The following is a 115343-nucleotide window of genomic DNA, read 5'->3' on the forward strand; positions in this document are numbered from 1 at the left end:
CGTAACATTGTTAAACGCTCTACACCCATACCGACTGCAAAGCCACTATATTCTTCAGGATCAATACCTACATTGCGTAATACATTCGGATGAACCATTCCGCATCCTAATACTTCCAACCACTTACCATTTTGACGCATTACATCAACTTCAGCCGAAGGTTCTGTGAAAGGGAAGAAAGATGGGCGAAAACGTACCTGTAGATCTTCTTCAAAAAATGCTTTTAAGAAATCATGAATTAAACCTTTTAACTCAGTAAAATTCGCTTTTTTATCCACATATAATAATTCAATTTGATGGAACATTGGCGTATGAGTTTGATCGTAGTCATTACGATATACACGACCTGGTGCCACAATACGGATAGGCGGGCTTACCTTTTCCATTGTACGGATTTGTACGCCCGAAGTTTGGGTTCTTAATAAACGATTTGCATCAAACCAGAACGTATCATGATCGGCTCGGGCAGGGTGATGAGCAGGAATATTGAGAGCATCAAAATTATAATAATCTGTTTCAATTTCAGGGCCATTTGCTACGGTAAAACCTAACTCAGAGAAAAATTTTACGACACGCTCAATCGTAATAGAAACTGGGTGTAAGCCACCTAATTCAATTTTACGACCAGGAAGTGAAACATCAATACTTTCGTTAGCTAGTTTTGCATTTAACGCTTCGGCTTCCAGTTTTTCTTTTTTCTCATTTAACGCATTTTGTGCGATTTGTTTAGCATCATTAATTTTTTGACCCACCGCAGGGCGTTCTTCTGCTGGAACATCACGTAACCCTTGCATTAACGCGGTAAAATGCCCTTTTTTACCAAAATATTCCACTTTCAATGCTTCTAATGTGGCAATATCATTCGTAGCATTAACAGCATCAACTGCCTGTGCAACTAAACCTTCTAAGTTGTGCATTTTATCCTCTAATAATTTTGATGATTTAAAATTGGTGAAATGATAATACTTTAGAAAAAAAAAGTAAATGTAGCCTTCTGCTAAATTGTTGATTTTTAAGGTAAAGGATTGGATTTTAATACAAGCGGTCGTATTTATTTATTTTTTTGCAAGTGTTTAGAGATAAAATTGGCTTTACGACGTAAAAGCGTTATGATTAATAAAATTTTTAAGCTAACAAAGGAAAAACAATGTTCAATATTAGCAAACAACAGATCTTAGAAGCGTTTAGCTTCCGTGCGGCTTGCCGTAGTTACGATCCTGCTCGAAAAATCAGTACCGATGATATGAATTACATTTTAGAATTGGGTCGTCTTTCGCCAAGTTCGGTTGGCTCTGAGCCGTGGAAATTTTTAGTGCTACAAAACCCTGAAATTCGTAGCAAAATCGCCCCTTTTTCTTGGGGAATTAAACACTCAATGGAAGAGATGAGCCATTTAGTGGTCATTCTTGCTAAAAAAAATGTTCGCTATGATTCTCAATATTTAAGAGATTCACTTATCAAACGTGGTTTAAGTGATGAACAAATTGAGGCTTCGGTTGCTCGCTATAAAAGTTTTCAAGAAGAAGATATGAAAATTTTAGACAGTGAACGAACCTTATTTGATTGGAGTACGAAGCAAACTTATATCGCATTGGGTAATATGATGACGGGTGCAGCCTTAATTGGCATTGATTCCTGCCCGATTGAAGGTTTCCATTATGAGAAAGTAAATCAAATTTTAGCTGATGAAGGGCTGTTTGATCTCAATGAGTATGGCATTTCGTGTATGGTTACCTTTGGTTACCGTAACAAAGATATTAAGAAAAAATCGCGTAAACCTGCTGAAGAAGTGATCGAATGGCTTGAATAATTATTGAGTTGAAAAAACGGGCGAATTAATCGCCCATTTTTATAGCATTTATTCAGATTTAATCCATTTATTCGTGATGCTACCCGCAACCATAGCACCATTTACATTTAATGCCGTACGCCCCATATCAATAAGTGGCTCAACTGAAATCAATAAGCCAACCAACTCAATAGGTAAGTTTAAGGTAGATAACACCACAATTGCCGCAAATGTGGCACCACCGCCAACGCCTGCAATACCAAATGACGAAATAGCCACGACTAAAATCAGCGTTAAAATATAGTTTAAGCTAAATGGGTCAACACCAACTGTGGGTGCAATCATCACGGCTAACATCGCAGGATAAATCCCTGCACAACCATTTTGCCCAATTGTCGCACCGAATGTTGCCGAAAAATTAGCAATGACGGAATGATTCCCTAATTTATTAGTTTGCGTTTCAATGTTCAGTGGAATCGTTGCTGCACTTGAGCGAGAAGTAAAAGCAAAACTCAAGGTTGGTAATACTTTTTTGTAATAATCAAGCGGATTTACTTTTACAACAAAAAGTAAAATACCGTGTACAACAAACATCAACAAGATTGCAATATAAGATGCAACAATAAAACGACCTAAGTTTAGGATATCGCTCCATTGCGAAGTTGCTGCCATTTTAATCATCAATGCAAATACACCGTAAGGGGTTAAACGAATAACAAAGTGGACTAAACGCATTACTAATTTATTTAAAGTTTCGACCCCTTGTGCGATACGGCTGCCTAAATCCCTATCTTCTTTGCCTAAACTTAATGCCGCAAAACCGAGTAACCCAGAGAAAATGACTGTACTGATAATAGAGGTTGGATTTGCTCCTGTTAATTCTAAAAATGGATTTCTTGGAATAAAAGAAAGTAACATTGCTGGCACAGATAAATTGCTCACTTGCTCAGCTCGACCCACAACGCGTTCTTGTGCAGCAATTTCACGAGTACCTGCCACTAATCCTTCAGCTGAAAGATCAAAAAGATAAACTAACGCAATACCGATAACCGCAGAAATGGCTGTAGTGACTAACAATACCGACAACACATAAAAGCTGATTTTGCCTAAAGTACTAGCCTCTTTTAAGCGTGTCATTGCAGATAAGATAGAAACAAATACCAATGGCATCACAATCATCTGCAATAAGCGTACATAACCATTACCAATTAGATTGACCCACGCTAAGGTTTCATCAATAATAGGCTTCTCGTAAAAAGTTTGCAAAATTACACCGCTTGTAAGCCCTAATACTAAACCAATAAATACCGTTTTCCCTAACTTTTGCGTAGATTGATAAATTCTTGCCAATAAAAACAAAATAGCGACAAAAACCGCTAAATTAAACACAAACATACAGCCTCCAAAACAACAGATAATAAAAAATGCTGCAAGGTTATTACGCTTACAGCATTCATTCAAGATGATTTATTGCCTTTAAATAACTAAAAGTTATAACAACTCCCAACTGAGATTAGAAATTAGCCGACAACGCTCACATTTAAAATAGAAAATATCGTGCAGTGGAGAAGATAATCTCCAGTCCCCATTACAAGCAGGACATTTTCGATCACGTTCTTCTACTTCATCAGCTCCCAAACGGTATAGATAGTAGAAAGTTGGAATCTGCGTTTTCTCTTCTAGTTGTTTACACAACGCTAAGCCCTCAATCGCTAATTCACTTTTATTATCCGAGATTTGTCTTAATGCGTTTTCTTCTAAAATAACACCTTTCATTTGTAATAGATCACAAGCCTGCCAATTTTGTTGCCAATTTAATAATGCTTCGCTCAGTTCTTGATCTTTTAAACGGTAAAGAGGAATCGGTGCAAATTGCTCGCCATCATAAAGTGGCGAACAAGTATCTAAATAGGTGGTATATAAAATTTGGAATTTCGGCTGCTTATTATTACTCGTTTCTTCACCTTGATAATCTCGCCCCATTATTTCAAAACCAGTAAAATTTATACCATATTCGACCGCTTGTAATAGCGCTTGATTCACTTCATCACTATTATTTTTAGCCAATAAACTCTCTTGCTCGGGTGTACAAACTCTTACTTGAAACTCATTTTGGTGAAAAGTAATCGGCATTTCTCTGCCAATCACCTGCCCATTATATAGCCATTGATTTAAAACTTGGCTAATTAATGTAACAGGATCTTGCTCAAAATGTTGGTAACTGAAATGAGCGATAATTTGATACATTAAATATTCTCTGCCATATCTTGAAATTCTTGCTTAACCACCGTTGTTGGCTCTTGATGAATAATCACTTTTGACATTGGAAAAGCATTAAGCAATTTCTGCTCAAGACTGTCTGTAATTTCGTGAGCGACTAAAAGCGTTAAATGATCATCTAATTCCAAATGCAGCTGGATAAACCGAACAGCCCCAGCACGGCGAGTTTGAATATCGTGAATGCCTAAAATATTCGGATGGTGCAACGCTATTTCTTTAATTCGCTCAATTTCTTCGTTAGGCAATGATTTATCCAGTAAGATTTGCACCGCATCCCAAAACATTTTTACTGCATTAAAGGCAATATAAAAGGCAATACCAATCGCAAAAATCGCATCAGCATAGATAAAACCTGCCCCATTAAATAACATTGCCACTAAAATTGCCGCATTCATAAATAAATCTGTTTGATAGTGCAAGGAATCCGCTTCAATCGCGGGGCTTTGTGTAACAGAAACAACGTATCGCTGATAAAATACTAAAATTGCAGTAACTATTATTGAGATAATGCTTACCACAACCCCAATATTTGATTGGCTAATTAATTCAGGATTAGTTAATTTATGAAAACCTTGCAACAGCAAAAAAACCGCTGATCCAGAAATAAAGGCACTTTGAGCGAGCGCTGCTAAAGATTCCGCCTTACCGTGCCCAAAAGTGTGGTTATCATCTGCAGGCTGCAACGCAAAACGTAACACTAAAATATTGGTTAGAGAGGCAAAGAGATCCACCACAGAGTCAGTCATTGCCGCCAAAATAGAAATTGAGCCTGTTTTCCACCAAGCAAATGCTTTAATAATAATAAGCGAAATAGCAACAATAATCGCAAAATTTGCTGCCAGCTTCACTAATTTGTCATAATTTTCTTTCATTTTCTACATCCTACTAACCACGCAATTTGGTTGAATTCAAGGGTAAGTTCGGCGATTGCATCGTTGTAAGCGGTCAGATTTTTTGATTTTTTTGCAATTTCCGATTTATTTAACGATCTCTTATCTGAAAACTGCATCTGCCCATAGCCACAATCTAAATTACGTCCGCGTGTTACTTCTAACATCACATTATGAAAGCGTTCTGTTGGTGGATAAATTACGCTACTTTGCAGTTCATTTTGCTCAATCTTAAACGTGGAAACTACATCTTTCTGCTTAGCAAAACTAGATTGACGAAAAGTCGCTCGTTGTTCCAACGTCTGATTTTTGCTGTTTTTATCTAGAAAAAACAAAATACCTTTTTCCCATTGTGCCGTATTTTTCTCTCCAGCTTCAGGCAAGTAAAGTAAATGCTGCATTTCATCTAGCTGATTTACCGTCACTTTAACGTAAGTTTGCCCTTGAAAATCCACATTTTCTGGCACAGAAAAGGGATCACGTTGGCTCACGCAACCGACTATCATCAATGTAGAAGCAAATAACATTCCTCTTCTAAATAAACGCTCAATCATTGCTCTTCTCGCTTGAAAATAAATTCTGTTGCGGTTGAGCTTTCTTCATCAAACCAATAACCACCATAATTAAACTGCTTAAGCATTTCAATTTCAGTTGGCTGCTTTTCTAACATAAAACGAACCATCATTCCTCTTGCTTTTTTTGCATAGAAGCTAATTACTTTATATTTGCCGTTTTTTTCATCTAAAAAGATAGGCTTGACGATAGTCGCATTCAAATGCTGCGGTTTAACCGCTCCATAATATTCATCTGATGCAAGATTAACTAAAATATGATCACCTTGTTCATTAATCGCTTTTTGCAAATGTTCCGTAATCGTATTTCCCCAAAATGCGTAAAGATCTTTACCTTTTGCGTTGCGTAGTTTCGTCCCCATTTCTAAGCGATAAGGTTGCATTAAATCTAAGGGTTTTAATAATCCGTATAAGCCTGAAAGTATACGCAAATGATTTTGAGCGTATTCTATTTGTTCTTTGGTTAAATTTTCTGCATCTAAACCGGTATAAACATCGCCTTTAAACGCAAAAATCGCTGCTTTGGCATTGTCTTGATTATGCTCAATTTGCCATTTTGCAAAGCGAGCGACATTGAGCCCCGCTAGCTTATCGCTAATTGACATTAAACTCCCGACTTCAGCAGGCGAAAGCTGTTTGCAAGTATCAATCAACGCTTGGCTACAAGCGGTCAAATTTGGCTGAGAAAATGCAAAACCATCTACTTTTGTTTCAAAATCAAGGGTTTTCGCTGGTGAAATAATTGCTAACATACTTATCCTTTATTCTTTTAGTTTCTCTATTTCTTTCGTAAATTCTTCAATATCGCTAAAGCTCAAATAAATAGAGGCAAAACGGATATAGGCAACTTTATCTAACTGTTTTAGCACATTCATTGCAAGAGTGCCAATATGGCGACTCGGTACTTCTCGCTCCCCCATAGCTTGTAACTGAATAATCATTTGACTAATCGCTTTTTCAACATCATCAGTACTCACGGGGCGTTTATTTAACGCACGTCTTAAGCCCACTCTGAGTTTTTCCGCATCAAATGGCTCTCGATTACCATTATTTTTAATGACATAAGGCACAACTAATTCCGCCGATTCAAAAGTAGTAAAGCGTTCTTTACACCCTACGCACTCACGACGACGGCGAATTTGGTAGCCATTTGCAGCTAATCGTGAGTCAACTACCTTAGTTTCTTCCATTGAGCAAAATGGACAACGCATTATTTCTTCCCTTTATGTTGTGCAAGAAAAGCGTGGTGCAGATTTTCAGGCGGAGGTGGCATTTGCAAATAGTAGCCTTGCTCTGCTAATTTTTGCAGAACCTCTTCATTTTTAGCTCGAACGAGAGGCTTGTCGCCCATTAAGTTAAACATCATCACAAATTCAGGCTTGCCAAACATTTGGCGTAACGTTTCTGGTACCTGTTCAAATTGATTTCGCTTCTCTACATATAAATACATTTCTTCTTTTATTTTGCTTTTGTAAATCGCACAAAGCGTCATTGGCTTAGTATTCATCGTCATAATGTCCACCACTATAATTATCAAATCGGGAATATTGCCCCTGAAACGTTAATCTCACACGCCCAATTGGGCCATTACGCTGTTTACCAATAATAATTTCAGCAATGCCCTTGAGATCGGAATTATCGTTATATACTTCATCACGATAAATAAACATAATTAAGTCTGCATCTTGCTCAATAGAACCAGACTCACGTAAATCAGAGTTGACAGGGCGTTTGTCTGCACGTTGTTCTAAGCTACGGTTTAACTGAGAAAGTGCCACTACAGGTACTTCTAACTCTTTGGCTAAGGCTTTTAATGAGCGAGAAATTTCTGCGATTTCAAGAGTTCGGTTTTCAGAAAAACCTGGGGCTCGCATTAACTGCAAATAATCCACCATAATCAAGCTCAAGCCACCATTTTCACGATAAATACGTCTGGCTCTAGAGCGAAGCTCTGTGGGTGTTAAGCCTGAACTATCATCAATATAGATATTATTCCGCTCCTGTAAAATGGCCATTGTGCTGGAAATTTTCGCCGTGTCTTCATCATCTGAAATTTGCCCAGTTCGGATCTTAGTTTGATCCACCCGAGAAAGTGACGCCAACATACGCATCATAATTTGGTCTGCTGGCATTTCAAGGCTGAAAATTAACACTGGTTTTGCTGGTTTTTTCTTCGGATTGCCATTTTCATCTAAGTCATCTTTGTCTTCAATATCCAGTAATGACGCATTTTCACACAGATTCATCGCAAAGGTAGTTTTCCCCATTGAAGGGCGTGCTGCCACAATAATCAAATCAGATGGCTGTAAACCTGCTGTTTTTTTATTCAGATCGGTAAAGCCTGTTGAAACGCCAGTTATCCCGCCATTATGGCGATTTTTAGATAGCATATCCATTCTTGCGAGCGTTTTTAACAAAATATCATCAATACGTTGCGGACCTTCATTTGCATTGTGGCGTTTTTCCGCAATTTCAAATACAATTCGCTCGGCTTCATCCAACACTTCTTTAGACGTTCGCCCTTTGGTTTTATAACCCATTTCCGCAATTTTATTACCCGCACTGATCACGCTTCTTAAATCAGAACGATCACGTACGATATTCGCATAAGCAAGAATATTAGCGGCACTTGGCGTATTTTTTGAAATTTCGGCAAGATAAGCAAAGCCTCCTACATCTTGTAACACGCCCTTATCTTTTAACGTTTGGTCTAGGGTAATAATATCAACGGGCTTATTTGCTCGCACCAAATCCGCCATTTGCTCAAAAATAATACGATGTGCGTAGTTATAAAAGTCGTGCGGTTGCAGACGCTCTGCAACGTTATCCCAATGCTCGTTACTCAGCATAATACCGCCAAGCACTGCCTGTTCTGCCTCAATAGAGTGGGGGGAAATACTGATTTGCTCAACTTGTTTATCGTTCATTTTTCCACGGGATGTTCCGTTATATTCTGCCATTTTTATCTCTTATTAATGATCTTTTTGACTGTCTATAGTTTATCGGAATTTGAATTAAATTGAAATTTGCATTTTCCAGAAAGAACTACAAGCGATTGGATTTATTCAAAATGTTACAAAATTCTCACAAAACTCAACCGCTTGTTCAAAAAACAGGCTTTATATCGTGATCTTTATGAATACATCAAGTAAAATACGCAGGACTTTTTAGAGTCCTTGTAAATATTATCATTATGGAGATATTCTATGGCATTGAATAACATTTTAGGTTTATTCGCCCAGTCCCCACTTAAACCGCTGCAAAAACACTCCAATAAAGTGACAGAATGTAGCGAGTTATTAGAACCTTTTTTTGAAGCTACTTTTGTACATAATTGGGAAAAAGCAGCAGAAGTGCGAGGTCAAATAGTTGATTTAGAACGCCGAGCAGACTCTTTAAAACGTGAAATTCGCTTAAAACTCCCTCGTGGCTTATTTATGCCTCTCGAAAGAACAGACTTATTAGAGTTAGTTACACAGCTAGACAAACTGGCAAACTACTCAAGAGATATTTCTGGCCGTATCATTGGACGTCAATTAGTCATTCCTACTGAAATGCAACCGCTTTTCAAAAAATTCCTTTCTCGTAGCATTGACGCTAGTCGTCAAGTTAGCAAGGTATTAGATGAAATGGATCAATTGTTAGAAACTGGCTTTAGAGGCAGAGAGCTTGATTTCGTCAATAAAATGATCCTTGAACTTGACCAAATTGAAGATGATACAGATCAATATCAAATCACATTACGTCATACACTATTATCATTAGAAAAAACACTTAACCCAATTGATGTTATGTTCTTATATAAATGTATCGAACGTATTAGTGTTTTAGCCGATCAAGCCCAACGAATCGGTTCTCGAATTGAATTGATGTTAGCTAAATCATAGGAAGTTACAATGGAACTGATTAATAACTACGGGTTTATTATCGTCGTCATTACCGCTATTTTTGGCTTTATTATGGCCTTTGGTATAGGTGCTAATGACGTCGCAAATGCAATGGGGACTGCTGTCGGTTCTCGTACTATTACCGCCAAACAAGCTATCTATATTGCATTAGTCTTTGAATTTTTTGGTGCTTATCTTGCAGGTGGAGAAGTCGCGGAGACTATTAAAAGCGGTATCATTTCTACTGATGCTTTTATAGGGCATCCTGACATACTTATTCTCGGTATGATGTCAGCACTCTTTGCAGCGGGTATCTGGTTAGTAGTTGCCTCACAAAAAGGTTGGCCAGTTTCAACGACACACTCTATTATTGGGGCAATTGTTGGTTTTGCAGTAATTTCAGTTGGAATGGAAGCAGTGCAATGGTCTCAATTTAGCGGTATTGTAGGTAGCTGGTTTATTACTCCATTTATTGCAGGGATTGTTGCCTATTTCATCTTTACCTCTACACAAAAGATGATTTTTGATACTGAAGCCCCAATGAAAAATGCAGAGAAGTATGCTCCTTATTATACTGCTCTAACCGTCTTTATTATTTGTATCGTTACGTTAGAAAAAGGGCTTAAACACGTTGGTTTAAATTTAACTGGCTTACAAACTGCCATTCTTTCAGCAACAATTGCTGTAATTTGTGCGGTTATTTGCGTTTTTTATCTTCGTAGTAATGTATTTAAAACGAGTCTAAAAGATAGCTCTGCATTCAGCGGCGTAGAAAAAGTATTTAGTATTTTAATGCTAATTACGGCTTGTGCAATGGCTTTTGCACATGGTTCAAATGACGTTGCTAACGCCATCGGACCTTTAGCGGCGGTAGTATCTATCGTTGATCATGGCGGTATAATTGAAGGAAAGACTATCATGGCTCCTTGGGTTCTACCATTAGGTGCTGTGGGTATCGCCATTGGTCTTGCCGTAATGGGGCATAAAGTAATGGGAACTATCGGTACAGGCATTACAGACTTAACGCCAAGTCGTGGTTTTGCCGCACAATTTGCTTGTTCAATTACAGTTGTCATTGCCTCAGGTACGGGGCTTCCAATTTCGACAACTCAAACTCTTGTAGGTGCTGTAATTGGTGTTGCCTTTGCACGAGGTATTGCTGCCCTTAATCTTGACGTCATTCGCAATATTATTGCTTCTTGGGTTATCACACTACCAGCAGGTGCATTACTTGCAATTGTGATTTACCATATTTTGAGTGTAATTTTTATTTAATTCACTTACTATTCTTAGGGGTGATTCTGTTTACCCCTTCGCCATTTTAGATTGCAGGGAGGGTTATGAAAAAAATCGTTTATTTGCTCGCAGGGCTTATGTGCTGTACAGCTTTACCTACACTGGCTCAAACGCAATATATTAGCGAAAATCTTAGTACCTATATGCGTAAAGGTGCAGGAGATAATTTTAGAATTTCTGGTGCAATCCAAGCAGGCGAGAAGGTAAAAGTATTAGATAAAAAAGAACGTTATAGCTTAATTAGAGATGCTAGAAATCGTGAGGGATGGGTTTTAAACTCAGATTTAAGCAATACAGCCAGTCCGAAAGAGCGCATTCCACAATTAAATCAGCAAGTGCAAGATTTGGCTAATCGCTTAAGTAAAATTGATGCTGAGTGGCAACAACGTACCGCAGAAATGCAGAGAAGAACACAAGATGCTATACAAAAAAGCAGCGATTTAGTGGCTGAAAATTCACAACTAAAGCGTGAGCTAGAAATCTTAAAAAATAAAAATCGTGATTTAGAAACAATGCACGATTCTGAAAAACGTGAAATTGTGATTCAATGGTTCATTTACGGCGGTACCGTATTAGGTGCAGGATTATTACTTGGCTTAATTGTGCCATTACTGATTCCTCGCCGAAAACGTAATAACGGCGGCTGGCTATAGCATATAACATAAAAAAGGATTTAGCTTAAAGCTAAATCCTTTTTAGTTTTATCTTACCGATAATTTTTCAAACTCAGTAAAATAGGTTGGGAATGTCTTCGCTGTACAATTTGGATCTAAAATCGTTACTGGCGTATCCGATAATGCGATAAGTGAAAAACACATCGCCATTCGATGATCGTTATAGGTTTCAATGTCTGCGTGTTGGAATTTATCTAACACAAGTGGTTGAATACGGATAAAATCTTTCCCTTCTTCAACTTCTGCGCCAATTTTACGTAGTTCAGTTGCCATTGCAGTTAAACGGTCTGTTTCTTTTACTCGCCAATTATAGATATTACGAATAACAGTTTCCCCTTCCGCAAAAAGGGCTGCTGTAGCAATCGTCATTGCGGCATCGGGAATGTGATTCATATCCATATCAACACCTTTTAATGGCATCTGCTCTGCTTGAATGAAATCGTCTCCCCAAGTAATTTTTGCTCCCATTTTCTCTAACACATCAGCAAACAAGCGGTCACCTTGTATTGATTTTTTACCAATACCCGTTACTTTTACATTGCCTTTAATTGCTCCCGCTGCCAAAAAGTAAGAAGCCGATGAGGCATCGCCTTCCACCAAGTAATTGCCTTTTGGTGCAATATAGCGTTGATTTCCTTTCACTAAAAACGTTTTGTAATCACGATTTTCAATGCTTACACCAAAATCACTCATCATCGCAAGAGTAATATCGATATAAGGTTTTGATACTAGATCGCCAATAATCTCAATTTCCATATCATTTTCCGCCAATGGGGCTGACATTAACAATGCGGTTAGAAATTGGCTAGATATAGAACCATCAATTTGTACTTTTCCGCCGTTTAAACCACTATTTGTAATGGCAAGCGGAGGATAGCCCTCATTTTCTAAATATTGCACGTTCGCACCGACTTGACGTAACGCATCCACTAAATGCTGTATTGGACGCTCTTTCATTCGAGGTTCGCCAGTTAAAATAATCTGAGCATTGCTTTCTCCCTTTAAACACAGTGCAGCTGCTAAGGGACGCATAGCTGTGCCTGCATTGCCTAAAAAGAGAGACAAGCCATTCTGAGCCTGAAAAGCACCGCCAATCCCTTCTACTACACAAATAGTTTTATCTGCGGATAATTCATACTGCACGCCTAGCGCTTTTAAGGCATTAAGCATATGGCGGATATCATCGCTATCTAATAAGTTGGTAACCCGTGTTGTACCTTTAGCGAGGGCTGCGAGTAACAATGCACGGTTAGAAAGGCTTTTTGAGCCTGGTAAATTAATTTCCCCTTCTACACGGGAAATGGGGGCTAGAGTTAGTTTTTCCATTTGTTCATTTAATTTGTAAAATTTTGATAAAAAAAGACCGCTTGTTAAGCTAAAATTTTCAATAATGCAGCAAAGAATCTATCATTTTCTTCAGGCAATCCAATACTCACACGCAAATGATTCGGCATTCCGTAACCTGCAATTGGGCGAACAATCACACCTTCACGCAATAGTGCATCATAAATAGGTACCGCAGGGCATTTAAAGTCAATCGTAATAAAATTGCCTTTAGAAGGGATATATTCCAATCTATTTGCCTGACAAAACGCCTCATAACGAGCCATTTCCAAGCGGTTATTTTTTGCCACTTTTTGCACAAACGCATCATCATTCATGACTGCAATCGCTGAGGCTAACGCAAGGCTATTACAATTAAACGGTTGGCGAACACGGTTCAATAAATCAGCAATTTCAGAATTTGATACGGCATAACCAATACGAAGGCCCGCCAACCCATAGGCTTTAGAAAGTGAGCGAGAAACAATTAAATTTGGATATTTAGCTAATAAGCCAAAAGAATCAACCCGTTCTCCCACTTCAGTAAATTCAGTGTAAGCCTCATCTAAGACGACAATTACATTATTCGGCACTTTTACTAAAAAGGCTTCTATTTCAGCTTGAGTTAAGAAATTTCCTGTTGGATTATTTGGGTTTGCAATAAAAATAAGCTTGGTTTTTTCATTGATTGCGGCTAAAAAACCATCTAAATGATGTCCCCAATTTTTTGCAGGAATTTCACGCGCGATTGCATTAATCGCTTTTGTAACAAGGGGATAAACAATAAAGGCATATTGTGAATAAATAATCTCATCTTTATCGTTTGCAAAAGTATGAGCAAAAAGCTCTAATAAATCATTTGAGCCATTACCTAAGGTAATTTGATTTGGGTGTAAATTGAACTTTTTAGCAATCGTTGATTTGAGTTCAAAACCATTTGAATCAGGGTAACGAGTGAGGTGTTCAAACTGGCTAATAATTGCTTGTTTCGCACTCTCAGGAAAACCAAATGGATTTTCATTTGAAGCAAGTTTAATAATATTTTGAATACCTAATTCACGCTCCAACTCTTCGATAGGCTTGCCCGCTTGATAAGGCGAAAGCGATTTCACTCCCTCATTAGCGATCTTGAAAAATTGCATAATAACCTCTGTTTTTCTTATTAACATACAAAATGATTTTAGTGGAGAAAGCACCTTTTTGCTAGTAAAAAATTTGTTACAAATGGAAAGAAATAAGTACAATCGCCTAATGTCTTATATTGGTAAAATTTTAATAAAAAATAACCGCTTGTCATAACAAAAAACCGAGAGTAAATTACTCTCGGTTTTCATCTATCTATCACTCTCTAGCTTTAGAATCAGCCAGAGAATCGCCAATATTGTTATCCTTAACAGGCTTATCATCTAAAGTGATAGAGGTTGTATCTGCTGCTTGCTCACCACTTGGTGGCGTTGCATTATCATCTTTTGTAGGTGTATCACTCCAACCCGAAGGTTCTCCTACTGGACGACGAGCCATTAGATCATCAATTTGTTTACTATCAAGCGTTTCGTATTTTAATAAGGCATCTTTCATTGCGTGTAAGATGTCCATATTGTCTTCTAATGTTTGTTTTGCTCGTTGATAGTTTCTATCAATAATCTTACGCATTTCAGTATCAATCAGCTTTTGAGATTCTTCTGATACGCCTTTAATTGCGCCCATTCCATCTTCATTTTGATAAAAGATTGGACCTAACTCTTTCGAGAATCCCCACTGTGTTACCATTGCACGTGCAATTTGCGTTGCACGGTGGATATCCGAAGAAGCCCCAGTGGTAATTTTATCGTCCCCAAAGATCAACCCTTCTGCAATACGCCCTGCAAATAGCGTTGAAAGCTGGCTTTCTAATTTCGTAAAAGTTTCACTTACACGGTCGCCCTCTGGTAAAAATTGGGCAAAACCTAACGCTTGACCACGAGGTACGATGGTTACTTTATTAAGTGGGTCGTGTTCTGGCATTAGATAACCGACAATAACGTGCCCAGCTTCGTGATAAGCAGTATTGATGATCTCTTTTTCCGTCATCGTATTTGAACGACGCTCTGGTCCCATATTGATTTTATCACGGGCTTCTTCAAAGTCTTCCATTGTTACTACACGCTTGTTTTTACGCGCGGCGAACAATGCCGCTTCATTTACCAAGTTCGCTAATTGCGCCCCTGAGTAACCAGGGGTACCTCGTGCAATTTGCATTGGATCAACACCTTCTGCAAGCGGTACTTTTTTCAAGTGAACTTTCAAAATTTGCTCTCGCCCTTTCACATTCGGTAAATCTACTGTAACTTGGCGGTCAAAGCGACCTGGACGTGTTAGAGCATCATCAAGCACATCCGCACGGTTTGTGGCAGCAATAATAATTACGCCTTCTGAACCTTCAAAACCATCCATTTCTACGAGCATTTGGTTCAGTGTTTGTTCACGCTCATCATTACCACCACTAAAGCCTGCACCACCACGTTTACGACCAACCGCATCAATTTCATCAATGAAAATAATACAAGGTGCATTTTTCTTTGCTTGCTCAAATAAATCACGAACGCGAGAAGCACCAACACCTACAAACATTTCTACAAAGTCTGAACCCGCCATTGTAAAAAACGGCACTTTAGCTTCACCAGCAATGGCTTTGGCTAGTAAGGTTTTACCCGTACCTGGAGGACCTACCATTAATATCCCTTTAGGAATACGTCCGCCTAGTTTTTGGAATTTAGCTGGATCGCGTAAAAATTCAACCACTTCACCTACTTCTTCTTTCGCTTCATCACAACCTGCAACATCAGAAAAACGAGTTTTGATTTCTTCTGCAGTCAGCATTTTTGCTTTGCTTTTGCCAAACCCCATTGCTCCACGTCCGCCGCCACCTTGCATTTGTCGCATATAGAAGATGTAGAAACCAATTAATAATAGCATCGGGAACCAAGAAATTAAGATTTGTGATAATAATCCTCTACGTTCCGCTGGTTGTCCTGTAATCACTGCATTCGTCTTGGCTAAATCTGCCATCAGGTATTCATCATACATTGGCATTACAGTTTGATAAGTTGCACCATCATTTTTTGTCACCATAATAGTGTCATTATTTTGTTTAAAATCGACACCTTGTAAGCGATTCTCTTTGATATCACTTAAAAAAGTCGAATATGGTACGGTGTTTGAACTACTACCAAAATTAGAATTGAAACCTTCGTAAGCTGTCATCAGCACAACAGCAATCACAACCCAAAGTAAAATATTTTTAACCATATCGTTCAAGGTTAATCCCCTATTCTCTTAATAAAAATCTATTCAAGGTTACTATAAAAGCGGTCAAATTTCCTAATTTTTTTGCAAATTTTTAGCAAAAAACAACCGCTTGCGTGGTTTCTAGTCTTTATAGCCAGTCGCAACAATATAGACTTCTCGTGAGCGATCTCGTGAAGCTTCTGGCTTCCTAACTTTTACAACACTAAATAAGGAACGTATTTCCCTGAGATATTCGTCAAATCCCTCACCTTGAAATACTTTCACCACAAAGCTTCCCTTTGGAGCTAATACTTGGCGGCACATATCTAATGCTAATTCCACTAAATACATTGCACGAGGAATATCTACAGATGGCATACCACTAAAATTCGGTGCCATATCAGACATTACTACATCAACTTTGTCTTCGCCTACTCGTTCTAACAACGCATTCAAAACGGACTCTTCACGGAAATCACCTTGCAAGAAATCTACTCCTGCAATCGGGTTCATATCTAAAATATCACAAGCAATGACCCTACCTTTACTACCAATTTGTGTCACCACATATTGTGACCACCCTCCTGGTGCAGCACCAAGGTCGACAACCGTCATTCCAAGCTTAAACAAGCGGTCAGTTTGCTGAATTTCGTCTAGCTTAAAATAAGCACGTGAACGTAATTTTTGCTTATGTGCTTTTTGCACAAATTGATCTTTAAAATGCTCTGCAAGCCAACGAGAGGAGCTTGCACTACGTTTTTTACCCATTTTTCTTTCTTTTAAGTTAAATTTAGTCTTTAATAAGGTCTAAATTAAATAATTCAAGAGATAGTGGGATTTCCCCACTATCTCTTATGGCATAGATGATTTCCGCACGCTAAGGAACAATAACGGTAAATACATAAGTCGCTAAAATAACCAATAACACTATACCGTATAACATATTAGTTTGTCCGTGGTTAAGCGAAAGCATTGCTACAAAAGAAGAGAGCGATAATAATACCATTGATTTCCAATCTAGCCCTAATACCATATTAATGTCAAAAATCAAGCATACAATCACGACTGCAGGGATTGTTAAGCCGATACTTGCCAGTGCTGAACCTAATGCAAGGTTTATACTGGTTTGTAAACGGTTACGGTGTGCAGCAGTTAAAGCAGCTACACCCTCTGGCAAGAGTACAACAGCCGCAATAATCACCCCAACTAACGCAACTGGAGCACCCGCACCAACGACTATTGCCTCAACCGCAGGTGAAAGGGCTTTTGCTAACAACACGACAATGCCTAAACAAATAATCAAAAATAGTAAACTAGCCAATGCAATCTTAGCTGAAGGCGGTGCTGCGTGATGTGATGGATTATTATCATCAGCTAAAAAATAGTCACGATGACGAACTGTCTGAACCAAAATAAATGAGGCATAAAGTACAATTGATGCAATCGCTACAAAAATCAGTTGAGATGGGCTATAAGTTGCTCCCAGCGTACTGGTAGTAAAGTTTGGTAAAACTAAGGTAATCACTAAAATCACAACTAACGTAACTAATGCTGTCGTTGCAGACTTTTTACTAAAGAATTGTTCGTGATGCTTTAACCCTCCAATTAGTAAACAGCCCCCCAAAATACCATTTAAAATTAACATTATTGCCGCAAAAACAGTATCTCGAGCTAAATAAGCGGTATTATCTCCACCTGCAACCATTAATGAAACAATAAGTGCCACCTCAATTACAGTGATTGCTAATGCAAGAATAATGGTACCGAATGGCTCTCCTACTTTATGGGCAACAACTTCTGCATGGTGAACAGCAGAAAGCACGCTTCCAATCAGTAAAACACCGCCAACTAACTGTAAAGCAACACTCTCTTTCACTCCAACAAAATAAATTATCCAAGCTGCTATAGGCAATAAAAGTGACCAAATAGGCAAAGGCTGATGGCCTTTTTGTACTGTTGGCATAAATTCTCCTTAATATGAATTAGTTATATACTCCATATCTACATTCTATCAAAAAGATTTTTAGTTGTAGAGAAATATAAGAAATAAGTAATACCTATTTAATTCTATAATAAGTTAAATCGTCTCTTAAAAAGCTTAATAACCAACCTAATAGAAATTTCTCACATCAATAAATGAAATCATTTTACAAAAAGAGTAAAATACCGCACAAATTGTGCTTGTTATAGTGAGCACTGCAATATATTAACTAAATAAGGATCTATTATGACTCAACTGAGTGTTGTAATTTTAGCTGCTGGTAAAGGAACCCGTATGTATTCAGACTTACCAAAAGTGTTACATCCAATTGCTGGAAAACCAATGGTAAAACACGTCATTGATACTGCCAAGCAATTAGATTCTCAGCAAATTCATTTAATTTATGGACACGGTGCGGATTTATTAAAAGCACGCCTAAATGAAGAACCTGTAAATTGGGTATTCCAAGCCGAACAATTAGGCACAGGGCACGCAATGCTACAAGCGGCTCCATTTTTTGCTGATGATGAAAATATTGTAATGCTCTATGGCGATGCACCATTAATTACCCCAAACACATTAGCACGTTTAGTTGCAGCTAAACCTGAAAATGGGATTGCATTATTAACCGTTGAATTAGAAGACCCTACAGGGTATGGACGTATTATTCGTGAAAACGGTTCCGTTGTTGCTATTATTGAACATAAAGATGCGAACGAAGAGCAACTCAGTATCAAAGAAGTAAACACTGGCGTAATGGTAGCAAGCGGTGCAAGCTTCAAGAAATGGTTGAAAAACTTAAATAATAACAACGCACAGGGCGAATATTACATTACTGATGTGATCGCAATGGCAAACCAAGACGGCTTCAAAGTACAAGCGGTTCAAGCCACTGAATTTATGGAAGTGGAAGGAGCAAATAACCGTTTACAACTCGCTGCATTAGAACGCTTCTACCATAAACGTGAGGCGGAAAAATTACTGTTGTCAGGTGTAACCATTATCGATCCAAGCCGTTTTGATATTCGTGGCACACTCACTCACGGTAAAGATGTGCAGATTGATGTAAATGTAATTTTAGAAGGCGAAATCAAACTCGGTAACAACGTAAAAATTGGTGCTGGTTGTATACTAAAAAATTGTGAAATTGGCGACAATGTTGAAATTAAGCCTTATTCTGTGATTGAAGATTCGATTGTTGGGGCAAAATCGGCTATCGGTCCGTTCTCACGCTTACGCCCGGGTGCAAAATTAGCGGAAGAAACCCATATCGGCAACTTCGTCGAAATCAAAAAAGCAACTATCGGCAAAGGCTCAAAAGTAAACCACTTAACCTATATAGGCGACTCGGAAGTGGGTAAAAATTGTAATATCGGGGCTGGCGTAATCACCTGTAACTACGATGGTGCAAACAAATTCAAAACCATTATCGGCGACAATGTGTTTGTTGGTTCAGACAGCCAGTTAGTTGCACCAATAACGATTGCTAACGGCTCAACTATCGGAGCTGGTGCAACAGTTACTAAAGATGTGGCTGAAAACGAGCTAGTGATTAGCCGTGTGCCACAACGCCACATTCAAGGCTGGCAACGCCCGACCAAAAAGAAATAACAAGCGGTTAAATTCTGCTGATTTTTTGCAAAAGCCTCTGTGTTTTCACAGAGGCTTTTTGTTAATTAAAGCCCCCAGAAATCAAATAGCCAATCTCCACTCGGCTGTTTAATTGCGTGATGTGTTTTTCTAACAACCTCTTCACTTTGTGGAGAAATGTAAACAGCTTGAAATTCAACCGTATTTGCGGCTAATTTTTTAATGCGTTCAATGCGTAATACGTTTAAGCACCCTGATTTATGGTGTGACATATTATGCTGTGGCATACCTAAACCGTTAGGTTCTATACTATCGGGATCGCTATATGCCGCTAATTGCTTTGTCGGGGTATTACACGCTATCAGAGCCACATATTTAGAAATTGCAGGTTTTGCTTGATTAAATAAAATTTTAGCATCTTGACTAGCTTTAGCTTTATTCACTCACTGCACTATCAACGGAAGATTGAGCAGCAGAAGTTACAGCAGTACCGGAAAGTGCGGAGTTCACAGAACTCAACGCTCCATTAACGGTAGAAAGTGTATCAGTAACTACTTGACAACCACTTAAACCAAAACACATTAAAGCAGAAAGATATAACTTAGTTTTCATTTGATAGCTCCTAAGGATATTTATTTAAAATTTCATACTTCTATATGAAGACTAAAATATAACATATTGCTGAAATTCATACAATTATAGGAACAATAAAAGGTATGGGTTTTGGAAAATATCGCTATTGCATTTGGTCGAGCTATTCGCCAATTAAGAAAACAGAAAAATTTATCACAGGAAGAACTAGGATTTGAGGCGGATTTGCAACGCATTTACGTGAGTAAATTAGAGCTTGGACAACAACAACCTAGTATCACAACCATCTTTAAATTAGCTAAAGGATTAGGTTACTCAGCTACAGAGTTGATAGAAAAAACTGAGGAAGAATTACAGCAAAAATAAATAAAGCCTTGTAAAACAAGGCTTTATAATTTTATTCCCACTCAATCGTTGCTGGCGGTTTCCCGCTAACATCATACACCACACGGGAAATACCGTTCACTTCGTTGATGATACGGTTGGAGATTTTACCTAATAAATCATAAGGTAAATGCGCCCAATGTGCGGTCATAAAGTCGATGGTTTCGACTGCACGCAGGCTAACGACCCAGTCGTATTTACGTCCATCCCCCATTACGCCCACCGATTTTACAGGTAGGAATACAGTAAAGGCTTGGCTAACTTTATAGTACCAATCTGAGTTGTATAACTCTTCGATGAAAATTGCATCGGCTTTACGTAGCAAATCACAGTACTCTTTTTTGATTTCACCAAGTACACGTACGCCTAAACCCGGGCCTGGGAATGGGTGACGGTTTAGCATTTCAGCCGGTAAGCCAAGTGCCAAGCCGATTTTGCGAACTTCGTCTTTAAACAATTCACGTAATGGTTCAACTAAGCCAAGTTTCATATAATCCGGTAAACCGCCCACGTTATGGTGCGATTTAATCACGTGTGCTTTACCTGTTTTGCTTGCGGCAGATTCGATTACATCAGGGTAAATTGTGCCTTGAGCCAACCATTTTACTGAAGTTAATTTTTTAGATTCATCATCAAAAACATCTACGAAAACTTTACCGATAGTTTTACGTTTTGCCTCTGGCTCATCAATGCCTTTTAAGGCATCTAAGAAACGATCTTCCGCATTGACACGGGTAATGTTTAAGCCGAATTTATCGCCGAACATTTCCATCACTTGATCGCCTTCGTTTAAGCGGAGCAAACCGTTATCCACGAATACGCAATGCAAGTTTTTGCCGATGGCACGGTGTAATAATAACGCAGTTACAGACGAATCTACCCCACCTGATAAGCCTAAAATGACTTCATCGTCGCCTACTTGCTCTTTAATGCGAGCAACGGCATCTTCGATAATGTTTTCCGGTGTCCAGTTACGCTCACAGCCACAAACACCTACCACAAAGTTGGTTAGAAGTTCTAAACCGCTTTTTGTGTGGGTTACTTCAGGGTGGAACTGCACGCCGTAGAAACGACGGCTTTCGTCCGACATTGCCGCAATCGGGCAGGTTGGGGTAACGCCTGTGATTTGGAAGTTGGTTGGGAGCTTGGTCACTTTGTCACCGTGGCTCATCCAAACATCTAATTTCGGATCGCAAGCGGTCAAATCATCGTTTAAATTTGCAAAAAGTTGATCGGCGGATTTCAGCTCAACAGAGGCATAACCAAACTCACGGTGATCGGAAGTTTCGGTTAAACCGCCCAACTGCATCGCCATTGTTTGCATACCGTAGCAGATACCCAGTACCGGCACACTGGCGTTGAATACATATTCAGGGGCACGAGGGCTATTTTCTTCAGTGGTACTCTCAGGACCACCTGAAAGAATAATTCCTGTTGGATTAAATTCACGGATCTGCTCTTCGGTCACGTCCCAAGCCCAAAGCTCGCAGTACACCCCAATTTCACGCACACGGCGTGCGATCAGCTGGGTATATTGTGAACCGAAGTCTAAAATTAAAATTTTGTGGTGGTGGATGTTTGTCATTTTTTGCCTTACTTAGAAAAGAAATTTTTAATTTTTTGCCAAAGAGAAACTTGCTTTACTTCGGTTGTTAATACTTCTGAATTTGGATTGCTTGGCAGAGCTTCACTTAACTGTTCAAATACCGCTTCTTGATATAATAACGCCCCTTCAACATCACAATTAAATAAGTTTGAGTAACAGGAGGAATTATTGAGTTCCAAAGGGTCTGGAGTAATGACATCAGTCGCTTCAAGCAAGCCTACATTATGTTCTTGAGCAAATTTTAGTGCATTTAAAAATACCGAAATTCTTTTATGTGAATAAGACTCATCCAAAATACGTCTTACATTCTCATTATGCTCATAGTCATTTAAAAGTTTTTTCACTTTATCATTGGGAATAAAAACACCAGAAGAATAGTTTTCAAAAATTTGATTGTGGATAGTACCCTCAAATTTATTTTTTAAAATATCTTGCCAGTGTTTAGTGTATTCTTTAAAAGCTGGATATTTTTCAATAATGAAAGAAAATGCAGAACCACGAGTATAAAAATACTTCCTTACAAATCCCTGTGCAATTGCGATATTAAATCCGTGATATTTTTCAAAAATATTATGATGTTCGTTTTTTACTTCTTGGATAAATTCCCTATATTGTTCTTGATAGAAAGGATCTATATCAAATTTTTCTGCTAGGTCAGAAATAATACTTTGATCTTCGAGTACATCAAAATACCAATGTTGTATTTCGTCTTCACTGATTGGATGATAGCTAACATCAAAACCCATAATTTTTCTCCTAATGTCTTTGGTACAAGCGGTCAAATTCCTTAAAAACTTTGCAAAAACAGACCGCACTTTTAGATCTCTAACTCCCGCAATTTCCGTTGCAACAGTTCTTTCTGTGGCAGTAGCACCTGATATTCTGCCACCATTGCCGGCGATAAATTGCGGTTTAGAGCGTATTCAACCACTTCGTTATCTTTATCTTTGCAGAGCAAAATACCGATACTCGGATTTTCGTTTTCCCGTTTCACATCACGATCTAAAGCCTCTAAATAGAAATTGAGCTGCCCTAAATGTTCGGGGCGGAATTTGTCGGCTTTCAGTTCAAAGGCGACAAGGCATTGCAAGCCACGATGATAAAACAGCAAATCAATAAAGAAATCGCTGTTGCCTACCTGCAATTTATATTCTTGCCCCATAAATAAGAAATCTCTACCCAGTTCCAAAATAACGTTTTTCATTTGCGAAACTAAGCCTTTTTGCAAATCGCTTTCGTTGTGGCTTTCAGGTAAATTCAGGAAATCAAAAATATAACTGTCTTTAAAAACGGGTTCGATTTCTTGGGTAAATTCTTTTAACGCAGGGGATAGTTGCGTGTTGCCCAACATTGTTCGTTCAAATTGACAAGCGGAAATTTGGCGGTCGAGTTCTCGTTTGCTATACCGTTCTTTGATTGACATCCGAATATAAAATTCACGTTCCACATCTATTTTACAACGAGTGAAAATGATTAAGTGGTTTGTCCAACTGACTTTTCCAAGAATAGTTTGGCGAATATCCATTGGGACAAATTGTCTCGACACTGGTGAGACAATGTTGGTTTCAGGCGAGTTTTCTAATTGTGTCACCACTGGTGACACAAATTCTTCCAATGCGTAGGTTTCATAAAACTGAACCATACGATAAAGCCCGCGTCGATCAAAACCTTTCAAATCCGGTTCATTCTGTTTCAAAAACTTCGCCAACTCCGACACGGTTTTATCGCCCCATTCAGAATGTTGTAATTTCTGGCTGATATAGGCTCCAACGTTCCAATAGAGATTAACCAGCTCAGCATTGACCGCTCGCAACGCATTCGCCCGTGAGGTTTGGATTAAACCGGCAATTTCGCCAAAGTGTTGTTGAAGTTCCGCCATTTGCAAATTTTCCTTGAAATCAGCCCGCTTGTTTGGCTTGGTTATAGCGTGCTTGGATAATCCCTAAAATCTCCACCATATCCTTCCCCATATAATCCGCTAAACTTTGGTCGATTAGCATTCGTTTTTCTTCGTAGCCAATTACGGTTAAACCTGCGGTTTTTGCAGATTTCATTCCGTAGTAGGAATCTTCAATCGCCACGGCATTTTCAGGAGGCACTCCTAATTTCTCACAGGTGTAGCGGTAAATCGTTGGGTCGGGTTTACTGTGTTCAAACTGCTCGCCGCTGACGATTAAATCAAATTCATCAATGATGCCGCAAGCGGTCAAAATTCGCTGAATATGTGCAAGAGCAGAGGATGAGGCGACCGCCAGTTTGATATTGTTTGCTTTGGCGTAATCCAAAATCAGCTTGATGTCCGAACGAAAAATCGACGGATAATCTACGTTGTTAAACAGATTTTCAAAAAATGCCTGATAGCGGGTTTTCAGATCTTCCAAAGGGAGGGACGATTTCGTCAGCCGTTGCATAATTTCAGGAATATCGGACAATGCTTTGCCACATACTTCCGAACGCGCCTCGAAACTGATTTCATCATCGTGTTCTTTATGCTGTTCAATAAACTGTTGTTGCAGATCGAATTCGACAAATTCCATATCAACAATCACGCCGTCCATATCAAAAATGATAGCTTGGAGCATAGAGCCTCTCTTTACAAGCGGTTAATTTTTCGCAAAATATTACAATTGTAGGGGCGAATAATGATTCGCCCCTACACCATTAGCCCATACGGTAGTTTGGTGCTTCTTTGGTAATAGCAACATCGTGAACGTGCGACTCTTTAATGCCAGCACCGCTGATGCGGACGAATTGGGCTTTGGTGCGTAACTCTTCAATAGTGGCACAGCCAGTTAAACCCATACAAGAACGTAAGCCACCCATTTGTTGGTGGATAATTTCTTTTAGGAAGCCTTTGTAGGCAATACGCCCTTCAATGCCTTCTGGCACGAGTTTGTCTGCGGCGTTGTCGGATTGGAAATAGCGGTCACTTGAACCTTTACTCATTGCACCAAGTGAGCCCATTCCACGGTAAGATTTGAAGGCTCTGCCTTGGTAAAGCTCAATTTCGCCAGGGGCTTCTTCTGTGCCAGCGAACATTGAGCCAACCATTACGCAGCTTGCTCCTGCGGCAATCGCTTTGGAAATATCGCCTGAATAGCGAATACCGCCATCAGCAATCACAGGGATACCACGATCTTTTAAGGCTTCGGCAGCCTCTGCAATCGCGGTAATTTGTGGCACACCTACGCCAGTTACGATGCGAGTGGTGCAAATTGAGCCTGGACCGATACCGACTTTCACCGCACTTGCTCCAGCGTCTGCCAAGGCAATCGCCCCTTCGGCGGTAGCGATGTTACCTGCCACAATCGGTAAATTCGGGTATTTTGCACGTGTTTCACGCACACGTTGTAAAACGCCTTCGGAATGACCGTGGGAGCTATCAATTAATAATACGTCCACACCCGCTTTCACTAACGTATCAATACGCTCTTCATTGCCTGGACTGGCACCGACTGCGGCACCAACACGCAAGCGACCAAATTCATCTTTACACGCATTCGGCTTACTTTCGGCTTTTTGATAGTCTTTGAGTGTGATCATTCCTTTTAGTTTGAAATCATCGTTCACCACCAACACTTTTTCCACACGGTGCTCGTGCATTAGGTGGAAAATTTCCTCACGAGTTGCATTTTCTTTAACGGTAACCAAACGCTCTTTTGGTGTCATAAATTCACGCACAGTTTTACTTAAATCGTTTACAAAACGTGTGTCTCGACCGGTAATAATACCAACTAAATTTTGGTTTTCATCCACAACAGGATAACCTGCAAAGCCATTTTGTTTTACTAAATTGGCTAATTCCGCTAACGTCATACCAGGCGAAACCGTCTCAGGCTCAGAAACAATACCACTTTCAAATTTTTTCACTTTACGCACACGGTCAGCTTGGCGTTCAATCGACATATTTTTGTGGATAAAGCCAATACCACCTTCTTGAGCAAGGGAAATCGCCAGTTTAGTTTCGGTTACGGTATCCATCGCGGCGGAAAGCATCGGGATATTTAAACGGATAGTTTTAGTTAATTGAGTAGAAAGATCAGCAGTATTTGGGAGCACGGTTGAATGTGCTGGGACGAGAAGAACATCATCAAATGTGAGGGCTTCTTGCTTGATTCGTAACATTGCAATAATTCCTTAAAAAGTGGTTAAATTTAAAAACTGTATTGGAAAATTGCGAGCGGATTATACAGAGGAACACTATTTTTGTAAATAGGCAAACGATTACGTGATTGCAAAATCAGTTTACAAGCGGTCAGAATTTCTCCATATTTTGCAAAAAATAAGAGAAATTCAACCGCTTGAGCCAATAAAAAGAGCGTGTTATAACGCCCTTTCATATTCATTGATGATTATTTAATCATCGGGAAATATTTTTGCTCATCAAACTCACGCAAGGGTTTGTGTTTTTGCCCTAAGAAGGTGTAGATAACTGGCAAGACGAATAAGGTAAAAAGTGTACCAATGGCAAGGCCAGATACAATCACCATCCCCATACTAAAGCGCGCTGTTGCCCCTGCACCAACAGCAAAAAGAAGCGGAATTAAGCCTGAAATCATCGCTGCTGTGGTCATCATAATAGGGCGTAAACGAACAGTGGCTGCATAAACAATCGCTTCATAGCGGGATTTGCCGTGATTTAATTGCTCTTCTTTTGCAACTTCACACATTAAGATACCGTGCTTGGTAATCAAGCCAACAAGAGTAATCAACCCTACCTGTGAGTAAATATTCAGTGTGTAACCTGCTGTCCAGATACTATTAGCAAAAGCCATCATCTCTTTTGATCCTGTGCCAGCAGCAATCCCCATAAACAATCCCTTTATTGCAGATGGAATATTCATTACTAATAACGCACCACTCACTGCAAGCGGTACAGAAACTAAGATGACGAATGGATCACGCCAAGACTCAAACTGAATTGCTAGCACAATGTAGATAATGACAACGGCAAGTGCGAATGTGATTACCATTGCGTTACCTTCTTGAATAAATTGGCGAGATTCGCCTCTAAAATCGTATTGATAACCTGTTGGCAATGTACGATCTAACTCTGCTTTCGCCCAGTTTACCGCATCACCAATAGAGCCTGATACTACCCCACCAATAGTTGCGGAGTTTAATTGGCTCATACGTGGCAGAGAAGAGAGCGAGGTGGTTAATTCCATTGTAACAAATGAACCTAACGGAATAGATTCCCCGCTTGCGGTTGTTACAAAGTAGTTCATTAAATTTTCAGGGTTTAAACGATCGTTACGCACGGCTTGAGATACGATTGGGTAAGCACGGGAGTCAATATCTACACGGGTAATAATGGCTCCTGATAAGAATGCGCCTAATGTACTACTCACTTGTTGCATCGTCACGCCATAGACGCCCATTTTTTCACGGTCAAACTTCATATTCATCGTTGCCGTGTCAAATTTCAAATCTAGGTTTGCAAAGAAAAACTGACCCGATGCTTGTGCTTTTTTCAAGAACTCTGATGCAACAATAGCAAGTTTTTCATAGCTGTCTGCACTTGTAATCACAAGTGAGAATGGTAAACCATTTTCGCCTGTTGATATTTCAGGGAAAGCGATCGCATTTACGTCCATTGCAACGACTTTTTTGCCCAGTGCTGCAATTTCATTGGAGATTTCTGCACGCCCACGTGTACGTTCATTCCAATCTTTTAACGCAATAATAGATAGTGCTCCACTACCACCGCCAATGCCTGATATGGTCATTACCGATGACACTTCAGGAATATTTGATACCTTTTCATTAAATGGTGCTAATGCTTCCTCTGTATAATCTAAGTTTGTGTTAGAAGGCCCATTTGAAATTCCCACTACAAAGCCCCGATCCTCTGTTGGTGCAACTTCATTTGAAAGAGAAGTAAATAAGAAAGGAAGACTTGCAAAAATCAATACCGCAAAAAGTAACACAAAACCACGCACTGCCATTACAGCACTTAGCATATTGGTGTAGCCGTTTGTCATTTTATCTAGCGTACGATGCACAAAGCGAGCAAAACGAGATTCTTCCCCCTCTTTTTCCTCTTTTAACACTCGGCTAGACATCATTGGCGAGAGGGTAAGAGCAACAATGCCTGAAATAAATACTGCACCCGCAAGAGTTAAGGCGAATTCTTTAAAAAGCGTGCCAGTAACCCCTGTCATTAAAGCCATCGGAGAATATACTGCCGCTAATGTGATTGTCATTGATATTACTGGTAACGCAATTTCACGCGTACCAATAATTGCTGCATCAAACGGTGTTTTACCTTCTTTAACGTGGCGTTCTACATTTTCTAATACAACAATTGCATCATCAACTACCAAACCAATTGCCAACACTAGAGCCAGTAAGGTTAGAAGATTGATAGAAAAGCCAAACATTTGAAGTAAGAATAATGCTCCAATAAGTGAAATTGGAATGGTAATAACCGGTACAATCATTGCACGAAGTGAGCCTAGGAATAAGATAATGACCACGAGTACAATCACAGTTGCTTCTAAAATAGTACGAATAACTTCGTTGATTGAGCTATCAATCGCAATCGTTTTATCGTAAACAATATCCCCTTGAATACTATCCGGTAAGTTTCTAACGATCTGTTTAAACATCGGGTAAATATCTTTTGCAACCGTAAGCGAGTTAGCTGTTGTTGCAACAGACACCGCTAAAACAACCGCTTCTTTGCCGCTTACTGTTGCACGAGCAACATCTTGGAATTTATCTAACTCAACTGTGGCAATATCTTTAAGTTTAATCGTTCTACCGTCTGCCGTTGTTGAAATCGTTACTTGTTCTAATTCCTCAACGGAAGGCGTAGTTGATAATACTTTGTTTTTATAAACCGTATAATAACCGTTAGTATTACCTGCTGCTGTTTGTAAATTATTAGCACTTAATGCAGATAACACCGCTGAGCCTGATAATTTATGAATCGCCATTTTATCTGGGTCTAACCAAATGCGTAAACCAAAAGTTGAGCCATACACATCAACGCTTGACACACCATTTACGGTAAAGAATTGCGGTTTAACCACTCGGTTTAGATAATCGGTTACTTGTGCTGTATTTAATTCATCAGAAACAAATCGAATATACATTAACGCATCATTCGAACCTGTTGAAACCCTGATAGATGGATTATCAATGCCACGAGGTAGGTTTGAACGTACCGCATTGACTTTAGCTGAAATATCAGAAAGTGCCGCATTTGGATCAGTATTTAGCTTCATTTTCGCAGTAATTGTTGCTGTACTTGGCGAACTTGATGAAGTCATATAATCGATATTATCAGCCTGAGCAACAGCTTCTTCTAACTGTGAGGTAACAAGAGCTTGCATTAAACCTGCATCGGCACCTGCATAGTTCACACTTACCGTTACAATAGAAACAGTCATCTCTGGATATTCACGCACCTGCAATTTTTTAATCGCTTGTAATCCTAAAATAGTTATTAATAAACTAATACAAACCGCTAAAACAGGGCGTTTAATAAAGATATCAGTAAATTTCACTCATTACTCCATTAAAGTTTGCTGTTTTTTTCAGGGGTAGTTACACCGACAGCTTCAGCATCAACCACTTTTACCAACGAATGATTACTTAAACGCTGTAAACCACCTGTTACAATTAAATCGCCTGCTTTTACACCTTTAATTAATTGTGAATAGTTAGCTTGACGATCAGCGGTTTTTACTTCCACCTGCTTTGCACGGTACATTTTATTTACATCTAAACTTGGATTTCGTGCTGACATTTTTTTAACCATCTCTTTATCTGCTTCAGATAAAGGCTGTAAAACATAAACAGTTTCTCCATACATCGTGTAAGCCACAGAAATTTGTGGTACTACAACTTGCTCAGTTTGGGTTGGTAACGCAATATTTAAACGAACAAACATACCCGAAAGCAATTTTTCTTGCCCTTCCTCAATAACCGCCTCTACATTGATTAGGCCAGTTAAACGATCAACAGCAGGATCAATTGCTACAATACGTGCAGAAAAGCGATGTTCTGGCAAGGCATCAATTTCTGCCGTTACTTTTTGCCCAACAGAAATTTGGGTGATATTTGTTTGAGGAAGACTAAAACGAACTTTCATTGCCGATTGGTCTTCAACACGCACAATTTCCGTTCCCATCGTAATATATTGACCCACATTTACATTGACGATACCTGCAACACCGCTAAATGGTGCATAAATTTGACGACGCTTGATAGTAGAACGCAATGACTCAATATTCGCCAGTAATTGATTGTAAGTCGATTGTGCATTATCAAACTCCGCTTTTGAAGCACTGTTTGAGGCAACCAACTTACGATAACGCTCAAAATTCGTTTTTGCTGTTGAAAGTTGAGCTTCTGATGCTCTTAAATTAGCCTGTTCAACGCTACTATCAAATTCAACTAAAAGATCACCTTTTGTCACACGCTGACCTGATGTCACTAAAATACGCTTTACCACACCTGATGTTTCAGCACTTAGCATAGCCCCTTGATTTGGGCGGATATAACCTACCGCCGAAAGCATTGGCGTCCACGCCTGTGCGGTAACGTGCATTGCCGTCACTTCACTAACAGATTCAGGCATATTCGCTGCTGCGTCTGCTTTTGCTTTCTTCCCAATGAGTTGTAACCCGACGATTGCGGCAAACACAACCAATACAATTAACAATGTGAGCACAATAAAAAACTTTCTGCCTTTGCCTGGCGTCTGCGTTTTCGTTGTCATACATTCTCCGTAAATAAATAAAAAATAAACTTAAAAAGTGATTGCTTTCCAAGTGCGTAAAATAATTTCATCAAGATACTCTTCAAAATGAATCTCTTGATTGAGTTTTTGTAAATATTTAATATCCACCAATGTTCCAATACTTAATGAATAAAGTAACTCATTGGGTAAATCTACAATTAACGTTTGTCGCTTGCCTTCAAAAATCAATTGATTCCAAAATGAATTTTCATCTGCAATAGTTTCACGAATCAGCTCATCAATTCCAATCACTGCCTGAAACTGCTTTACCAGATCTAATCGTTCTGTTAAAAACAACCATTTCTTTTTCATTAACGCTTGATATTGCTCGAACAGTTCCATCTCTGGATTAAATTCAAAAGAGAGATAGCTGTTATAACACTCAAGTAATTGAGTTGCTAAACAATGCAATAAATCCTCTTTTGTCTTAAAGTAAAGATACAATGTGCCCGCAGCAATATCCGCTTCTTTTGCAATATTCCGCATTGAGAGATTTTGTAACCCATCTTGAACAATCCGTTTTTCAGTTGCCAATAAGATACGGTTTACCATATCTTCTTTTGGCTCAATCCGCCTAGACATTTAATCTCCCAGCCAATAATGAACAGCTGTTCATTTTAGCCATTTTTAGGAAAAAAGAAAGCAGAAAAATCATAAAAAATATAAAGAGATTCATTGAAAAATTTAAATTTTTTAAACAAGCGGTCGAATTTCTGCAAAACTTTGCAAAAATCAGCCAAACAATAATCTTAAATACTACTTTCGCCCCATTTTTATGCTACCATTGAAATACATTTTTATCCGTTTTTTATCTGTTTATGGCAACAAAATCTAAATATCATACAAAACAATTTGATGCGTTATTAGCCGATCTCATTGCTGCGATTGAAAAGCACAAAGCCCCTGTTGATTTATCTTTAATGGCATTAGGCAATATGGTCACGCATATTTTAAGTGACAATATTCAAAATCCTACACAACGTGAAGCTCTTGCAGAAGCGTTTGCAAGAGCATTAAAACAATCATTAAAAACTCAATAACGATTATGTTTAAACGTCTACACGCTTTATTGCCAACCAATTCTCGCCAATACCGAGAAGCTACCTCACAAAAAATCACGTGGGGACATTGGTTTGCATTATTTAACATTGTGTTGACGTTATTGATTTCTGCTCGTTATGCCTTTAATGCCGACTGGCCAAATACGCTTGTCGGCAAACTTTACTTTTTTGTCAGCTTATTTGGGCATTTCAGTTTTGTTGTTTTTGCTGCTTTTCTGTTAATTTTGTTCCCGCTTAGTTTCCTAATCAAAAATGACCGCACCTATCGAGGGGTTTCAGTCATTCTTGCAACTATTGGTCAAACGGTTTTATTGGTTGATACGGAAGTCTTTAAGCAATTTTCCTTGCATTTATCACCGCTTGTATGGGATTTATTAGTTAATCCTGAAGAGGGAGAACTGACACGAAAATGGCAACTATTATTTGTGCCAATGCCTCTTATTTTATTAGCAGAAATGCTTTACTCCCGTTGGTGTTGGCAAAAACTGCGTAGTTTTAGTCGCCAAAAATGGGGAAAATTTATTGCATTTTTTTTCGTAATCAGTTTTACCGCGACTCACTTAATTTATGCCTGGGCGGATATAAGTGCTTACCGCCCAATTACGGCACAAAAAGCCAATTATCCTTTATCTCACCCAATGACGGCTCGGAATTTTCTAGAGAAACACGGGGTTATTGATAGAGCGGAGCTAAATCAAGAAATTGAAGAAAGCGGGCGTTTAGACACTTTTTTCTTGAATTATCCTAAGTCTTCTTTGGTGGTAACTCAGCAATCAAATACTAATATTTTATTGATTAATCTCTCTGGCTTATCCAAAGAGATGATTAACGCTGAAACAATGCCAAAGCTGACAGAAATAAGCCAACATTCTTACCGCTTTATGAACCACTATAGCAGCGGAGATAGCAAATCTGCTGGGGCATTAGGCTTATTTTATAGCCTAAGTGGGAAATATTTAGATTCTGTGCTAGCAGACAAAACAACATCGCCATTAATCCAAACATTCAGAAAATCTCAGTATAAATTAGGGCTTTTTTCTCATAATGGATTTGCCGATCCGATTTACCACCAAGCTATTTTCTCTGGCATTTTACTACCGACAGCTCACAACAACATCGGGGCAATTTCGCAATGGAAAAATTGGATAAGCCACCGTTCGCTAGATAATCCATTTTTTAGTTATTTGGATTTAAGTGTGCCATCCGATGCATCAACTCAAGATACGCCAACACAATTAGATTTAGCATTGACTGAAATTTGGCAGCACTTAACGCAAAATGCGTTATTAGGTAATACCTTGGTTATGATTACTTCCGATATTTCCCATAATGAAACAAGCGATGAAAATCAGTTTGATAAGCAACACATTCAAGTGCCAATGCTCTTTTACTGGCAAGGGGAAAGCAAAGAGTATCACTTTCTTTCCAGCCATTTAGATATTATGCCAACATTGCTAAGCGGCTTCTTTAAAGTACAAAATCCACTTAGCGATTACGCACAAGGTATTGATTTAAGCACTCAAAGCCCACGCATTTGGGTATCTAGCTCAAATCATAAATGGAATGTGGCGGTAATGCCAAACGGGGAGCAATATCACATTGACCGCAAAGGAAATTTCAAACATTTCAGTGCAAATGGGGAAATACAAAAAGATACTCGCCCACCGCTTGCATTATTCTTACAGATGATCCAACAAAGCAATCAATTTATTGCTAAATAAGCATACAACATACAAGCGGTCATATTTCCTATTCTAAAAGCAATTGATTAAAAAGATTGTTAATGTTGCCATTAACAATCTTTTATTAGATAGGGTATAAAAGAACTATTTTCCGAAACCTTTCAACCCAACCACATGCACATACTCTTGGTTATTACTCATCTTACGCACCAATTTATAAGTTGTACCACGTTCTGGACTGATGTTTTCAGGGGCGGCAATTAATAACTGCATATCTAAACGTTCGCAAAGTTCAAATAACGTATTAATTGAAGTCGCATCTAATCGAGCAGCTTCATCAAGGAATAATAAACGAGCTGGAAGAATATCTTTCGCACGCATACGACGAGCCTCTTCTTCCCAGCTTTGTACTACCATCAAGAGAATCGACATACCTGTACCGATCGCCTCACCCGTTGATAATGCACTACTTTCAGCCCGCATCCAGCCATCTGCCCCACGGAAGGTTTCTACTTCTAAATCCAAATAGTTACGATAATCTAACAGCTCCTCCCCCATAGTTTGTGGTGTACGCTGCCCCATATCAATATGTGGGTTCACACGTTTATAGAGCATTGCCAATGCTTCGGAGAAGCTGAGTTTCTGGCTGTCAAACAAATCTTTATGCTCATCACGGTGATTAGATAGTGTATTAAGCAAAATTGCGTGCGTATCACGAATATTCACCACCAAACGCACGCCTTTTACTTGACCAAAGGCAATATTTTGTAAACCTTGGTTGAGTTGCAAAATACGTTGTTGCTCACGCTGAATCGTTTTACGTAAAATATTTGCTACACTTTCTGCACTAATAGCCAGTTTTTTCTCACGCTTTGTTAATTCATTGGTTAAGCGTGAAAGCTCAATTTCCATTTGCTCAATTGCATCAATCGGATCATCGGTTTTAATAATGTCTTGGCGAATACGCTCACGCAAGTGCTGATAAACCGCAATGAAGAATGCCACTTTATTCTCTGGTTTACGGCTATCTTCAGATGCTCGTAAACTATCACGCAAGTATTCATTATCTGCCACTGCAGTACGCAATGCACCTAATGCTTTATCTGAAATTGAACGTAGCTCTTCAGCGGATTGATAAGCCAGTTCAGGTCGGTTCAATCGTTTTTCCACATCACTATTGCGAGATAAACGCTGTACAATGCACCAGCTTGCTTTCGCCTGAACCACTAACTTACGCTGTGTATGGTAATCTCGCTCTGCTTTTCGTAATGTACGATTGAGATTATCCATTTCAGCTTCAATCAAGGCAATTTGTTTATCTAAGTAGCTTTTGCGAGCACGTTGCTGGCTCAATCTTTGCTGTAATTCATCTCGGTTGAATCTTGCACGCTCTTCTGCGTTAATATCGCCACGCACGCCTAAATCATTGATTTCACGAATGAGCTCTTGTAACATTTGATTTTTGGCATCATAAGCGCTACGCAATCCAGTTAAAACTTGGTTATATTGTGATAATTGTGCTTGTGCTTGACGTAGATTATCACGAGCTTGCTCACGTTCACGTTGTGCATTTTCTAATCGTTGGCGTAACTGTTCCGTCAATGCTGAGCCTTCTTTGCCCACTGTTTCTTCATAACTAAAGTGCAAACGGCGGTGCATCACATCAGCCAAACTAAATACTTTTTGTTGTAGCATTTTTTGTTCTGCAACCAGACGACTGTAATCTGCCTCAAGCTGTTCAAATAATACAGGATCACTTTTCAAGGCGACGGCAATCGGCTCTAACTGACTTAATGTTGAGCCAAATTGGCGAATAAAAATTTCATCTTCTTCTGCATTTTCTAGCTGTTCACGACACTCTTCTGCTTGTTCTGATAGGCTGTCATCCGCTAATAAATTTGCAAGCGGTAGAATTTTGTTTAACATTTGCAACTGGTTTTTTACGCTCTCTAATTGGTGGCGTAATTGTTGCTCATTGCCACTTGATTGAGTCAATTCACGCTCAATTTCTGCACGCTCTGCCGCAATTTCTTGCATTAGTGCTTCTGGGTTGTCTTGGAATGCCAAATTCAAATGTGTGCCGACAAACTGGCTTAAGTGCTGATGTAAACGCTGACATTTCTGCACATCAAAGGATCGCTCAGTGTGCTTTTCTGCAATTGCATCACGCTCAGCGTTTAAAGTTTCTAAATGTTTCTCACGCGCTGCACGCCCGAATAACGGTACTTCGGGGAATTTAGAATAACGCCATTGGCGGTCAGATACTTTCACCACAACGCCATCTCCTAGCTCTTCAGTGCTAAATACAGCATCATCAAAAGCAGAAGGATCGCCTTCAATTAAATAGAGATCACTTGGGCAATCCTCTAATTTTTCTAACTGAGCTTTAACCGCCTCTAAATCACGCACCACAATAGCGTGGCGAGCTTCGCCGTATAAGGCAGAGAAATATGGAGCATCTTCAATCGACACATCATCATAAAGCTCAGAGAGCAACACGCCGCCAAAACGATCTGCCAAATGATTTAAACGAGCATCTTCCGAGCCATCGGGCTGGTTTAAACGGTTAATTTGTTCGTCTAGTCGCTGCTCTTTGCGAGCCAATTCATCACGTTCCAACGTGGTTTCACGCTCTTTGCTCAGCATATTTTGCATAAACTGCATAACCGCTTTACTTGATTCAAATTTCTCGCCGCATTGCTCTTCCAAACGAACCAATGCTGATTGAGCTGTGTGCCATCCAGGGGCATTTTTCGCTAATTGTTGATATTGTTGATTGAGTTGTTCACGCTGCTGGCGTTGAATTGAACGCTGTTCTACAAAATCAGAAAACTCAGCCTCTAAATCTTCTAGGCGAGCTTGCTGCTCGTCAAAAAAGTTCTCTAATTCTTCACTTGAATCTAATTGTTGTTGCGATTTTTGATTAAATTCCGCCAATAAACGCTGTGCATTTTGCTGTTGTTGCAAACGCTGTTCTAAATTGTTCAGTTTCTGACGTAAACTAACCGCTTGTTGGGCTTGCATTTTTTGTTCAGGGAAAGCAGAAAGTAACGAACGGGCCTCTTCCCACGCTTGCGAGCGGTCAATTTTCCCTGAAATTTTGCAAACTAACTCAAAGGCTTTTTCAAACTGCGTTTTCGCCATATCCGATACAGCTAAACGCTGTTCAAGATCAAATACTTTATTGGTCAGATCCTCTGCTTGAGCTTCAAATTCTGCGTGATAATCTTCAATATTATTCAAGTCTAAATTTGCCAAGCAGGTTAATTGTTTCGCTTTTTCTAATGCATTGATCGCTTGCTGATATTGCAACGCTCGGGTTTGTTGAGCATCTAAGGCTTGTTGATAATCCGCCATTTGCGAGCGTAGTTCTTCAACGTGGTCGTCTGCCTGATCAACTCTCGTTTGGGCGTTTTCCGCCAAATCAGTAATTTCTTCCAACGCTTCTTGCTGTTCTTCTAGCTTGATATTCAGCTCTTCCACTTCATCTTGGTAGCGTTCGATTTTTTCTTGATGGCGTAACGCATTCATCACTAAATTAAGATGATCGTTCGCACTATTATATTCGCTCTCAAGCGCCTGCTCTGCTTCTGCAATATCCGCACTTTCACGACTAAATTCTACAAAACGTTGCTGTTCAAGCACAATTTTGGATTTCGCTGCATACCACTCTTTACGCTGCTCCAACGCGGCTTCTACGTTGCCACGACGTTCATTAGCATGACGCATATAATCTGCTGACACATAATGAGTCGATTCAGTTATCAAGCGTTTGAACATATCACGATCTGATTGGGTAACCTTAATCGCCTCTAGCGTCATTCGGTTTTCACGTAGTGCCGATTCCATATCTTGGAACGCTTGGCGAACGCCTGTATTTTCTGGCAATAAGTAATCACGCAGCGATTTTGTAATCACGCTGGAAATACCGCCGTAAAGTGAAGCCTCAATTAATTTATAGAATTTGCTTCTATCTGCTGACGAACGAAGACGCTTTGGAATCACCCCTAAATCAAACATAAAACTGTGGTAATCGGTAATCGAGTGATATTGCTTGAATTGAAATTCACTGCCCTCAAATTTCTCTTTAAATTCATTTAACGGCAATACACGGGCTTTTTCGCCTACTTGTTCAGTAAATAGGCTGATGATACTTTGGTTAGCTGGGATGTTTTGTACTGAAAACGAACGAATATCAACTTTCTTATCACGCCCAATAATTTGTTGTAAACGTACACCCGTAATAATTCGCTGACCACGAGAATTTAACGATTCCAACACCGCATAACATACGCCTGATTTTAACTTACCATATAAGCCTTTGTCCCGAGAGCCTGCCGTTGAACCAGCCTCTGTGGTATTACGGAAATTTAATAATGTTAGATCGGGAATCAGCGCCGTTACAAACCCTGCCATTGTAGTGGATTTACCCGCGCCATTACCACCAGAAAGCGTGGTAACAAGGTCATCTAAATCAAAGGTACGTGCAAAAAAACCATTCCAGTTGATAAGGGTTAAAGAGAGAAATTTGCCACGCTGTATCTCATTTTGTTTTGCAAGCGGTGCAATTTGAGGATTATTTTGCAAAGCTAATTCATTATTTTCCATTATTCTGTTTCGTCCTCTGTTCTGTGTAATTCGTGTTCAATGATGGCGACTAAGCGTTCTTCAGGATCAATTTTGCTGTCAAATAATTTTTGCGTTCTGGAATAAACCTCAAAACTTTCAGGTTTTCCTTGCATTAAGACTTTTAAGGCATTTTCAGCTAATGAATGAATAACTAAATCAAAATGCTCTCTCGGCACATAGCGTGGTTGAATGCCATTTTTTGCTTGTTCCTCTGCGCGTTTTAGCGTGCTTTTCCAGCTGATTTCTTTTGGGCAAGTACAAATTAGCACTGCTGTTTGATAACCCGCAGTTCTGAAATTTTCCAGCTCATTAAGTGGAATATCTACCGTGCGGAGTGTACCTTCAATTAGAATATTAAAACGATGTTTAATTGCTTCATTACGGACACGCTGAACCATTTTGCCGGTAAATTCGCCAGTATATTTTGAAGCTTCTTTTCCATAACGTTGGTAAATCTCGTGATAATACTGATGATAAGGACGAAACTCATCGCCATTAATCACCAATAAATTGAAATTTAATCGCTTGCTCATTTCAAGCGAGCCAAAAGACTTTCCAGCTCCAGGCTGACCGCCCAATAAAATAGCTATCGGATTTTGTTCAGGAACAAGATTATTTTCTGCTAATAAATTCGCCCAAACGTAGGGAAATTTTCGCTCAAGATCCGCTTCTACATCATAATCGAACATAGCTCACATCTGCGGTAAATGTTGGTATTTTTGGCTAATATTTTGAATTTTAGCCACCATTTGCTCAAAATTAATATGAGCAGGCTCTGAACGATAAATCTCACCACGCAAACGACTAAGTGTTATTTGGTCTTCATTTAACGGCAATGCCAAACGCTTACTTAAATCCGCCTGAGCAGTCGCTACCATTTCAATCAACACATCTTTTTGCATTAAAGTACACATTATTGATTTTCTCCGTCAAATATAGACTCTTCGGCTTCATCATTTGCAAAATTTTCGTCCATTTCAACCGCTTGTTGAGCCATTAATTCAGGCGTGGTGGCTTCACCATCACGGATTAAGCGTAATTGAGCTTCTCTTGGATCATCACCTGTACGCACATCGGCACCGAAGCGAAATACAGATTCTGAAATCACAAACTTTTTGCTGTTTTGCTCGCCTACACGCGTAATAATACCAATACGAGCAAGGCGGCGTAATGCTCCAGCCACTTTTTCTGCTAACTTGGCACGATCTAGATCAGAACCTGTTGATCGTGGATTTACCGCTTTTAATAACTTGCTTTCATCAGCAAGGCTTAACAACTCTTCATACACATCATCTTGACCGAAAATGCCTTGTTGAGCCAAACGCTCTGGGCTTAAATAGAGATAACATAACACCTTACCCACCAGCATTTCCATTTCAGACATTGCTGAACGAGCAATCAATGTTGAAGCTTTCGGTCGTAAATAGAAAAAACCTTCTGGTGCTCGAATCAGGTCAACGTGATAACGGCGATAAAAACTTTCCAGCTCAATTTGGAAATCCATCAAAAAAGCATGTTGATCAAGCTGTTCCGTATTGATATGGCGACCAGCACGTAATTGACTATCGAGCTCTGGAAAAATAGGATTTGAAATAGCAATCGCCAATTTCGTGGAAATAAAATCTTGAATATTGTCTGTCATGTAGAATATCTCTAGCTGTTTATACCAAAGGCAAAAAATTTATTTTAGCCAAAACTGTCTTTTTAGGATTTTCACCACTGTACCTAAAATCAAAAATAAAATCATTAGATTAGCAAAAACAAAGCTAAATAAAGCTAGATAGGTAAGTTGCGACTGCTCATAAAAGGCAATAGCACTATTTGCCATAGAAGCTAAGCCAAATGAAAAGGACCAAAATCCTACAGAGAAGCCATTTTTAATTAAGCTTGGAAAAATACGCAATAAGAAGATGAATTGTAAAAAGCCATACCCCCAAAGGAATTTAGCGAATAAATCAACATGTCCCCCATTTATTGTTAAATAAGAAGCAACTCCCACAAATGCAGGAGCTAAGACTATACCTATCGTCCCTTTAGTTGCTACTGGTAATGGAGCAACGCGTAAACGTTGTAATAAAATAGGTTCAAACGCCAACCAAGCAAAAAAGCCAGCGCCAAAGAAAAGATAAGCGAGATCAATATACCCTAATACAGCGAGTGAGCTTCCAGTAGTAAAATTGCTTGCTACTGCAGGTAAATAAAATGGTGGCTGAACTGCTTCATCTTTAAATATATTACCCGTCAAAAGTGAGCCAATTCTTAATAAAGAATAAGTCAATTGACCAAATACTGCTAGCCAAACAAGTATTTCACCAAACAGATACCATTTCCAATGGTAAAGTAAATCGCCAACAAGCATTATGCTAATAAAAATCAGGGCAAGAAAAGAAAAACGCACAGGACAATTCCATTCATCTTCAACTTGATGATGAAATGCCACTATTTTATAAGTATAAAGAGCTAAAAATATCACTAAAAACAGCGTAGCAAATAAGCCCAACATAGTCCCAACTATTTCTGCTCCACGCCATAAATAGCTCGCCTTAAACCACGCAATAGCAATTGCGGCTAAACCAACAGAAATAGCAAAATAAGGTGTAGGCATTAAAAATGGTTTAGTGATAGATTGTAGTTTTTCCACAAATCATACTCCTATGAATTGATCAATTACATTAGCTTGTACTTTTGCACCTTGTTCGTTAATTAGCTGCCATTGTGGGTAAACCGCTTGGCTATCTTGGCTCGCCATACCTAATTTAACCGCTTGATCCACAATAATGCGAGCCACATCGAAATGGCAAGACTCAGGGAATTGAGCAAGTTGCTCACGCAAGACAATACCTAAATCAATTGGTTTGCCCTCCACACGCAATGGAGCTAAATGAGCTTGTATTGCCGAAACAATTTTCTCTTGTACATCAGAAAGGGATTCATACTCTAATTCGTTTGGTAACTCACCTACCGATTCAGCCTCATTTAGCATTGCTTCATCATCACGCAAGTCAAGTAACGAATCGGCTTTAGCGGTATAAAGAAACCAAGGATTGTTGTAATAAGTTTGAATGGATTGACGTAAACGCTGCCCAAATACCCGGTTTTTATCCATATCAATTGCCGTTCGGATAAATTTATGCACGTGGCGATCGTAGCCAATCCACAGATCAATTGCTTGCTGCCCCCAACTGATGATACGGTCTAATTTATTTTGTAAATTCACAATAAGCTGATCGATAAAATCCAAATCATCACGGGCAAGTAAGCAGCTTTGAATACGCAATAATTGAGCTTGAAGTTTATCGCCTGCCGCATTGAGCGTGTCTTGTAGCTCACGAAGATTACCTGAGGTTTCATCTAATAATTGCTCACAACTCATAATCGCCTCGTGCCAGTTTTGACTTAACAACTCAGCAATTCTCTCACGAATTTGATGCTGATTTTCATCCATCATCCGTTGTGACAGATCAATACTGTCGAAAACTTCCGCCACCGAATATTTCAACGGTGCATACACATTATTTCGCCAAAAACGCGCATCTTTTGTTTCCGCCGTCCCCTCTTCTGCAGCCACTGAAGCACGCTGAATTTCATCTGCTACAATTGAAAGCTGAATAGAAAGACGAAGAGTTGAAAACTCACGCTGACGAATATAGTAGTTGGAAATCCCCACCCCTAACGGAGTGATGCGATAAATGGCTATACCTTCGGTAAATTCACTACTAAAACGATTTAACAAACGCTGCCTGACTAAATCATTAATCGCATTATTCGCACGCTGAGTAAAAGTTGTATCAGACTGCTCAAACGAATTTGAAACATAACGAAAAAGATCAATAAGATCACTTTCTAGCAATTCACCGTCCGTTTGTTCTTGATTATAAATAGAAATCGCAAGTAAGAAAGCTAAACGGTCGGAAGAAAGTGACAGCGAAAATTCACGATCTCTCGTCCAAGAAATGAGTTCTGGAATAGTTTGTGCCAATTCGTTTTGCATACAAGCTTAATCTTTGATTTGTGTATAAAATAGGAAAATGGCGAGTATTGTAACTGAATGTAAAAGAAATGGGAATGGATAAAATACAAGCGGTGCGTTTTGTAAAGTTTTTTGCAAATATACTCACTTATCTATATAAAATAGGATTTTCATTACAATAAATAATAATTGACTAATATGTATAAAAATCTATCTTTGCTCTCTCCTAGTAATCCTTTTGATTTAGAATTAATTGCTGGAATTACCCAATGTGAAAAAGGCAATTATCTTGATTTTGCTGTAGATAAACCACAAGGAATGAGTGGATATATGTTACAGCTCACAACATTTGGACAAGGAGCTGTCTTTGACGGTAACAAAACATTTACTACTCAACGAGGACAATTGTTACTCTTCTACCCTGGTACTATCCAGTACTATTATCGCCATTTAGACTGTCAATCTTGGCACTATAAATGGATATATTTTATGCCAAACCCTAAGCTAAATAAGTGGCTAAACTGGTCTGACAAAGAAGCTGATATAGGTCAAATTAAAATCAACAATCACCGATATTTTCAAGAAATCAGCCAGCTTTTTTCTAAAGTTGATATGGAATTGAAATCTGGATATTTTTTCAAGGAAGATGTTGCTACAACGTTACTAGAATACTTGCTGATGAAATGTATTTCCGCAGAAAAAATAGCTATTATTCCAACTATTGATCAGCGAATATTAGCCGTTTGCGATACTATTTTATCCAACTTATCGGCTAATGATAGTGTAGAAATGATAGCAGAAAAAGTCTTTCTATCTTCATCACGCTTATCTCATTTATTTAAGCAATTTCTTGGTGTGAGTTTAGTTCAATGGCGAGAACTGCAACGAATCTCTGAGTCTAAAAAACTACTTTATTTCTCAAATATGTCAATATTAAATATTGCTAAATCCTTAGGATATGAGGATGCTCTCTATTTTTCAAAAATATTTAAAAAACATACAGGGCTTTCTCCTACAGAATTTCGAACAATCGAAAGGCGAAAAGAAAGCGAAATGTGATCTCGCTCTCAAATTTGTGTATGTAGCAGAATATTCCATATCAACAACAAAAATTTACCTATTATTCTCAATGCTAACCCCATAATATAACCCCCACTTTAATAGCTCTGGTTCTATTAAAGATTGGCTGCTCTGTTATTTCAGCCAATATTAAAACCTGATGACTTCTTATTTAATGAGGGAAGAATGATGAAAAAATTGACATTAAAACACGCATTATTTTCAGGATTATTTGCATTAACTTGCTATGGCTCTGCATTTGCTAATGATATTGTTAACATTTCTAAAATTGATGGCATGCCTTGGTTCAATCGTATGGCAGAAGGCGTTGTTCAAGCAGGTAAAGATAATAATATCAATGCTTACCAAGTTGGACCATCTAACACTGATGCTCCTCAACAAGTGAAATTGATTGAGGACTTAATTGCAAAAAAAGTTCGTGCGATTTCTATTGTACCGAATGATGCGAATGCGTTAGAACCTGTACTTAAAAAAGCAAAACAAAACGGCATTATCATTTTAACTAACGAATCTGTTGGTCAGCCAAGTGCCAATTGGGATATTGAAATTATCGATAATGCTCAATTTGCTGCCGATTATGTAGAAGAAGTAGCAAAATCAATGGGTGGAAAAGGAGGATATGTGATTTATGTAGGTGGTTTAACCGTGCCTCAACATAACCTTTGGGCAGATTTATTTGTTAAATACCAAAAAGAACATTATCCAGATATGTTTGAAGTCACTAGCAGAATGCCAGTTGCAGAAAATATTAATGATGCCCGCCGAACCACAATTGACCTAGTTAAAGCTCATTCAGGCTTAAAAGCTGTAGTTTCTTTCGGTTCACAAGGTCCGATTGGTGCTGGCCTAGCAGTCAAAGAAAAACGTTTGAAAAATAAATTACATGTTTTTGGTATGATGATTCCATCGCAAGCAGCTAATTTAATTAAGAGTGGCGATATCACAATGGGTATCACCTACGATCCTGCAAATGCGGGTTATGCCTTAGCAGCAGTAGCCGCAAAAGCACTTAAAGGTGAAAAAATCGAAGATGGTTTAGAAATTCCAAATGTAGGTAAAGCGAAAGTAGATAGCGAGAAAAAATTACTCCAATTCCATAATGTGTTAAAAGTAACCAAAGAAAATATCGATAACCTCTACTAATAATTCTACTTACAATATGGGTTCTTTATGAACCCATATTTCTCTAGGAGGCAATTATGGCATTTATTTCTATGCAAAATATCAGTAAGACCTTCCATGGTGTAAAGGCATTAAACCAAGTTAATCTTTCTTTAGACTATGGCGAAGCAATCTGCCTTGCCGGCCAAAACGGTTGTGGTAAATCAACCTTAATTAAAATTCTTTCTGGTGTTTATCAACCTGATAAAGGTGCTGACATCCGAATTGGAGCAACTAAATATACTAAGCTTACTCCACAAGAATCTATTGAAAAAGGCATACAGGTTATCTATCAAGATCTCGCACTTTTTCCAAATTTAACAGTAGCAGAAAATATTGCTATCAACTCACATCGCCAATTTGGTTGGGTCAGCCAAGCAAAAATTTATCAAGTGGCTTCAGATGCAGCTCAAAGTATCAATGCAGATCTAGACCTAAATGCAACTTTAGAAGATTTACCAATTGCTCAGCAACAATTAGTTGCTATTTGCAGAGCCTTAGCACAAAACGCTCGCTTATTAATTATGGATGAACCAACAGCTTCACTGACAGCAAAAGAAGTTGGCGATCTATTAAATGTAGTAATCAAACTAAAAAGTAAAGGAATTAGCATTATTTTTGTCAGTCACAAATTGCAAGAAGTAATGAGCGTTTCTGATAGTGTCTTAGTGTTGAAGAATGGGAATATGGTGGGGCAATATCCTATTAGTGAAATGGATGAAAAACGCTTAGCTTTTTTAATGACTGGATTAGAAATCGATCTCAAGCGGTTAGATTTACCCAATTTTTCGCAAAATAATACAGTTTTAGAAGTCAGGGATCTCTCCTTACCTCGTCAATATGAGGAGATTAATTTTTCTCTAAGAGAAGGGGAAATTATCGCCTTAACAGGATTACTCGGTTCAGGTCGAACTGAATTATGCCTTAGCTTATTCGGCATCACCAAACCTCAATCTGGTGACATATTATTAAATGGCGAAAAAGTTGTATTCAACACTAACCGCGATGCTATTAGAAAAGGGATTGCTTATGTTTCTGAAGATAGGATGAATACTGGACTGATTATGGCAGAATCTATTCATCACAATATTATTTCAACTATTTTCCACAAAATCACAGATAAATTGCATATTATTAAATCACCAAAAGCATATAACTATAGCCAAACTTTAATTGAGTCATTGAAAATTAAAGTTACCGATTCCGAGTTGCCCGTTAATACACTTTCCGGTGGTAATGCACAACGTGTTTCAATTGCAAAATGGTTAGCCATTGATCCCCAAATTATTATCTTAGATTCACCGACTATTGGCGTAGATATTGCCAATAAAGACGGTATTTTCCAAATTATTAAATCATTAGCCAAACAAGGAATTGCGGTAATTTTTGTAACCGATGAGATAGAAGAAGCATACTATAACAGCCATCGAATTCTCGTAATGAAAAAGGGCAAAATAGTTAATGAGTTCTTACCAATACATGCTACAGAAAAATCAATTTCGGAGGCTATTTATGAAAATCAGTAATAATCATATTCTATCTGGGACTATCCTCTTTTTAATTGTTCTGTTGAGCTTATATTCTATGTTAATGATTTTAGCTTGTGGTTTATTTATCGTTTTACTTTCCGGTGGAATTGATATTTCATTTCCTGCAATCACGATCATCTCACAATATATTATGGTTACTATGATAGGAAAATATGATATCGGTTTCTTGGGTGTATTTATAGTTTCATCTACTATCGGAATTTTATTGGGCTTTATAAATGCAACTTTTGTTAATCGCCTTAATGTACCTTCAATTATTATCACGATATCAACCTTAAATATTTTTTACGGGGGACTACTTTATTTCACCAAAGGCTTCTGGTTATATGACTATCCTGCATGGTTTACACAAGAAATTATTTTCTTTAAACAAACTACCTTAGATGGGTTTGAATTCGGTTTATCCTTCCAAGCAATAATGGCAATCTTTGCTGTTATCCTTACTGGGTTGATTACAAATAAATTAACTATCGGGCGTAAAATCTATGCACTTGGAGGCAGCCAAGACTCAACGTCTCGTATTGGTTTTAATCTATTATCCTTACACCTTTTTGCTTATGGCTATATGGGATTCATGGCTGGGATTGCAGGTATTGTTCAATCTTACACAGTACAATCTGTTGCACCAGATTCTTTACTAGGATATGAATTAACCGTACTTACCTCGGTTGTTTTAGGTGGAGCAAGTTTATCAGGGGGAAGAGGGACACTATTTGGTACGGTTATGGGGGTAATGTTATTGGCAATTATTCAGAACGGATTAAATTTAATGGGTGTGTCTTCCTATTGGCAAACTATTATCACTGGCATCATTATTATTTTAAGTATTAGCACCACCGCATTAGGCCAACTTAAAAAACAAGGAGTATAACGATGAAAAACAAAATTGATCATACTATTTTTTATCTACTGGCTCTGTTTGCACTTGCTGTTATCGTATTTAGTATCCTTATTCCGGATATATTTTGGTCTGTCGATAATTTTCAATCTATGGCATCACAAATTCCTGTATTAGGTATTTTAACCTTAGCAATGGCATTACCTATGCTAACAGGTGGAATCAATCTTTCAATCATCGCTAGTATGAATGCCTGTTCATTAATTATTGCCTACTTTATTACTCAATATACAGGAATTTCTTGGCTATTTATTTCTATCATATTAAGTCTCTTATGTGCATTAGCTATTGGTCTGCTAAATGGCACTTTAATTGCGGTTATTCGCGTTTCCCCTATTTTAGCCACATTAGGTACAATGACCTTACTTAATGGCATCAACATTTTAGTAACAAATGGTTCAACAATAGCCAATTTTCCAGAAAGTATTTTGAATATTAATGCATCAGCCATTCTAGGTATTCCAACACCAATCTTACTTTTTCTCTTACTGGCAGGGTTGGTATGGTTCTTCCTGGAAAAAACATCAATGGGAAAAGCAGTTTACTTTATTGGCAATAATGAAAAAGCAACTTATTATTCCGGCATTAACACGAAAAAAGTACTGATTTGGGTTTATATCATCTCATCTATTCTCTGTATATTTGCGGCAATTTTGATGATGTCAAAACTAAATTCAGCTAAAGCTTCTTATGGCAATTCTTACCTACTCATTTCTATTTTGGCATCAGTATTAGGTGGCATTAATCCTGATGGTGGGAAAGGGAAACTGGTTGGCATTATGCTAGCTCTTGTTTTATTGCAAGTGATTGAAAGTGGCTTAAATATGCTCAGTGTCAGTAGTTATATTACGATGATTTTATGGGGCAGCTTGCTACTAGTGTTCATCTTCTTACAAAAAAATCATCTATTCCAATTAAAACATTAAGGTGGTCATATATGCAAAATGAAAAACAACTTATTGAACTAGGGAGGGTCGTTATTGGGATTGAGTTAGGCTCAACTCGTATAAAAGCAGTACTAATCAGTACAGATGGAACAATACTTGCTACAGGTGGTGTTGATTGGGAAAATCACCTCATTGAGGGTATTTGGACTTACCACCAAACAGAAATATGGGAAAGACTCCAAGCAGCTTACGCTGATTTGAATAAAACGGTTAAAGAAAAATATCATACCGTTATTCGTAGCGCCAAAGCTCTTGGAATTAGTGCAATGATGCACGGCTATTTACCATTTGATAAACAAGGAAACCAGCTTGTTCCTTTTAGAACTTGGCGAAATAACATTACTAGAGATGCATCCGAACAGCTTACAGAGCTATTTCAGTATCCGATACCACAAAGATGGAGCATTGCTCATTTATATCAAGCACTTTTAAACCAAGAGCCACATTTAGCAAATATTGATTATCTAACAACTTTATCTGGCTACATACATTGGCAACTAACCGATCATAAAGTACTTGGCGTAGGTGATGCTTCAGGAATGTTTCCTATTGATATTAAATCAAATTCCTACAACCAACAAATGCTGACACAATTTGATGAAGCTATTACTAAATTCGGAATGCCTTGGAGATTAGAATCTATATTACCCAAAGTTTTGGTTGCTGGCGAACAAGCGGGTAAATTAACTAAAAAAGGCGCAAAATTACTTGACCCTAGTGGAGCATTAAATGCTGGCATTCCACTCTGCCCTCCAGAGGGAGATGCTGGCACAGGAATGATCGCTACTAATTGCATCAAAGAGAAAACAGGAAATATATCAGCCGGCACTTCTGCATTTGCTATGATAGTTCTAGAAAAAGCCCTTTCCAAAGTCTATTCAGAACTAGATATTGTCACGACCCCAACAGGTAAATTAGTCGCAATGGCTCACGCCAATAATTGCACCTCTGACATCAATGCTTGGGTAAATCTATTCCGTGAATGTCTAGATACCTTCGGTGTTAATGTATGTACTGAAGAACTTTATGAAACACTCTTCCTACAAGCATTACAAGGTGAAGCTGATTGTGGAGGACTTCTCGCTTATGGTTTCCACTCTGGAGAACATAATGTTGGGCTATCCGAAGGTTGCCCTATGTTTTTACACCCCACCAAAGCCCGATTTAATCTAGCCAATTTTATGAAAGTACACCTCTATACTGCCTTTGGTGCAATGAAATTAGGAATGGATATTCTCATTAACCAAGAAAAAGTGGAGATATCTCGAATTTTAGGACATGGTGGAATTTTTAAAACAGAAGGAGTTGCTCAAAAAATTCTAGCCTCTGCATTAGGTATTCCATTAGCTACAGCAAGTACGGCCTCAAATGGCGGAGCTTGGGGAATTGCATTACTGGCGAACTTTCTAGAAGTTTCTGATGGCTGTAATTTGGAAGATTATCTAGATAAAAAGATATTCAATACCACTCAGCTTAATCTTATACAGCCAGATAAAACAGTAAATGAAGGATATAAACATTTTATGCAAAGATATAAGCAAGGTATATCTATAGTAGAAAAAGCTCTTTATCTTAATTATTGAGAACATACAGCTAAAAATCAAATTAAGTTGTAGATACTATAAAGTTTTTACAACCAAACCCAATAAAAGGAGAATATCTTTGCCATTACAAGATTTATTTATAGAAGATCAGACATCATATTACTCATATTCAAAAATAGGCTAGCGGTTAAATTTCCTATATTTTTTGCAAATCACTAATTTTCTGGACCAATCCAGCCAAGCTTTCCGCCTGCATTTTTACCATTACATTCGCCCGATGAACTTCTACCGTTCGTACGGAAACCGCCAGTTTATCGGCGATCTGTTTGTTGGTAAAACCTTGCATAATCAGCGGTGCGAGATTTTGCTCTTTTTCGGTGAGTTTGACATAATTTTGCCGAATTTCGTGAATTTTAACCGCTTGTTGGCTAATTTTCTCCGCTTGGGTGATTGCCTGTTTGAGCTGGTCAAAGGTCGCTGGTTTTTGCAGAAAGTCCACCGCCCCATTTTTCAGCTCACGCACCGCCATCGGCACATCACCGTGGGCGGTCATAATTACTACCGCCAAGGTGGATTGGGCTTCTCGCAGTTTTTGATGCACCTGCTGACCGTCTAACAACGGCATACGAATATCGAGCAATACCACACCAAGTTGGTGTAAATCTGCCTGCTCGATAAACTCCACGCTGTTTTGCCACGTTTTGATGGGCAGATTGAGTGGGGAAAGTAGGAAAGCCATTGCGTCAAGCAGGGCTTCATCGTCATCTAAAATATGTATTATCATTTTGTCTCCGTAGGGTGGGCATCCCTGCCCTCCGTTGCGATAGTGATTCGTTCGTTAGCGGTGGGCAAGGATCCCCACCCTACGTGTGAGGAATAGACAGCGTCACCCTCGCCCCTTGCTCCCCATTCGCCAACTCAATTCCACCACCGAGAGTTTGCATTAGGCGTTGGCAGAGGACTAAGCCTAGTCCTAAGCCGTGCGGTTTGTCGGTGCGGAAGGGGACGAAGGGGAAGTCGAGTTGGCTTTGAGAGAAGCCGCCCGCATCATCTTCAATGGTAATTTTTAACTCATTTTCGACCGTTTGTAGGCAGATTTCAATTGCCGTTGCCCCAGCTTGTAAGGCATTGAGCAAGCAATTGGTTATTACTTGCTCCAGCACCGTGGAATTTATATTAAGCGAAAAAGTGTTGTCAGAAAAGAGATGAATTGTCGCATTTTGGCGGTTTTCTACGCTGACAAATTCCACCACTTTTGCAATTAATTCGTTCAAAACTACCGCTTGCGGCTCGCCGCTCGGGCGTTTTTTCGCCCAATCCCGAATCGCCTGCATCGTGTTGGTCGAGCGATCCACTTGGGCGATAAGCTTGTCCAAAATCAGCCTCTGATAGCTGTCGTTGGTCTGATTTTTCAAGCCCTCGGCGTACATTCGAATCGCCGACAGCGGCTGTTTCAGCTCGTGGGCGAAGCCCGTGCTCATCTCACCTAAAAGCGTCAGACGGTCAGCGGTTGCCAGTTCCTGCTGATATTGCTGCATTTTGCGGTGAGCGGCACGCAACGCCTTGCTTTTGCGATAGACCTGATAGCGAAGGGCGGCGAGGTTGAACAGGATAAAGGCAGCGACCGCCAGCAGCCCGAATTGGTTGAGGCGAACCCAGTCCAGCACCGTGTCCCACAGGCTTTTTTGCTGCGGGTGGCGATACAGCTCACGCAAAATCAGGTCAGCTTGGAACGAGGAAAACGGCGGTGTCCAACGAGGCAAATCGGGCGATTGGCTCGCCAAAAGTGCGGTCGAAATTTGGGCGACAAGGGCGTTCGGCACATTCGGCATCGCCGCCAACGACCAGTTTGGCAACAGCTCGGTACTGGCTTCACAGCCCCGAGCCTGCGGATTTTGCAAAATTAAGCGGAAATCCGACCGCTTGATCTTGCCCTCTTTCGCCAGATCTTCCATTAAACAGATGGGGGCAATCGCCGCTTCAACCTGATTTTCTGCCAATAAAAACAAGGTGTTATCCACCGGAAAGCCAGAAAACTGCACGTCAAAATCTCGGTTTTGTTGCATTCCTTGCCGATGAAATTCGTAGTAGCCGAGCAGGAAACCGCCGAACGCATCGTTATCCACCGCACTCAGGGTTTTGCCTTTCAGATCGGTCAGGCGTTGATAAGGGCTGTCGGCACGCACCCAAATGCTACTGCCGACCGAGCCGCCGTCCGCCGAATGAGGGCTGTTGAGCGTCGCCAACCAACGGACATTCTGCCGACTTAAATAGAAAAACTGGGCTTGGTTAGTCAGCAAAAAATCCAACTCCGCCCGACTGTTCGCCTCGCCCAAGCCCAATGGCACAAGCTCAAACTGCTCATTCGGAAACTGCCCGTTCAACCAATCCACCCAAGGTTGCCAGTGAGTGCGTGTATAGGCTTCCCCACGCTGGGCGAGAATACCGATTTGGTAGGTTTCTGCCCAAACGGTGTGGGAGAGGAATAGGAGGAAGAGAAGTAGGCGTTTCATTTTGGGTAGTTAGGTTAATCAATATGGTTATAGTAATAGGTTGAGTGTGAAAATTCAGTAGAAATATGCACAAAAATTGGGAATTTTGTTATATAAGAGCTGCTCGGCTATGTGTAACCTAGTACTTGTTATTGTACTAGATGCCGAAGGTTAGATGAAGCCTTTTACTTTTGATGATCTAAAATATATGATTAAGCAGCGAGACGCCTCTAAAATTCTTACAGCTAAAACTATAAAGAATATAAAGATTTCAGAGAAAACTATAGTTTTAAACTATGAACAATATTTATACCAACTGTTATTTTAGTATAAAAAACAAACAAACCACACCTAAAATGTGTTAAGGTCGTTTATATGAATAATAAAAAACATCAAATTTTTGTTAGTTCAACATATATGGATTTAGTTGAAACGAGAAATAAGGTTATTAATAGTATTCTTTCATTGGAACAATTTCCTGCTGGAATGGAAATGTTTAGTGCTGCGAATGAACAGCAATGGAGTATTATTCAAAGAACTATCGATAATAGTGATTATTATGTAGTGATTATAGGGCATAGATACGGCAGTATTGAGCCAGTATCAGGTATTAGTTATACAGAAAGGGAATATGACTATGCTGTGAATAAAAATATTCCTGTTCTTGCATTTATTAGGAATAGAAATATAGCGACATTACCAACCGAAAGAGAACAAGATCCTGAACTAACTGCTAAATTAGAAAAGTTTATTGAAAAAGCTAAAACTAAAATGTGTCAATTTTGGGATGATTCAGATGATTTAGTAGCTAAAATGCAAACTGCCTTATTTAAGGCTTTTCACCATAATCCTTCTATTGGCTGGATTCGAGGAGATCAAGCAGCCTCTCCAGAAATGGCTAATGAACTAGCTAGATTGAGTAGAGAAAATAGTGAATTACGTTCAGAGCTAGATCGTTATAGAAAAAATAATGAACTTCCCGAATTAGAAATTCTATTGAATAACGAATATAAAATATCTTTAATTTATCCTGAAATAGTAGATGGATTGATAAAAAAAATGCAGTATCAAAAGATCAAAAAAGATGAGATTGATGAAAAACTATTGCCATTTATTAAAGATGAAGAAATAGAAGAATTTAATTCTAAGATTCCTAGCATAGAAGATATTGATAAATTTAATAAAAATAAATTAGAGTATGAGTTAATTACAAATCACTCATCTTTATTAGAAATATCAATAGCAAATATAGGCATCATTAAAGCTACTGAAATTTATATAGATCTTGAATTTCCAAAAGAAGTACGAGTTTTTACAGAGGAATTTTTGGAAGAAATTAAAGAGCCTAAGTTAGAAATTCCAATAAATCCTATTTTTAATGCTCGTAAAAAATATATGGAAAGCATAAACCCTTTTATGAAAAACATTAATCATTATTCAAATTTAATGCGTCCTTATAAAGATCTTGGCAATCTATTTTTAGATACCAAGTCTAGTAATTTTCAGAGCTTAAGTCGTTTATCTAATTCTTATTTATTAAATAATAATGGTTATAAAAAATTATGGGTTGAAGGGAATTCAGTTTCTATAAAAATCACAGATCTTTTGCATACTAGAGAAATCAGATTACCACATAAACTATACATTTCTCCATTACAGGAAGGAGAGTTCTTAATAAATTGTTCAATGATGTGCGAACAATTTAAATCCCCTAAAAACATAGAAATTCCAGTTATTATAAATAAAAATTTATTAGATAAATAAAATATTATTATCTCTATAATTTAGTGGGTATAGTATAAAATCAAGAATACTATACTTACTATTTAATCTTCTTTATGAGAAGTTTATTAGTGTAGGAGTGGAATATTTCTTGAAAAGTATTATCAGAAATACCATTTTATCTGGGTAAAATCCCTATTGTAGTAAAAATGGAGATTTTTGGGTTACAGAGTGAATAACTCTGTGACTTCATAGTGAATTATTTTTATAAATAAAATTATCATTTAAAAAAATCCCCTACCATAGCCCGCTTATTCTTTTCCCCCTTGACCCAAATCAAACTTCCCCCTGATATGTGGAAAACCACAATACCCACCCAATCTGCCCGTTTCTACAATACCCTCGTTGATTTTTTTATGATTGTGGGGACGTATGGATATTACAAAACGATTATTTTTGAAGTCCGCCTTAACCGTGGGGGCGGCTGCGATGCCGTTGGCTCAGGCGAAGGCGTTTATGCCTGATCGCCGTGAGGGCGACGGGACGAAACGCTACGGAATGTTGATCGATTTACGCAAATGTATCGGCTGTCAGGCTTGTACGGTGAGCTGTTCAGTGGAGAACGCCACACCGCTGCACAGCTTCCGCACCACGGTGCGTCAGTATGAAATCACCAACGGTCAGCAGGTGGCGAATAATGTGGTGTTGCCTCGCCTGTGTAACCACTGCGACCAACCACCGTGCGTGCCGGTCTGTCCGGTGCAGGCGACCTTCCAACGCAAAGACGGGATTGTGGTGATCAACAACGAGCAGTGTATCGGTTGCGGTTACTGCGTGCAGGCGTGTCCGTACGATGCCCGTTTTATCAATGAAGAGAGCAAAACCGCCGACAAATGTACCTTCTGCTCGCACCGTTTGGAGGCAGGTTTGCTCCCAGCGTGCGTAGAAAGTTGCGTGGGCGGAGCGAGGGTGATTGGCGATTTGAACGATCCGAAAAGCCAAATTTCTCAACTTTATCAACAACATAAAGACGAGTTGAAAGTGCTGAAACCGGAATCCGGCACGGTGCCGCACGTCTTTTATTTAGGGCTGGACGAGGCGTTTGTGAGCAAAGTCGATGGTCAGCCGATGCTTTGGACAGGGGAGGCGTAACATGATTCGTGAAGTATTAGTCGAACCGCAACATATTGTTTGGTTGCCGTGGATTGTCAATTATTTCTTCTTTGTCGGTGTGGCGGCAACGGCGGTATTTACGGCGGTGCTGTTTGCAAAAAAAGCCCAGAAACCGACCGCTTGCGAACAGTCGGCGGTGCTGGTCGCCTTTATCGGCTCAATTGTCGCTCCGGTGGCTCTGACTGCCGACCTGCACCAGCCAAGCCGAATTCTGCATTTCTACACCGATTTTGCCTGGTGGTCGCCGATGGCGTGGGGGGCGATTATCCTGCCGTTGTTTAGTGTGGCAGTCGCCGGTTATTTCGTGCTGACCTTAGCACATAATGCTCAACCCAACCTGCCAAAATGGCTGGCGTGGCTCAACCTTCCACTCCTACGCAGTCAAGGCTTGTTATGGGCATTCCGCCTGTTTTCGGTGCTTACCGCAGTCGGCATTATCGGCTACACCGTGCTTGAAACCTACCAAACCGGCACAAGAGCCTTGTGGCACAGTGCGTGGCTACTGCCGATTATGCTGTTCTCCGCGTGGGCGGTGGCGTTGGGATTAACCCAATTTGTGAGCGAAAAAAGTAGGGCTGTATGTCATACGCCCGCTGGGGAAAATCAGGGCGTGCAACGCAAGCCCCTACAAACGCTGTTAATTTTAACCGCACTTTCAATCGCAGGATTAGCATTCAGCAGTGAAACCGCCCAACGTGATTTCGCCTTACTTTTCAACGGCTCAATCACTGTTTATCTCACCGGTATCTGCTGGCTCATCGCTCTTGTTTGCAGTTTTTCGAGCAAAAATCACCGCTTGCAATGGATCGGCGTGGTCGCTCTCATCGGCTTCGGCTGGTGGCTACGTTGGGTATTGGTTATCCAAACCCAAACCATCGCCAAAACCAACGCTCTGCAAAATCCGTACCACTTTGATTGGTTAGCCGTTGATGGTGGATTAGGGATTGTGGGGATTTTTGGGTTGGCGGTGTTAGTGACGGTGGTGGTGTGGCAGGTGGTGAATTTAATTAAATATCACAAATAAAACATAGAAATGCTACCTCTAATATTGAGGTAGCATTTCTCATTTAATATCTTATTCAAGTTCCTTAATTCCTATTTCTTTTAAATAGTGATATATAGAATCGTAATATTCAGGTAAGCGTGTTTTATCCTCGTTACTACCATAAGGAACCCAAATAATCATACCTTGTCTTGCTCGTGTTAATAAAACTCGATAAGCATTTAATAGATAATTTTGTGCCTGTTCTTGATTGATATTTTGCCATTTACTCCCTTTGAAGTTTTGAAAACACCAACGATTATCTTTAATATAAAAATTAGCATCCCAAGCAACACAAGTCCAATCAAGCTCTAATCCTTGTACACTAAATTCCGTCGCTATATCTTCCAAAAAACAATTCGAACGTACATCATTATTATCATTTAAAAACCAGTCAGACTCATTAATTTCATTCTTGCAATCTACCCCAAATGCTTTTAATCTTCTTGCGCCGGATGAAGATAGCAAACCGTAACGCTCACTTCCTTTTGCTCGTTCTTTTAGCCACTGCTTTGCAATATCTAGATTTCTAGTAAGAAGAATCGGATAATCATTTTGAATAATTTGATATAGTTTCTTAGCTAAATCATTATCCCGTTTTAATAAAGCATTAATGAAATCAGATAATCTTTCAGAGCGAAATGATCTCACAGAAATGGCTAAATGCAGTTGAGGACTTTTCTGCCCTTTATGCACTAAATATTCAGACAATGGCGATTCACTTAAATATTCAGAATGTTCAAGCAGGTAGGGAGAATAATAAATATCCCAATCAGGAAAATGTATTTTTAATGCGCGAATCCATTCTGATAAGCCGGCCTCCCCGATATTGATTTCTTGCCCACCGCCTATTAAACAAATGATGACACACCAATCTTGATGACGGTTCATAACATCAATTAAGAATTGAGGTTCAGACTGATTGAAATCATCTAATCCTCTTTTTCTTTTCATAAAACTACTTGCTTGTTCTTTATCCCAGGCTCTCTGAGCCTCATCAAAAATAACAACCTTTTCTATTGGTGCAGATTGATCTTTTAAATATTCATCACGGAAATGATGAATGTTCTGAATAAAGGACTCTACTTTTGGGGCAATATCTCTTTTGGTTGTTTTAGGCGTATTATTTACTGTGTTACGAATAAGAGCTTCACGTAGTACCTTAACCAAAGGTCCATTACCAGATAAAAATACTGCGTGTTCTGATTCATCTATATTCATTCGTTGGGTTGCAGCATTCAGTCCCACTAAGGTTTTACCTGCACCGGGAACACCTGTAATAAAACAAATTGTTTTATGTTTTTCTTTTTTACTTTCTTCAATAATATCGTGTAGGCATTGGTTAGTTAGGCTTAAATTTTGTACTCCTGCATCAGAGCGAGTAATTTCATCAACACTATGTCCTTGATAAAGTGCTTGTGCAGCTTCAACAATAGTAGGAGTTGGATGATAAGGCGCATTAGCCCAATCAGTTACATTTAAAATAGACGAAGATGATACAGATTGAACAATATTTTTTAATTGTGAAGCATTAATTATAATCGCTGTCTGAAAATTGCGAGCCATTTCAAAATTAAATGAAGTTTGAGTGGGTGCTTTTTCTGCAACTAATACAGGCACTAAATCAGCCGAATGGCTGGAACGATGAAAATTTCTTAAATCCAAACCATAATCAAGGACTTGATTGATATCCTGCTTTTCATATTTTGTAGCTCCTATTTTAAACTCAACAATAAAGATCGTTTTTCCAATGATAATAATATTATCAACACGCTTCCCCATTCTTGGTATAGAAAACTCAAAGAAAATGTATCCTTTTACATCAACTAATTGTTGTTTTAGAATTTCAATTTGCCTTTTCCAAGTATTTCGTTGCGAATCTTCTAAGCTACGATTTAGATGGTTTTGACTCAATATTCCTAAAATACTATCGGTATTCGTGTTTAAAAAATCGCCAATAGATGATTGATAATAGGCACGGTGATTCATCGTTCTGCTCCTTTTTATTTAATGATATTAACCGCATACAACGGCACATTCATCATCCAGTCCTGCTCTCGATAATCCGCCATTGAAAATCGGATTGCTTTTTCAGGTTGGAATTGCTCTACATAAACTTTCAAACTTTTCGCCTTCAAATTTTCTTCGGCTTTCACTTCAATTGGGATAACAGACTGCTTGCATTGCAGAACAAAATCTACCTCAGCAGTTCCTCGTTCTGTTGCCCAATAAAATACCGGATTTTCTTGGCTTGCAATTAGTTGTTGAAGTACATATTGTTCGGTTAATGCCCCTTTGAATTCGGTAAATAGGCGATTGCCTTCCAATAAAACGCTTTTATCTAGGTGTGTTTGTGCTGTCAGTAACCCTACATCTAATCCGAACAATTTAAATGCACCATCTTGATAGGCCGAAAGCGGTAAATATGGCTTTTTAATACGAGGGACTAAATGCACCAAACCTCTATCTTTTAGCCATTGCAGAGCAAGTTCATAGTCCTTACTTCTCGCCCCTTTTTGCAATAGAGAATACACAAATTTTTTGTTTTCCTTGGCAAGTTGCTCAGGGATTGCATGCCATAACGCCCGCACCCGTTGCACCGTATGTCCGTCTTGAATATGTTTGGAAAAATCTTGCTCATACGCCATCAACAAATTGCGTTGCACTTGGCGAACTTCGTCCAAATTTTGAGTTTGAATAAAAGTTTTGACCGCTTCCGGCATTCCACCGACAAAATAATATTGCCTGAGCAGATCGATATAACGGCTTTTCATTGCAGAAATCAGCGTCCAATCTTGCAATTCCAATAGTTGCACTAAATCTTGCTTGCCAAGTGCGGTCAGAAATTCGTGAAAATCCATCGGATAGAGAGGCAGGAAATCGACCTTACCGACAGGAAAAGAGACTTGATGATGTAGCGATACGCCGAGCAACGAACCGGCCGACATAATGTAAAACTGTGGTGCATTCTCATAAAAATATTTAAGCGAAGAGAGAGCCTGTGGCACTTCTTGAATTTCATCAAAAATAATTAGCGTATCTTCCGCCTGAATATCCACGCCACTCTCAATTTTCAAGCCCAAAAGTAGGCGTTGAACATCGTAATCGCCTGAAAACAGAGCTTTCATTCGGGGATTGTTATCAAAATTGATGTATGCCACCTTAGTGAAAGCTTGCTCTCCAAAATGTTTCATTGCCCACGTTTTTCCTACCTGTCTTGCCCCTTGAATAATCAATGGCTTACGGTTCGGTTTCTCTTTCCACTTGTGTAATGCGTGAAGAATTGTTCGTTTCATTATGTTTTCTATCTATTTTTTCGTCTGATCTTATGATGAAGATTACATTTTTTCAAATGAAAAAGTGAGTTACCTTTACATTTTTACAAATGAAAAAGCAATAACTAGGGGCGAGCGGTCAAATTCATTGGAATTTTTGCAAATTTTCTGGGTATAACCCCAAAAACTTCTCAGATTAATCGAGTATTTGGGCTTATACCCATAAAAAGTGCAATAACAAGCGGTCAAGTGTGGTCAGAATTTTACAAATTTTGACCGCATTTTTTTTATTCACTAAAAAATTATACAATGTATAACATCGGATAAAAAAGGAGCAAACAATGCAATTGGCAATCAAAAAATGGGGGAATAGTGTGGGGGTGCGAATTCCTGCTTCTATTCTTACCGCACTGCAATTACAAGCAGATAATTTAGTCGATATTCGGGCAGAAAACGGCAAAATTATTATTGAACCCATCCGCCAAGAATATAGTTTGGAACAGCTTTTATCGGGTATTACCGCAGAGAATTTACATCAAGAAATCGAGACCGGCGAACCTATCGGCAAGGAGCAACTATGAGCGAGTATGTTCCCGATGTCGGCGATATTATTTGGCTGAATTTCACGCCACAGGCAGGGCATCGTCCAGTGGTGGTTCTCACCCCAGCAAGCTATAACCAACTCACTAGCTTGCTCATCTGTTGCCCGCTAACCACCAAAATCAAGGGCTATCCGTTTGAAGTGCATATTGCCGGCAAACCACAAAATGTGGTGCTTTCCGACCAAGTGAAAAGCCTTGATTGGCGAGTTCGTCAAGCCGAATTTAAAGGGAAGATTGCAGAGAGTGAATTGGTGGAAATTCGGAAGAAGGTTGGGGTGTTGTTGGGGTTAGTATGAAAGAAAAGGTATTGGAACTACTAAATGAGAATTCTCAGCAACAAACTGATGAATGTTTGTATTACTTATATTTACATTTAAGTGACACACTTGAAAATCAAGGTGTGGATACACTGTTCAATGAAGTAGAGTTTTTTATCGAAGAGAAGAATGTAAATATATTTCTTGACGAACTGAAATATTTAGATTATCACCTCTCTCAACTTTCTGAAAAAGACTTGTCTTATTTCATCACTAAATGCTTTCTAAAAAATCAGACCATCTATTATAGATTTGCTTCAGATATTCTAAGTTATAATAAAGGAATTGAAACAGAGTTTGACTTTAGCTTAATACCTGATAATACAGACTTACACTTTTTAGCTAAAAAATGCATAGGCTGGTTACTGCCAAATAGTTCAAAATCTTCTATACCTATTACTTTATCTACTTTATCTCTGCTAAATAAATCTGAGGATAACATTCAGAATGAAATCATAAATCTTCTTTATGATTTTGCTTTTATGGCTTACCCAATGAGTTCTATTGAGTACTTTAGGAAGTTTAAAAAGAGTACTAAAGGAAAACTAAATAAGAAGCTAAAGGAATTAATCTATAGATGTGAAGAGTACGATAAATTATTGGATCTTGCAATCGAGTCCAAAGAATTCTCACCAAGTAATGAAAATAGACATATCTATAATATAAAGAAACATACTTGTTTTACGCAAGCATATGAAAAATCAGAAAATAACTCTATTTTTTCTAAAATTGCCACAAAGATAACTATTCTACACGGGAGCGAAACTATCCATCATATGAAGAACGGTAGCAATATTAATAGGAATATATCCCCATTTTCTTCAATTAAAACAGAATTTGAAATCTTTAGATTATCTTTATTAAATCCTGTGGAAACAGAGAAAATATTATTTCTATTTAGAATAGAAGGAATATCAGAATGAAATTAATACTCAAAGAATACCTACGCTCTCTTAAAGAAAGAGATGAATTAGACAGAATACTTCCTGATTTATTAAGCCAAATGGGAGCAAATGTATTTGTGTCTCCAATAAGAGGAAGAAGAGAATATGGGGTAGATGTTGCTTGCTTTGGGAAACTAGAAAATGATGAAGTAGAAAAGATCTATTTGTTTTCGATAAAAAGTGGGGATTTAACTAGAAATGTTTGGGATGGGAATTCAGATCAATCATTACGCCAGTCAATGAATGAAATCTTTGATGTCTTTATTCAGAGAAGAATACCTGTACAGTACAGGGGAAAAGAAATTGTAGTTTGCCCTTGTTTTGGTGGTAACAATCTTATTCAAGATGAGATAACTGGTTTTATGGATAGATATCTAAAATTAAATGAAATATCATTTTCTATTTGGGACGGAGATAAATTAGCAGGATTCATACAAGATTATTTCCTAAGAGAGGATATTGCACCTGATGATATAAAGAGTTTATTAAGAAAATCTTTAGCAATGGTTGATGAGCCGGAGATATCTATTTTACACTTTAAAAAATTAGTTAAGCATTTGTTTTCCAGAAAAATGAAAAGCAAAGATGATTACTTAACCGTCTTTAGACAGATATACATATATACTTCTATTTTGTGGATATGGGCAAGAAATGAAAATAACACTGAAAGTGCTTATATTTCTTCAGAGTTCGTTATATTACATGCTTGGAATTCATATAAGAAGTATATAGGTGATAAGAAAATAAGAGGAAATTGCCCTGTTTATCAACAACTAATTTCTTTGATTATGTTACATATGAGAATTTCAGAAGAATATATACAGCGAGCCATCATTCCATTATCACAAGAAAAGTACTTATTATCATCTTCTATAGGACTATCTTCCGTTGATATAAATCTTAAATTATTTGATATTTTAAGCCGAGTTTCTTTACTTGGGATTTGGAACTCTTGGTTATATCAAAGAGTTAATGAAGAGCATAAAGACTTTTTGGCTAATAGGCATTATGATCTAACAAACTTGGTTTGGGGTGTTATTGTGAATAACAGTTCCTTATATTCCCCTTATATGGATAACCAAATCATAGATATTTCTATTGCGATGATTTTCCTAAGGTCATCTAAGGATATTAATACCAATAATATGATAGGGTGGCTTAATCAAATTATAGATAATTGTGCATTTTGCCTTAATCAAAGAAGGCGACACATAACAACCATAAATAATTATAGAGATTTAATAGATTTTATAGAGTTTTCTGGAGATAGAAATAAATTTGAAAAACTAACAAGTGCATCTGCATTCTATCCATATTTGTTTTTATTTTTATCTCAATTAAAGGGTGAGTTAGGTACAAATAGAATTTCTTCTATTAAGGAAAAGCTATTGCCTCATTGTAACTTTCAAGTATTCTTTTTTAATCATATTTCTGAAGATTATCTATATAATAACGAAGAAATACATGGAGCCACATTGCCCAATGTTGATGTCTCATCACCTGAGAAATTTCTAGAACAACTAAATTTTGAAGTTAATAACCAAAAGGAAAATTTTGAGAATATATCTGCAATTAAACACGGGTTTTATCCTATTGCATTACTGGCTTGCAGGCATTATAGGTTACCAGTACCCATAAACTTCTTCTTAACAGGAGATAGCAACTAAGTATTTTATACATATAAGCGGTCAAATCCCTTCAAAACTTCGCAAATCCCCACCGCACTTTGACCGCTTGTTCCCTCCCCCTTGACCCAAATCAAACTTCCCCTTGATATGTGGAAAACCACAATATCCACCTAATCCGCTCGTTTTTACAATGACTGTATTGAATTTTAGCTTTGCTTGTGGGGAATAAAATGAATAACAAACGGCGGAATTTATTAAAAGGCAGCCTCGCGCTCGGTGGGGCGGCGGCGTTTGGGGCAGGGTATGCGCCGAAGGTGTCGGAGATTGCCAAAGGGGTGATGCACGGCACGTCGGGTGAGAAAACCCGTGATCCCATTCACGGCAATTCATTGCCACCGGAATATCAGGTGATTGACGGCAAGCTGTTGAGCAATCCTGATCAAATCGTCTGCAATACGCAGTGTATGGGCTGTTGGACGCAGTGTGGCGTACGGGCTCGGGTCGATTTGAAAACCAATCAAGTTATCCGTATTTCGGGCAACCCGTACCACCCGTTATCGAGCGATAAAACCTTGCCGTTCGGTATGCCGATTGCTAAGGCGGAAGTGTTGCTGGCGGGTGAAAGCGGGATTGAAAACCGCTCGACCGCTTGTGCCCGTGGGGCGGCATTTTTAGATAGCATCAATAGCCCTTACCGCATTACCCAGCCGTTAAAACGTGTTGGCAAACGGGGCGAAGGCAAATGGCAGACGATCAGCTTTGAGCAGTTGGTAGACGAAGTGGTGAACGGGGGCAACCTGTTTGGCGAGGGCGAGGTAGAAGGCTTGAAAGCCATTCGCAATCTGCAAGAGCCAATTAATCCGAAACAGCCCGATTTAGGCGTGAAAGCCAACCAACTGTTAGTCACCTTTGCCGGCCCGGAAGGTCGTCAGCCGTTGCTGCAACGCTTTGCCCAACGCAGTTTCGGCACGATCAACTTCTCCCAACACGGGGCGTATTGTGGGGCTTCCTACCGCAACGGTTCGGGGGCGTTTATGAAGGATTTCGATAAAAACCAGCACGCAAAGCCAGACTGGGATCACGCCGAATTTATCCTGTTTATCGGCACCTCGCCGGCACAGTCGGGCAACCCGTTCAAACGTCAAGCCCGCCAGCTTGCCAAACGCCGTCCGGACGACAATTTCAGCTATGTGGTAGTCGCTCCACGCTTGGAGATGAATTCTACCCTCGCCACCCAAAACAACAACTGGGTGCCGATTAAGCCCGAAGGCGATTTAGCCTTGGTGATGGGGATGTTGCGTTGGATTATCGAAAACGACCGTTTCAACGCCGACTATCTCTCTCGCCCAAGTTTGGCAGCGATGACCCAAGCTAACCACGCTAGCTACTGCAACGCTTCGCATTTGATTGTGGCGGACGAGAAACACCCAAAATTCGGGCAGGCGTTACGCATTACCGATCTGCAAGATGTGCAACTCGCCCCCGAAGATAAAGTGGAAGAGAATGCGATTGTGGTCAAAGATCAGGCAACAGGCGAGCTGGTAATGGCGAAAGCCTGTTCGCAAGCGGTCATTTTTGTTGATGAAATTGCAAAATTGTTGGACGGCACGGAAGTACGGGTGAAATCCTCAATGCAATTGCTGAAAGAGTCCACTCAACAAAAAACCTTAGCGGAATATAGCGAGATTTGTGGCGTGCCAGTGCAAGTGATTGAAAACTTAGCGAAAAAATTCACCTCGCACGGTCACAAAGCCAACGCCATTACCCACGGCGGCACAATGCACAGCACCGGTTTCTACACCAGTTGGGCGATTTTGTTGCTAAATGCAATGGTCGGCAATATGAACAAAAAAGGCGGAATGTCGGTCGGGGCGGGCAAATTCAAAGATTTTGGCGATGGTCCTCGCTACGATTTGGCGAACTTCCCGAACCAAGTGAAGCCGAAAGGCACGAACCTTGCCCGCAGTAAAAAAGCCTACGAAAATTCAAGCGAATACAAGCAAAAAGTAGCGAAAGGCGAAAATCCGTATCCAGCACAGGGGGCGTGGTACCCTTTCACCGGCGGGCAGACTACCTAGATGATTACCTCGATGGTGCAGGGCTATCCCTACTTTGCCAAAGCGTGGATCAGCCATATGACCAACCCCGTCTATGGCTTGGCGGCGATCAACCCCATTGCATTAGAGAAGCTAAAAGATCCTAAAATCCTACCGCTCTTTGTGGCTGTCGATGCCTTTATGAACGAAACCACCGCACTAGCGGATTATATCGTACCAGATACACACAACTTCGAGAGTTGGGGCTTTTCAACGCCGTGGGGCGGTGTGCCGACCCGAGCCAGCACCGCCCGCCACCCAATTGTACCGTCCCCGAACGCCAAAACCGCCGAGGGCGATACAGTCTGTATGGAAGCCTTTGTGATTGCGGTTGCCAAGAAAATGGGCTTGCCAGGCTTTGGTGAGAATGCAATTGCCGATTTAGAAGGCAACAAATATCCGCTCAACCGCTCCGAAGATTACTTCTTACGAGCAGCGGCGAACGTAGCATTTGTCGGTGAAAAACCAGCCACGAATGCCAGCCAAGAAGATTTATTACTGACTGGCGTGCAACGTATTTTGCCGAAAATTGAGCAGACACTCAAAGCAGAGGAAGTGTTGAAAGTGGCAGCGATTTACTGCAAGGGCGGACGTTTCGCCCCACACGAATCAGCTTGGAAAGAAGATAATATGGCGTTCCAGTGGAAAAATTGCCTGCAAATTTGGAACGAAACGGTTTATAAAGCTCAGCATCATAGCAACGGCGAGCACTACTGGGGCTGCCCGCGCTATATGTCGCCACGTTTTGCCGACGGCTCAACGCTGGAACAGCACTATCCGCAGACGGAATGGGGCTTCAAGCTGATTTCGTTCAAATCGAACATTATGAGCAGCATTACCGCTCCGCTGCTGCGGCTGCTCTCGATCAAGCCCGAAGGCATTGTGGCGATGCACAGCGAAGATGCCAAAGAGAGAGGCATTACCCACGGCGATTTAGTCAAACTCAGCACCCCAACCGCCAGCCTCAACGTGCAAATCGTGGTACTCGATGGACTCGCCCGTGGTACGATTGCGATTGAACACGGCTATGGTCACAAACAGCTCGGGGCAAGTGCCTACACCATCGACGGTGTGGAAGTCAAAGCTAACCCAATGATCGCCAAAGGCATTAATTTGAACGATCTCGGCATTATCGACCACACCAAAGCTGTTAAATCCCCCTGGGTAGACTGGGTCTGTGGCTCGGCGGTACGAAATGGAATACCTGCGAAGGTGGAGAAGATTGCCTAATTAAAACGTTCAAGCGGTCGGTTTTGCAGAATTTTTTGCAAAACCGACCGCTTGTATTTTTAAATATAAACGATTAGAGGATTTTTTAGCTTTGTAGAAGCTACTCCACAACCTCCACCGTTGAGTTGGTGCTCAGTCCTCTCACTAGCTGCGAGCCTTTTCTTGCTCGTTCGCCGCGGTAGTTGTCGATGTCGCTCGGCTTCAACGTGATTTTGCGTTTGCCTGAAACAAAGACCAGGGAATTTGTCGGTTTGATTACCAATAATCGAGCTAAGTATTCATCACCTGATTTTGCAGCAGCTGCAGAAATATTAATGATTTTATTCCCCTTTCCTTTCGATAATTCAGGCAACTCGCTTACAGGGAACACCAACATTCTGCCCACATTGCTCATTGCCACGAGCGATAAATTGTCATCATTTTCCAACAACTGCGGCGGTAACACTTTTGCATTTTCTGTTAAAGAAATGACCGCTTTCCCAGCCTTGTTACGAGAAACTAAATCTTCAAATGAGCAGATAAAACCGTAGCCTGAATTCGATGCCATTAGCACATTGTTGTCTGAATTTGCCATTAATACTTGTTGAACGCTTGCTCCTTCAGGTAAGGTAATTTTACCCGTTAGAGGTTCGCCTTGCGAGCGAGCAGACGGCAGTGAAGTTGGATCTAACGCATAAGCTCGTCCTGTGCTATCAAGGAACACCACTGGTTGATTGCTTCTACCTCGTGCGTGGGCAAGATAGCTATCACCAGCACGGTAGCTTAATGCTTGTACATCAATATCGTGTCCTTTCGCACAACGTACCCAGCCTTTTTCAGACAGAATCACCGTAATATCTTCAGCTGGGGTTAAATCACTTTCTGCAATCGCTCTTGATTCTGCACGTTCAACCAATGGTGAACGACGTGGGCTGGCAAATGTTTTAGCGTCTGCTTGAATCTCTTTTTTGACTAAGCTATTTAAACGGCGTTCTGAGCCTAAAATTAACTGTAATTCATCACGCTCTTTTTCAAGTGCCGATTTTTCTGCTTGTAGTTGATGCTCTTCCAACTTCGCCAAATGACGTAAGCGTAAATTCAAAATCGCTTCGGCTTGAATATCGCTTAAGTTAAAGCGAGCCATTAATTCCGCTTTCGGCGCCTCTTCATTACGAATAATCTCAATCACTTCATCAATATTTAAAAAGGCAACCATCAAACCGTCTAAAATATGCAAGCGGTTTAAAATCTTGTCTAATTTGTAATTGAGTCGGCGAGTAACGGTGCTACGGCGAAAGGTCAGCCATTCAGTTAAAACCGTCAGCAGATTTTTTACCGCAGGTTTGCCATCTAAACCGATCATATTCATATTCACACGATAGCTTTTTTCCAGATCGGTAGTAGCAAATAAGTGATCCATCAACGCCTCAAAATCAATACGATTTGAGCGTGGCACAATCACAATCCGAATCGGGTTTTCGTGGTCAGATTCATCACGAATATCATCTACCATCGGCAATTTTTTATTACGCATTTGGCTGGCAATTTGTTCAATGATTTTTGATGGGGAAGCCTGATGTGGCAAAGCTGAAATCACAATTTCACCCTCTTCCTTTCTCCATATCGCTCGCATTTTGATCGAACCACGCCCGAGCTCGTACATTTTGGCGATTTCCGCTTTTGGCGTGATAATTTCTGCCTCGGTTGGGTAATCAGGGCCTTGCACTACGGTTAAAAGATCATCTAGAGTGGCTTTTGGATTATCTAATAACATCACGCTGGCATCAGCCAATTCGTTAATATTGTGCGGAGGAATATCGGTTGCCATACCTACCGCAATACCCATTGTGCCATTAAGCAAAATGTGAGGTAAACGTGCAGGCAAATATTTTGGTTCGTCTAATGAGCCATCAAAATTAGGCTGATAATCCTCCATTCCCTGCCCTAATTCGCCTAATAAAATTTCAGCAAACTTAGAGAGTTTGGATTCAGTATAACGCATTGCTGCGAATGATTTTGGATCGTCTGGAGCTCCCCAGTTTCCTTGCCCATCAACAAGTGGGTAGCGATAAGAGAAAGGCTGAGCCATTAGCACCATCGCCTCATAACAAGCACTGTCGCCATGTGGATGGAATTTCCCCAATACATCACCCACCGTACGAGCCGACTTTTTATATTTTGCCGAAGCATTTAAGCCCAGCTCGGACATTGCATAAATAATACGTCGTTGTACGGGTTTTAGACCATCACCAATAAAAGGCAATGCTCTATCCATAATCACATACATTGAATAGTTTAGGTAAGCGTCTTCAGTAAAACGCTTGATAGGCATTTGCTCAATGCCTTCGTAATTGATTTCTGCGGTCATTTCTAATTTTATTCTCTGGATAAATGGAGGCTATTTTCTACGATTTAACCATTTTAGTCTAGCTTGAAACACAAGCGGTCATCTTTGATGATTATTTTGCAAAAAACAATCAAGAAATAACCGCTTGCATAAGCAAAAAACAGGCGATTTTTTATGAAAACTTCTGTACAATAGGCAAGTTTTATTTTTCATATTGAGAGGCGGCTACCAAAAATTCTTTTCGTCTAAGAGTTTTTTTGTTAGTCGCAATTTAAAGAAATAAAACAAAAAATATAATAGTAATTCTTTAAAAGGAAAACAGAATGACTCCAATTGTTAAACAATTTAAATACGGCCAACATACCGTAACCTTAGAAACGGGTGCAATCGCACGCCAAGCAACCGCAGCCGTAATGGCAAGTATGGATGACACAACCGTTTTTGTCACTGTTGTGGCGAAAAAAGAGGTGAAAGAAGGTCAAGATTTCTTCCCATTAACCGTTGATTATCAAGAACGTACTTATGCAGCGGGCCGAATTCCAGGCGGTTTCTTCAAGCGTGAAGGGCGTCCATCTGAGGGTGAAACATTAACTGCTCGCCTAATCGATCGCCCTGTTCGCCCATTATTCCCTGAAGGTTTCTTTAACGAAATTCAAGTAATTGCCACGGTGGTCTCAGTAAACCCACAAATCAGCCCTGATTTAGTGGCAATGATCGGTGCATCAGCCGCATTATCTTTATCTGGCGTGCCATTTAATGGTCCTATCGGTGCAGCACGTGTTGGTTTCATTAACGATCAATTTGTATTAAACCCTACCACCAGCGAACAAAAACTTAGCCGTTTAGATTTGGTAGTTGCGGGCACAGATAAAGCTGTATTAATGGTGGAATCTGAAGCGGATATTCTAACCGAAGAGCAAATGCTTTCTGCGGTAGTGTTCGGTCATCAGCAACAACAAGTGGTGATTGAGAACATTAAAGCGTTCGTTGCGGAGGCTGGCAAACCACGCTGGGATTGGACTGCTCCAGCTCCAAATACCGATTTAATCAACAAAGTAAAAGCGTTAGCAGAAGGCCGCATTGGTGATGCTTATCGCATTACTGAAAAACAAGCTCGTTACGAGCAAATTGATGCAATTAAAGCAGATGTTATTGCTCAGATCACAACAGCAGATGAAACAATTTCAGAAAACGCAATTAACGACATTATCAATGAATTAGAAAGCCAAATCGTACGTAGCCGTATTATCGCAGGTGAACCGCGTATTGATGGTCGAACTGTAGATACTGTACGAGCGTTAGACATCTGTACAGGTGTATTACCAAGAACTCACGGCTCAGCATTGTTCACCCGTGGTGAAACTCAAGCATTGGCTGTAGCAACTTTAGGGACTGAACGTGATGCACAAACAATCGATGAGCTTACTGGCGAAAAATCAGATCGCTTTCTCTTCCACTACAATTTCCCTCCATACTCTGTAGGTGAAACTGGTCGTATCGGATCGCCAAAACGTCGAGAAATCGGTCATGGTCGCTTAGCGAAACGTGGCGTATTAGCGGTAATGCCAACAGCAGAAGAGTTTCCGTATGTTGTGCGAGTGGTCTCGGAAATTACTGAGTCGAATGGTTCTTCTTCAATGGCATCTGTGTGTGGTGCATCATTAGCATTAATGGATGCGGGCGTACCAATTAAAGCAGCTGTTGCAGGTATAGCAATGGGACTTGTAAAAGAAGAAGATAAATTTGTCGTACTTTCAGATATCTTAGGTGATGAAGACCACTTAGGTGATATGGACTTTAAAGTAGCAGGTACACGTACTGGTGTAACCGCACTTCAAATGGACATCAAAATCGAAGGTATTACGCCAGAAATTATGCGTATTGCATTAAACCAAGCAAAAGGTGCAAGAATGCACATTTTAGGAGTAATGGAACAAGCAATCCCTGCACCTAGAGAAGATATTTCTGACTATGCACCACGTATTCACACAATGAAGATCGATCCGAAGAAAATCAAAGATGTGATTGGTAAAGGCGGTGCAACAATCCGTGCCTTAACCGAAGAAACCAACACTTCAATCGATATTGATGATGATGGTACCGTGAAAATTGCAGCCACTGACGGTAACGCGGCGAAAGCAGTAATGGAACGCATCGAAGAGATCGTAGCAGAAGTTGAAGTAAACCAAATCTACAATGGTAAAGTCACCCGTGTGGTTGATTTTGGTGCATTCGTATCAATTCTTGGTGGTAAAGAGGGATTGGTTCACATTTCACAAATTACTAACGAACGTGTAGAGCGTGTTGCAGATTACCTACAAGTTGGTCAAGAAGTACAGGTGAAAGTGGTAGAAATCGATCGTCAAGGACGTATTCGTTTAACGATGAAAGATCTTAACAACACTAACTCAGAAAAAAATATGGAAGAAACTGTATCTGAAGATATTGTTACCACAGAGCAAGAAAATATCTAGCTCTACATATAAAGGTGAATAACAGACTTGTCTTGTCTGTTATTCAGTTTTTAGCGCCTTAATAAGGATATTCTGTAATGGCACAGCTGTTTAAGTTGTTTCGAATCCGCTTCTTTTTACTTAATTTAGTATCTATTTTAATACTAACTGGCTGTGCTAGTCGTTACTCAGATTTAGTTTCGATTAAAAATTTAGCATTATCAGAACTTAATCCACAATTTCGTTTTGAACAAGAAGCGATGATGGTAAGGCTTAGTCAGGTATTGGAAGAAGCCGAATTAACGCCCTCTGAACAAGCAGACCTTTATTTTGAAAGAGGTGTGATTTATGACAGCTTGGGATTATGGTCATTGGCCCGTTATGATTTTGCTCAAGCTATCTCAATTAATCAACGAATGGCAGCAGCTTATAACTATATGGGATTATATCTGCTTTTAGAAGGCGATTATGACAGCTCTATTGATGCATTTAATGCGGTATTAGAGTTAGATAACGAATATAGTTATACTTATCTAAATCGTGGGTTAGCGTTCTACTATAGCAGCCGCTATTCTGAAGCACAGCGTGACTTACTACGTTTTTATGAAGAAGATAAAAAAGATCCTTATCGGGTGTTATGGCTCTATTTTAACGAGTTAGAACTTACACCAGAAAACGCTAAAAATAATTTACAAAAGAGAGCTAATGCTCTTTCTCCAGATTATTGGGGAACAAATATTGTAAATTATTTTTTAGGTAAGCTAAATTTAGCTCAACTTCGTGCTATAATGGATTCCGAAGCTAAGGAAAATAGCTCACAATATGCAGAAATACTAACAGAAACGTATTTCTATTTAGCAAAACAACAACTCAAATTAGATCATAAAGATGAGGCAGTTAGCCTCTTCCGCCTTGCTTTAGCAAATCAAGTGTTTAACTTCGTTGAGTATCGTTTTGCCCTGTTTGAACTATCACAAATTCGTGGTATGACTCAAACAACGCCCATTGTTGAATAGGGAAAATTAGAACAGACAAGCGGTTAATTTTATAAAATTAACTGCTACGTATACTCAGGGGATTTTTAAGGCACCACTTGCTTTGTTATTTCATTTTCTACCTAGATTTCAACAATATAATTTTCATTGAATGCAAATACAGAAATTAATCTTATTTTCTATATTATGCTTTCCTAAATAATGGTTTTTTATGACAACTGAATCTTTAACTTTCGCCGACTTAGGCTTACCTCAACCTATTCTTGATGCTGTAAATGATATGGGATTTGTAAACCCATCGCCTATTCAACAAGAATGTATTCCTCATTTATTAGCTGGGCGTGATGTGCTTGGTATGGCTCAAACAGGTAGTGGAAAAACAGCTGCCTTCTCTTTACCTTTACTTGCACAAATAGACCCAACTCAACGCCATCCACAAATGCTAGTAATGGCTCCAACCCGTGAGCTTGCGATCCAAGTTGCTGATGCTTGTGAACAATTTTCTAAAAATATGAAAGGTGTTCGTATTGTAACTGTCTATGGTGGACAACGCTATGACATTCAACTTCGTGCCTTAAAACAAGGCTCACAAGTCGTTGTGGGTACACCAGGTCGTATTCTTGACCATATCCGTCGTGGTACTTTAGATTTATCTGAATTAAAATTTATCGTGTTAGATGAAGCTGATGAAATGCTCCGTATGGGCTTTATTGACGATGTTGAAACTGTTATGGCTGAGCTACCAGAAAATCATCAAACTGCATTATTCTCTGCAACAATGCCTGAGCCAATTCGCCGTATTACTCGTCGCTTTATGAATGATCCACAAGAAGTAAAAATTAAGGCGACAGAACGCTCTGCACCAGATATTGAGCAAAGCTATTGGTTAGTAAACGGCTTCCGTAAAAATGATGCGTTATTACGTTTCTTAGAGGTAGAAGAGTTTGATGCCGCTATCATCTTTACTCGCACCAAAACAGGTACAATTGATATTACAGAATTATGTGAACGTAATGGCTATCGCACCGCTGCATTAAATGGTGATATGACCCAACAAGCTCGTGAACAAACATTAGAAAAACTTCGTTCAGGTCGCTTAGATATTTTAGTCGCAACAGATGTTGCAGCTCGTGGTATTGATATTGAGCGTATCAGCCTTGTCATAAACTATGATATTCCGCTTGAAGAAGAATCTTATGTTCACCGTATTGGTCGTACTGGTCGTGCTGGTCGCTCAGGTCGTGCATTATTATTTGTTGAGCCTCGCGAACGCCGCTTACTACGCAATATTGAACATTTAATCAAAAAACCAATTAATGAAGTACCGATCCCAAATCACGAAACATTAATGGAAAAACGTCGTGAGAAATTCAAAGCTCGAATTTCTAAACAGCTAGAACACCACGATTTAGAAAAATACCGTGAATTACTAGAAGACTTATTCACAGCAGATCAAGATCACGAAGAATTAGCAGCTGCAATGATGATGTTATTGCAAGAAAAACAAAAATTAATCCTTCCTCCTGATCCTGTTATTCGTGCCGCTCGTTCAGAAAATGGGCGTGGGCGTGATCGCAATGACAGAAATGAGCGTAGAAATGGCCGTGAAGAACGTCAAGGCACAAATGTTGCGATGGATTTATATCGTATTGAGCTTGGTCGTGAAGATGGCGTAGAAGTACGTCATATTGTTGGTGCGATTGCAAATGAAGGGGATATCAGTAGTCGTTATATTGGTCATATCAAATTATACGACACCTACTCTACCATTGAATTACCACAAGGTATGCCAAACCAGTTAGTACAACACTTTACACATAAAGCCAGAGTGTTAAGTAAACCTATGCAAATGAGCCTGTTAGGGCCCGCGAACAGTGCAAGTAATAGCAATCCTGACCGACGTAGCAGAGATGATCGCCGTGAGCGAGGTCCTCGCCGTGATAGTGGCTTTAATAAGGATAGAAAAGGCGGCTTTAAAGAAAAACGTTTTAACGAAAAACGGGCTCGCCGTGACTAATTAGATAATGCCCCAATATGGGGCATTTTTTAATTTAAATAATGCGATTTACAAGCGGTTCTTTTTTTATATTTTTTTGCAAATATGTTTATAAAACCTAATCAAATATCCTGCTCAACGGATATTTCCGAACAGGATATCGCCTTTATGCAATATGCTTTAGATTTGGCAGATTTAGCCGAAACAAAAGGCGAAATTCCCGTTGGGGCAGTTTTAGTGGATAAAAATCAAAATATTATTGGCAAAGGCTGGAATCAAACCATCCAACTTTCAGACCCCTCAGCCCACGCTGAAATGCAAGCGATTCGCCAAGCAGGGCAAGCCATTCACAATTATCGCTTATTAGATTGCACGCTGTATGTTACGCTTGAGCCTTGTCCTATGTGTGCTGGGGCTATTTTGCATAGCCGAATTGGGCGATTAGTTTTTGGCGCCAGTGATTATAAAACAGGTGCTGTAGGTTCACGTTATCATCTGTTTGAAGATTATAAAATGAACCATTTTTTAGAAGTGCAGGGTAATGTGCTCAGTAAAGAATGTAGCCAAAAGATCAGCGATTTTTTTAAGCAAAGACGTTTACAGAAAAAGGCGCTTCACAAATGAAAGCCCCCTTCTATACAAGATGTATTTTGCAAAAAATGATGAATAATTGACCGCTTGTAAGATAAGTTAATCATTACGCTCATACTGTAACGGATATAAATTTAACTTCTCCATTAATTTACGATCAGAATCTTCCTCAGGATTTTCTGTGGTGAGCAATTTATCGCCATAAAAAATAGAATTAGCTCCCGCCATAAAGCAAAGGGCCTGCATTGCCTCAGGCATTGCCGTTCGACCCGCTGAAAGTCGGACAAAACTATGTGGCATAGTAATTCTTGCCACGGCAATTGTGCGAACAAATTCTGTCCAATCTAAATCTTGTGCATCAGAAAGTGGAGTTCCTTCTACTTTGATAAGTTGGTTAATCGGCACGCTTTCTGGTTGTGGTTCAAGATTAGCAAGACTGGCTATCAGCCCTGCTCGTTCTGGTCGGGTTTCATTCATACCAACAATCCCCCCACAACATACTTTTAAGCCAGCATTACGTACTTTACCTAAGGTATCCATACGATCTTCGTGATTGCGTGTGTGAATAATTTGATTATAACGTTCAGGATCGGTATCTAAATTATGGTTATAATAATCTAAACCTGCTTCTTTTAATTCTTCCGCCATTCCGTCTTCCAGCATCCCAAAAGTACCGCAGGTTTCTAAACCCAATGATTTTACAGCATTTACAATTTCAGACACCACTTTAATATCTTTTGGTTTTGGTCCTCGCCAAGCAGCTCCCATACAAAAACGGCTTGCTCCCCTTTCTTTCGCAATTTTGGCTTTTTCAATAATAGTTTCAATATCCAACATAGTTTGCTTTTCTAAGCCAGTATTATAGCGAGCAGATTGTGGGCAATATTCACAATCTTCTGGACAACCACCCGTTTTAATTGAAAGCAAAGTAGAAAGTTGGATTGCATTAGCATCAAAATTTTCACGATGAATTTGTGCTGCTTTAAATACTAAATCCATAAACGGCATATCAAATAGCTCTTCCACTTGGCATTTTCGCCAATACTGCGTTGTTGGGTGTGGCATCAGTTCATCTTTGGATTTTAACCTTAATTGGAAGGTTGTCATACTAAAATACTCCTTTATAAAAAAAGACTAAACCTTTAAAAAGATTTAGTCCTTGAGTTTCTAATTACTGTTAATTACAAATTATAATTTTGGACCTGCTACAATTAATGCTTTGCCTTCTTCATTAGTTGCATATTTTTCGAAGTTTTTGACAAATTTTTCTGCTAAATCCTCCGCTTTGGTCTGCCATTGTAACTTATCTTCATAAGTATTGCGAGGGTCTAAAATATTACTATCAACGCCTGACAACGCTGTTGGAATGGCTAAATCAAAAATTGGCAATTTCCCCATTTCTGCCTTTTCAATTGAGCCATCTAAAATCGCATCAATAATACCGCGAGTATCCTTAATTGAAATACGTTTACCCGAGCCATTCCAACCTGTATTGACTAAATACGCTTCAGCACCAGCTGCTTCCATTCGTTTTACCAACACTTCAGCATATTGTGTTGGATGAAGCGATAAGAATGCTGCACCAAAACACGCTGAGAATGTTGGGGTTGGCTCAGTAATACCACGCTCTGTACCAGCTAATTTTGCAGTGAAACCAGATAAAAAGTAGTATTTTGTTTGCTCTGGCGTGAGTTTAGATACAGGTGGTAACACCCCAAATGCATCAGCGGTTAAGAAAATCACTTTTTGGGCGTGCCCTGCCTTTGACGGCACAACAACATTATCAATATGATAAATTGGATAACTTACACGCGTATTTTCTGTTTTCGATTTATCATCAAAATCAATTACGCCATCTTCACGCACAACCACATTTTCTAGTAACGCATCACGGCGAATTGCACGATAAATATCTGGCTCATTTTCGATAGACAGATTGATAGTTTTCGCATAACAACCGCCTTCGTAATTGAATACGCCGTTTTCGTCCCAACCGTGCTCATCATCACCAATTAATTTACGTTTTGGGTCTGTTGATAATGTTGTTTTACCTGTACCAGATAAACCGAAAAATATTGCCACATCGCCCTCTTCACCAACATTTGCCGAACAGTGCATTGAAGCAACACCTTTACGTGGTAAGAAGTAATTCATCATTGAGAATATACCTTTTTTCATCTCACCACCGTACCAAGTACCACCAATAATTTGGATACCTTCTGTGATATTAAACGCCACAAAGTTTTCCGAATTTAAGCCTTGTGTTTTCCAATTCGGATTGGTCACTTTAGAGCCATTGATGACAACAAAATCAGGCTTAAAATCTTTTAATTCTTCTTCCGTTGGACGAATAAACATATTTTTCACAAAGTGTGCCTGCCACGCTACTTGTGTAATAATGCGTACATTAATACGATGTTTAGTGCTTGCCCCACAAAACGCATCAATAATAAATAAGCGTTTGTTAGAAAGCTCATCGGTCACTAAACTTTTTAAACTTTTCCACGTTGATTGATTCATTGGCTTATTGTCATTTTTAGCCGCCTCAGATGTCCACCAAATAGTATCTTTTGTGATTTCATCTAACACAATATATTTATCTTTCGGCGAACGCCCAGTAAAAATACCAGTATCAACCGCTACCGCCCCTAAATTTGTTAAAACACCTTTTTCATAACCTTGAAGATTTGAGTTCAATTCTTCTTGAAATAGTTGCTCATAGCTAGGATTACGCACAATTTCTTTCACGTTTGTAATGCCTAAGTCTGCAAGTTCTTGTTCAATACGATTTAACATAGTAATTACCTCATAATAGTTATAAAAATTTAACTCAGCCTATTATACCGAAATGAAATAGAAAAAATGTTACATACTTCAAACTTTTGAAAATTGCTCAAACGTTTTTTTGCGTTATATCAACATTTACTATTAACTTAAGCATATTCAAAACAAGCGTTTGGTTGGACTTTTTGCAAATTCAAGGTAAAATCAGACCGCTTGTATTTATAGTTTAAACAAAGAGAACTAAATGCGTTTATTGATTATTTTTTTTGCCCTTCTACTCGTTTTTTTCCAATATAGCTTTTGGTTTGGCAAAAACGGCTGGACGGATTATCAAGATGTTCAAGCAGAAGTCGCACAATTAAAAGAAGAAAATGCTAAATTGACCGCTCGGAATAAACTCATTGAAGCAGAAATTTACGATCTAAAAAATGGTGTAGATGCACTTGAAGAACGTGCCAGACTTGAGCGTGAAATGGTAAAAGAGAATGAAATGTTCTACCGCATTGTACCGAAAGTAAAATAAATAATAGGTTTATGATGAGAGAAATTATTGCTGTTATTCCAGCCTCTGGCATTGGTAGCCGAATGCAGGCAGACAAACCTAAACAATATTTAACATTAAAAGGGAAAACCGTATTAGAGCATACGGTTTCGCTTTTTATTGATCATCCACAAATTCACAAAGTGATTGTAGCGGTGGCAAAAGATGATCCTTTCTATGCCAACATTGCCCTGCTGAAATCAGATAAAGTACAAATCGTCTTTGGTGGCAAAACCCGAGCAAACTCCGTATTCAATGCCCTCTGCCAGATTGAAAATGAAACCGCGTGGGCATTAGTTCACGATGCCGCACGCCCTTGTCTCAAGCGGTCAGATTTAGACAAAATTTTGCAAATTGAAGATCAACAAGGCGGCATTCTAGCCACCCCAGTGGTAGATACGATCAAAAGAGCTCACAGCACGCAGATTCTACACACGGAAGATAGAACAACCCTTTGGCAGGCTTTCACACCGCAATTTTTTCCCGCAGATCGCTTAAAGAAAGCGCTGCAATCCGCCTTTGAAAAAGGACAAAATGTCACAGACGAAGCCTCTGCAATGGAGCTTTCTGGTTATTCACCACAGCTGATTTCTGGCAGAAGCGATAATTTGAAAATTACCCGCCCTGAAGATTTAGCCTTGGCGGAATTTTATCTCACACATAGCCCTAGTTTATAAATTTGGAGAATAAGATGATTCGAATCGGACACGGTTTTGATGTTCACGCTTTCGGTGAAGACCGCCCACTCATAATTGCAGGCGTTGAAGTGCCTTACCATACAGGCTTTATCGCCCACAGTGATGGCGATGTTGCTCTACACGCCTTAACGGATGCGTTACTCGGTGCAATCGCCTTAGGCGATATTGGCAAACTTTTTCCAGATACCGATATGCAATATAAAAATGCGGACAGTCGAGGTTTGTTGATTGAAGCCTATCGTCAAGTACAAGAACAAGGCTACAAGGTGGGAAATGTGGATGTAACCATTATCGCCCAAGCACCGAAAATGCGACCGCACATTGATAAAATGCGTCAAGTGATTGCCGATGATTTGAAATGCGATATTGCACAAGTGAATGTAAAAGCCTCTACAACGGAAAAGTTGGGCTTTACTGGGCGTGGAGAAGGTATTGCTTGTGAAGCGGTGGCATTGTTATTAAAAGCATAACTGATGATAAGCGGTCATATTTTTGCAAAAATTGACAAATTTCAACCAGAAAATAACCGCTTGTAAAATTCTACCTTGCCTTATTTTTAAATTTATCTATAATAGCAAGCCTTACGCAATCAGCGTAATCCGATGGGGCGTTATTGGTTCCTCGCAACGGTGTTCAGCTTACTTGATCAGGTTCGGAAGAAAGCAGTCTGGGTTGAAATTTCTGTGTGCCGAGAGCTGCTGGTAACGCCCCACCCTTTTATCTAATCATCTTATCAGGAGAACATTATGCTCCAGATTACCCCTATTCCTGCATTAAGCGACAACTATATTTGGGCTATTCGTCAGGCTCAAGATGTGATTATTGTTGATCCGTCAGAACATCAGCCTGTTTTAGATTTTATTGCAAATAATTCGCTAAATTTGACCGCTATATTACTCACACATAATCATAACGATCACACCGATGGTGTGGCAGGCATTGTTGAGAAATACCCGAATATACCTATTTATGGCCCGCAAGAAGCCACCGAATTTGCCAATATGATTGTTTCGCCAGAGCAACATATAAAATTGTTTGGTTATGAGGTGCAAATTATAGAGAGTGCGGGACATACCGCAGGGCATATTAGCTATTTATTTGGATATGATTATCTATTTTGTGGCGATGCGTTATTCTCTGGCGGCTGCGGACGTGTTTTCACGGGCGATTATCAAGCACAATTTGATGCATTACAACGCTTTAAAAATCTGCCTGACTCGGTTAAAGCCTATCCAGCCCACGAATATACTAAGAGCAATTTAAAATTTGCCGAAGCTGTGTTACCCACAAGTTGCACTCTCGCAGAATATCAAGAACAAGTTGATATTCTACGTTCTCAAAATAAGCCCACTCTACCTACTACCATTAGGCTTGAAATGCAAGTTAATCCATTTATGCAAGCGGTCGATTTACAAGAATTTATTGCACTTCGGAAGAAAAAAGATAATTTCTAACCATTATGGGAGCATTATGCGGATTTCAGTACAAAAGAAAAACGGCTCCCCTCGCCTTCTTTGCTGATAATGTTGAGTGTTGAGCCGTGTTGCTCTAATGCGTGCTTCACTATTGCCAGCCCTAAACCACTGCCGCCAGTCTTTTTACTTCGGGATTCGTCAACTCGATAAAAACGTTCGGTTAAATGTGGCAAGTGGATTTCAGGAATGCCGATTCCATCGTCCTTTACTTCAAATTTCATACCTTGCTCGCAAGGTTTCCAGCTGATTTCAATATGGCAAGCCTGCCCAGCATGTTTAATTGAATTATAAATTAAATTAGACACTACACTATGTAGCTGGTGCTCATTACCGAATATTTCTACATTTCGCTGAATATCAAAGCTGATTTGATGTGAATATGTATTTAAAATTTCTGCATCTTTTTTAAGTGAAAGAATCATTGCAGACATATCAAACAGTTGGTGATCTTTATTTGATGAAGTTTCAATCTTTGCCAGCATATTTAGCTGCTGTAATAAATTCGTCATTCTCAAGCTCTGCTCTTGCATCGCTTTTATCGCTTTTTCTTGTAGCAAACTTTGTATAGGTTGATCAGCTAATATTTCTAAATAGCCTTGCAAAACCGTGAGTGGCGTTCTTAATTCGTGGTTAATATTACTTAAAAATGTTTGTCTGGAACCTAGCAACTTTATCATTTCTGTAATATCACGCCCGATAATCAGCAAGGTTTCTGGGTCATATTGATGAATGTGAATTTCAATATAACGTTCGTTATACGTTAATAACACAAGCGGTCGGCTTTTTTTAGGTTGGGTAAAATAGTGCTTAAATTGTTTGTAAAAAATCACATTAAGAATATTTTTTTGCGTTTTTTTATGCCAATAGAAATCAAACATTTTTTGAGCGGCTTGATTACACCAAACAAGTTCGCCATCTGCTTGTGAAACCATAATCGCATCAGGTAAATATTGGATATTTTTATTTAATTTAGACAGCAGGCGTAAATTCTCAAATTTCTCTTTCTTATTTTTATTCCGATAATAAGCAATGGTTTGAGAAAAATTTTCTAATTAATCAGCTCTAGCTCTTTCTTACTTTTCGGATTGAGGGTTTGAAGTAAGCGGTGTTCCGTGATGTGATGCCATATCAATAAGCCCACAAAAATAACAATCAACCAAGTGCTGATATCCAAGCCAAATAAGCTAAAAATAAAAGCGATGGTAATCGCTAAAATCAGTTCTGCTAACAAGTTAAGTAGTTTTTTCATCACTCACCTTGAATATGTTGAGAAAAACGATAGCCACTTCCTCTTACTGTTTGCACATAGCTATCACATTGGCAAGCCTCAAGGCTACGGCGTAAGCGGCGGATATAACTATCAACCGTTCTGTCTTCTACATCTAAATCATCGCCCCAAATTCGATTTAATAACTGTTCGCGGGAGTACACTTTTTCTGGGTGTGCCATAAAAAAATGGAGTAATTTGAATTCTGTATGACTTAAATGGATTTGTTCCGATTGATAAAAAACTCGCTGGGCATTTTCATCTAACGTTAAATCACCTATTTGAATAATTTGCACGGTTTGCTCGTAAATTCTTCGCCACACAGCTTCAATCCGAGCCAATAACACTTTGGGAGAGAAAGGTTTGATAACATAATCATCTGCTCCAGCGTTTAAGCAGGTAATACAATCTTCTTCTGCACTACGAGCCGTGAGCATAATCACAGGAATTTGGGCTATGTCTTCGTGCTTTTTCATATATTCAATAAGTTGAACCCCAGAACGTCCCGGTAACATCCAATCTAATAAAACCAATTGTGGTTTTTCGGCAAGTTTTTTCACTGCACTTTGGTAATCTTCTGCTTCAATGACATTATATTGATGTTGCATTAGAAAAAGACTAATCATCTCACGAATGCCACGTTCATCTTCTACCACTAAAATGCTTCTGCTCATTATCCATACTCCAATAGAAGAAATGCAGTGAAATTGATATTAACACTGCATTAATTGAATTAACTAGCCCATTTTGCCCTGAATATAATCTGCCGTACGTGAAATTTTGGGTTGGCTAAAAATTTGTGTCGTTTCGCCAAATTCCACTAGCTCGCCCAAGTACATAAATGCGGTGTAATCGGAACAACGTGCAGCTTGTTGCATATTGTGCGTTACCATTGCCACAGTATAATCTTGCTTGAGTTCAGTAATCAAGGCTTCAATCTTCATTGTAGAAATGGGGTCTAGTGCCGAACAGGGCTCGTCTAACAATAAAACATCAGGTTTGATAGCAATCGCTCTGGCAATACATAAACGTTGCTGTTGTCCGCCCGATAGACTATCGCCACTTTGGTGTAACTTATTTTTTACTTCATTCCATAAAGCGGCTTTGGTTAGAGCCCATTCTACTCGCTCATTCATCTCTTGCTTTGATAATTTCTCAAATAAACGAATGCCAAAGGCGATGTTGTCATAAATTGACATAGGAAATGGCGTTGGTTTTTGGAATACCATCCCCACTTTTGCACGAATAATCGAAATATCTGTCTCGGTGGTTAATAGATTTTCGCCATCTAAATTGATCTCGCCTTCCGCTCTTTGATTTGGGTAAAGCTCAAACATACGGTTAAAAGTTCTCAATAAGGTGGATTTACCACAACCAGAAGGCCCAATAAATGCGGTTACTTTGTTTTTTGCAATATTTAAGTTGATATTTTTTAAAGCGTGGAAATCGCCATAATAAAAATTAAGATTTTGTACTGAAATTTTTGGTTCTATGTTCATTTCTAAACACCTTATTATTTCTGTTTGGGTTGTAAGAAAACACGGGCTAACACATTGATACATAATACGAATAGGGTAATTAAAATCGCTCCTGCCCACGCAAGATTATTCCAATCTGTAAACGGACTTGCCGCATATTGATAAATCACAACAGGTAAATTCGCCATTGGTGCATTCATATCCCAAGACATAAATTGGTTAGATAATGTAGTAAATAGCAATGGTGCTGTTTCACCTGAAATACGAGCAACCGCTAATAATACGCCGGTTAAAATTCCTGATTTTGCTGCACGATAACAAATCATCACAATCACTCTCCATTGAGGGCAACCTAATGCAATTGCAGCTTCACGCAGGTTATTTGGAATAAGGTTAAGCATACTGTCTGTGGTTCTCACCACAATGGGAATAACCAATAACGCTAAAGCTAAAGAACCTGCCCAGCCAGAAAAATGCCCTACTTTTGACACATAAAGCGTGTACACAAACAAGCCGATAATAATTGACGGTGCAGAAAGCAATATATCATTAAGGAAACGAGTGACTTTCGCCAAACGGCTATAGTTGCCATATTCCGCTAAATACGTGCCAGCTAAAATCCCAATAGGCGTACCGATAAGCGTGCCTGTTCCTACAATAAGCAGTGAGCCTAAAATCGCATTGCTTAAACCGCCCTGCTCATTTGGTGCTGGGGTAATTTGTGTGAAAAGCTCTAGCGAAAGACCTGGAATTCCTCGACTAACTAATGAATATAAAATCCAACAAAGCCAAAACAAACCGAAAGCCACCGCAATATAGGCTAAACTTAGCATTATGCTGTTACAACATTTGCGTCTATAAAAACGAGCGTTTTGTAAATTTTTCATTATTTTCCTTCCTTATGCTGCATTCTTAAAATCATTAAGCGAGAAATGGCTAGTACTATGGAGGTAATAAAGAAAAGAACTAAACCTAATTCAATTAACGCCGATTTTTGTAAGCCTGAGGCTTCATTAAATTCATTTGCAATAGCTGAAGCAATAGACACCGAAGGCGAGAATAATGAATTGGGTATTTGGAAAGCATTACCAATCACAAAAGTGACCGCCATTGTTTCGCCCAATGCACGTCCGAACCCTAACATAATGCTGCCGATAAGCCCTGTTTTGGTATAAGGTAGCACGACTTTCCAGAGCACTTCCCAACGGGTTGAACCTAATCCGTAGGCACTTTCTTTCAACATAGGCGGCACAATAGAAAAAACATCACGCATCATTGATGCGATGAACGGAATAATCATAATGGCAAGCACTAAGCCCGCAGTAAATAAGCCAATACCAAAGGGGGCACCTGAAAATACATATTCAAGTATAGGCAAATCACCCAACCATTCGATCATTGTTGGTTGAACATATTCTTGGAATAACGGGACGAATACAAACAAGCCCCACATACCATAAATAATCGAAGGAATAGCGGCTAACATTTCAACGGCTGTACCAATCGGGCGTTTTAACCATTGTGGCGAAAGTTCGTTGATAAATACGGCAATCCCAAATGAAATCGGTACGGCAATCATCAATGCTAAAAAGGAAGTGATTAATGTACCGAGAACAGGCATTAACGCTCCGTACTGGTTCTGCACTGGGTCCCACTCGCTATCCAATAAAAAGCTCACACCAAACTTTTTGATACTTGGCCAACTTTCTATAAATAACGAAATCATAATTGCAGCAAGTAAAAGAAACACCAACCACGCAAAACAAGCGGTCATATTTCTAAAAAATATTTCAAATCGATTTTGATTTAAACATTGATTCAATTTAGGCATAATCATTTTTCTGTATGAAATCTGTGACAAAGTAACGACCGCCCACCTAATACAAGCGGTCGTTTTTTTCCTTATTTTTGCAATTCAGCGTTCCATTTAGCTTGAATGCGTTTTACAACCTCTTCAGGAATTGGCACATAATCCAATTCTTCTGCCACACGCTGCCCTTTTGCAAACGCCCAATCAAAGAATTTCACCACATTTTGCGTTGCTTCAGGCTTGCCCTCTTTTTTATGAATTAAGATGAAACTTGCTGCGGTAATCGGCCAAGATTTTTCGCCAGCTTCATTGGTAAGAATCACGCCCATACCTTCTGCTTCATTCCATTTCGCATTACTTGCTGCCGCCATAAAACTTTCCTTGTTCGGCTGAACAAATTCACCTGATTGATTTTGTAATGCTGTCCACGCAAGTTGGTTTTGTTTTGCGTAAGCATATTCCACATAACCGATAGAATATTTCATTTGGCGAACATAGGCTGCAATCCCCTCATTACCTTTACCACCGTGTCCTTTTGGCCATTTCACGGCTTTTCCTTCACCGACTGTTGATTTCCATTCACTTGATACTTTAGATAAGTAGTTAGTAAAACCAAAATTGGTGCCAGAACCATCCGAGCGATGAATCACTAGAATATCTTTATCAGGCAGATTTAAATTGGGGTTTAATTTTTGAATGGCTGCATCATTCCATTTAGCTACTTTGCCCAGATAGATTTGAGCAACTAAATCGCCAGAAAGTGTTAATTCACCTTCTTTAATACCAGGAATATTAACCACTAGCACTGTGCCACCAATAATGGCAGGGAATTGTAATAATTGATGTTGTTGTAATAACTCTGCTTTCATCGGGTCATCAGATGCCCCAAAATCAACGGTTTTTGCGATAATTTGTTGCTGACCACCGCCCGATCCAATTGATTGATAATTGACTTTATTACCCGTTTCTTTTTCATATAAAGCAGCCCATTTCGCATAAATCGGATAAGGGAATGATGCCCCAGCTCCTGTAATAGTGTGTGCGTGAGAAGCCACTGCCACTGAGGCAAAAATAGAACCTAATAACATTACTTTTTTAGTCTGACGCATTAGCATAGTAATTCTCCTTACATTAAATTGCTGTTGCGTGACTAAGTGTAGAAAACAATTATGACAATTTGATGACAATCATTAAGTTTTTTCATTTTTTTATAAAAACTTGTGCAAATATCGCTTGTTAATTCCACTACGCTTTATCCTATGGTATAGTTAGTGCCATTTTTATCTTATCTCTATTATTTTAGTGAGTGGACCTGTGAACTTTGATCCTCAAAATATGCCAAAACACGTTGCAATTATTATGGATGGCAATGGTCGCTGGGCTAAAAAGAAAGGCAAATTACGCATTTTCGGGCATCAAAATGGTGTTAAAGCGGTTCGTTCTGCGGTAGGTTTTGCAGCTAAACATCAGATTAACGTTTTAACACTTTATGCTTTTAGTAGTGAAAATTGGAGCAGACCAGAACCCGAAGTATCGGCTTTAATGTCACTTTTTACCAAAGCATTAGATTCTGAAGTAAAAAAATTACATAAAAATAATATTCGCTTGAATATTATTGGCGATAAATCAGCCTTTAGTGAAAGTTTACAAAAGCGTATTGCTGAGTCGGAAAAATTAACCAAAAACAATAGTGGGCTTATTTTAAATATTGCTGCAAACTATGGTGGCTACTGGGACATTGTTCAAGCTACGCAAAAATTAGCATTGCAGGTAAAAGAAAACCAGATTGATGTAACACAAATCACCGCTGAACTTTTTCAACAACATTTAACAACTGAAACCCAACCTCAGGTTGATTTACTCATTAGAACCAGTGGAGAACAAAGAATCAGCAACTTTTTATTATGGCAAATTGCCTATGCTGAACTTTTTTTCAGCCCTGTTTTATGGCCAGATTTTGATGAAAACACATTTACTGAAGCAATTTTGGCTTATCAACAACGTGAACGCCGATTTGGTGGTTGTTAAAAAATCTAAAAGGAAATACGATGCTTAAAGAACGTGTAATTTCGGCAATTATTATGATTATTGCGGTATTAGCCGCTATTTTTTGGCTCTCTCCGTTATCATTAACGTTAGCTCTATCTGCTATTATTGTGGCTGGAATGTGGGAATGGGCTCAATTTGTAGGTTTTAAACGCTCTGTACCACGAGCTATTGTAGCACTCGTAACCATTTGTTTATTACTGTTTGCGATAGTTGCCAATACCGATTATATTCGTGCTACACGTTTTATTACCGATGAAACCGCTCCCCTTCTCTTTGTTGGTTGTATATGGTGGCTAATTGCTCTTATTTTAGTAATTACTTACCCAAATTCCGCAAAATTATGGGAAAAATCAGTAGTAGCTAAATTTTTATTTGGTTTTGCAACTTTAATTCCATTTTTAATTGGTGCATTAGCATTACGTTTCTACAATTACCACATTAATCCTTATCAAGGTACTTATTTATTCCTTTATGTTTGCTTATTAGTTTGGAGTGCTGATTCAGGTGCATATTTCTTTGGACGAGCTTTTGGCAAAAGAAAACTTGCTCCCAAGGTGTCTCCAGGTAAATCATGGGAAGGTGTTTTGGGTGGTTTATTCACTTCTGGTGTAATCGCTTTCGCATTCCTTCAACTTACGCCAACTAATGTATTCGGTAGAGAATTAGCGACTACTCCATTTATTTTAGTCTCTATTGCAACTGTAGCCATTTCTGTACTAGGCGATCTGTCTGAAAGTATGTTTAAACGTCAAGCTGGTGTTAAAGATAGTAGCAATCTCATTCCAGGGCACGGTGGTATTTTAGATCGCATTGATAGCTTAACAGCAGCGATTCCATTTTTTGCTACCTTCTTCTTTTTTGTACTATAACTTTCTTTTGCTATAAGATATGACCTCAATTATTGCCTTTTTTGTTTTAATCTGCGTACTGGTATTCGTGCACGAATACGGACATTTCTGGGCTGCACGTAAATGCGGTGTGAAAGTCACTCGTTTTTCTATTGGCTTTGGTAAAGTGCTATTTAAGAAAACCGATAAGCACGGGACAGAATTTGCTTTCTCATTAATTCCATTAGGCGGTTATGTTCAAATGTGGAATGGCGAGAAAGAGGTTAATGCCACACCAGAACAATCATTAGCCGCAAAATCTGTTTTACAACGTGCGTTTATTATTTTTGCAGGCCCAGCTGCAAACTTTATTTTTGCGATATTGGCTTATTGGGTAGTATTTGTTTCAGGTATTCCTACTATCAAGCCTGTCATTGGTGAAGTTTTGCCTAATACCATTGCAGCACAAGCCAAACTACCTACTGAATTAGAAATTACTAAAATCAATAATCAAAATATTCAAGATTGGGAAAGTGCCTCTTTGGCATTAGTTGGATCAGTAGGAAATAAGAACATTCAACTAGAGGGGCGATTCTATGATAGCCAAGCTGTTCAGCATTATGAATTAGATCTTTCCAACTGGAAGATTGATAGTACCAAAGAAAACCCACTAACCGCATTAGGTATTCGGCCTAAAAGCACAAAAATAATGGCTGAAATAAAAGAGGTTATCGAAAATTCACCCGCAGAAAAAGCAGGCTTAGCATCAGGAAATAGGATTCTAAAAGTAAACCAACAACCTTTCGATTGGACAACTTTAATAGAGTCTGTACAAAATGGTGATTTAATTGAACTCCAAATTGAACAAAACGGACAAATTAAGACACTAATAATTCAACCTGAAAAACGAGATAATCGCTATATTATTGGCATCGTACCAACATACGAAAGACTTGCAGATAAATATCGCACCGAATTAAAATATGATATTATTACTGCATTTTCTAAAAGTATTGAAAAAGTATGGTCTTTAATTCAAACCATACTACAATTTATCGGTAATTTAATCTCTGGTGATTTATCGATTAAAAATTTAGGTGGCCCTATCTCAATGGCAAAGGGGGCTGGGGCAACGGCTGAAATTGGCTGGATTTATTACTTAAGTTTTATGGCACTAATCAGTGTTAATTTAGGAGTAATGAATCTATTTCCAATTTTGCCATTAGATGGCGGACAACTGATTTTATTAGCAGTCGAAGCTATTCGAGGCAAAACATTATCAGAAAAAGTACAGATGTTATTTCAACAAATCGGCATTATATTTGTGCTAGGGTTAATGTTTTTTGCTTTTATAAATGACATTATTCATTTTTAACAAGCGGTTTATTTTTCAAACATTTTTGCAATCATCTTGCAAAAGATTTATAGGATAATTTCAATGAAAAAATTATTACTTTCTTCTCTTTTAATTGCTAATGGTGTAGTTGCTGCACCTTTCGTAGTTAAAGATATTCGTGTTGAAGGCGTACAGCCAACAACAGGTGCAGCTATTATTTCGTCTATCCCTGTTAGAGTAGGTCAAACCGCCACAGATAATGATGTATCTAATGTTGTTCGTCACTTATTTAGCCAACAACGTTTTGCCGATGTGCGCGCAAAACGAGAAGGCAATACCCTTGTTATCAAGGTGGCAGAAAAACCAATTATCAGTAAAGTAGAAATTGAGGGCAACCAAGCTATCCCCAAAGAAGCTTTAGAACAAAATTTAAAAGCAAACTTAATCAATGAAGGTGAAATTTTCAACGCAGCAAAATTAGATGCGTTTAAAGAGAGTTTGATTGAACATTACAACGCTACTGGTCGTTATTTGGCAAAAATCAATACGGTTGTAACAAATAATGCGCAAGGCAGTGTTAATGTTAAATTAGTAATTGATGAAGGCGATGTTGCAAAAGCCAAGACAATTAAATTTGAAGGAAATAATGCGTTCTCTGATAAAAAATTATTAGAAAACTTAGATATTCAACCCGACGTTTCTTGGTGGAATATTTTTGAAAGTAGTAAATTTGAGCAAGCGACCTACCAAAAAGATTTAGAAACATTAAGAGATTTCTATTTAAATCGTGGTTATGCAAAATTTGTGATTGAAGGCACCGACGTACAATTTAATAATGATAAAACTGAAGTAAACCTTACTTATAAATTAAATGAAGGTTCACAATATAATATCAGTGAGATGCGTATTGTTGGTAATACAGCCAATATGGACGATAAATTAAATCCGTTATTAAAAGGTTTTAAAGCTGGTCAACGGTTCCGTAAAGCTGATTTAACGCAAATCGAAGAAGATATTAAACAAATTTTAGGCGATGCTGGTTATGGTTCTACAAAAGTAGATATTTACCCACAATTTAATGATGCCGATAACAGCGTTAAAATCAGCTTTGTCGTTGATGCAGGTCGTCGAATTTATGTACGTAAAATCCGTTTTGAGGGCAATGATATAACCGCAGACTCCACTCTACGCCGTGAAATGCGTCAGCAAGAAGGTGCTTGGTTATCAACAAATAAAGCCTCACTAGGTAAAGCTCGCTTAGAAAGAACCGGGTTCTATGAAAGTGTTGATATGTCAATGCAAAATGTAGAAAACACCTCAGACCAAGTTGATATTATATATAAAATCAAAGAGCGTAATACGGGTAGTATTAACTTCGGTATCGGTTACGGTACAGAAAATGGTATTAGCTATCAAGCTGGGATTAAGCAAGATAATTTCTTGGGTATGGGCTCAACTATTAGCTTAAATGGTAACCGTAATGACTATGGCACAAGCATTAACTTAGGTTATACCGAACCCTATTTCACAAAAGATGGCGTGAGTTTAGGTGGTAATGCGTTCTATGAAGATTACAATAACTCAAAAAATGATAACGTTACTTCATATAAACGCCAAACTTACGGCATTAACGGCACACTAGGCTTCCCTGTAAATGAAAATAACTCATACTACTTAGGGTTAGGTTATACGCACGATAAAATCAAAAATGCAGCTCGTGAATATACGCGTGAAAAATATGTAAAATCAATGAACTTTGAGTTTAATCCTCGCTCAAGCTACTATGACAAAATCAAAGCAGATGATTTCGATTTCTCACTAGGTTGGAACTATAACAGCTTAAACAGAGGTTATTTCCCAACTGAAGGAACCGCTGCAAGTCTTAGTGGCAAAATTACTATTCCAGGGTCTGATAATAAATACTATCGTGTAAGTGCAGATTTTAGAAACTATTTCCCATTAAATCGTGAACACAAATGGGTAATTTCAACTAAAGCAAGCCTAGCCTACACTAATGGTTTTAGTGGCAAAGAGGTTCCATTCTATCAACTTTACACCGCAGGGGGTATTGGCACCTTAAGAGGCTTCTCTTATGGAGCAATTGGACCGAAAGCAATTTACTATAATAATCAATCTAACAAATTTGATAATGTGAAAAACGAGATTATTGGTGGTAACGCTTTAGCTGCGGCAAGTTTAGAATTAATTACACCAACGCCTTTTGTGAGCGATAAATATCAACATAATGTAAGAACCTCTATATTTGTTGATGCTGCTACTGCCTGGAATACAAAATGGAAACAAACAGAATACTCAACATTACCTAATTATGGTGACTTCAAACGTTTCCGTGCTTCCGCAGGCGTAGCGTTCCAATGGCTCTCTCCGATTGGACCATTATCATTCTCTTATGCAAAACCTATTCGCAAATATGAGCATGATGAAATTGAGCAATTCCAATTTAATATCGGTAGCTCATTCTAATTCAGTGCAAGCGGTCAAAAATGTGATGAAATTTGCAAATTGATCGCTTATTTAAACGTTTATTTAAAAAGGAAAACCTATGAAAAAATTATTTAAAACAACAAGTTTAACAATTGCTTTAGCAAGTGCAACTGGTATGGCTACTGCCGCTGATACAATCGGTTTTGTTGATCCGACTTACGTTTTACAAAACCACCCTGTATTATTAGATGCCACGGTAAAATTCAATAAATTTATAAAAGAAAGCCAATCAAAATTTGCAGAAGATGATAAAAAATTAGCTGAAGAAAATAAAGAATTAACTGCTGAACGTGACAAAATTAACGCTGATGCACAAAAATTACAAAATGAGCAAAAAGCCGTAGAAGAATCTATTAAAAAGAAAGTGGCGGCATTAGAAAAAGAAGCGCCTCGCTTACGCTCAAAAGATATTCAAACTCGTCAAAATGCAATCCAAAAAGAAGCAGATGCTTTCCAAAAGAAAGTAGAAGCGATTCAAAAACGTGAAGCGGAATTTGCAAAAAAAGCAGAAGCGTTCCAAAAACGAGCAGATGAGTTCCAGAAAAAAATTGAGCAAGCAAATAAAGAAAATGGCGGTATTAACCCACAAGAAGCACAAAAACAAGCTATTGATGAAGTTAATGCCACGATTAAAGATATTGCAAAATCTAAAGGCTATACTTTAGTGCTTCAACCACAAATCGCTCTTTATGCTGAGGATGAAAGCAAAGACATCACTGAGGCGGTACTTGAAGCTATTGTGAAAAAACACCCTGATATCAAAATAGAAAAACCAGCAGAAACTAAAACTGAAGCAACGAAGCAAGAAAAAGTGAAAAAATAATGGGAAATTTCCGTTTAATTGATTTGGCGGAGCATATCGGCGGTACCCTTAGGGGTAACGCCGATTTGGCTATTCAAAGTATAGCCGCTTTAAATAAAGCAAATAGTGCTCAAATTACCTTTATCTCAAATGCAAAATATCGGGAAAATTTAACCGCTTGCAATGCAGGTGCAATCATTGTTAGCCCAGCAGATGTTGAGTTTTGTCGTGAAGATCAAAATATAATTATTGTCGCTAACCCTTATGTCGCCTACGCATTAATTGCACAATATATGGATTCCTCCCCCAAAGCAGCTACAGATATTCACCCAAGTGCTGTGATCTCATCTCAAGCAAAATTAGGCAATCATGTTTCTGTTGGAGCAAACGCTGTCATTGAAAGCGGTGTAGAATTAGGCGATGGTGCTATAATAGGTGCAGGCTGCTTTGTAGGTAAAAATAGTAAAATTGGAGCAAGAACCCAGCTTTGGGCAAATGTTTCGGTTTATCATAACGTTCAAATCGGCTCTGATTGTCTCATTCAATCATCTGCTGTTATTGGTAGCGATGGCTTTGGCTATGCTAACGATAAAGGTCAGTGGATCAAAATCCCACAAACTGGCGGGGTAATTATTGGTAATCGTGTTGAAATTGGCTCTTGCACTTGTATTGATAGAGGTGCGTTAGATCCAACGGTCATTGAAGATAATGTGATTATTGATAACCTTTGCCAAATCGCACATAATGTTCATATTGGCTTTGGCACCGCCGTTGCAGGTGGTGTCATTATGGCTGGTAGCCTAAAAATCGGTCGCTTTTGCCAGATTGGAGGGGCTAGCGTTATCAACGGTCATATGGAAATCTGCGACGGTGCAATTATTACTGGTATGGGAATGGTGATGAGGCCGATTACAGAAAAAGGTATTTATTCATCAGGTATTCCGCTACAAACCAATAAAGAGTGGCGTAAAACTGCCGCATTAGTGATGAATATTGATGAAATGAATAAACGTTTAAAATCACTTGAAAAACGTTTTAACGATTAATTTTATTTAGAGGTCTTAAAGTGACAGAAACTACAACTAAAAATCGTGAGTCAAAAATTATTGAAGTTACCGAAATTATGGGTATGCTACCACATAGATACCCTTTTCTTTTAGTTGATCGTGTAACTGATTACGAAGCAGGCAAATGGTTAAAAGCAATTAAAAATGTAACCTTTAACGAGCCTTGTTTTACTGGACATTTCCCGAATGCACCGATTTTTCCAGGCGTATTAATTCTTGAAGCAATGGCTCAAGCAACAGGCGTATTAGCAGTTGCGACCTATGGTAAATTAAGTGAAGATGAGCTTTATTATTTTGCAGCAATTGATAATGCTCGTTTTAAACGCCCTGTAGTGCCAGGCGATCAACTTGAACTTGAAGTGGCGTTTTTAAAAGAAGTGCGTGGTATTACTAAATTCACTGGTAAAGCATACGTTGATGGCAAATTAGTGTGTGAAGCAGACTTAATGTGTGCTCGCCGTAAATAATTAACTAGCTTAAAATAAAGGAGCTAAACTATGCGTCTAATTGACTCAACGGCTAAGATTAACTCACTTGCTATTATTGAAGATGGGGCACAAATTGGTGCTCATGTTGAAATTGGTCCTTTTACGGTGATTAGTAAAGATGTAAAAATCGGTGCCAGAACCAAAATTCACTCTCACGTTGTTATAAATGGTCTAACTGAGATTGGAGAAGACAACCATATTTTCCAATTCGCGAGCATTGGGGAAATCAATCAAGATTTAAAATATCAAGGTGAGCCAACAAAAGTAATGATAGGCAACCGTAATCGTATTCGTGAGAGTGTCACGATCCACCGTGGCACCGTGCAAGGCGGTGGTGTAACTAAGATTGGAGATGACAACTTATTGATGATCAACACCCACATTGCTCACGACTGTTCTATTGGCAATCGTTGTATTATTGCCAATAATGGCACCCTTGCAGGACACGTTACGTTAGATGATTTCGTCATCGTAGGCGGCATGTCTGCTATTCATCAGTTTGTGGTAATCGGCTCACATGCTATGTTAGGCGGAGGTTCAATGGTTAGCCAAGACGTCCCACCTTATGTGATGGCACAAGGTAATCACGCTCGTCCATTTGGTATTAATCTTGAAGGTTTGAAACGCCGAGGTTTCGATAAAGCAACGTTACACGCAATTCGCAAAGTGTATAAGTTGATTTATTCTAGCGGTAAAACATTAGAAGAAGGCTTAGTAGAAATTGAACAAATTGCAGAAAATGAGCCTGCTATTGCCATTTTCAAAGAGTTCTTCAAACGCTCAACACGTGGTATTATTCGCTAATCCAAAAATGAAACTCCCGAAAATAAAATTTCGGGATTTGCTTTTTATCCCACCGCTGAACCTTTTAATAATTTTCTCATCCAAGTTCGATTTGGACTTAAATTATGCCAAATATCTTCACTGATGGGTACTGGCTCATTCGCAATTAGGCTTGCTAACAGTTCTCCTAATAACGGGGCTGTAGTTAAGCCACGAGAAGCCAAGCCATTAACCATATATAAATTTGCAAAAATATCCGCAGTTTCAACCGCTTGCTTTCGCCTTAATTGGTTATACAAGTTAGCGTATTGTATTTTTTGTTGCTCAAAATGATGCATTGCCCCCACCATCGGCACTCTGTCTCTAAGGGCTGCTCGAACGCCAACTTTCGCCCTGTTTTCAGATAAATCAACCCCATCCGTCCAGCTACAAGCGGTTACATTTTGCTGAAGTTTTGCAAGATTTTCACCATGTTCGGCTACACTGAAATCCATTTCCGCATTATCACGAATATGGCTTGCCCCAAGACAATGGGTGCCTGATGTCGATTTTGGCGTTAAATAACCATCATAGCAAACCACACATTTTAGTTTTTGCAGCTCCGCTGTGGTTGGAATTTGGCTTACCTGTCCTCGAACAGGATAGAGCGGAATACCATTGGCTTGGCTAAATTCATTGAGCGTATGACCATTGGCAAATACAACGGCTTGATGTTGAAATGTTTTTCCATTCATCTGCCATTGCCACTTTCCTTGAGAAGGATGTAACGCTTCCACTTTATGGCTAAGTACAATATTCAAGCCTTTATCTTCAAGCCAAGCAAAACCATTTCTCACAAGTTGCACTGGTGAGAGCCAACCACCTTGTGGAATAAAAGCACCTCCATTTGGTACTTTTAAACCTAATTTCTCGCTTAATTCTGTGGCTGAGCAAAGTGTAAACAGTGTCTCATCCTCTGTCAGCTCTGCCATTTTCTCCAATTTTTTCGCTGTTTTATGATCATAGGCGTAAAGTGCTACGCCATTTGCATTATATTCAAACTCAATTTGACTTTTTAATTGTGCCAATCGCTGCAACGCATAATCAAAACTATGGATATAAAACCTGACATTACGCTCATCATCATCGCTCAGCTGTGGATAAATCGCACCTTGTAAATTGCCAGAAGCATTCATTGCAACATTTTCATCTTTACAATAAAGCGTCACTTGTTTGCCTTTTTCTAAGAGCGATAACGCAACAAATAAACTTGCTACCCCGCCACCGATAATTGCCACATCATCTACTTTTTCATTTTTTGCATAAAAATAGGGGTAATTGGGGGCGTAAATTATGCTATCAAGCGGTTTTTCGCCAAATAGCATTTCACGTTTTTTGCCAAAACCCTTGCGTTTTTTCACCTCAAAACCAGCCGCTTGTAATCCTTTTCTCACTGCACTTGAAGCCGTAAAAGTCGCAAAGCTACCGCCCTGAGAACTTAAGCGAAACATTTGATTGTAAAGCTGCTCATTCCACATTTCAGGATTTTTATCTGGTGAGAATCCATCTAAAAACCAAGCATCAACACTAGAATTATATAAATCGCCCAACTGTGGTAAATTTTCTGCAATATCGCCAAACCATACATCTAAATAGATATTGTCAAAATGGTAACGCTGACAACCGCTCTGGCGGGGCTGCCAACAAGCGGTTAATTTTTCAGATAATATGGCAAATTGCGAATAATGTTTATGAACCTCATCTAATTGCGTTGAAGTTAAAGGAAACTTTTCGAACGAAATAAAGTAAAGGCGCTTAAGTTGATTTTCTGGAAAAGCCGCTCGAAATTGCTGAAACTTATCAGCAACGGCTAAAAAATTTAAGCCTGTCCCAAAACCCGTTTCAGCAATCACAAAAGCCTCACTTAAATGTAATTGCCATTTTTCCCAAAGTTGATTTCCTTCTTGGAACACATACTGACTTTCTGCTAGGCCATCTTGGGTGGAAAAATAAATATCATCAAATTGCTCAGAAACAGGCGTATTTGCCGCATTAAATGAAAGCGAGGCAAAAGTGAGTTTAGACATATATCCCTCAAAACAAAACACGGAAAATCAAAGGATTTTCCGTGTCTTAATAATAGAATAAATATTAGAAAATATTGTAGGCTAAAAATACGATCATACTTAGTGAAAACACCACTGTTAGCATTGAATAACCCAAAGTCCCCATAATATAAACCCTCATTGTTAGTTATTGTTAAAAACGATTTTATTCTAACACACTTTGATTCGCAGTGTCGCTACGCGTGAATAATTTTCGTAAAACAAGCGGTTAATTTTGCAAAATCTTTTACACCTTTAGCACTTTCAACACCTGAATTTAAATCTACGCCTAAGCAGCCTTGGAGCAAAGCCTCTTCAATATTCTCTGCATTAATTCCACCAGCTAATAACGCTTTCTGTTTTAATGCAGCTGGAATTAATGACCAATTAAATATGGTACCCGTGCCACCTTGTTGATTTGCGACTTTACTATCTAATACATAGCGAGTAATTTTTGGATTATCGGTAAATTCAATGTGTTCAGCGTCAAGATCTACCGATAATGCTTTCCAAATTTGCGTTTTATCGCCCAATTTTTCAGCCAATTCGGCGATATATTTCTCATCTTCTGAACCGTGTAACTGCACTGCACATAATTCAAGCTGTTTTGCAATTTTTTCTACAAATTCTACCGCTTGATCTTGGAAAACGCCTACATAACACAAAGGAGCATTTACCACCAATTCTTGTGCTTGTCGTAATGAAAGCTGGCGAGGAGAACCTTCTGCAAAAATTAAGCCACCGTATAATGCACCTTGCTCATAAACCGCCTTTACGTCTTGTACTCGGGTTAAACCGCACACTTTATTTTCCCCGAACATAACCGCACGCACGGCATTATCCAGATCACGATTTCCCATTAAACTACTGCCAATTAAAAAGGAATGCACATAAGGCTTAATGCGTTTTATCTGATGATGATCATTAATGCCCGACTCTGAAATCAAACACACATCGGCAGGAATGTGATCTTGATATTTTTCTACCAAGCGAACAATTCGGTTCATATCAATCTTCAGCGTGTGTAAATCACGGTTATTCACGCCAATCACTTTCGCTTTCAAGGCTAACGCACGTTTAAATTCCGATTCTGTACTGGTCTCGGTTAAAACACCCATTCCTAACTCGTGAGCTAACGCAGAAAGTTCACGGTAAGTTTCATCATCAATAACAGAGAGCATCAGCAAAATCGCATCGGCATTATAAAAACGAGCGAGATAAACCTGATAAGGCGAAATCATAAAATCTTTGCACAAAATTGGTTGTGTAGTTTGCTGTTTTACTTGGTCGATATAGCGAAAATCGCCTTGAAAATATTGCTCATCGGTCAAAACTGAAATCACGCTCGCATAATTTTTATAAACTGATGCAATGTGATTTAAATCAAACTCAGCTCGAATCAACCCTTTTGATGGAGACGCTTTTTTGCATTCTAAAATATAAGCTGGTTCTTGATGCGTACCTTTAGCTAATTCAGCATAAAAATCACGCTCACTTTTCACAATTTTATGCTGAAACTCTCTTAGTGGAAAATCGTGCTCTTTTTGCTTCACCCAAATCGCTTTATCTTGTACGATTTTTTGTAAAATAGTTGGCTGATGAGTTGAATCTGAATCTTGCATATAAATTCCTAGAGAGAAGTAAGTTTGAATGGTAGAATTTGCCCTTATTTTTACTGAAAAAAACGCATTTAACAAGTGAAACTGAAATGAAATCTCCCGAAATAAACGCAAAAGTTAAACAACATTTATCTGACTTAGAAATCGCTCTTCATATTCATCAGCTTTGGGAAGCCACACCCCCAAGCCAAGAAGCCTTAGCCAATCAACAACCATTTTGCCTAGACACGTTAACCCCCACGCAATGGTTACAATGGATCTTTATTCCAAGAATGCGAGCAATTTTAGAAGCTAATGCAAATTTGCCTCGCAATTTTGCCATTACGCCTTATTTGGAAGAGGCATTGAAGAATGAAGACTATCTTCCCACCATTTCAGCACCGATATTAAAATTAGAGCAATTATTAAAAGATTAAACGAATGGAACTTGAAATTTTATACCAAGATGATGAAATCATAGCGATCAATAAACCTGCCGGAATGCTGGTTCATCGCTCCTGGCTTGATAAGCACGAAACTATTTTTGCTATGCAAACGTTGCGAGATCAAATCGGGCAACACGTTTTCCCAATTCATCGGCTTGATCGCCCTACTTCTGGTGTTTTGCTCTTTGCATTAAATAGCGAAATGGCACGGCTTATGAGTGAGCAATTTGAACAACATCAAGTACAAAAACGTTATTTAGCGATTGTGCGTGGTTATTTGCGAGGAAAAGCACGAATAGACTATCCGCTCAAAGTGGTTTTAGATAAAATCGCCGATAAATTTTCGCAAGAAAAAGCCGCTCAAGAGGCTATTACTGATTATGAAGGCTTAGCTACTGCTGAAATGCCTTTCCCTGCGGGAAAACATTCAAATGCACGTTATAGCTTGGTAGAATTATATCCCCGAACAGGCAGAAAACACCAACTTCGCCGCCATTTAAAGCATCTTTTTCATCCTATTATGGGCGACAGTAAATATGGTGATCTCCATCAAAACCGTGCGTTGAGCGAAAAATCAGGTGTAGGTCGTTTAATGCTACACGCCCATAAGTTACAATTTCAGCACCCAAAAACTTTGCAAAAAATTGAAATAATTGCACCGCTTGATAAGCAATGGCAAACCCTCTTCGCATTTTTTAACTGGAACCTCCCACCCTTAAACTAAAAGGAACATTATGGATAATTCACTTTTATCACTTACCCACGAGCAACAACAAGCAGCCGTGGAAGACGTTCAAAAGCTGATGGCAGAAGGCATCAGTGCAGGAGAGGCAATTCAAATTATTGCTAATCAATTACGAGAAAAACACAAAATATCGGAGAAAATGAAAAATGAATAAATTATGAGGCATATTCTCGTTTTTTCAATGCCACCAAATTGGATAAAAAATAGCCTTTACTTTTTACAAATTCTTTTGCCTGCTGCCAAGAATCAAATTGCTGGTTGGTGCATTGATTAAAGCGTGCCAGAACAGCACGATTTTCACCCCCTATTCGAATAAAATCAGCCAACTTTTGTTCTAGCTGATAACTATTTTCTTGTTGCATTGCATTGGCAATTTTTTGTTCAAATTTAACCGCTTGTCCACTCAAATAGCCACGTTGAGCCTTACTTAAACCGCTGAGCCACATTCCATCAATTTGTGGCATAGTGTCCACTAAGAGCAATAAATCACTTAAATTACCTTGTTTAATTTCAAACTCCAATTCACAAATAACTTCTTTACCATATTGGTTTTTAATCAAACCTTGATCAAGTGCCACCTCCACTTCAGACTCTCCTACTTTATATAACCAAATTTCACGAATGAAATCTGTACTAAACATCACTTGTAAACTATCGGCAATCTGTTTGGCATTCTCAAAAGGCAAATTAAATTTTTTAACTAAAGCGAGAAAATCGGGATCATTTTTTGAAAGTGCTAAATTATATTCAGGGCGAATATGTAAGCCACCAACTATTTCGCCTTGTGTTTTAAGCGTCATTTCAAATTGATGATTGTATGCACGCACCCTCAGCCCCATCTGTTTTGAGGCAAAAAACTGCTCAGGTGTATCATAATAACAATTCGCTAATAGTTGAGATTTATGCTCAATTAACTCAAACCGTTCTAAGCTATTCAGCCAATTTTTAATGAACGGAATGTTAGATTTATTGAGCATAATTTTCAGCTCAATTTCTGCTGGATTTTTGTTTTCCATTTAACACAGCCCCACAACGTTGTATAATCAAGCGGTTATTTTATCAATAAAAGTTGCAAAATGTTTTCTAAAATTCATCATAAACTGAATAACTTTGTTCAACGTGGGTTGGATAATCACTTACGCCTTGCTGTTACAGGGTTAAGCCGCAGTGGTAAAACAGCATTTATTACCAGCCTGATTGATCAGCTTTTACACATTAATCAAGCGGGCAACGCCCATTTGCATTTATTCGCCCCTGCTCGCAATGGGCAAATTATTTCGGTAAAGCGGGTAGAACAGGGCGATTTAACCATTCCTCGATTTGAATATGATAAAAACCGCCAATCTTTTGAAGCTAATCCGCCTTACTGGCCAAACTCAACCACTGGCATTAGTGAAATTCGTCTTGCGATTCGCTACCAACGCCAACACTCCCTACTTCGCCATATTAAAGAAACAAGTACGCTATATCTGGATATTTTTGATTACCCTGGCGAATGGCTATTGGATTTACCACTACTCTCTCTTTCATATAAAGAGTGGTCACAAACCCAGCAAGCGGTACATAAAGATAAACGTTTCGAATTGGCTCAACCTTGGTTACAAGCGGTCAAAAAAGTCGATCTTTTTGCAAAAACAAACGAAAACTTGCTCGCAGACTTAAGCCAGCAATACACCGATTATTTACTCGCCTGTAAAGCAGAGGGAATGCAATATATTCAGCCAGGGCGATTTGTGTTGCCAACAGAAAATTCAAAAGGTGCTCCCGTTTTCCAATTTTTTCCACTGTTAGATTTAAACCAAGCAGAATGGGAAAAGCTAGAGCAAAGCGATAAAAACAGCCTGTTCCATACACTAAAAAAACGTTATGAGCATTACCAGAAAAAAATTGTGAGACCATTTTATGAAGATTATTTCTCAACATTCGACCGCCAAGTGATCCTAGCCGACTGCCTCACACCATTAAATTATGGCTATAATGAATTTATGGAAATGAAATTAGGGCTACAGCAGCTTTTCAACCATTTTCATTACGGTAATCGCTCGCTATTTAGCCGACTTTTCTCTTCAAATATCGACAAGCTACTATTTATTGCCTCGAAAGCTGACCATATCACAAGCGATCAAATACCAAACTTAGAAAGCCTGATGCGACAACTTGTACAAGAAGGGGGCAGACACGCCGAATTTAATGGCATTGAAACGGGTTATTTAGCCATTTCTGCAATTCAAGCAACCGATGCGGTAAAAGTCACGCAAAACGATAAGACTCTGCGAGCAATTCGAGGTATCCGCTCAAGCGATAAAAAACAAGTGACGCTCTACCCTGGCACAGTGCCAAGCCGATTGCCAGATAAAAATTATTGGCAATTTAACCATTTTGAGTTCGATCAATTTGAGCCAAAACGGATTGAGTTTGACCAATCTATTCCACATTTACGAATGGATTCGGTATTACAATTTTTACTTGCGGATATGTTTGAGTAACCACAAGCGGTCATTTTTTATGAATTTTTTACTCGCTATGCTCGCACGTCTAGCCATCAGCAAAGTGGATAATAAAACACACGCTTTTTGCAAATTTTTCAGCAAATTTGACCGCTTGCAAAGGTTTCCCTCCTTTCGCTGTTCACTGTTTAGCTCGTTTAGGGTAGAATTCAAATAAATTTTTAACACTTTCTAAAATTATGGCAAAAAAACCAAAAGCAGCATCGAATACGATTGCATTAAATAAACGTGCTAGACACGAATATTTCATTGAAGATGAAATTGAAGCAGGGATTGAACTACAAGGCTGGGAGGTAAAAGCACTTCGAGCAGGAAAAGGCAATATCAGCGACAGTTACGTCATTTTTCGCAACGGCGAAGCCTTTTTATTTGGCGCGATGATTACGCCACTTAATATGGCATCAACCCACATCGTGAGTGACCCAACTCGCACCCGCAGACTCTTGCTAAACAAACGTGAGCTAGATTCACTTTTCGGAAAAGTCAATCGTGAAGGCTACACCGTTGTAGCAACCTCAATGTATTGGAAAAATGCGTGGGCGAAAGTGAAAATTGGCTTAGCAAAAGGGAAAAAGCTACACGACAAACGTGAAGATATTAAAGATCGTGAATGGCAAGTCGCCAAACAACGTATTATGAAAAATGCGAATCGTGGATAAACCTTATCCATTAATAGATTTTAAATTAAGGAAATTAATATGATAGACCAGAATCTACTGCGTACCAACCTAGAAGAAGTTGCAGAAATATTAAAAATTAAACGTAATTTCATTTTAGATATTGAGCGTGTGAAATCGTTAGAAGAACAACGTAAAACCCTGCAAGTAAAAACTGAAACTTTACAGGCTGAGCGTAATGCCCGTTCTAAAAATATCGGTGCCGCTAAAGCACGTGGCGAAGATATTTCAGCCCTTTTAGCTGAAGTGGATTCGATGGGTAACGAACTAGACTCAGCAAAAGTAGAATTAGACAAAGTCCAAAACCAAATCCGTGAATTACTATTATCTGTACCCAATTTACCCGCAGAAGAAGTTCCATTAGGTAAAGATGACAGCGAAAACCAAGAAATTTCTCGCTGGGGTGAGCCTCGTCAATTTGACTTTGAGGTGAAAGATCACGTAGCACTAGGTGAAGCGTTAAACGGTTTAGATTTTGCCGCAGGCGTGAAATTAACCGCTAGCCGTTTTGTGGTAATGAAAGGCAAACTGGCTCGTTTGCATCGTGCGTTATCGCAATTTATGTTAGATTTGCACACCGAACAGCACGGCTACATAGAAACCAACGTACCATTTTTAGTGAACCAAGATTCATTATTCGGCACAGGTCAGTTACCCAAATTCGGCGAAGATTTATTCCACACACAACCATTAATGGGGCAAGATCCGAACGAGGTACAGCGCTCATATAGCTTAATTCCAACCGCTGAAGTGCCTGTCACAAACTTAGTGCGTGATGAAATTATTGATGAAGAAACCTTGCCATTACGCTACACCGCCCACACACCGTGCTTCCGTTCTGAAGCGGGTTCTTACGGGCGTGATACGCGTGGTTTAATTCGTATGCACCAATTTGAAAAAGTGGAAATGGTGCAAATCGTTGCTCCTGAAAAATCAATGGAAGCCTTAGAAGAATTAACAGGCCACGCGGAAAAAGTATTACAACTTTTAGGCTTACCATACCGCAAAGTGTTACTCTGCACAGGCGATATGGGCTTCGGTTCAGCAAAAACTTACGATTTAGAAGTGTGGCTACCAGCGCAAAACACTTACCGTGAAATTTCATCTTGCTCAAATATGTGGGATTTCCAAGCGCGCCGAATGGCTGCACGTTGCAAAGCAAAATCAGACAAAAAAACTCGCTTAGTGCATACCTTAAACGGCTCAGGTTTAGCAGTGGGACGTACGCTTGTGGCTGTGCTTGAAAACTACCAAAATGCCGATGGCTCAATTACTGTGCCAGAAGTGTTAAGACCTTATATGGGTGGTGTGGAAGTGATTAGGGCTTAACTCCTATTAAAAAAGCGAATCCTTAATGGATTCGCTTTTTATCTATTCAATGCTGAGCAATATAATCTTCCAAAACCTTATTCATTCTACTCTGCCAACCCTTGCCTGTAGCTTTAAAAGCCTCGATCACATTTGATGAATAACGAATTGTCACACTCACTTTTTTGTTTTGGCTTAAAGGTCTGCCCCTTTTCTTAGCTTGTGATTGTAAAACTAAAGATTGAAGTTGTTCAGGCATTTGCTGGAATGCCAAAGCATTATCAATATCTGCCTGTGTCCATTCCGGATTTTCATTATCTATTATCTGATTTTCTGTTTTTTTCATAAATTGCAATCTCTCTTGAATTAGCTTTTCTAAAACTGATTACCCTCACCACTTCCTGCCTTAGACAAAAAACCAAGGCGTAAAGTCGAGTCTCAATTAGTCCTAAAGCTTGATACCTAATTTCGCCGTATTCATTGCGTAAATCTTGTTTAATAAATGCAGTATCAAATTCGAAATCCTTTACCATTGAGAAAGGGAGTCCTCTTTCTAAGGTATTTTTTATACTTTTTTGCTCATCATATTCCAATTTCATTTGCGATGAACCTCATCAGTTATAACATCATCACTCAATCAAATCAATATTTTTTGTTGTTACAAAAATATCTTGAAATATCATAATCAAAGTTCTGCATTTTCTCACTTATCATTTAATGATTTTTCGAAGCATATCGCAAAAATCTGCAAAAAACCTTGTAAATCCCACCGCTTGCCATTCAAAAGAGCCTTGTTTTACGGTATTATCACAGCAATTTTTTAACTAATTCAAAGCAAGGTTAGATTTTATGCAACAACAATACACCCCAAGTGAGATTGAACCGAAAGTTCAGCACTATTGGGCAGAAAATAAAGTGTTCAAAGCAGTTAAAGACGTTACTAAAGAGAAATATTATTGCCTTTCAATGCTGCCTTATCCATCAGGCAAATTGCATATGGGACACGTGCGTAACTACACGATTGGCGATGTAGTTTCACGCTATCAACGTATGATCGGTAAAAACGTGCTTCAACCAATGGGTTGGGACGCATTCGGCTTGCCAGCAGAAGGGGCAGCGGTGAAAAACAATACTGCTCCGGCTAAATGGACGTACGAAAATATCGAATATATGAAAGGTCAGCTTAAAATGCTGGGCTTCTCTTACGACTGGGATCGTGAAGTGACAACCTGTCGCCCTGAATATTACAAATGGGAACAATGGTTCTTTACTGAGCTGTATAAAAAAGGCTTGGTTTATAAAAAAACCTCAACCGTAAACTGGTGTCCGAATGATGAAACCGTACTTGCCAACGAGCAAGTTCACGAGGGTTGCTGCTGGCGTTGCGATACGCCTGTTGAACAGCGTGAAATTCCGCAATGGTTTATCAAAATTACCGATTATGCGGAAGAATTATTATCACAATTAGATAATCTCCCACAATGGCCAGATCAAGTCAAAACAATGCAACGCAACTGGATTGGTCGTTCTGAAGGGGTGGAAATCACCTTCAAAATCGCTGGTTCAAACGCAACCTTGCCTGTTTACACCACTCGCCCAGATACCTTCTTTGGCGTGAGCTATGTCGCAGTAGCAGCCGCTCACCCATTGGCAGAATTGGCAGCAGAAAATAATCCTGAATTAGCGGAATTTATCCGTGAGGCTAAAAACACCAAAGTGGCTGAAGCCGAACTTGCCACAATGGAGAAAAAAGGAATGGCGACCGGCTTATTCGCTATTCACCCATTAACAGGCAAAGAAGTGCCAGTTTGGGTCGCAAACTTCGTATTAATGCACTATGGAACTGGTGCGGTAATGGCTGTGCCTGCCCACGATGAACGTGACTTCGAGTTCGCTCAAAAATACGATTTGCAAATTAATCAGGTAATTCGACCGCTTGATGGCTCAGAATGGGATTTCTCAAAAGCAGCTTACACCGAACACGGTAAATTAATCAATTCTGCTGAATTTGACGGCTTAGAATTTGAGGTAGCATTTAATGCGATTGCAGACAAATTAGAAGCAATGGGCGTGGGTAAACGCCAAGTGAATTTCCGTCTGCGTGACTGGGGTGTTTCTCGCCAGCGTTATTGGGGGGCACCAATTCCAATGATGACAACCGAAGAAGGCGAAGTGGTAACTGTTCCATTACAAGATCTACCCGTGATCCTGCCTGAAGATGTAGTGATGGACGGCGTGAAAAGCCCAATCAAAGCAGATCCAGAATGGGCAAAAACCACTTACAACGGCAAACCCGCATTGCGTGAAACCGATACTTTCGACACCTTTATGGAGTCATCTTGGTACTACGCACGCTACACTTGCCCGCAATATTTTGATGGAATGTTAGATTCTGACGAGGCAAATTATTGGTTACCCGTAGATCAATATATCGGCGGTATTGAGCACGCGACAATGCACTTGCTCTACTTCCGTTTCTTCCACAAATTATTGCGTGATGCAGGCATTTTAAATTCAGACGAACCCGCAACGAAACTACTTTGTCAAGGTATGGTACTTGCGGATGCGTTCTACTACACCAGCCCAACGAACGAGCGTATTTGGGTCAGCCCAACGCAAGTAACCTTGGAGCGTGATGAAAAAGGCAGAATCACTAAAGCAACCGATCCTGAAGGTCGTGAGCTAGTTCATAGCGGTATGACGAAAATGTCGAAATCGAAAAACAACGGTATCGACCCACAAGAAATGGTGGAAAAATATGGTGCGGATACGGTTCGCTTATTTATGATGTTCGCCTCCCCTGCAGAAATGACCCTTGAATGGCAAGAATCTGGCGTAGAAGGCGCAAAACGATTCTTAGGTCGTGTATGGAATTTAGTGTATGAATATGCAAAATCGCCAGCAACGACAATTTTAGATACATCTGCATTAGACAAAGCCCAAAAAGAGCTTCGCCGTGATGTTCATAAAACAATAGCAAAAGTGAGTGATGATATTGGTCGCCGCCAAACCTTCAACACAGCAATTGCGGCGGTAATGGAACTAATGAATAAGCTCACCAAGGCACCGCTTGAAAGTGAGCAAGATAAAGCAGTAATGGCGGAGGCCTTAAGTGCGGTGGTGCGTATGCTCTACCCAATCACGCCACATATCTGTTTTGAATTATGGCAAGCCTTAGGTAATGAGCAAACCATCGACTTCGCCCCTTGGGTGCAAGCAGACGAAACTGCAATGGTAGAAGATGAAAAACTCGTTGTGGTGCAAGTAAACGGTAAAGTGCGTGGCAAAATTACCGTACCTGCAACCGCAACTGAAGATGAAGTGAAAACTATTGCCAAAGCAGAACCGAATGTAGTGAAATTCTTAGATGATCAAGAAATCATTAAAGAAATCTATATTCCATTTAAAATGTTGAGCTTTGTAGTTAAAGGATAATATCTATATAAATTGATAGTACAAGCTGCTAAGCTTGTACTATCTTAGAGGAAAACTTATGATTAAAAAACTCTCCCTCGTTGCTGTTTTAGCCCTCACTGCTTGCGGTTGGCATTTTAAAAACAACGAAGTACTACCTGAATCACTCAGAACATTAACGCTTGAAAGTGCCGATCAACATAGTGAAATGTCTCGTATTTTACGTAATCAATTACAATTAAATGATGTAAAATTAGTGCCAAGTTCTGTAAATGTATCAAAACTTCGTTTAGTTTCAACATCTACAAATAGCAAGGTTGTCTCAGTATTTAAACAAGCTCGTGAAGCAGAAAAAATATTAACACTGAATGTAGAAGCAATTGCAGATATTCCAAATAAAGGGCAATATCCACTAGCGGTTTCTGCCCATCGAACTTTCTTTGATGACTCTCGTGCTGCACTTGCCAAGTCAGCAGAAAAAGAGATGATTATGAAAGATATGTACGAACAAGCCTCTCGCCAGTTAATTATTAAAATGGCTGCGTTGAAAAAAGAACTTTCAAAATAACAATAATTTGTAGGGGCGAACTATTTTTCGCCATTTATCTATGCAAAAGCTATTCCCTGAAGCGCTTCAACTTTCTCTAAACAAAGGATTACATCCCTTTTATTTATTAACAGGGAACGACTTGTTGTTGGTGAATGAATCTAAAGATTTGATTATCCAATCCGCTCGTTTAAAAGGCTTTGATGAGAAAAAAGAGATTGACGTAAAAAATGACACAAACTGGGAAGCACTTTTTGAAACAGCCCAAGAAATGGGATTATTTTTCTCTCGACAAATCATTATTTTGAATTTTCCTGAATCTCCAACAACGACACAATTTAAAAAGCTATCCGAATTCTGTGCATTAATTCATTCAGATCTCCTTTTTATTTTGCATTTGCCTAAATTTTCCAAAACGATGGAAAAGCAGGCTTGGTTTACCCAAATTGAGCCTCAAGTAGTACAAATTAACTGCCAAACGCCAGAAATCAGTAAGTTACCTCAGTGGTTAAGCAATAGAGCAAAAGAGATGAATTTGCAACTCGAACCTGAAGCAGCTCAATTACTCTGCTATAGCTATGAAAGTAATCTTCTCGCACTAAAACAGGTATTACAGCTACTACAGCTTCAACATAATGGTGGGAAAATTACGCTCAATCAAGTAAAAGAAGTGGTAGAACACTCTGCTCAATTTACCCCATTTCAATGGATTGATGCTCTTTTTGAAGGGAAAATCGGGAGAGCTCAACGCATTTTACATCACTTACAAAATGAAGAAGTACAAGCGGTTGTTTTATTACGTATTATACAAAAAGAGCTGATGATTTTACTTGAAATCACACGCGCCCCCACACCAGTCTCAAGCGAACAACCGCTCTTTAATGGTAATTTAAGAACGGAATTTGACCGCTTGAAGATCTGGCAAAACCGCAGACCATTTTACAGCCAGATTGTACAACGATTAAATTATAAAAAACTTTACGCTCTAATCCACCAACTGGCCGAATTAGAGCGTAAAGTCAAACAAGAATTTAGCGATGATATTTGGCTAGAGCTAGAGAGTTTCTCTGCTCAATTTACATAGCTAATATTTTTCTAAATCTTCGCTAAAAAGATCCTCCTCTTCACTGGCGATAGCGTGCTTTTCCGCTGCCCAATCCCCCAAATCAATGATCTGACAACGCTCACTGCAAAATGGGCGATATTTACTTTCTTTATTCCACACAACCTCTTTTTCACAAGTCGGGCAATTTACGATAGTTTCTGACATTCTTTTTCCTTTTTATTTGCTAATGTTAGGTATTTCTGGTGCAGACTATTCACTTGCTCTTTAATCAAAACGAATCCTTGCTCAATCGGTAAGTTATTTTCAATCAGATCATCAGCGTAACTTAATCTTTCTTCACGGCTGACTTGAGTCGCCATTATTTTTCGGATGGTTTCCACTTTGCTTTTATCTCGTTTGGTGGCTCGTTCGAGCTGAATTTCTGGGCTGACATCAACCACTAAAATGCGGTCACAAAATTCGGTGAGCTTATTTTCAATCAAGAGTGGTACAACCCAAATCAGATAACAAGCGGTCGATTCTTGCAATTTTTTTACCATTGTTTCTCGAATTGCTGGGTGAAGTAAATCATTCAGCCAGTTTTTTTCAGTGTCATTATTAAACACCATTTGGCGTAGCTTGGCTCGATCTAATTCTTTTTCGGCGTTAAGAATATCTTCTCCAAAGTGCTCTACTATTTGAGCTAACAGAGGCGTTCCTTTTTCCACCACGTGGCGAGCGACAATATCGGCATCAATCACTTCTACACCAAGTTCGGCGAATAAATCCGAAACGGTGGTTTTACCACTGCCAATTCCACCTGTTAAACCCACAATGTAAGTCATAAAAGTTCCTCAAAATTAAAGTTCCTCAATTCTAATAATTAATCCCCCAGCTTTCAAGCGTTACAATAACGCCCACCGCCAAACTAATAAACGGAATAAATGCCAACTTTTCTAATTTTTGCTTTTTTATCCACCAATAAGTTAAGTAATAAAAAATGCCTAATAAACAAGCCGTTAATATCAGCAGTAACATTTTTTCTATATTGAATAAGGGAGATAACGCTAGCAATAACAACATATCGCCAAAGCCAAATGTTTCTTTTTTAAAAACGAGAAAGGAAAAGAGCGCGATAAATAAACAAAACAGTGAGGTAAACAATAACGTTTGATTATGGAAATGGTTTACTCTTTCCCATAAAACAAGTAGAAAAATAAGCCCGATATAGCGAGTATCCGTTAGGTAATAGCAAATATCTAAAAGAGAAAGAAAGCAAAGTAGAATAAAAATTCCGCCCATAATCGGGTTTTCCGAACAATACATAATAAGCGGAAAAAGTAGAAAAAAGAGGTTTACCCATCTTGTTTGTTGAGATTTTAAAGACGAGAGTGCAATAAATTGCTGCTCGGTTAAATTAAGCTGATTGATTGAATTAGCTGCTTGATAAATTTGCTGGTTTATTCTTATTGCAAATCTTGGCATTTCCGCTTTAAACCAAAAGGCAGATAAAAAGGAAAGTAAAAGCCACATAATTACTCCACTAAACTTCCCATATCAAAAATGGGTAGATATAAACCGACAATAATAGTCCCCACAATTATTCCCATCAGTAACATCAACATTGGCTCTAATAACTGAGAGAGCATATCAATTTGATAATCCAGTTTTTGTTGGTACATCTCGCTAATATGTTCGCATATGTTGGCAACGTTGCCGCTTTGCTCGCCGATTTCGATCATTTGTGGCATATCTAAGCCAAACACATTTGGATTAATGCCTTGCGAAAATGGGTAGCCTTGTTGCAAGAGATTTAGCATAAATTCAACCTCTTTTTGTAATATAGGATCATCGCTTTTTTCAGATAAAAAGGATTTTAATACCAAATCTAACGGAATATGAGCATTCAACATTAAAGCCATATTTTGGCTAAAAAAGACAATACGGGCTTGCTGTATGATTTGTCGAAATACAGGGAGTTTAGACAATAACGCCATTTTTAACCTCACAAACCCGTTCTCTCTTTTTGCAAAAAAGAGGAAAAAAACGACCGCTAGTAATAAACTAAGTAGAAGATGCTTCTGTTCAATCAAACACTGGGAAAGAGAAAATAGTATTTCCGTAATCAGTGGTAAGGCTTTCTCTTTTGTGCCGTAAAGTTCTGCAAACTGGGGCACAATGAAGATCAACAATCCGAGAGAAAGAGACAGGGAAATAAACAATACAATCGCAGGATAAAACAAGATTTTCTTCACTTTTTTAGCTAACTTATCAGACTTAGCTCGGCTTTTCGCCAAATTCGTTAAGATGATACCTAGTTTTCCGCTTTGCTCGCCCATTTTAATCAGTTGAAGTTCTTGATTAGCAATAAATTTATCTTGTTTCTCTAATGATTGTGAAAAAGAATAACCATTTTCAATCAGCAAAATGAGCTCGCTTAGCCATTGATACATTTTAATATTTCGGCAGTTTTGTAAAATCATCGAAAGAGCCTGTTTTAACGATATAGCGGAATTCACTAATAACGCAAGCTGGGAAATAAATTGGCTGATCTGCTCTCTTTTCGGATTTTGAGATAAAACGAAGTTTCGATTAATGCGAATCTGCTCATAACCTTTCATTAACAACATACTTTCAAGCTCTTCTCGGCTACTAGATAATCGGCTGCCTTTACGTTTTTGTTGAAAACGATCAACCGCTTTCCAATGGTATTCATAGATTTTCGCCATTTCCTAATACCCTCAAAATTTCATTCCGATCTGTTTTTCCTTCCACTAATTTTTCTTTTGCACTCTCAGCTAAGGTTTCAAAATCTAAACAAGCGGTCGTTTTTTCAAAATTTTTTGCAGTTCTGCTCAAGAGTTGATAAATCCCAATTCTACCTTTGTAGCCTTGATAGCAATTTTCGCAACCGATACCGCCACATTTTGTGCAAGTTCGCCTTAATAAACGTTGAGCCACCACAAGCAACAACGCATTTTTCAGCTCGTATTCTTTTATCCCGAGTTGTAATAATCGCTCTATGGCAGAGGGTGCATCATTAGTATGTAATGTCGAAAGAACCAAATGCCCAGTTTGTGCCGCTCTTAAGGCAATTTCTGCACTCTCCTCATCACGGATCTCACCTAGCATAATGATGTCAGGATCTTGTCGAAGGAAGGTTCTCAGTAGTTGGCTAAAATCAAGATGAATACCACGATTTACCTGAGTTTGAATAATACCCTCTATCTCAATTTCAATTGGATCTTCCGCAGTTAAAATATGTTTTTCATTGCTATTTAAATGACTTAATGCACTATAAAGCGTGATACTTTTACCACTACCTGTCGGCCCTGTTACTAGAATCAAGCCTTGCGGTTGATTCAGTGCATTGAGCAATTTTTCTTTCTGGCTTGGGGTAAATCCTAACTCTAAAAAGTCCAAATTAATTGGCTTATTTTTTTGAATCCGAAGTACCACTTTTTCACCAAAATGCGTAGGCAAAGTTGAAACGCGGAAATCTAAGGTTTCTGCTAAAATCGTTTTAAAATGAAATTGCCCATCTTGAGGCAAACGGGTTTCACTAATATCTAGTTTCGCTAGTAATTTAATTCGAGAAATCAGTCGGTTTGATACATTCTGAGGAAACGTTTTATAAAGATGTAAAACTCCATCAATTCTTAGTCGAATGAGTAACCTCTCTTTCTGAGGCTCCAAATGGATGTCTGAGGCATTATTTTTTAAGCAAAATTTAAAGAGATTATCTAAAATTTGAATAATCGGATCGTTTCTATCTACCTGCTCTGCATTTGATAACGAATAAGCGGCATTATCCTCATAAATTTCACTCTGTAAGCGACTCTGCTCGGGTGAAAGGGCATTAAGTAAAAATTTCAACTCATCAGAGGAAATCAAAACAGGCTCAATCTGCTTATGATGAATAAAAGCAAAGATTTCACACGCACTCAAGTTTTGCATATCATCAATCGCTAACCATAATTGTGATTCAGTTTCTCGCAACGGAACGGCTAAATATCGCAACAAAATCTGCTTTTCATTGCCGTTTTTTGCCCATTGTTCGGCAGAAATTTCAATGATTTGCTGGCTGTTAAGATCGGTAACTGAATACGCCATTTTGATTTCCTCTCTACCTAGCTAATTACAAAAACCTGCGGGGAACAGACTCGTATCTTTACCCTTACAACTTACAGTCCAACTGATCGTATTATTGGAAAAGGCTGGTGTTAGCGTGTAGCTATAATTATTAAGCGAGCCTTTTCCTGTTACGGTAATCACGCCTTTATTTACCTTAATCGTATTAAGATATTTGGCTTTATTACTATTCGCCTTATCGGCTTGAATACCGTTTTTTCCACCAGAACAATCTTTAGGTCCATTATTTTGATAAATACACAGCTCAACATCTGATTTATAAGAAGCCGATGCTCTCAATAATTCAGATAAAGCCGCTTTTTGTGTGTAAGCGTTGTAAGATGGAATCGCAATAGTGGCTAGAATGGCAATAATTGCAATCACGATCATTAGCTCAATCAAGGTAAACGCTTTTGCAAGCGGTCGAAAAAGATAAATTTTTTGCATATAAATTCCTTATAAAAAAACCAAAAAGTTTGGCAAACAAAGTGTGCAAATTTTTTGCTAAAGGTGCGACTATCAATTTCTAAATTTTCGACACAGATCGAAAAAATAAATATTCACTCTGTTTATTCATACAGTTTTTTGCTAGAATTTCGCAAAATTTTTCAAATTCAAGGATAAAAAATGGCAAAAGCACCTAAAACCGCCTATGTTTGTAATGATTGTGGGGCGGAATACTCCCGTTGGATGGGGCAATGCCGAGAATGTAAGGCTTGGAATACCATCAGCGAAGTTAGGTTGATTTCGAGTAAAGAGTCAGCAAAATCTGACCGCTTTAGTGGTTACGCAGGTGAAACATCAGGCAAAGTGCAAGCACTTTCAGATATTAGCCTGCAAGAAGTGCCTCGCTTTAGCAGTGGTTTTAATGAGCTAGATCGTGTGCTAGGTGGGGGGGTTGTACCAGGTTCTGCCATTCTTATTGGCGGACACCCTGGTGCAGGCAAAAGTACGCTTTTACTCCAAGTAATGTGTGGCTTAGCTCAAAATATCCCTACTCTTTATGTTACAGGTGAGGAATCTTTGCAGCAAGTGGCAATGCGTGCTAACCGTTTAGGTTTACCTGCACAAAATCTTAAAATGCTATCTGAAACCTCCGTTGAGCATATTTGCAATATTGCCGATCAAGAAAAACCTAAAATTATGGTAATCGATTCTATTCAAGTGATGCACTTATCCGATATTCAATCCTCTCCAGGAAGCGTTTCACAGGTTCGAGAATGTGCTTCATTTTTAACTCGTTATGCTAAAACCCGCCAAGTCGCCATTATTATGGTAGGGCACGTTACTAAAGATGGGACACTTGCTGGCCCAAAAGTATTGGAACACGCTATTGATGCTTCATTATTACTTGAAGGGGAGTCCGATTCTCGATTCCGCACTTTGCGTAGCCATAAAAATCGTTTTGGTGCAGTAAATGAGTTAGGTGTATTCGCAATGACTGAGCAGGGCTTGAAAGAAGTTAAAAATCCCTCTGCAATTTTCCTTAGCCGTAGCGAAGAACAAACGCCTGGTAGCTCTGTAATGGTGTTGTGGGAAGGAACTCGCCCGCTTCTAGTTGAAATTCAGGCTCTAGTCGATCATTCAATGCTAGCAAATCCTCGCCGTGTCGCCGTTGGTTTAGATCATAACCGTTTATCGCTACTGCTTGCGGTTTTACATCGACACGGCGGACTACAAATGTCAGATCAAGACGTGTTTGTCAACGTCGTAGGCGGTGTGAAAGTAACCGAAACCAGTGCCGATCTGGCTCTGATCTTGGCTTTAATGTCTAGCTTTCGCAATCGCCCATTACCACAAGATTTAGTTATTTTTGGCGAGGTGGGATTAGCAGGGGAAATCCGTCCTGTGACTAGCGGACAAGAACGAATTAGTGAAGCAGCAAAACACGGCTTTAGGCGAGCCATCATTCCCCACGGTAATGCGCCTAAAAAGCCGATTAAAGATATGGACGTTTTTACTGTAAAAAAACTAAGTGATGCGTTAGATATTCTTTATAATTTATAGCAGTAGGGCAAATAACTATTTGCCCTCATCCAATTTATTTAAGAATGCTCTATCACTTTAGGTTTATTACCTTTAAAAATATAGTATAAATTAATACAAACGACTAAAGCATTTAAGCCTGTCACTGGAATTGAGCCAATCAATAAACCATAAACAACAAAACAAGCACAACCTAAAGAATTGATTACACGGAGCTTAATCACATCTTTTAATAAAAATGAGCTAGCAACCAAAACCATTGCGACATAGCCTAAAATTTCAACATACTCCATTGAAGTCTCCCTAAACAATAAAAATTAAAATCAACGGTCATATTTTAAGATGTCTGAACACATTTGTATCTAGGACGAAAAATAGCAAAGGTTTGCGTTCAACTTTTTATTTTTGATTGCTCATTTATTAATCACTTTTACGTTTAAGCACCATAAAATGGCAGCGATATGGATTATTTTCATCCACTTCCGACCATTTTTCTTCTATCAATGTCCAATTTTCTTCATCAAATTCAAAGAAAGTATCGCCATCAATCTCCGCTTGAATATCGGTTAAATAGAGCTGCTCTGCTTGTGGTAACGCTTGTTTAAATAATTCTCCTCCGCCAATAATCATCATTTCATCACCATTTGCAAGATTTCTAG

The 115343-nt window shown here is 39.1% G+C and carries 103 protein-coding genes, 1 other RNA gene and 2 pseudogenes (2 of these 106 cut by a window edge); 49 read left to right on the forward strand and 57 right to left on the reverse strand.

The window, feature by feature from the left end; genetic code table 11:
* Nucleotides 1–917 carry the 5' portion of a phenylalanine--tRNA ligase subunit alpha gene (gene pheS / locus GM698_RS00290; RefSeq protein WP_176809931.1) on the reverse strand. The gene continues 67 nt to the left of window position 1, outside the view, so only the first 917 of its 984 coding nucleotides appear in the window; it begins with the start codon at nucleotides 915–917; the stop codon falls past the left edge of the window.
* 230 nt (nucleotides 918–1147) lie between these two features.
* Here pheS and GM698_RS00295 point away from each other — a divergent pair, with 230 nt between their 5' ends.
* Complete coding sequence (locus GM698_RS00295) at nucleotides 1148–1810, forward strand: NAD(P)H-dependent oxidoreductase (RefSeq protein ID WP_209289451.1); 663 nt, start codon at nucleotides 1148–1150, stop codon at nucleotides 1808–1810.
* 48 nt (nucleotides 1811–1858) lie between these two features.
* Here the strand turns inward: GM698_RS00295 and GM698_RS00300 are convergent, their stop codons facing one another.
* From GM698_RS00300 to GM698_RS00335, 8 genes are all read right to left on the reverse strand, one after another.
* Nucleotides 1859–3184, reverse strand: coding sequence for an L-cystine transporter (locus GM698_RS00300; protein WP_209289452.1), 1326 nt, complete (start codon nucleotides 3182–3184; stop codon nucleotides 1859–1861).
* Nucleotides 3185–3280: 96 nt separating this feature from the next.
* Nucleotides 3281–4036, reverse strand: a complete 756-nt coding sequence (locus GM698_RS00305) for a Zn-ribbon-containing protein (protein WP_176809929.1) — start codon at nucleotides 4034–4036, stop codon at nucleotides 3281–3283.
* Nucleotides 4036–4941, reverse strand: a complete 906-nt coding sequence (locus GM698_RS00310) for a cation diffusion facilitator family transporter (RefSeq protein WP_176808362.1) — start codon at nucleotides 4939–4941, stop codon at nucleotides 4036–4038. Before GM698_RS00310 ends, GM698_RS00305 begins: the two co-directional genes overlap by 1 nt.
* The gene (locus tag GM698_RS00315) at nucleotides 4938–5513 is read right to left on the reverse strand and encodes an ABC transporter ATPase (RefSeq protein ID WP_209289453.1); all 576 of its coding nucleotides are present in this window, start codon (nucleotides 5511–5513) and stop codon (nucleotides 4938–4940) included. Before GM698_RS00315 ends, GM698_RS00310 begins: the two co-directional genes overlap by 4 nt.
* Nucleotides 5510–6283, reverse strand: a complete 774-nt coding sequence (yaaA, locus tag GM698_RS00320) for a peroxide stress protein YaaA (protein ID WP_176812522.1) — start codon at nucleotides 6281–6283, stop codon at nucleotides 5510–5512. The genes GM698_RS00315 and yaaA overlap by 4 nt, the downstream gene beginning before the upstream one ends.
* Before the next feature lie 9 nt (nucleotides 6284–6292).
* The gene (gene nrdR, locus GM698_RS00325; protein WP_159629764.1) at nucleotides 6293–6742 is read right to left on the reverse strand and encodes a transcriptional regulator NrdR; all 450 of its coding nucleotides are present in this window, start codon (nucleotides 6740–6742) and stop codon (nucleotides 6293–6295) included.
* The gene (locus GM698_RS00330; protein WP_371739898.1) at nucleotides 6742–7044 is read right to left on the reverse strand and encodes a YcgL domain-containing protein; all 303 of its coding nucleotides are present in this window, start codon (nucleotides 7042–7044) and stop codon (nucleotides 6742–6744) included. Before GM698_RS00330 ends, nrdR begins: the two co-directional genes overlap by 1 nt.
* Nucleotides 7028–8491 (reverse strand): replicative DNA helicase, encoded by a 1464-nt coding sequence (locus tag GM698_RS00335; protein WP_209289454.1) that lies wholly within the window; start codon nucleotides 8489–8491, stop codon nucleotides 7028–7030. The genes GM698_RS00330 and GM698_RS00335 overlap by 17 nt, the downstream gene beginning before the upstream one ends.
* Before the next feature lie 246 nt (nucleotides 8492–8737).
* On the opposite strand from GM698_RS00335, the gene GM698_RS00340 reads away from it, so the two are divergent.
* From GM698_RS00340 to GM698_RS00350, 3 genes are all read left to right on the forward strand, one after another.
* Entirely contained in the window at nucleotides 8738–9418 is a 681-nt protein-coding gene (locus GM698_RS00340; protein WP_176808358.1) for a TIGR00153 family protein, read from the forward strand.
* A gap of 9 nt (nucleotides 9419–9427) precedes the next feature.
* The gene (locus tag GM698_RS00345) at nucleotides 9428–10693 is read left to right on the forward strand and encodes an inorganic phosphate transporter (RefSeq protein ID WP_176808357.1); all 1266 of its coding nucleotides are present in this window, start codon (nucleotides 9428–9430) and stop codon (nucleotides 10691–10693) included.
* A 98-nt stretch (nucleotides 10694–10791) separates the two neighbouring features.
* A complete protein-coding gene (locus GM698_RS00350; RefSeq protein ID WP_236650894.1) occupies nucleotides 10792–11367 on the forward strand; it encodes a TIGR04211 family SH3 domain-containing protein in 576 nt (191 codons plus the stop codon).
* A gap of 48 nt (nucleotides 11368–11415) precedes the next feature.
* On the opposite strand, the gene aroA is transcribed toward GM698_RS00350, so the two are convergent.
* The 5 genes from aroA to GM698_RS00375 all read right to left on the reverse strand — a co-directional run bounded on the left by aroA (nucleotide 11416) and on the right by GM698_RS00375 (nucleotide 17941).
* The gene (gene aroA, locus GM698_RS00355; protein ID WP_176812520.1) at nucleotides 11416–12714 is read right to left on the reverse strand and encodes a 3-phosphoshikimate 1-carboxyvinyltransferase; all 1299 of its coding nucleotides are present in this window, start codon (nucleotides 12712–12714) and stop codon (nucleotides 11416–11418) included.
* Between the two features lie 44 nt (nucleotides 12715–12758).
* Nucleotides 12759–13853 (reverse strand): histidinol-phosphate transaminase, encoded by a 1095-nt coding sequence (gene hisC, locus GM698_RS00360; RefSeq protein WP_176812519.1) that lies wholly within the window; start codon nucleotides 13851–13853, stop codon nucleotides 12759–12761.
* A 199-nt stretch (nucleotides 13854–14052) separates the two neighbouring features.
* Nucleotides 14053–15999, reverse strand: coding sequence for an ATP-dependent zinc metalloprotease FtsH (gene ftsH / locus GM698_RS00365; RefSeq protein ID WP_159629748.1), 1947 nt, complete (start codon nucleotides 15997–15999; stop codon nucleotides 14053–14055).
* Nucleotides 16000–16119: 120 nt separating this feature from the next.
* Nucleotides 16120–16746 carry a 23S rRNA (uridine(2552)-2'-O)-methyltransferase RlmE gene (gene rlmE / locus GM698_RS00370; protein WP_159629746.1) on the reverse strand — a complete coding sequence of 209 codons (627 nt, stop codon included), beginning with the start codon at nucleotides 16744–16746 and terminating at the stop codon, nucleotides 16120–16122.
* 109 nt (nucleotides 16747–16855) lie between these two features.
* A complete protein-coding gene (locus tag GM698_RS00375; RefSeq protein WP_176808353.1) occupies nucleotides 16856–17941 on the reverse strand; it encodes a calcium:proton antiporter in 1086 nt (361 codons plus the stop codon).
* Between the two features lie 264 nt (nucleotides 17942–18205).
* On the opposite strand from GM698_RS00375, the gene glmU reads away from it, so the two are divergent.
* Nucleotides 18206–19570, forward strand: a complete 1365-nt coding sequence (glmU, locus tag GM698_RS00380) for a bifunctional UDP-N-acetylglucosamine diphosphorylase/glucosamine-1-phosphate N-acetyltransferase GlmU (protein ID WP_209289455.1) — start codon at nucleotides 18206–18208, stop codon at nucleotides 19568–19570.
* 65 nt (nucleotides 19571–19635) lie between these two features.
* On the opposite strand, the gene GM698_RS00385 is transcribed toward glmU, so the two are convergent.
* Both GM698_RS00385 and GM698_RS00390 read right to left on the reverse strand, forming a co-directional pair.
* Nucleotides 19636–19992, reverse strand: coding sequence for a hypothetical protein (locus GM698_RS00385; RefSeq protein ID WP_176812517.1), 357 nt, complete (start codon nucleotides 19990–19992; stop codon nucleotides 19636–19638).
* Nucleotides 19985–20161, reverse strand: a complete 177-nt coding sequence (locus GM698_RS00390; protein WP_176812516.1) for a hypothetical protein — start codon at nucleotides 20159–20161, stop codon at nucleotides 19985–19987. The genes GM698_RS00385 and GM698_RS00390 overlap by 8 nt, the downstream gene beginning before the upstream one ends.
* A 111-nt stretch (nucleotides 20162–20272) precedes the next feature.
* On the opposite strand from GM698_RS00390, the gene GM698_RS00395 reads away from it, so the two are divergent.
* Complete coding sequence (locus GM698_RS00395) at nucleotides 20273–20506, forward strand: helix-turn-helix domain-containing protein (protein WP_209289456.1); 234 nt, start codon at nucleotides 20273–20275, stop codon at nucleotides 20504–20506.
* Between the two features lie 31 nt (nucleotides 20507–20537).
* Here the strand turns inward: GM698_RS00395 and guaA are convergent, their stop codons facing one another.
* The 9 genes from guaA to GM698_RS00440 form a co-directional block, all read right to left on the reverse strand.
* A complete protein-coding gene (gene guaA / locus GM698_RS00400) occupies nucleotides 20538–22109 on the reverse strand; it encodes a glutamine-hydrolyzing GMP synthase (protein WP_209289457.1) in 1572 nt (523 codons plus the stop codon).
* Between the two features lie 8 nt (nucleotides 22110–22117).
* Nucleotides 22118–22876, reverse strand: coding sequence for a hypothetical protein (locus GM698_RS00405; RefSeq protein WP_209289458.1), 759 nt, complete (start codon nucleotides 22874–22876; stop codon nucleotides 22118–22120).
* Between the two features lie 71 nt (nucleotides 22877–22947).
* The gene (locus GM698_RS00410) at nucleotides 22948–24009 is read right to left on the reverse strand and encodes a YhcG family protein (protein WP_209289459.1); all 1062 of its coding nucleotides are present in this window, start codon (nucleotides 24007–24009) and stop codon (nucleotides 22948–22950) included.
* 19 nt (nucleotides 24010–24028) lie between these two features.
* Entirely contained in the window at nucleotides 24029–24712 is a 684-nt protein-coding gene (locus GM698_RS00415; protein ID WP_209289460.1) for an HAD family phosphatase, read from the reverse strand.
* Between the two features lie 79 nt (nucleotides 24713–24791).
* The gene (guaB, locus tag GM698_RS00420) at nucleotides 24792–26255 is read right to left on the reverse strand and encodes an IMP dehydrogenase (RefSeq protein WP_209289461.1); all 1464 of its coding nucleotides are present in this window, start codon (nucleotides 26253–26255) and stop codon (nucleotides 24792–24794) included.
* Between the two features lie 29 nt (nucleotides 26256–26284).
* On the reverse strand, nucleotides 26285–26476 hold the full coding sequence (locus GM698_RS00425; protein ID WP_159629726.1) for a hypothetical protein: 192 nt from the start codon (nucleotides 26474–26476) through the stop codon (nucleotides 26285–26287).
* Nucleotides 26477–26482: 6 nt separating this feature from the next.
* Nucleotides 26483–29644: an efflux RND transporter permease subunit gene (locus GM698_RS00430; RefSeq protein WP_176812509.1), complete on the reverse strand. Its 3162-nt coding sequence runs from the start codon at nucleotides 29642–29644 to the stop codon at nucleotides 26483–26485.
* An 11-nt stretch (nucleotides 29645–29655) separates the two neighbouring features.
* The gene (locus GM698_RS00435; protein ID WP_176812508.1) at nucleotides 29656–30861 is read right to left on the reverse strand and encodes an efflux RND transporter periplasmic adaptor subunit; all 1206 of its coding nucleotides are present in this window, start codon (nucleotides 30859–30861) and stop codon (nucleotides 29656–29658) included.
* Nucleotides 30862–30891: 30 nt separating this feature from the next.
* A complete protein-coding gene (locus GM698_RS00440) occupies nucleotides 30892–31464 on the reverse strand; it encodes a TetR/AcrR family transcriptional regulator (RefSeq protein WP_176809917.1) in 573 nt (190 codons plus the stop codon).
* 236 nt (nucleotides 31465–31700) lie between these two features.
* On the opposite strand from GM698_RS00440, the gene GM698_RS00445 reads away from it, so the two are divergent.
* Together GM698_RS00445 and GM698_RS00450 are read left to right on the forward strand one after the other, a co-directional pair.
* Entirely contained in the window at nucleotides 31701–31922 is a 222-nt protein-coding gene (locus GM698_RS00445) for a YejL family protein (protein WP_159629718.1), read from the forward strand.
* A gap of 5 nt (nucleotides 31923–31927) precedes the next feature.
* Nucleotides 31928–33664: a DUF3413 domain-containing protein gene (locus GM698_RS00450; RefSeq protein WP_209289462.1), complete on the forward strand. Its 1737-nt coding sequence runs from the start codon at nucleotides 31928–31930 to the stop codon at nucleotides 33662–33664.
* 105 nt (nucleotides 33665–33769) lie between these two features.
* On the opposite strand, the gene mukB is transcribed toward GM698_RS00450, so the two are convergent.
* From mukB to mukF, 6 genes are read right to left on the reverse strand one after another with little or no spacing between them, the layout of a single operon-like run.
* The gene (gene mukB, locus GM698_RS00455; RefSeq protein WP_209289463.1) at nucleotides 33770–38233 is read right to left on the reverse strand and encodes a chromosome partition protein MukB; all 4464 of its coding nucleotides are present in this window, start codon (nucleotides 38231–38233) and stop codon (nucleotides 33770–33772) included.
* The gene (locus tag GM698_RS00460) at nucleotides 38233–38943 is read right to left on the reverse strand and encodes a zeta toxin family protein (RefSeq protein ID WP_176809915.1); all 711 of its coding nucleotides are present in this window, start codon (nucleotides 38941–38943) and stop codon (nucleotides 38233–38235) included. The genes mukB and GM698_RS00460 overlap by 1 nt, the downstream gene beginning before the upstream one ends.
* A gap of 3 nt (nucleotides 38944–38946) precedes the next feature.
* Entirely contained in the window at nucleotides 38947–39168 is a 222-nt protein-coding gene (locus GM698_RS00465; RefSeq protein WP_176808343.1) for a hypothetical protein, read from the reverse strand.
* On the reverse strand, nucleotides 39168–39896 hold the full coding sequence (gene mukE / locus GM698_RS00470) for a chromosome partition protein MukE (protein WP_176809914.1): 729 nt from the start codon (nucleotides 39894–39896) through the stop codon (nucleotides 39168–39170). Before mukE ends, GM698_RS00465 begins: the two co-directional genes overlap by 1 nt.
* A 39-nt stretch (nucleotides 39897–39935) precedes the next feature.
* Entirely contained in the window at nucleotides 39936–40859 is a 924-nt protein-coding gene (locus GM698_RS00475) for a dicarboxylate transporter/tellurite-resistance protein TehA (RefSeq protein ID WP_176809017.1), read from the reverse strand.
* 39 nt (nucleotides 40860–40898) lie between these two features.
* Nucleotides 40899–42245, reverse strand: coding sequence for a chromosome partition protein MukF (gene mukF / locus GM698_RS00480; RefSeq protein ID WP_176809913.1), 1347 nt, complete (start codon nucleotides 42243–42245; stop codon nucleotides 40899–40901).
* 177 nt (nucleotides 42246–42422) lie between these two features.
* On the opposite strand from mukF, the gene araC reads away from it, so the two are divergent.
* The 6 genes from araC (at nucleotide 42423) to GM698_RS00510 (ending at nucleotide 49443) form a co-directional block, all read left to right on the forward strand.
* The gene (araC, locus tag GM698_RS00485) at nucleotides 42423–43283 is read left to right on the forward strand and encodes an arabinose operon transcriptional regulator AraC (protein WP_176812502.1); all 861 of its coding nucleotides are present in this window, start codon (nucleotides 42423–42425) and stop codon (nucleotides 43281–43283) included.
* 189 nt (nucleotides 43284–43472) lie between these two features.
* Nucleotides 43473–44447: a substrate-binding domain-containing protein gene (locus GM698_RS00490; protein ID WP_176812846.1), complete on the forward strand. Its 975-nt coding sequence runs from the start codon at nucleotides 43473–43475 to the stop codon at nucleotides 44445–44447.
* A gap of 56 nt (nucleotides 44448–44503) precedes the next feature.
* The gene (locus GM698_RS00495) at nucleotides 44504–45991 is read left to right on the forward strand and encodes a sugar ABC transporter ATP-binding protein (RefSeq protein WP_209289464.1); all 1488 of its coding nucleotides are present in this window, start codon (nucleotides 44504–44506) and stop codon (nucleotides 45989–45991) included.
* Entirely contained in the window at nucleotides 45978–46886 is a 909-nt protein-coding gene (locus GM698_RS00500) for an ABC transporter permease (protein WP_209289465.1), read from the forward strand. The genes GM698_RS00495 and GM698_RS00500 overlap by 14 nt, the downstream gene beginning before the upstream one ends.
* 2 nt (nucleotides 46887–46888) lie before the next feature.
* Nucleotides 46889–47839: an ABC transporter permease gene (locus GM698_RS00505; protein ID WP_176812501.1), complete on the forward strand. Its 951-nt coding sequence runs from the start codon at nucleotides 46889–46891 to the stop codon at nucleotides 47837–47839.
* Between the two features lie 11 nt (nucleotides 47840–47850).
* Complete coding sequence (locus tag GM698_RS00510) at nucleotides 47851–49443, forward strand: xylulokinase (RefSeq protein ID WP_176812500.1); 1593 nt, start codon at nucleotides 47851–47853, stop codon at nucleotides 49441–49443.
* A gap of 157 nt (nucleotides 49444–49600) precedes the next feature.
* On the opposite strand, the gene GM698_RS00515 is transcribed toward GM698_RS00510, so the two are convergent.
* Nucleotides 49601–50188, reverse strand: coding sequence for a response regulator (locus GM698_RS00515; protein ID WP_176812499.1), 588 nt, complete (start codon nucleotides 50186–50188; stop codon nucleotides 49601–49603).
* 79 nt (nucleotides 50189–50267) lie between these two features.
* Nucleotides 50268–51917 (reverse strand): PhnD/SsuA/transferrin family substrate-binding protein, encoded by a 1650-nt coding sequence (locus GM698_RS00520; RefSeq protein WP_176812498.1) that lies wholly within the window; start codon nucleotides 51915–51917, stop codon nucleotides 50268–50270.
* A 354-nt stretch (nucleotides 51918–52271) separates the two neighbouring features.
* Here GM698_RS00520 and GM698_RS00525 point away from each other — a divergent pair, with 354 nt between their 5' ends.
* The 3 genes from GM698_RS00525 (at nucleotide 52272) to nrfD (ending at nucleotide 55815) form a co-directional block, all read left to right on the forward strand.
* Complete coding sequence (locus GM698_RS00525; protein WP_176812497.1) at nucleotides 52272–53660, forward strand: DUF4062 domain-containing protein; 1389 nt, start codon at nucleotides 52272–52274, stop codon at nucleotides 53658–53660.
* A gap of 390 nt (nucleotides 53661–54050) precedes the next feature.
* Complete coding sequence (ttrB, locus tag GM698_RS00530; RefSeq protein WP_176812496.1) at nucleotides 54051–54770, forward strand: tetrathionate reductase subunit TtrB; 720 nt, start codon at nucleotides 54051–54053, stop codon at nucleotides 54768–54770.
* 1 nt (nucleotide 54771) lies between these two features.
* Entirely contained in the window at nucleotides 54772–55815 is a 1044-nt protein-coding gene (gene nrfD / locus GM698_RS00535; protein ID WP_176812495.1) for an NrfD/PsrC family molybdoenzyme membrane anchor subunit, read from the forward strand.
* A 51-nt stretch (nucleotides 55816–55866) separates the two neighbouring features.
* On the opposite strand, the gene GM698_RS00540 is transcribed toward nrfD, so the two are convergent.
* Nucleotides 55867–57822: a DUF2075 domain-containing protein gene (locus GM698_RS00540; RefSeq protein ID WP_176812494.1), complete on the reverse strand. Its 1956-nt coding sequence runs from the start codon at nucleotides 57820–57822 to the stop codon at nucleotides 55867–55869.
* Nucleotides 57823–57836: 14 nt separating this feature from the next.
* Nucleotides 57837–59129, reverse strand: a complete 1293-nt coding sequence (locus GM698_RS00545) for an ATP-binding protein (RefSeq protein ID WP_176812493.1) — start codon at nucleotides 59127–59129, stop codon at nucleotides 57837–57839.
* Between the two features lie 320 nt (nucleotides 59130–59449).
* On the opposite strand from GM698_RS00545, the gene GM698_RS00550 reads away from it, so the two are divergent.
* From GM698_RS00550 to GM698_RS00570, 5 genes and pseudogenes are all read left to right on the forward strand, one after another.
* Nucleotides 59450–59689 (forward strand): AbrB/MazE/SpoVT family DNA-binding domain-containing protein, encoded by a 240-nt coding sequence (locus GM698_RS00550; RefSeq protein ID WP_176812492.1) that lies wholly within the window; start codon nucleotides 59450–59452, stop codon nucleotides 59687–59689.
* Entirely contained in the window at nucleotides 59686–60006 is a 321-nt protein-coding gene (mazF, locus tag GM698_RS00555; protein WP_176812491.1) for an endoribonuclease MazF, read from the forward strand. The genes GM698_RS00550 and mazF overlap by 4 nt, the downstream gene beginning before the upstream one ends.
* On the forward strand, nucleotides 60003–60950 hold the full coding sequence (locus GM698_RS00560) for a hypothetical protein (protein ID WP_209289466.1): 948 nt from the start codon (nucleotides 60003–60005) through the stop codon (nucleotides 60948–60950). Before mazF ends, GM698_RS00560 begins: the two co-directional genes overlap by 4 nt.
* Nucleotides 60947–62638, forward strand: a complete 1692-nt coding sequence (locus tag GM698_RS00565; protein ID WP_176812489.1) for a hypothetical protein — start codon at nucleotides 60947–60949, stop codon at nucleotides 62636–62638. The genes GM698_RS00560 and GM698_RS00565 overlap by 4 nt, the downstream gene beginning before the upstream one ends.
* 191 nt (nucleotides 62639–62829) lie before the next feature.
* Nucleotides 62830–65925: pseudogene (locus GM698_RS00570) on the forward strand (tetrathionate reductase subunit A).
* 100 nt (nucleotides 65926–66025) lie between these two features.
* Here the strand turns inward: GM698_RS00570 and parC are convergent.
* The gene (gene parC / locus GM698_RS00575; RefSeq protein ID WP_209289467.1) at nucleotides 66026–68272 is read right to left on the reverse strand and encodes a DNA topoisomerase IV subunit A; all 2247 of its coding nucleotides are present in this window, start codon (nucleotides 68270–68272) and stop codon (nucleotides 66026–66028) included.
* Between the two features lie 302 nt (nucleotides 68273–68574).
* Here parC and pnp point away from each other — a divergent pair, with 302 nt between their 5' ends.
* From pnp to tadA, 4 genes are all read left to right on the forward strand, one after another.
* A complete protein-coding gene (pnp, locus tag GM698_RS00580; RefSeq protein ID WP_176812486.1) occupies nucleotides 68575–70725 on the forward strand; it encodes a polyribonucleotide nucleotidyltransferase in 2151 nt (716 codons plus the stop codon).
* 77 nt (nucleotides 70726–70802) lie between these two features.
* Nucleotides 70803–71720: a lipoprotein NlpI gene (gene nlpI, locus GM698_RS00585; RefSeq protein WP_209289468.1), complete on the forward strand. Its 918-nt coding sequence runs from the start codon at nucleotides 70803–70805 to the stop codon at nucleotides 71718–71720.
* Between the two features lie 190 nt (nucleotides 71721–71910).
* Entirely contained in the window at nucleotides 71911–73716 is a 1806-nt protein-coding gene (locus GM698_RS00590; protein ID WP_176809895.1) for a DEAD/DEAH box helicase, read from the forward strand.
* A gap of 84 nt (nucleotides 73717–73800) precedes the next feature.
* Complete coding sequence (tadA, locus tag GM698_RS00595) at nucleotides 73801–74319, forward strand: tRNA adenosine(34) deaminase TadA (RefSeq protein WP_176809894.1); 519 nt, start codon at nucleotides 73801–73803, stop codon at nucleotides 74317–74319.
* Nucleotides 74320–74385: 66 nt separating this feature from the next.
* Here the strand turns inward: tadA and bioB are convergent, their stop codons facing one another.
* Together bioB and pckA are read right to left on the reverse strand one after the other, a co-directional pair.
* A complete protein-coding gene (bioB, locus tag GM698_RS00600) occupies nucleotides 74386–75393 on the reverse strand; it encodes a biotin synthase BioB (protein WP_176809893.1) in 1008 nt (335 codons plus the stop codon).
* A gap of 81 nt (nucleotides 75394–75474) precedes the next feature.
* Nucleotides 75475–77082, reverse strand: coding sequence for a phosphoenolpyruvate carboxykinase (ATP) (gene pckA / locus GM698_RS00605; RefSeq protein WP_371739899.1), 1608 nt, complete (start codon nucleotides 77080–77082; stop codon nucleotides 75475–75477).
* Between the two features lie 232 nt (nucleotides 77083–77314).
* Between pckA and ftsB the strand changes: the two genes are divergently transcribed.
* The 5 genes from ftsB to gloB all read left to right on the forward strand — a co-directional run bounded on the left by ftsB (nucleotide 77315) and on the right by gloB (nucleotide 79763).
* Nucleotides 77315–77593 carry a cell division protein FtsB gene (ftsB, locus tag GM698_RS00610; RefSeq protein WP_159629674.1) on the forward strand — a complete coding sequence of 93 codons (279 nt, stop codon included), beginning with the start codon at nucleotides 77315–77317 and terminating at the stop codon, nucleotides 77591–77593.
* Between the two features lie 11 nt (nucleotides 77594–77604).
* Entirely contained in the window at nucleotides 77605–78288 is a 684-nt protein-coding gene (gene ispD / locus GM698_RS00615) for a 2-C-methyl-D-erythritol 4-phosphate cytidylyltransferase (RefSeq protein ID WP_176809892.1), read from the forward strand.
* A gap of 14 nt (nucleotides 78289–78302) precedes the next feature.
* Nucleotides 78303–78779, forward strand: coding sequence for a 2-C-methyl-D-erythritol 2,4-cyclodiphosphate synthase (gene ispF, locus GM698_RS00620; protein ID WP_209289469.1), 477 nt, complete (start codon nucleotides 78303–78305; stop codon nucleotides 78777–78779).
* Nucleotides 78780–78919: 140 nt separating this feature from the next.
* An RNA gene (gene ffs, locus GM698_RS00625) (signal recognition particle sRNA small type) lies at nucleotides 78920–79017 on the forward strand.
* A gap of 38 nt (nucleotides 79018–79055) precedes the next feature.
* Nucleotides 79056–79763, forward strand: a complete 708-nt coding sequence (gloB, locus tag GM698_RS00630; RefSeq protein WP_176809886.1) for a hydroxyacylglutathione hydrolase — start codon at nucleotides 79056–79058, stop codon at nucleotides 79761–79763.
* A 14-nt stretch (nucleotides 79764–79777) separates the two neighbouring features.
* Here gloB and phoR read toward each other — a convergent pair.
* From phoR to pstS, 6 genes and pseudogenes are all read right to left on the reverse strand, one after another.
* Nucleotides 79778–81033: pseudogene (gene phoR / locus GM698_RS00635) on the reverse strand (phosphate regulon sensor histidine kinase PhoR).
* Entirely contained in the window at nucleotides 81033–81725 is a 693-nt protein-coding gene (gene phoB / locus GM698_RS00640) for a phosphate regulon transcriptional regulator PhoB (RefSeq protein ID WP_209289470.1), read from the reverse strand. Before phoB ends, phoR begins: the two are co-directional and overlap by 1 nt.
* A 63-nt stretch (nucleotides 81726–81788) precedes the next feature.
* Entirely contained in the window at nucleotides 81789–82550 is a 762-nt protein-coding gene (gene pstB, locus GM698_RS00645) for a phosphate ABC transporter ATP-binding protein PstB (RefSeq protein ID WP_159629661.1), read from the reverse strand.
* 14 nt (nucleotides 82551–82564) lie between these two features.
* Nucleotides 82565–83416 (reverse strand): phosphate ABC transporter permease PstA, encoded by an 852-nt coding sequence (pstA, locus tag GM698_RS00650; protein WP_209289471.1) that lies wholly within the window; start codon nucleotides 83414–83416, stop codon nucleotides 82565–82567.
* Entirely contained in the window at nucleotides 83416–84360 is a 945-nt protein-coding gene (gene pstC / locus GM698_RS00655; RefSeq protein ID WP_209289472.1) for a phosphate ABC transporter permease subunit PstC, read from the reverse strand. Before pstC ends, pstA begins: the two co-directional genes overlap by 1 nt.
* 71 nt (nucleotides 84361–84431) lie before the next feature.
* The gene (pstS, locus tag GM698_RS00660; protein WP_371739916.1) at nucleotides 84432–85448 is read right to left on the reverse strand and encodes a phosphate ABC transporter substrate-binding protein PstS; all 1017 of its coding nucleotides are present in this window, start codon (nucleotides 85446–85448) and stop codon (nucleotides 84432–84434) included.
* A gap of 205 nt (nucleotides 85449–85653) precedes the next feature.
* On the opposite strand from pstS, the gene uppS reads away from it, so the two are divergent.
* From uppS to lpxA, 8 genes are all read left to right on the forward strand, one after another.
* Nucleotides 85654–86367, forward strand: coding sequence for a polyprenyl diphosphate synthase (gene uppS / locus GM698_RS00665; protein ID WP_256437771.1), 714 nt, complete (start codon nucleotides 85654–85656; stop codon nucleotides 86365–86367).
* Between the two features lie 20 nt (nucleotides 86368–86387).
* A complete protein-coding gene (locus GM698_RS00670; RefSeq protein WP_209289474.1) occupies nucleotides 86388–87257 on the forward strand; it encodes a phosphatidate cytidylyltransferase in 870 nt (289 codons plus the stop codon).
* Between the two features lie 19 nt (nucleotides 87258–87276).
* Complete coding sequence (rseP, locus tag GM698_RS00675; protein ID WP_176809881.1) at nucleotides 87277–88590, forward strand: RIP metalloprotease RseP; 1314 nt, start codon at nucleotides 87277–87279, stop codon at nucleotides 88588–88590.
* 63 nt (nucleotides 88591–88653) lie between these two features.
* Nucleotides 88654–91035, forward strand: coding sequence for an outer membrane protein assembly factor BamA (gene bamA / locus GM698_RS00680; RefSeq protein ID WP_176809880.1), 2382 nt, complete (start codon nucleotides 88654–88656; stop codon nucleotides 91033–91035).
* Nucleotides 91036–91114: 79 nt separating this feature from the next.
* Nucleotides 91115–91879 carry an OmpH family outer membrane protein gene (locus GM698_RS00685; protein WP_176812475.1) on the forward strand — a complete coding sequence of 255 codons (765 nt, stop codon included), beginning with the start codon at nucleotides 91115–91117 and terminating at the stop codon, nucleotides 91877–91879.
* On the forward strand, nucleotides 91879–92904 hold the full coding sequence (gene lpxD / locus GM698_RS00690; protein ID WP_209289475.1) for a UDP-3-O-(3-hydroxymyristoyl)glucosamine N-acyltransferase: 1026 nt from the start codon (nucleotides 91879–91881) through the stop codon (nucleotides 92902–92904). Before GM698_RS00685 ends, lpxD begins: the two co-directional genes overlap by 1 nt.
* 20 nt (nucleotides 92905–92924) lie before the next feature.
* The gene (fabZ, locus tag GM698_RS00695) at nucleotides 92925–93392 is read left to right on the forward strand and encodes a 3-hydroxyacyl-ACP dehydratase FabZ (protein WP_176808322.1); all 468 of its coding nucleotides are present in this window, start codon (nucleotides 92925–92927) and stop codon (nucleotides 93390–93392) included.
* A 30-nt stretch (nucleotides 93393–93422) separates the two neighbouring features.
* Nucleotides 93423–94217 (forward strand): acyl-ACP--UDP-N-acetylglucosamine O-acyltransferase, encoded by a 795-nt coding sequence (gene lpxA, locus GM698_RS00700; RefSeq protein WP_209289476.1) that lies wholly within the window; start codon nucleotides 93423–93425, stop codon nucleotides 94215–94217.
* Between the two features lie 44 nt (nucleotides 94218–94261).
* On the opposite strand, the gene mnmC is transcribed toward lpxA, so the two are convergent.
* Both mnmC and trpCF read right to left on the reverse strand, forming a co-directional pair.
* Entirely contained in the window at nucleotides 94262–96262 is a 2001-nt protein-coding gene (mnmC, locus tag GM698_RS00705; RefSeq protein WP_209289477.1) for a bifunctional tRNA (5-methylaminomethyl-2-thiouridine)(34)-methyltransferase MnmD/FAD-dependent 5-carboxymethylaminomethyl-2-thiouridine(34) oxidoreductase MnmC, read from the reverse strand.
* Nucleotides 96263–96477: 215 nt separating this feature from the next.
* Entirely contained in the window at nucleotides 96478–97902 is a 1425-nt protein-coding gene (trpCF, locus tag GM698_RS00710; RefSeq protein ID WP_209289478.1) for a bifunctional indole-3-glycerol-phosphate synthase TrpC/phosphoribosylanthranilate isomerase TrpF, read from the reverse strand.
* Nucleotides 97903–98003: 101 nt separating this feature from the next.
* Here trpCF and GM698_RS00715 point away from each other — a divergent pair, with 101 nt between their 5' ends.
* The 3 genes from GM698_RS00715 to GM698_RS00725 are packed head-to-tail and all read left to right on the forward strand — an operon-like array spanning nucleotide 98004 to nucleotide 99223.
* Nucleotides 98004–98315, forward strand: coding sequence for a YqcC family protein (locus GM698_RS00715; protein ID WP_176809015.1), 312 nt, complete (start codon nucleotides 98004–98006; stop codon nucleotides 98313–98315).
* Between the two features lie 4 nt (nucleotides 98316–98319).
* A complete protein-coding gene (truC, locus tag GM698_RS00720; protein ID WP_209289479.1) occupies nucleotides 98320–99048 on the forward strand; it encodes a tRNA pseudouridine(65) synthase TruC in 729 nt (242 codons plus the stop codon).
* Nucleotides 99049–99058: 10 nt separating this feature from the next.
* A complete protein-coding gene (locus GM698_RS00725; protein ID WP_209289480.1) occupies nucleotides 99059–99223 on the forward strand; it encodes a YoaH family protein in 165 nt (54 codons plus the stop codon).
* A 1-nt stretch (nucleotide 99224) separates the two neighbouring features.
* On the opposite strand, the gene GM698_RS00730 is transcribed toward GM698_RS00725, so the two are convergent.
* Nucleotides 99225–100085, reverse strand: coding sequence for an inorganic triphosphatase (locus GM698_RS00730; protein WP_176812471.1), 861 nt, complete (start codon nucleotides 100083–100085; stop codon nucleotides 99225–99227).
* Between the two features lie 60 nt (nucleotides 100086–100145).
* Here GM698_RS00730 and GM698_RS00735 point away from each other — a divergent pair, with 60 nt between their 5' ends.
* The 3 genes from GM698_RS00735 (at nucleotide 100146) to serS (ending at nucleotide 103582) form a co-directional block, all read left to right on the forward strand.
* Nucleotides 100146–101555 carry a YcjX family protein gene (locus GM698_RS00735; RefSeq protein ID WP_176808316.1) on the forward strand — a complete coding sequence of 470 codons (1410 nt, stop codon included), beginning with the start codon at nucleotides 100146–100148 and terminating at the stop codon, nucleotides 101553–101555.
* Nucleotides 101556–101755: 200 nt separating this feature from the next.
* A complete protein-coding gene (smpB, locus tag GM698_RS00740; protein ID WP_176808315.1) occupies nucleotides 101756–102235 on the forward strand; it encodes an SsrA-binding protein SmpB in 480 nt (159 codons plus the stop codon).
* Nucleotides 102236–102274: 39 nt separating this feature from the next.
* Entirely contained in the window at nucleotides 102275–103582 is a 1308-nt protein-coding gene (gene serS, locus GM698_RS00745; protein WP_209289481.1) for a serine--tRNA ligase, read from the forward strand.
* Nucleotides 103583–103628: 46 nt separating this feature from the next.
* Here the strand turns inward: serS and GM698_RS00750 are convergent, their stop codons facing one another.
* Nucleotides 103629–103907, reverse strand: a complete 279-nt coding sequence (locus tag GM698_RS00750) for a BrnA antitoxin family protein (protein ID WP_176812467.1) — start codon at nucleotides 103905–103907, stop codon at nucleotides 103629–103631.
* The gene (locus GM698_RS00755; protein WP_176812466.1) at nucleotides 103876–104160 is read right to left on the reverse strand and encodes a BrnT family toxin; all 285 of its coding nucleotides are present in this window, start codon (nucleotides 104158–104160) and stop codon (nucleotides 103876–103878) included. Before GM698_RS00755 ends, GM698_RS00750 begins: the two co-directional genes overlap by 32 nt.
* Nucleotides 104161–104410: 250 nt before the next feature.
* Here GM698_RS00755 and leuS point away from each other — a divergent pair, with 250 nt between their 5' ends.
* The 3 genes from leuS to holA are packed head-to-tail and all read left to right on the forward strand — an operon-like array spanning nucleotide 104411 to nucleotide 108606.
* Nucleotides 104411–106996 (forward strand): leucine--tRNA ligase, encoded by a 2586-nt coding sequence (gene leuS / locus GM698_RS00760; RefSeq protein ID WP_209289482.1) that lies wholly within the window; start codon nucleotides 104411–104413, stop codon nucleotides 106994–106996.
* A 58-nt stretch (nucleotides 106997–107054) separates the two neighbouring features.
* A complete protein-coding gene (gene lptE / locus GM698_RS00765) occupies nucleotides 107055–107543 on the forward strand; it encodes an LPS assembly lipoprotein LptE (RefSeq protein WP_176808298.1) in 489 nt (162 codons plus the stop codon).
* 40 nt (nucleotides 107544–107583) lie between these two features.
* Entirely contained in the window at nucleotides 107584–108606 is a 1023-nt protein-coding gene (gene holA / locus GM698_RS00770; protein WP_176808297.1) for a DNA polymerase III subunit delta, read from the forward strand.
* Here the strand turns inward: holA and yacG are convergent, their stop codons facing one another.
* The 6 genes from yacG to GM698_RS00800 are packed head-to-tail and all read right to left on the reverse strand — an operon-like array spanning nucleotide 108607 to nucleotide 113145.
* On the reverse strand, nucleotides 108607–108792 hold the full coding sequence (yacG, locus tag GM698_RS00775; RefSeq protein ID WP_159629615.1) for a DNA gyrase inhibitor YacG: 186 nt from the start codon (nucleotides 108790–108792) through the stop codon (nucleotides 108607–108609).
* The gene (gene coaE / locus GM698_RS00780; RefSeq protein WP_209289483.1) at nucleotides 108774–109412 is read right to left on the reverse strand and encodes a dephospho-CoA kinase; all 639 of its coding nucleotides are present in this window, start codon (nucleotides 109410–109412) and stop codon (nucleotides 108774–108776) included. Before coaE ends, yacG begins: the two co-directional genes overlap by 19 nt.
* 31 nt (nucleotides 109413–109443) lie before the next feature.
* Nucleotides 109444–110100: a prepilin peptidase gene (locus tag GM698_RS00785; protein WP_209289484.1), complete on the reverse strand. Its 657-nt coding sequence runs from the start codon at nucleotides 110098–110100 to the stop codon at nucleotides 109444–109446.
* Between the two features lie 2 nt (nucleotides 110101–110102).
* Nucleotides 110103–111296 carry a type II secretion system F family protein gene (locus tag GM698_RS00790; RefSeq protein WP_176812460.1) on the reverse strand — a complete coding sequence of 398 codons (1194 nt, stop codon included), beginning with the start codon at nucleotides 111294–111296 and terminating at the stop codon, nucleotides 110103–110105.
* Entirely contained in the window at nucleotides 111280–112680 is a 1401-nt protein-coding gene (locus tag GM698_RS00795; protein ID WP_209289485.1) for a GspE/PulE family protein, read from the reverse strand. The genes GM698_RS00790 and GM698_RS00795 overlap by 17 nt, the downstream gene beginning before the upstream one ends.
* A 21-nt stretch (nucleotides 112681–112701) precedes the next feature.
* On the reverse strand, nucleotides 112702–113145 hold the full coding sequence (locus GM698_RS00800; RefSeq protein ID WP_209289486.1) for a prepilin-type N-terminal cleavage/methylation domain-containing protein: 444 nt from the start codon (nucleotides 113143–113145) through the stop codon (nucleotides 112702–112704).
* Between the two features lie 180 nt (nucleotides 113146–113325).
* Between GM698_RS00800 and radA the strand changes: the two genes are divergently transcribed.
* A complete protein-coding gene (gene radA, locus GM698_RS00805) occupies nucleotides 113326–114705 on the forward strand; it encodes a DNA repair protein RadA (RefSeq protein WP_176808292.1) in 1380 nt (459 codons plus the stop codon).
* A gap of 38 nt (nucleotides 114706–114743) precedes the next feature.
* On the opposite strand, the gene GM698_RS00810 is transcribed toward radA, so the two are convergent.
* Together GM698_RS00810 and GM698_RS00815 are read right to left on the reverse strand one after the other, a co-directional pair.
* Nucleotides 114744–114977, reverse strand: coding sequence for a YgjV family protein (locus tag GM698_RS00810; RefSeq protein ID WP_159629593.1), 234 nt, complete (start codon nucleotides 114975–114977; stop codon nucleotides 114744–114746).
* A gap of 127 nt (nucleotides 114978–115104) precedes the next feature.
* Nucleotides 115105–115343 carry the final stretch of a dihydrofolate reductase gene (locus tag GM698_RS00815; RefSeq protein ID WP_159629590.1) on the reverse strand. 256 nt of this gene lie beyond the right edge of the window, so 239 of the gene's 495 nt are visible here — the last part of the coding sequence; its start codon lies off the right edge, out of view; the stop codon is at nucleotides 115105–115107.

Origin of the sequence: Mannheimia sp. ZY171111 (genome assembly GCF_017750945.1) — a bacterium.
Lineage (GTDB): Bacteria > Pseudomonadota > Gammaproteobacteria > Enterobacterales > Pasteurellaceae > Mannheimia > Mannheimia pernigra.

What these genes read in the sequence shown, in the direction of transcription:
- GM698_RS00295 (WP_209289451.1), top strand. Translation starts at nt 1,148, where the DNA reads ATGTTCAATATTAGCAAACAACAGATCTTAGAAGCGTTTAGCTTCCGT.
- GM698_RS00300 (WP_209289452.1), bottom strand. Translation starts at nt 3,184, where the DNA reads ATGTTTGTGTTTAATTTAGCGGTTTTTGTCGCTATTTTGTTTTTATTG.
- GM698_RS00305 (WP_176809929.1), bottom strand. Translation starts at nt 4,036, where the DNA reads ATGTATCAAATTATCGCTCATTTCAGTTACCAACATTTTGAGCAAGAT.
- GM698_RS00310 (WP_176808362.1), bottom strand. Translation starts at nt 4,941, where the DNA reads ATGAAAGAAAATTATGACAAATTAGTGAAGCTGGCAGCAAATTTTGCG.
- GM698_RS00315 (WP_209289453.1), bottom strand. Translation starts at nt 5,513, where the DNA reads ATGATTGAGCGTTTATTTAGAAGAGGAATGTTATTTGCTTCTACATTG.
- yaaA (WP_176812522.1), bottom strand. Translation starts at nt 6,283, where the DNA reads ATGTTAGCAATTATTTCACCAGCGAAAACCCTTGATTTTGAAACAAAA.
- nrdR (WP_159629764.1), bottom strand. Translation starts at nt 6,742, where the DNA reads ATGCGTTGTCCATTTTGCTCAATGGAAGAAACTAAGGTAGTTGACTCA.
- GM698_RS00330 (WP_371739898.1), bottom strand. Translation starts at nt 7,044, where the DNA reads ATGACGATGAATACTAAGCCAATGACGCTTTGTGCGATTTACAAAAGC.
- GM698_RS00335 (WP_209289454.1), bottom strand. Translation starts at nt 8,491, where the DNA reads ATGGCAGAATATAACGGAACATCCCGTGGAAAAATGAACGATAAACAA.
- GM698_RS00340 (WP_176808358.1), top strand. Translation starts at nt 8,738, where the DNA reads ATGGCATTGAATAACATTTTAGGTTTATTCGCCCAGTCCCCACTTAAA.
- GM698_RS00345 (WP_176808357.1), top strand. Translation starts at nt 9,428, where the DNA reads ATGGAACTGATTAATAACTACGGGTTTATTATCGTCGTCATTACCGCT.
- GM698_RS00350 (WP_236650894.1), top strand. Translation starts at nt 10,792, where the DNA reads ATGTGCTGTACAGCTTTACCTACACTGGCTCAAACGCAATATATTAGC.
- aroA (WP_176812520.1), bottom strand. Translation starts at nt 12,714, where the DNA reads ATGGAAAAACTAACTCTAGCCCCCATTTCCCGTGTAGAAGGGGAAATT.
- hisC (WP_176812519.1), bottom strand. Translation starts at nt 13,853, where the DNA reads ATGCAATTTTTCAAGATCGCTAATGAGGGAGTGAAATCGCTTTCGCCT.
- ftsH (WP_159629748.1), bottom strand. Translation starts at nt 15,999, where the DNA reads ATGGTTAAAAATATTTTACTTTGGGTTGTGATTGCTGTTGTGCTGATG.
- rlmE (WP_159629746.1), bottom strand. Translation starts at nt 16,746, where the DNA reads ATGGGTAAAAAACGTAGTGCAAGCTCCTCTCGTTGGCTTGCAGAGCAT.
- GM698_RS00375 (WP_176808353.1), bottom strand. Translation starts at nt 17,941, where the DNA reads ATGCCAACAGTACAAAAAGGCCATCAGCCTTTGCCTATTTGGTCACTT.
- glmU (WP_209289455.1), top strand. Translation starts at nt 18,206, where the DNA reads ATGACTCAACTGAGTGTTGTAATTTTAGCTGCTGGTAAAGGAACCCGT.
- GM698_RS00390 (WP_176812516.1), bottom strand. Translation starts at nt 20,161, where the DNA reads ATGAAAACTAAGTTATATCTTTCTGCTTTAATGTGTTTTGGTTTAAGT.
- guaA (WP_209289457.1), bottom strand. Translation starts at nt 22,109, where the DNA reads ATGACAAACATCCACCACCACAAAATTTTAATTTTAGACTTCGGTTCA.
- GM698_RS00405 (WP_209289458.1), bottom strand. Translation starts at nt 22,876, where the DNA reads ATGGGTTTTGATGTTAGCTATCATCCAATCAGTGAAGACGAAATACAA.
- GM698_RS00410 (WP_209289459.1), bottom strand. Translation starts at nt 24,009, where the DNA reads ATGGCGGAACTTCAACAACACTTTGGCGAAATTGCCGGTTTAATCCAA.
- GM698_RS00415 (WP_209289460.1), bottom strand. Translation starts at nt 24,712, where the DNA reads ATGCTCCAAGCTATCATTTTTGATATGGACGGCGTGATTGTTGATATG.
- guaB (WP_209289461.1), bottom strand. Translation starts at nt 26,255, where the DNA reads ATGTTACGAATCAAGCAAGAAGCCCTCACATTTGATGATGTTCTTCTC.
- GM698_RS00425 (WP_159629726.1), bottom strand. Translation starts at nt 26,476, where the DNA reads ATGAATATGAAAGGGCGTTATAACACGCTCTTTTTATTGGCTCAAGCG.
- GM698_RS00435 (WP_176812508.1), bottom strand. Translation starts at nt 30,861, where the DNA reads ATGACAACGAAAACGCAGACGCCAGGCAAAGGCAGAAAGTTTTTTATT.
- GM698_RS00440 (WP_176809917.1), bottom strand. Translation starts at nt 31,464, where the DNA reads ATGTCTAGGCGGATTGAGCCAAAAGAAGATATGGTAAACCGTATCTTA.
- GM698_RS00445 (WP_159629718.1), top strand. Translation starts at nt 31,701, where the DNA reads ATGGCAACAAAATCTAAATATCATACAAAACAATTTGATGCGTTATTA.
- GM698_RS00450 (WP_209289462.1), top strand. Translation starts at nt 31,928, where the DNA reads ATGTTTAAACGTCTACACGCTTTATTGCCAACCAATTCTCGCCAATAC.
- mukB (WP_209289463.1), bottom strand. Translation starts at nt 38,233, where the DNA reads ATGGAAAATAATGAATTAGCTTTGCAAAATAATCCTCAAATTGCACCG.
- GM698_RS00460 (WP_176809915.1), bottom strand. Translation starts at nt 38,943, where the DNA reads ATGTTCGATTATGATGTAGAAGCGGATCTTGAGCGAAAATTTCCCTAC.
- GM698_RS00465 (WP_176808343.1), bottom strand. Translation starts at nt 39,168, where the DNA reads ATGTGTACTTTAATGCAAAAAGATGTGTTGATTGAAATGGTAGCGACT.
- mukE (WP_176809914.1), bottom strand. Translation starts at nt 39,896, where the DNA reads ATGACAGACAATATTCAAGATTTTATTTCCACGAAATTGGCGATTGCT.
- GM698_RS00475 (WP_176809017.1), bottom strand. Translation starts at nt 40,859, where the DNA reads ATGCCTACACCTTATTTTGCTATTTCTGTTGGTTTAGCCGCAATTGCT.
- mukF (WP_176809913.1), bottom strand. Translation starts at nt 42,245, where the DNA reads ATGCAAAACGAATTGGCACAAACTATTCCAGAACTCATTTCTTGGACG.
- araC (WP_176812502.1), top strand. Translation starts at nt 42,423, where the DNA reads ATGTATAAAAATCTATCTTTGCTCTCTCCTAGTAATCCTTTTGATTTA.
- GM698_RS00490 (WP_176812846.1), top strand. Translation starts at nt 43,473, where the DNA reads ATGAAAAAATTGACATTAAAACACGCATTATTTTCAGGATTATTTGCA.
- GM698_RS00495 (WP_209289464.1), top strand. Translation starts at nt 44,504, where the DNA reads ATGGCATTTATTTCTATGCAAAATATCAGTAAGACCTTCCATGGTGTA.
- GM698_RS00500 (WP_209289465.1), top strand. Translation starts at nt 45,978, where the DNA reads ATGAAAATCAGTAATAATCATATTCTATCTGGGACTATCCTCTTTTTA.
- GM698_RS00505 (WP_176812501.1), top strand. Translation starts at nt 46,889, where the DNA reads ATGAAAAACAAAATTGATCATACTATTTTTTATCTACTGGCTCTGTTT.
- GM698_RS00510 (WP_176812500.1), top strand. Translation starts at nt 47,851, where the DNA reads ATGCAAAATGAAAAACAACTTATTGAACTAGGGAGGGTCGTTATTGGG.
- GM698_RS00515 (WP_176812499.1), bottom strand. Translation starts at nt 50,188, where the DNA reads ATGATAATACATATTTTAGATGACGATGAAGCCCTGCTTGACGCAATG.
- GM698_RS00520 (WP_176812498.1), bottom strand. Translation starts at nt 51,917, where the DNA reads ATGAAACGCCTACTTCTCTTCCTCCTATTCCTCTCCCACACCGTTTGG.
- GM698_RS00525 (WP_176812497.1), top strand. Translation starts at nt 52,272, where the DNA reads ATGAATAATAAAAAACATCAAATTTTTGTTAGTTCAACATATATGGAT.
- ttrB (WP_176812496.1), top strand. Translation starts at nt 54,051, where the DNA reads ATGGATATTACAAAACGATTATTTTTGAAGTCCGCCTTAACCGTGGGG.
- nrfD (WP_176812495.1), top strand. Translation starts at nt 54,772, where the DNA reads ATGATTCGTGAAGTATTAGTCGAACCGCAACATATTGTTTGGTTGCCG.
- GM698_RS00540 (WP_176812494.1), bottom strand. Translation starts at nt 57,822, where the DNA reads ATGAATCACCGTGCCTATTATCAATCATCTATTGGCGATTTTTTAAAC.
- GM698_RS00545 (WP_176812493.1), bottom strand. Translation starts at nt 59,129, where the DNA reads ATGAAACGAACAATTCTTCACGCATTACACAAGTGGAAAGAGAAACCG.
- GM698_RS00550 (WP_176812492.1), top strand. Translation starts at nt 59,450, where the DNA reads ATGCAATTGGCAATCAAAAAATGGGGGAATAGTGTGGGGGTGCGAATT.
- mazF (WP_176812491.1), top strand. Translation starts at nt 59,686, where the DNA reads ATGAGCGAGTATGTTCCCGATGTCGGCGATATTATTTGGCTGAATTTC.
- GM698_RS00560 (WP_209289466.1), top strand. Translation starts at nt 60,003, where the DNA reads ATGAAAGAAAAGGTATTGGAACTACTAAATGAGAATTCTCAGCAACAA.
- GM698_RS00565 (WP_176812489.1), top strand. Translation starts at nt 60,947, where the DNA reads ATGAAATTAATACTCAAAGAATACCTACGCTCTCTTAAAGAAAGAGAT.
- parC (WP_209289467.1), bottom strand. Translation starts at nt 68,272, where the DNA reads ATGACCGCAGAAATCAATTACGAAGGCATTGAGCAAATGCCTATCAAG.
- pnp (WP_176812486.1), top strand. Translation starts at nt 68,575, where the DNA reads ATGACTCCAATTGTTAAACAATTTAAATACGGCCAACATACCGTAACC.
- nlpI (WP_209289468.1), top strand. Translation starts at nt 70,803, where the DNA reads ATGGCACAGCTGTTTAAGTTGTTTCGAATCCGCTTCTTTTTACTTAAT.
- GM698_RS00590 (WP_176809895.1), top strand. Translation starts at nt 71,911, where the DNA reads ATGACAACTGAATCTTTAACTTTCGCCGACTTAGGCTTACCTCAACCT.
- tadA (WP_176809894.1), top strand. Translation starts at nt 73,801, where the DNA reads ATGTTTATAAAACCTAATCAAATATCCTGCTCAACGGATATTTCCGAA.
- bioB (WP_176809893.1), bottom strand. Translation starts at nt 75,393, where the DNA reads ATGACAACCTTCCAATTAAGGTTAAAATCCAAAGATGAACTGATGCCA.
- pckA (WP_371739899.1), bottom strand. Translation starts at nt 77,082, where the DNA reads ATGTTAAATCGTATTGAACAAGAACTTGCAGACTTAGGCATTACAAAC.
- ftsB (WP_159629674.1), top strand. Translation starts at nt 77,315, where the DNA reads ATGCGTTTATTGATTATTTTTTTTGCCCTTCTACTCGTTTTTTTCCAA.
- ispD (WP_176809892.1), top strand. Translation starts at nt 77,605, where the DNA reads ATGATGAGAGAAATTATTGCTGTTATTCCAGCCTCTGGCATTGGTAGC.
- ispF (WP_209289469.1), top strand. Translation starts at nt 78,303, where the DNA reads ATGATTCGAATCGGACACGGTTTTGATGTTCACGCTTTCGGTGAAGAC.
- gloB (WP_176809886.1), top strand. Translation starts at nt 79,056, where the DNA reads ATGCTCCAGATTACCCCTATTCCTGCATTAAGCGACAACTATATTTGG.
- phoB (WP_209289470.1), bottom strand. Translation starts at nt 81,725, where the DNA reads ATGAGCAGAAGCATTTTAGTGGTAGAAGATGAACGTGGCATTCGTGAG.
- pstB (WP_159629661.1), bottom strand. Translation starts at nt 82,550, where the DNA reads ATGAACATAGAACCAAAAATTTCAGTACAAAATCTTAATTTTTATTAT.
- pstA (WP_209289471.1), bottom strand. Translation starts at nt 83,416, where the DNA reads ATGAAAAATTTACAAAACGCTCGTTTTTATAGACGCAAATGTTGTAAC.
- pstC (WP_209289472.1), bottom strand. Translation starts at nt 84,360, where the DNA reads ATGCCTAAATTGAATCAATGTTTAAATCAAAATCGATTTGAAATATTT.
- pstS (WP_371739916.1), bottom strand. Translation starts at nt 85,448, where the DNA reads ATGCGTCAGACTAAAAAAGTAATGTTATTAGGTTCTATTTTTGCCTCA.
- GM698_RS00670 (WP_209289474.1), top strand. Translation starts at nt 86,388, where the DNA reads ATGCTTAAAGAACGTGTAATTTCGGCAATTATTATGATTATTGCGGTA.
- rseP (WP_176809881.1), top strand. Translation starts at nt 87,277, where the DNA reads ATGACCTCAATTATTGCCTTTTTTGTTTTAATCTGCGTACTGGTATTC.
- bamA (WP_176809880.1), top strand. Translation starts at nt 88,654, where the DNA reads ATGAAAAAATTATTACTTTCTTCTCTTTTAATTGCTAATGGTGTAGTT.
- GM698_RS00685 (WP_176812475.1), top strand. Translation starts at nt 91,115, where the DNA reads ATGAAAAAATTATTTAAAACAACAAGTTTAACAATTGCTTTAGCAAGT.
- lpxD (WP_209289475.1), top strand. Translation starts at nt 91,879, where the DNA reads ATGGGAAATTTCCGTTTAATTGATTTGGCGGAGCATATCGGCGGTACC.
- lpxA (WP_209289476.1), top strand. Translation starts at nt 93,423, where the DNA reads ATGCGTCTAATTGACTCAACGGCTAAGATTAACTCACTTGCTATTATT.
- mnmC (WP_209289477.1), bottom strand. Translation starts at nt 96,262, where the DNA reads ATGTCTAAACTCACTTTTGCCTCGCTTTCATTTAATGCGGCAAATACG.
- trpCF (WP_209289478.1), bottom strand. Translation starts at nt 97,902, where the DNA reads ATGCAAGATTCAGATTCAACTCATCAGCCAACTATTTTACAAAAAATC.
- truC (WP_209289479.1), top strand. Translation starts at nt 98,320, where the DNA reads ATGGAACTTGAAATTTTATACCAAGATGATGAAATCATAGCGATCAAT.
- GM698_RS00725 (WP_209289480.1), top strand. Translation starts at nt 99,059, where the DNA reads ATGGATAATTCACTTTTATCACTTACCCACGAGCAACAACAAGCAGCC.
- GM698_RS00730 (WP_176812471.1), bottom strand. Translation starts at nt 100,085, where the DNA reads ATGGAAAACAAAAATCCAGCAGAAATTGAGCTGAAAATTATGCTCAAT.
- GM698_RS00735 (WP_176808316.1), top strand. Translation starts at nt 100,146, where the DNA reads ATGTTTTCTAAAATTCATCATAAACTGAATAACTTTGTTCAACGTGGG.
- smpB (WP_176808315.1), top strand. Translation starts at nt 101,756, where the DNA reads ATGGCAAAAAAACCAAAAGCAGCATCGAATACGATTGCATTAAATAAA.
- serS (WP_209289481.1), top strand. Translation starts at nt 102,275, where the DNA reads ATGATAGACCAGAATCTACTGCGTACCAACCTAGAAGAAGTTGCAGAA.
- GM698_RS00750 (WP_176812467.1), bottom strand. Translation starts at nt 103,907, where the DNA reads ATGAAAAAAACAGAAAATCAGATAATAGATAATGAAAATCCGGAATGG.
- GM698_RS00755 (WP_176812466.1), bottom strand. Translation starts at nt 104,160, where the DNA reads ATGAAATTGGAATATGATGAGCAAAAAAGTATAAAAAATACCTTAGAA.
- leuS (WP_209289482.1), top strand. Translation starts at nt 104,411, where the DNA reads ATGCAACAACAATACACCCCAAGTGAGATTGAACCGAAAGTTCAGCAC.
- lptE (WP_176808298.1), top strand. Translation starts at nt 107,055, where the DNA reads ATGATTAAAAAACTCTCCCTCGTTGCTGTTTTAGCCCTCACTGCTTGC.
- holA (WP_176808297.1), top strand. Translation starts at nt 107,584, where the DNA reads ATGCAAAAGCTATTCCCTGAAGCGCTTCAACTTTCTCTAAACAAAGGA.
- yacG (WP_159629615.1), bottom strand. Translation starts at nt 108,792, where the DNA reads ATGTCAGAAACTATCGTAAATTGCCCGACTTGTGAAAAAGAGGTTGTG.
- coaE (WP_209289483.1), bottom strand. Translation starts at nt 109,412, where the DNA reads ATGACTTACATTGTGGGTTTAACAGGTGGAATTGGCAGTGGTAAAACC.
- GM698_RS00785 (WP_209289484.1), bottom strand. Translation starts at nt 110,100, where the DNA reads ATGTGGCTTTTACTTTCCTTTTTATCTGCCTTTTGGTTTAAAGCGGAA.
- GM698_RS00790 (WP_176812460.1), bottom strand. Translation starts at nt 111,296, where the DNA reads ATGGCGAAAATCTATGAATACCATTGGAAAGCGGTTGATCGTTTTCAA.
- GM698_RS00795 (WP_209289485.1), bottom strand. Translation starts at nt 112,680, where the DNA reads ATGGCGTATTCAGTTACCGATCTTAACAGCCAGCAAATCATTGAAATT.
- GM698_RS00800 (WP_209289486.1), bottom strand. Translation starts at nt 113,145, where the DNA reads ATGCAAAAAATTTATCTTTTTCGACCGCTTGCAAAAGCGTTTACCTTG.
- radA (WP_176808292.1), top strand. Translation starts at nt 113,326, where the DNA reads ATGGCAAAAGCACCTAAAACCGCCTATGTTTGTAATGATTGTGGGGCG.
- GM698_RS00810 (WP_159629593.1), bottom strand. Translation starts at nt 114,977, where the DNA reads ATGGAGTATGTTGAAATTTTAGGCTATGTCGCAATGGTTTTGGTTGCT.